General features: G+C 46.2%; 84 protein-coding genes and 1 pseudogene. 15 read left to right on the top strand and 70 right to left on the bottom strand.

The window, feature by feature from the left end:
* Positions 1-311: 311 nt before the first annotated feature.
* The 4 genes from IEY34_RS02840 to IEY34_RS02825 form a co-directional block, all read right to left on the bottom strand.
* Positions 312-1,259, bottom strand: a complete 948-nt coding sequence (locus IEY34_RS02840) for a helix-turn-helix domain-containing protein (protein WP_189007283.1) — start codon at positions 1,257-1,259, stop codon at positions 312-314.
* A 29-nt stretch (positions 1,260-1,288) separates the two neighbouring features.
* Positions 1,289-2,308: a Gfo/Idh/MocA family protein gene (locus IEY34_RS02835; RefSeq protein WP_189007278.1), complete on the bottom strand. Its 1,020-nt coding sequence runs from the start codon at positions 2,306-2,308 to the stop codon at positions 1,289-1,291.
* Between the two features lie 105 nt (positions 2,309-2,413).
* Entirely contained in the window at positions 2,414-3,271 is an 858-nt protein-coding gene (locus tag IEY34_RS02830) for a M15 family metallopeptidase (RefSeq protein ID WP_189007275.1), read from the bottom strand.
* A gap of 182 nt (positions 3,272-3,453) precedes the next feature.
* Complete coding sequence (locus tag IEY34_RS02825; RefSeq protein ID WP_189007272.1) at positions 3,454-4,749, bottom strand: homocysteine synthase; 1,296 nt, start codon at positions 4,747-4,749, stop codon at positions 3,454-3,456.
* Between the two features lie 165 nt (positions 4,750-4,914).
* Between IEY34_RS02825 and namA the strand changes: the two genes are divergently transcribed.
* Positions 4,915-5,919: an NADPH dehydrogenase NamA gene (gene namA / locus IEY34_RS02820; RefSeq protein WP_189007268.1), complete on the top strand. Its 1,005-nt coding sequence runs from the start codon at positions 4,915-4,917 to the stop codon at positions 5,917-5,919.
* A 66-nt stretch (positions 5,920-5,985) separates the two neighbouring features.
* Here namA and IEY34_RS02815 read toward each other — a convergent pair whose 3' ends face one another.
* The 13 genes from IEY34_RS02815 to IEY34_RS02755 all read right to left on the bottom strand — a co-directional run bounded on the left by IEY34_RS02815 (position 5,986) and on the right by IEY34_RS02755 (position 21,125).
* Positions 5,986-6,873, bottom strand: a complete 888-nt coding sequence (locus tag IEY34_RS02815; protein ID WP_189007265.1) for an ABC transporter ATP-binding protein — start codon at positions 6,871-6,873, stop codon at positions 5,986-5,988.
* A 2-nt stretch (positions 6,874-6,875) separates the two neighbouring features.
* On the bottom strand, positions 6,876-9,788 hold the full coding sequence (locus tag IEY34_RS02810; RefSeq protein WP_189007262.1) for an ABC transporter permease: 2,913 nt from the start codon (positions 9,786-9,788) through the stop codon (positions 6,876-6,878).
* Positions 9,789-9,808: 20 nt separating this feature from the next.
* Complete coding sequence (locus IEY34_RS02805; RefSeq protein WP_189007949.1) at positions 9,809-10,843, bottom strand: efflux RND transporter periplasmic adaptor subunit; 1,035 nt, start codon at positions 10,841-10,843, stop codon at positions 9,809-9,811.
* Entirely contained in the window at positions 10,833-11,519 is a 687-nt protein-coding gene (locus tag IEY34_RS02800; RefSeq protein WP_229757455.1) for an ABC transporter ATP-binding protein, read from the bottom strand. The genes IEY34_RS02805 and IEY34_RS02800 overlap by 11 nt, the downstream gene beginning before the upstream one ends.
* 118 nt (positions 11,520-11,637) lie before the next feature.
* The gene (locus IEY34_RS02795) at positions 11,638-13,188 is read right to left on the bottom strand and encodes a response regulator (RefSeq protein WP_189007257.1); all 1,551 of its coding nucleotides are present in this window, start codon (positions 13,186-13,188) and stop codon (positions 11,638-11,640) included.
* Positions 13,189-13,195: 7 nt separating this feature from the next.
* Positions 13,196-14,950 (bottom strand): sensor histidine kinase, encoded by a 1,755-nt coding sequence (locus IEY34_RS02790; RefSeq protein WP_189007255.1) that lies wholly within the window; start codon positions 14,948-14,950, stop codon positions 13,196-13,198.
* Between the two features lie 444 nt (positions 14,951-15,394).
* Positions 15,395-16,117, bottom strand: coding sequence for an amino acid ABC transporter ATP-binding protein (locus IEY34_RS02785; protein WP_189007946.1), 723 nt, complete (start codon positions 16,115-16,117; stop codon positions 15,395-15,397).
* Positions 16,118-16,130: 13 nt separating this feature from the next.
* Complete coding sequence (locus IEY34_RS02780) at positions 16,131-16,778, bottom strand: amino acid ABC transporter permease (RefSeq protein ID WP_189007253.1); 648 nt, start codon at positions 16,776-16,778, stop codon at positions 16,131-16,133.
* Between the two features lie 84 nt (positions 16,779-16,862).
* Positions 16,863-17,654 carry a basic amino acid ABC transporter substrate-binding protein gene (locus IEY34_RS02775; RefSeq protein WP_189007252.1) on the bottom strand — a complete coding sequence of 264 codons (792 nt, stop codon included), beginning with the start codon at positions 17,652-17,654 and terminating at the stop codon, positions 16,863-16,865.
* Positions 17,655-17,909: 255 nt separating this feature from the next.
* A complete protein-coding gene (locus tag IEY34_RS02770) occupies positions 17,910-18,212 on the bottom strand; it encodes a YunC family protein (protein ID WP_189007250.1) in 303 nt (100 codons plus the stop codon).
* Between the two features lie 104 nt (positions 18,213-18,316).
* Positions 18,317-18,970 carry a CPBP family intramembrane glutamic endopeptidase gene (locus IEY34_RS02765; protein ID WP_189007248.1) on the bottom strand — a complete coding sequence of 218 codons (654 nt, stop codon included), beginning with the start codon at positions 18,968-18,970 and terminating at the stop codon, positions 18,317-18,319.
* Positions 18,971-18,985: 15 nt separating this feature from the next.
* Positions 18,986-19,345 (bottom strand): cyclic-phosphate processing receiver domain-containing protein, encoded by a 360-nt coding sequence (locus tag IEY34_RS02760; protein ID WP_189007246.1) that lies wholly within the window; start codon positions 19,343-19,345, stop codon positions 18,986-18,988.
* A 211-nt stretch (positions 19,346-19,556) separates the two neighbouring features.
* Positions 19,557-21,125, bottom strand: coding sequence for a stalk domain-containing protein (locus IEY34_RS02755; protein WP_189007243.1), 1,569 nt, complete (start codon positions 21,123-21,125; stop codon positions 19,557-19,559).
* Positions 21,126-21,347: 222 nt separating this feature from the next.
* Here IEY34_RS02755 and IEY34_RS02750 point away from each other — a divergent pair, with 222 nt between their 5' ends.
* Entirely contained in the window at positions 21,348-21,845 is a 498-nt protein-coding gene (locus tag IEY34_RS02750) for a hypothetical protein (protein WP_229757442.1), read from the top strand.
* 43 nt (positions 21,846-21,888) lie between these two features.
* Here IEY34_RS02750 and IEY34_RS02745 read toward each other — a convergent pair whose 3' ends face one another.
* From IEY34_RS02745 to IEY34_RS02720, 6 genes are all read right to left on the bottom strand, one after another.
* Complete coding sequence (locus IEY34_RS02745; protein ID WP_229757441.1) at positions 21,889-23,739, bottom strand: sensor domain-containing protein; 1,851 nt, start codon at positions 23,737-23,739, stop codon at positions 21,889-21,891.
* A gap of 28 nt (positions 23,740-23,767) precedes the next feature.
* Positions 23,768-25,612, bottom strand: coding sequence for a PAS domain S-box protein (locus IEY34_RS02740; RefSeq protein WP_189007241.1), 1,845 nt, complete (start codon positions 25,610-25,612; stop codon positions 23,768-23,770).
* A gap of 127 nt (positions 25,613-25,739) precedes the next feature.
* On the bottom strand, positions 25,740-26,111 hold the full coding sequence (locus tag IEY34_RS02735; RefSeq protein WP_189007238.1) for a DUF423 domain-containing protein: 372 nt from the start codon (positions 26,109-26,111) through the stop codon (positions 25,740-25,742).
* Positions 26,108-26,410: a hypothetical protein gene (locus IEY34_RS02730; RefSeq protein WP_189007235.1), complete on the bottom strand. Its 303-nt coding sequence runs from the start codon at positions 26,408-26,410 to the stop codon at positions 26,108-26,110. Before IEY34_RS02730 ends, IEY34_RS02735 begins: the two co-directional genes overlap by 4 nt.
* A gap of 95 nt (positions 26,411-26,505) precedes the next feature.
* Positions 26,506-27,426: an AEC family transporter gene (locus IEY34_RS02725; protein ID WP_189007232.1), complete on the bottom strand. Its 921-nt coding sequence runs from the start codon at positions 27,424-27,426 to the stop codon at positions 26,506-26,508.
* A 49-nt stretch (positions 27,427-27,475) separates the two neighbouring features.
* Positions 27,476-27,916, bottom strand: coding sequence for a MarR family winged helix-turn-helix transcriptional regulator (locus IEY34_RS02720; RefSeq protein WP_308422975.1), 441 nt, complete (start codon positions 27,914-27,916; stop codon positions 27,476-27,478).
* Between the two features lie 201 nt (positions 27,917-28,117).
* Here IEY34_RS02720 and IEY34_RS02715 point away from each other — a divergent pair, with 201 nt between their 5' ends.
* Positions 28,118-30,376, top strand: coding sequence for an AraC family transcriptional regulator (locus tag IEY34_RS02715; RefSeq protein ID WP_229757439.1), 2,259 nt, complete (start codon positions 28,118-28,120; stop codon positions 30,374-30,376).
* 66 nt (positions 30,377-30,442) lie between these two features.
* Here the strand turns inward: IEY34_RS02715 and IEY34_RS02710 are convergent, their stop codons facing one another.
* The 3 genes from IEY34_RS02710 to IEY34_RS02700 form a co-directional block, all read right to left on the bottom strand.
* Entirely contained in the window at positions 30,443-32,014 is a 1,572-nt protein-coding gene (locus IEY34_RS02710; protein WP_229757438.1) for an extracellular solute-binding protein, read from the bottom strand.
* 71 nt (positions 32,015-32,085) lie between these two features.
* Positions 32,086-32,973, bottom strand: coding sequence for a carbohydrate ABC transporter permease (locus IEY34_RS02705; protein WP_373291143.1), 888 nt, complete (start codon positions 32,971-32,973; stop codon positions 32,086-32,088).
* A 26-nt stretch (positions 32,974-32,999) separates the two neighbouring features.
* Positions 33,000-33,923, bottom strand: coding sequence for an ABC transporter permease (locus IEY34_RS02700; RefSeq protein WP_189007223.1), 924 nt, complete (start codon positions 33,921-33,923; stop codon positions 33,000-33,002).
* Between the two features lie 244 nt (positions 33,924-34,167).
* Here IEY34_RS02700 and IEY34_RS02695 point away from each other — a divergent pair, with 244 nt between their 5' ends.
* On the top strand, positions 34,168-35,103 hold the full coding sequence (locus IEY34_RS02695) for a hypothetical protein (RefSeq protein WP_189007219.1): 936 nt from the start codon (positions 34,168-34,170) through the stop codon (positions 35,101-35,103).
* 76 nt (positions 35,104-35,179) lie between these two features.
* On the top strand, positions 35,180-35,419 hold the full coding sequence (locus tag IEY34_RS02690; protein ID WP_189007216.1) for an NHLP leader peptide family RiPP precursor: 240 nt from the start codon (positions 35,180-35,182) through the stop codon (positions 35,417-35,419).
* Between the two features lie 42 nt (positions 35,420-35,461).
* On the opposite strand, the gene IEY34_RS02685 is transcribed toward IEY34_RS02690, so the two are convergent.
* From IEY34_RS02685 to IEY34_RS02635, 11 genes are all read right to left on the bottom strand, one after another.
* Entirely contained in the window at positions 35,462-37,357 is a 1,896-nt protein-coding gene (locus IEY34_RS02685; protein ID WP_189007213.1) for a sensor histidine kinase, read from the bottom strand.
* Between the two features lie 2,010 nt (positions 37,358-39,367).
* Positions 39,368-40,525, bottom strand: a complete 1,158-nt coding sequence (locus IEY34_RS02680; protein ID WP_229757437.1) for an amidohydrolase family protein — start codon at positions 40,523-40,525, stop codon at positions 39,368-39,370.
* A gap of 122 nt (positions 40,526-40,647) precedes the next feature.
* Positions 40,648-41,544: an ABC transporter permease gene (locus IEY34_RS02675; protein WP_189007210.1), complete on the bottom strand. Its 897-nt coding sequence runs from the start codon at positions 41,542-41,544 to the stop codon at positions 40,648-40,650.
* Positions 41,545-41,562: 18 nt separating this feature from the next.
* Complete coding sequence (locus tag IEY34_RS02670) at positions 41,563-42,900, bottom strand: FAD-binding oxidoreductase (RefSeq protein WP_229757436.1); 1,338 nt, start codon at positions 42,898-42,900, stop codon at positions 41,563-41,565.
* Between the two features lie 27 nt (positions 42,901-42,927).
* On the bottom strand, positions 42,928-43,725 hold the full coding sequence (locus IEY34_RS02665; protein ID WP_189007921.1) for an ABC transporter ATP-binding protein: 798 nt from the start codon (positions 43,723-43,725) through the stop codon (positions 42,928-42,930).
* Positions 43,726-43,782: 57 nt separating this feature from the next.
* A complete protein-coding gene (locus IEY34_RS02660; protein WP_189007207.1) occupies positions 43,783-44,595 on the bottom strand; it encodes a creatininase family protein in 813 nt (270 codons plus the stop codon).
* 113 nt (positions 44,596-44,708) lie between these two features.
* The gene (locus IEY34_RS02655) at positions 44,709-45,428 is read right to left on the bottom strand and encodes an NAD(P)H-dependent oxidoreductase (protein ID WP_189007204.1); all 720 of its coding nucleotides are present in this window, start codon (positions 45,426-45,428) and stop codon (positions 44,709-44,711) included.
* A 10-nt stretch (positions 45,429-45,438) separates the two neighbouring features.
* Positions 45,439-46,818 (bottom strand): amidohydrolase family protein, encoded by a 1,380-nt coding sequence (locus tag IEY34_RS02650; RefSeq protein ID WP_189007919.1) that lies wholly within the window; start codon positions 46,816-46,818, stop codon positions 45,439-45,441.
* Positions 46,819-46,851: 33 nt separating this feature from the next.
* Positions 46,852-47,949: an ABC transporter substrate-binding protein gene (locus IEY34_RS02645; protein ID WP_189007203.1), complete on the bottom strand. Its 1,098-nt coding sequence runs from the start codon at positions 47,947-47,949 to the stop codon at positions 46,852-46,854.
* Positions 47,950-48,150: 201 nt separating this feature from the next.
* Entirely contained in the window at positions 48,151-49,146 is a 996-nt protein-coding gene (locus IEY34_RS02640; RefSeq protein WP_229757434.1) for an aromatic ring-hydroxylating dioxygenase subunit alpha, read from the bottom strand.
* 28 nt (positions 49,147-49,174) lie between these two features.
* Positions 49,175-50,560 (bottom strand): amidohydrolase family protein, encoded by a 1,386-nt coding sequence (locus tag IEY34_RS02635; RefSeq protein ID WP_189007198.1) that lies wholly within the window; start codon positions 50,558-50,560, stop codon positions 49,175-49,177.
* Positions 50,561-50,838: 278 nt separating this feature from the next.
* Between IEY34_RS02635 and IEY34_RS02630 the strand changes: the two genes are divergently transcribed.
* Together IEY34_RS02630 and IEY34_RS02625 are read left to right on the top strand one after the other, a co-directional pair.
* Positions 50,839-51,300, top strand: a complete 462-nt coding sequence (locus IEY34_RS02630) for an Lrp/AsnC family transcriptional regulator (protein ID WP_189007195.1) — start codon at positions 50,839-50,841, stop codon at positions 51,298-51,300.
* A gap of 366 nt (positions 51,301-51,666) precedes the next feature.
* Positions 51,667-52,881, top strand: coding sequence for an IS4 family transposase (locus tag IEY34_RS02625; protein WP_189007192.1), 1,215 nt, complete (start codon positions 51,667-51,669; stop codon positions 52,879-52,881).
* A gap of 264 nt (positions 52,882-53,145) precedes the next feature.
* Here IEY34_RS02625 and IEY34_RS02620 read toward each other — a convergent pair whose 3' ends face one another.
* The 11 genes from IEY34_RS02620 to IEY34_RS02570 form a co-directional block, all read right to left on the bottom strand.
* Positions 53,146-54,102: a 3'-5' exoribonuclease YhaM family protein gene (locus IEY34_RS02620; RefSeq protein ID WP_189007190.1), complete on the bottom strand. Its 957-nt coding sequence runs from the start codon at positions 54,100-54,102 to the stop codon at positions 53,146-53,148.
* Between the two features lie 60 nt (positions 54,103-54,162).
* Complete coding sequence (locus IEY34_RS02615; RefSeq protein WP_189007187.1) at positions 54,163-55,374, bottom strand: VWA domain-containing protein; 1,212 nt, start codon at positions 55,372-55,374, stop codon at positions 54,163-54,165.
* A 3-nt stretch (positions 55,375-55,377) separates the two neighbouring features.
* Positions 55,378-57,741: a DUF5682 family protein gene (locus IEY34_RS02610; RefSeq protein ID WP_189007184.1), complete on the bottom strand. Its 2,364-nt coding sequence runs from the start codon at positions 57,739-57,741 to the stop codon at positions 55,378-55,380.
* On the bottom strand, positions 57,699-58,790 hold the full coding sequence (locus IEY34_RS02605) for an ATP-binding protein (RefSeq protein ID WP_189007182.1): 1,092 nt from the start codon (positions 58,788-58,790) through the stop codon (positions 57,699-57,701). The genes IEY34_RS02610 and IEY34_RS02605 overlap by 43 nt, the downstream gene beginning before the upstream one ends.
* Positions 58,766-60,577, bottom strand: a complete 1,812-nt coding sequence (locus IEY34_RS02600) for a HEAT repeat domain-containing protein (protein WP_189007180.1) — start codon at positions 60,575-60,577, stop codon at positions 58,766-58,768. Before IEY34_RS02600 ends, IEY34_RS02605 begins: the two co-directional genes overlap by 25 nt.
* Before the next feature lie 25 nt (positions 60,578-60,602).
* The gene (locus tag IEY34_RS02595; protein WP_189007178.1) at positions 60,603-62,039 is read right to left on the bottom strand and encodes an SWIM zinc finger family protein; all 1,437 of its coding nucleotides are present in this window, start codon (positions 62,037-62,039) and stop codon (positions 60,603-60,605) included.
* Between the two features lie 202 nt (positions 62,040-62,241).
* Positions 62,242-63,039 (bottom strand): TatD family hydrolase, encoded by a 798-nt coding sequence (locus tag IEY34_RS02590; protein ID WP_189007176.1) that lies wholly within the window; start codon positions 63,037-63,039, stop codon positions 62,242-62,244.
* The gene (locus IEY34_RS02585; RefSeq protein WP_268240099.1) at positions 63,032-63,628 is read right to left on the bottom strand and encodes an RNA 2'-phosphotransferase; all 597 of its coding nucleotides are present in this window, start codon (positions 63,626-63,628) and stop codon (positions 63,032-63,034) included. The genes IEY34_RS02590 and IEY34_RS02585 overlap by 8 nt, the downstream gene beginning before the upstream one ends.
* A gap of 56 nt (positions 63,629-63,684) precedes the next feature.
* Positions 63,685-65,103 carry an RtcB family protein gene (locus tag IEY34_RS02580; protein ID WP_189007172.1) on the bottom strand — a complete coding sequence of 473 codons (1,419 nt, stop codon included), beginning with the start codon at positions 65,101-65,103 and terminating at the stop codon, positions 63,685-63,687.
* A gap of 14 nt (positions 65,104-65,117) precedes the next feature.
* Positions 65,118-65,900 (bottom strand): nucleotidyltransferase domain-containing protein, encoded by a 783-nt coding sequence (locus IEY34_RS02575; RefSeq protein ID WP_189007170.1) that lies wholly within the window; start codon positions 65,898-65,900, stop codon positions 65,118-65,120.
* Between the two features lie 570 nt (positions 65,901-66,470).
* Positions 66,471-67,883, bottom strand: a complete 1,413-nt coding sequence (locus IEY34_RS02570; RefSeq protein WP_189007168.1) for an RtcB family protein — start codon at positions 67,881-67,883, stop codon at positions 66,471-66,473.
* Between the two features lie 162 nt (positions 67,884-68,045).
* On the opposite strand from IEY34_RS02570, the gene IEY34_RS02565 reads away from it, so the two are divergent.
* Both IEY34_RS02565 and IEY34_RS02560 read left to right on the top strand, forming a co-directional pair.
* Positions 68,046-69,371 carry a helix-turn-helix transcriptional regulator gene (locus IEY34_RS02565; protein WP_189007165.1) on the top strand — a complete coding sequence of 442 codons (1,326 nt, stop codon included), beginning with the start codon at positions 68,046-68,048 and terminating at the stop codon, positions 69,369-69,371.
* Entirely contained in the window at positions 69,346-70,149 is an 804-nt protein-coding gene (locus IEY34_RS02560) for a WYL domain-containing protein (protein ID WP_189007163.1), read from the top strand. Before IEY34_RS02565 ends, IEY34_RS02560 begins: the two co-directional genes overlap by 26 nt.
* Before the next feature lie 99 nt (positions 70,150-70,248).
* Here IEY34_RS02560 and IEY34_RS02555 read toward each other — a convergent pair whose 3' ends face one another.
* From IEY34_RS02555 to IEY34_RS02515, 9 genes and pseudogenes are all read right to left on the bottom strand, one after another.
* Complete coding sequence (locus IEY34_RS02555) at positions 70,249-71,082, bottom strand: (2Fe-2S)-binding protein (RefSeq protein WP_189007160.1); 834 nt, start codon at positions 71,080-71,082, stop codon at positions 70,249-70,251.
* A gap of 42 nt (positions 71,083-71,124) precedes the next feature.
* Positions 71,125-72,102, bottom strand: coding sequence for a FecCD family ABC transporter permease (locus IEY34_RS02550; protein ID WP_373291142.1), 978 nt, complete (start codon positions 72,100-72,102; stop codon positions 71,125-71,127).
* Between the two features lie 53 nt (positions 72,103-72,155).
* A complete protein-coding gene (locus IEY34_RS02545) occupies positions 72,156-73,199 on the bottom strand; it encodes a FecCD family ABC transporter permease (RefSeq protein WP_189007153.1) in 1,044 nt (347 codons plus the stop codon).
* A 132-nt stretch (positions 73,200-73,331) separates the two neighbouring features.
* Positions 73,332-77,762 carry a coiled-coil domain-containing protein gene (locus tag IEY34_RS02540; RefSeq protein ID WP_189007151.1) on the bottom strand — a complete coding sequence of 1,477 codons (4,431 nt, stop codon included), beginning with the start codon at positions 77,760-77,762 and terminating at the stop codon, positions 73,332-73,334.
* Positions 77,746-78,507: a DUF6063 family protein gene (locus IEY34_RS02535; protein ID WP_229757433.1), complete on the bottom strand. Its 762-nt coding sequence runs from the start codon at positions 78,505-78,507 to the stop codon at positions 77,746-77,748. Before IEY34_RS02535 ends, IEY34_RS02540 begins: the two co-directional genes overlap by 17 nt.
* Positions 78,491-80,017 carry a replicative DNA helicase gene (locus tag IEY34_RS02530; protein ID WP_189007148.1) on the bottom strand — a complete coding sequence of 509 codons (1,527 nt, stop codon included), beginning with the start codon at positions 80,015-80,017 and terminating at the stop codon, positions 78,491-78,493. Before IEY34_RS02530 ends, IEY34_RS02535 begins: the two co-directional genes overlap by 17 nt.
* Positions 80,005-81,045 (bottom strand): Wadjet anti-phage system protein JetD domain-containing protein, encoded by a 1,041-nt coding sequence (locus IEY34_RS02525; protein WP_189007145.1) that lies wholly within the window; start codon positions 81,043-81,045, stop codon positions 80,005-80,007. Before IEY34_RS02525 ends, IEY34_RS02530 begins: the two co-directional genes overlap by 13 nt.
* Before the next feature lie 883 nt (positions 81,046-81,928).
* Positions 81,929-82,195, bottom strand: a pseudogene (locus tag IEY34_RS38060) (transposase zinc-binding domain-containing protein); the annotation flags it as partial.
* A gap of 253 nt (positions 82,196-82,448) precedes the next feature.
* A complete protein-coding gene (locus IEY34_RS02515) occupies positions 82,449-83,009 on the bottom strand; it encodes a Uma2 family endonuclease (RefSeq protein WP_189007142.1) in 561 nt (186 codons plus the stop codon).
* Positions 83,010-83,298: 289 nt separating this feature from the next.
* On the opposite strand from IEY34_RS02515, the gene yhbH reads away from it, so the two are divergent.
* Together yhbH and IEY34_RS02505 are read left to right on the top strand one after the other, a co-directional pair.
* Positions 83,299-84,456, top strand: coding sequence for a sporulation protein YhbH (gene yhbH, locus IEY34_RS02510; protein ID WP_189007139.1), 1,158 nt, complete (start codon positions 83,299-83,301; stop codon positions 84,454-84,456).
* A complete protein-coding gene (locus tag IEY34_RS02505; RefSeq protein WP_189007137.1) occupies positions 84,453-85,886 on the top strand; it encodes a SpoVR family protein in 1,434 nt (477 codons plus the stop codon). The genes yhbH and IEY34_RS02505 overlap by 4 nt, the downstream gene beginning before the upstream one ends.
* A gap of 77 nt (positions 85,887-85,963) precedes the next feature.
* Here the strand turns inward: IEY34_RS02505 and IEY34_RS02500 are convergent, their stop codons facing one another.
* From IEY34_RS02500 to IEY34_RS02480, 5 genes are all read right to left on the bottom strand, one after another.
* Positions 85,964-86,527, bottom strand: a complete 564-nt coding sequence (locus IEY34_RS02500; RefSeq protein WP_373291141.1) for a Uma2 family endonuclease — start codon at positions 86,525-86,527, stop codon at positions 85,964-85,966.
* 89 nt (positions 86,528-86,616) lie between these two features.
* Entirely contained in the window at positions 86,617-87,975 is a 1,359-nt protein-coding gene (locus IEY34_RS02495) for a HAMP domain-containing sensor histidine kinase (protein ID WP_189007131.1), read from the bottom strand.
* Positions 87,956-88,645, bottom strand: a complete 690-nt coding sequence (locus IEY34_RS02490) for a response regulator transcription factor (RefSeq protein ID WP_189007128.1) — start codon at positions 88,643-88,645, stop codon at positions 87,956-87,958. Before IEY34_RS02490 ends, IEY34_RS02495 begins: the two co-directional genes overlap by 20 nt.
* A 118-nt stretch (positions 88,646-88,763) precedes the next feature.
* Complete coding sequence (locus IEY34_RS02485; protein WP_189007125.1) at positions 88,764-89,555, bottom strand: 3'-5' exonuclease family protein; 792 nt, start codon at positions 89,553-89,555, stop codon at positions 88,764-88,766.
* A gap of 121 nt (positions 89,556-89,676) precedes the next feature.
* Entirely contained in the window at positions 89,677-89,919 is a 243-nt protein-coding gene (locus tag IEY34_RS02480) for a hypothetical protein (protein ID WP_189007122.1), read from the bottom strand.
* A gap of 440 nt (positions 89,920-90,359) precedes the next feature.
* On the opposite strand from IEY34_RS02480, the gene IEY34_RS02475 reads away from it, so the two are divergent.
* Positions 90,360-90,572: a hypothetical protein gene (locus IEY34_RS02475; RefSeq protein WP_144028689.1), complete on the top strand. Its 213-nt coding sequence runs from the start codon at positions 90,360-90,362 to the stop codon at positions 90,570-90,572.
* A 147-nt stretch (positions 90,573-90,719) separates the two neighbouring features.
* Positions 90,720-91,514, top strand: a complete 795-nt coding sequence (locus tag IEY34_RS02470) for a hypothetical protein (protein WP_189007120.1) — start codon at positions 90,720-90,722, stop codon at positions 91,512-91,514.
* Positions 91,515-91,914: 400 nt separating this feature from the next.
* On the opposite strand, the gene IEY34_RS02465 is transcribed toward IEY34_RS02470, so the two are convergent.
* From IEY34_RS02465 to IEY34_RS02450, 4 genes are all read right to left on the bottom strand, one after another.
* Positions 91,915-92,754, bottom strand: a complete 840-nt coding sequence (locus IEY34_RS02465) for an aldo/keto reductase (RefSeq protein ID WP_189007117.1) — start codon at positions 92,752-92,754, stop codon at positions 91,915-91,917.
* Positions 92,755-92,840: 86 nt separating this feature from the next.
* On the bottom strand, positions 92,841-94,313 hold the full coding sequence (locus tag IEY34_RS02460) for a nicotinate phosphoribosyltransferase (RefSeq protein WP_229757431.1): 1,473 nt from the start codon (positions 94,311-94,313) through the stop codon (positions 92,841-92,843).
* Positions 94,314-94,455: 142 nt separating this feature from the next.
* Positions 94,456-94,782, bottom strand: a complete 327-nt coding sequence (locus IEY34_RS02455; RefSeq protein WP_189007114.1) for an SPW repeat domain-containing protein — start codon at positions 94,780-94,782, stop codon at positions 94,456-94,458.
* A gap of 155 nt (positions 94,783-94,937) precedes the next feature.
* The gene (locus IEY34_RS02450) at positions 94,938-96,644 is read right to left on the bottom strand and encodes a methyl-accepting chemotaxis protein (protein ID WP_189007111.1); all 1,707 of its coding nucleotides are present in this window, start codon (positions 96,642-96,644) and stop codon (positions 94,938-94,940) included.
* Between the two features lie 162 nt (positions 96,645-96,806).
* On the opposite strand from IEY34_RS02450, the gene IEY34_RS02445 reads away from it, so the two are divergent.
* Positions 96,807-100,565 carry a response regulator gene (locus tag IEY34_RS02445; RefSeq protein ID WP_189007107.1) on the top strand — a complete coding sequence of 1,253 codons (3,759 nt, stop codon included), beginning with the start codon at positions 96,807-96,809 and terminating at the stop codon, positions 100,563-100,565.
* Positions 100,566-100,646: 81 nt separating this feature from the next.
* Positions 100,647-101,552, top strand: a complete 906-nt coding sequence (gene trhO, locus IEY34_RS02440) for an oxygen-dependent tRNA uridine(34) hydroxylase TrhO (RefSeq protein ID WP_189007104.1) — start codon at positions 100,647-100,649, stop codon at positions 101,550-101,552.
* A gap of 105 nt (positions 101,553-101,657) precedes the next feature.
* On the opposite strand, the gene IEY34_RS02435 is transcribed toward trhO, so the two are convergent.
* From IEY34_RS02435 to IEY34_RS02420, 4 genes are all read right to left on the bottom strand, one after another.
* The gene (locus tag IEY34_RS02435; RefSeq protein ID WP_189007101.1) at positions 101,658-103,211 is read right to left on the bottom strand and encodes an extracellular solute-binding protein; all 1,554 of its coding nucleotides are present in this window, start codon (positions 103,209-103,211) and stop codon (positions 101,658-101,660) included.
* A gap of 53 nt (positions 103,212-103,264) precedes the next feature.
* The gene (locus IEY34_RS02430; RefSeq protein WP_229757430.1) at positions 103,265-104,152 is read right to left on the bottom strand and encodes a carbohydrate ABC transporter permease; all 888 of its coding nucleotides are present in this window, start codon (positions 104,150-104,152) and stop codon (positions 103,265-103,267) included.
* Between the two features lie 19 nt (positions 104,153-104,171).
* Positions 104,172-105,092, bottom strand: a complete 921-nt coding sequence (locus IEY34_RS02425; RefSeq protein ID WP_189007099.1) for an ABC transporter permease — start codon at positions 105,090-105,092, stop codon at positions 104,172-104,174.
* A 234-nt stretch (positions 105,093-105,326) separates the two neighbouring features.
* A complete protein-coding gene (locus IEY34_RS02420) occupies positions 105,327-107,669 on the bottom strand; it encodes an AraC family transcriptional regulator (RefSeq protein WP_229757454.1) in 2,343 nt (780 codons plus the stop codon).
* Positions 107,670-107,879: the final 210 nt, after the last annotated feature.

The following is a 107,879-nucleotide window of genomic DNA, read 5'->3' as shown; positions in this document are numbered from 1 at the left end:
AACCTTAGCAAGCCTCCTTACGAATTCAACACCCTTTATTTGGCCAAAATCGCTCATTCTGAAAATCTAATGAATCCCAGAAGCTCTATTACAACCAAATGATCACCATTCAGCCAATAAAGTGCCGGATAACGCCAACTCCGTTCATTAAATCTCCAAAGTAGCCATTTTCTCGTCTATAAGCATCATACAGTTCATTAGATGCACTTGGAGACCGAAAACCTCCAAAGCAAAGAAGTCTGCGGTGGACGCCCATAAAATTGTCAAAAAAGGCAGCCCCCTCGTAAAATCCTACGGGGAACTGCCTTCTCTTATCTCTGGTGCAATCCTTGATCCCGATAACGGTTCGGGGTTACGCCATGCGCTTTTTTGAACACGTAGTGCAGATAATTGCTGGAGGCGAAGCCATTGCTCTCGGCTATCTTTTCAAGCGTTAGCGACGTTTGGAGCAGCTCATTGCAGACATGTTTCAAACGTACTTGTTCTAAGTACTCGCTGAACGAGAGGTTTGCCTGCTCCTTGAAGATCCGCTGAAGCTGCCTTGAGCTGATTTGCACCCGGTCGGCAACGCCTTCCAACGTTAACGGTCGGTGATAGTTATCCTCTATAAACTGAACAGCCAGTTGATAACGATAGCTTTTCATATCACGGGCAGGCAGATTCAATCCGTGCGGATCCGCTTTATAAGCACCTACTGTCCTTAGCAGCATTTGTACAATGGATTGCTTAATTATGGTGTATTGTCCTAGCTGATTACTGCGCAAGGCTTCATAGGCAACCAGAAAGCATTTCATCGCTTCCTGACGGTCAAGCGCGGGAATATGGGGCAGCTCGCTGAGCTGCTTGATACAGGCATCGGCTTCAGCAATTTCCCAAGCTTCTCCCCAGACATCTGAACGCGATCCCTGATCATTATCATCCGTCAACTTAACAATATCCACATGCAGGCAGAGTTCGCCCATCTCCTCGCCCTTATCGGCTTCTTGACGATGAATGACGCCAGGGCCTGTCACGTACAGCATGCCCTCCTGCAAGGCATGTGTAACGTCATCCAGAATCACGCTGCCTTTGCCGTAAGGGATATAGTGAATTTCGTATTCGGAATGCTGGTGGAAATCGATAATTGTACCCGCAGAAAAGGATGTCAAGTGGCAGCGCAAAACTCGAAGACCATAGGAGCCCCACCGAAAGCTTAAATCCAAACGATCCAAAGCCATCGGATTTTCGAGCATGGGTTCAAAATAAAAGGGCTGACTCATCCGTGACCATCCTTCCTGTTGGGCAGTTGCTACTGGGTTAAGGAATCAAGGCGAACCTGCTGTTTGGTTGCAACAGATTGGTTCGCAGCCTCCATTAATTTCGTTAAATCAGCAGCAAGCTGAATATTGGTTGTAGCTTTGGTCCCCTTTTGAATATGGTCTACCCATTGGTCAAAAGCCGAGACTTGGGCCTGCGGCCAGTTCTCATATGCCGTCCATTGCTGGCTTGCTTCTTCGAGCTTATTGGTACGCAGCCAAATTTTCCCGTCATGTTCGGAGTACAGCAGGCTGCCGTCGGTTCCGTGAACTTCAATTACAAATGGTGAAAAAGCGTTAACAAATCCTGCTTCTACTATCCCCAAAGCACCGCTTGCATATTGCAGTGTTGCAACCGCGTTATCTTCCACTTCTCGGCCTGTTACATACCCATAAGAAGCGCTTACAGCTTCAGGCAAACCAAGCAGCAATCGTGTCAAATACATCGGATGACAACCAAGATCAATCAGCGCTCCGCCGCCGCATTGCTCGGCATTGTAGAAATGCTCAGGCAGCCAGCCTTGCGGATTCGCATTCGTCGAAATCCCGCCATTGTGCGACAAGCGTGTACGAACTAATGTAAGTGTACCGAGCAATTCTTTCTCCACAACTTCTTGAATAGCAAGTGTAGTTGCAGCGTTCAAACGAGGCAGCGAAACCGTTAAGGTGACACCCGCTTCATCCACAGCAGCCAAAATTTCATTGACCTCCTGGACGGTAGGCGCAATCACTTTCTCTGTGAATATATGTTTACCCGCCTTCGCAGCAGCAACGATAACCTCGCGATGCAGATTTGTAGGCGTATCCACGACAACACCATCGATCTCTGGATTGGCCAGTAATTCAGCTAAATCCGCATAGAAAGCAACGCCGCGTTTCTCAGCTTCTTGCTGTCCTCTAGCCGGCAACTCATCCCAAATAGCGACGATTTCCGTATCGGCATGCTCGGTAACTTGTTTAGCATAATCCCCTGCGTGTACGTGCCAAAAACTTAACATTGCTACTTTTATCATGTTACCCTCCAAATAAGTGACTTGGGAATATTGTAACATGACAAAGCAGCTTGATAAATTTCGAATTAACGACAAATCAGGGTGCAAAATAGCGACATACAGACTCTATTTCGAAACAGGCACTGCATTATAGTATTCTTCCATCGTCACCTTCTTGGCCTCAATGTCCTTAGAAACATCTACGCCCACATAGCGAATGTGCCAGGGCTCATATTGATAGCCTGTAATGGCTGACTTGCCCTTGGGATAACGGATAATAAATCCATACTCCGCCGCGTGCTTCTCCAGCCAGTTCGCTTCCTTGGTTCCGCCAAAGCAATCTTCAGCCGCACATTTGCCATCGCTGCCTGTGACATCAATAGCCAGTCCCGTTTCATGCTCGCTTGTTCCTGGAACCGCGCTGTAAGTTTTGGCTTTCTCTTCGCCATCTTTCAGGACATAACGCTGAAAGACCGACTTCTGCGTTGCATAAGACCGATAAGCAGACACACCAGCCAAATGGATGCCATCTTTCTCGGCACCTGCCACAAGCTTCTCAATCGCTTTAGCTGCGGTACTGCGCATTTTCCGCTTTTCTATTTTCTCTGCGAAAATAAAAGGAATATCCGGGTAGACCAAATCCGTCGGCTCATAGCTGGAGGGCAGCGAGTTCATCTTATTGACCAGCACCGTTACACTCTCCGGCTTGGCAACGACTTGAATGTCCCCGTTCTTGGAGGGCGCAGGCGAAGCAATTGGCGAAGCGACTGCACCAGCTGTCGCTTTGGGTGTTGTTTTGGGTGTTGCAGATGCGGCTGTCGTTGCTGATGGACTTGGACTGCTTGCCGTTGATGTAGCGGTTGCCTGTGTGGTTGGACTGGTTGCCGGACTAAGCGTTGGCGTCGATTCCGACTTGCTGCTGCAGCCTGTTACTATGGATAACGCCACAAATAAAGTCAGCGAATAGGTCATTTTAGTGTTCATTTGAAAAAGAGCCTCCTCAACGTTCAACAAATTTCTCATAAAATAGACTTTAACTCAGGGTCAAAAGTTGCATCCAATGCGAAAATCCCTGATTTAAAAAAAGCAAAAAGACTGCGAATTAGGTTTTGCGCCTAAATCGCAGCCTTCATATATTTTATGCGTAATGATGAGTGGTTACAAGTTTACGCTTGGCTTGCCGCAATCGCTTGCCCCAGATCATAAATAATATCTTCAATCGCTTCTGTTCCAACAGACAAACGAATAAGTCCTGGTGAAACTCCGGCAGACGCTTGTTCCTGTTCATTCAACTGGGAATGCGTTGTGCTGGCAGGATGAATAATCAGAGACTTGGAATCCCCGACATTCGCAAGATGGGAGAATAGTTCCACGGAATGAATCAGCTTCTTGCCTGCTTCAACGCCGCCTTTGATCCCGAAGCTAAGAATAGCTCCTTGACCTTTGGGCAAGTACTCCTGAGCAAGCTTATAGGACGGATGACTTTCTAGTCCTGCATAGCTAACCCACTCCACATTCTCATGAGCTTCGAGATACTGAGCAACTTTGAGCGCATTCGAGCTGTGACGCTCCATACGAAGGTGCAATGTTTCCAAACCTTGCAGCAACAAGAATGCGCTTTGCGGAGACAAAGATGCACCCAAATCACGAAGCAATTGTACGCGCGCTTTGATAATGTAAGCAATAGGACCTACTGCGTCTGTATAAACAACGCCATTATAGCTTGGATCCGGCTTCGTCAAACCAGGGAATTTGCCGCTTGCAGCCCAATCAAATTTACCTGCGTCCACGATGACGCCGCCAATTGTCGTGCCATGACCGCCAATGAATTTCGTTGCAGAATGTACAACAATATCCGCGCCATGCTCAATCGGTTTTAGTAAATAAGGACTTGGGAACGTGTTGTCAATGATTAAAGGAATGGCGTTTTCGTGGGCAATCGCTGCAACCGCTTTGATATCAAGAATATCCCCTTTGGGGTTGCCGATGGACTCTGCATAAATTGCTTTCGTTTTATCAGTAATCGCCGCACGGAAATTTTCCGGATTGCTTGGATCCACGAATTTCACCGTAATGCCCAGCTTAGGCAATGTATTGGAGAATAAGTTATAAGTACCGCCGTACAAAGAAGAAGCCGCAACGATCTCATCGCCAACTTCAGCAATGTTCAAGATGGAAAACGTAATCGCAGCTTGACCGGAAGCAACAGCAAGCGCAGCAGGCGCACCTTCGAGTGCAGCGATACGCTTCTCAAATACGTCTGTCGTAGGATTCATAATACGCGTATAAATATTGCCGAATTCTTTGAGGGCAAATAAATTTGCCGCATGGTCCGTGTCATTGAACACATAGGATGTCGTTTGATAAATCGGGACAGCCCTGGAATTAGTTGTTGGATCAACCACTTGACCTGCATGAATCGCGAGTGTTTCCGGTAAGTACTGGCGTTCTGAACCTGACATTGAACATGCCTCCTAGGATAAATAATAAGATAGTGGGTTTAGTTTCTCCATACTTGATAATTCCTACTGGAATAGTATACAATTATTTTAATGGAAAAATCTAGTCCTAGTCAATATATCACATTGACCTCTATTTCTACATCATTTTAGATAGGAAGTGCTCTCATGCTGTTCGATTCTTATACCATTAAGCAGGTTACGTTCAAAAATCGCATTGTCATGTCGCCCATGTGCATGTATGCGTCTGACGATACGGGCGAAGTGAAAGATTGGCATCATATCCATTATGCGACACGGGCGGTCGGCCAAGTGGGGCTTATTATTGTGGAAGCCACCGCTGTCACCGCACAAGGCCGCATCTCTCCACAGGATCTCGGAATTTGGCACGACGACCATATCGAAGGATTGCAGCGAGTTGTTGATTCGGTTCACGGTCAAGGCTCGCATATCGGTATTCAACTTGCCCACGCAGGCCGAAAAGCCGTACTCGAAACACCGATCATCGCACCTTCTGCGATTCCTTTCTCGGAGACTTTCAAAACACCGGATGAAGCTACGCTTCAACAGATTCAAGAAACGATTACAGCTTTCGCGGATGCAGCCCACCGAGCCAAACAAGCAGGCTTTGATGTCATAGAGATCCATGGCGCGCATGGCTATTTGATCAACGAATTCCTGTCACCGCTCATTAACCTTAGAAACGATGAATACGGCGGAGATCGAGACGGGCGTTTCCGCTTCTTGCAAGAAGTGGTTATCGCAGTCAAACAACGCTGGGACGGACCATTATTCGTACGAATCTCAGCACATGAATACGTGGACGGCGGACTTACGCCGGAAGATCATGTATATTTTGCCGGGAAGCTGAAAGAACTCGGAGTCGACCTCATCGATGCCAGCTCCGGCGGTACATTCCCCGTGGTTCCCAAGACGTACCCTGGTTATCAAGTACCCTTCGCCGAAGAAATCCGAACCAAAGCGAATATTCCCACTGGAGCTGTCGGTTTCATCACCGAGCCCGAGCAAGCGGAAGAAATTTTGCAAAGCGGTAGAGCAGACCTCATCTTCCTCGGTCGTGTGCTGCTGCGAGAGCCTTATTGGGTGCGGACGGCCGCTAGTCGATTGCATACTGAGCTCAAGCCTCCTGTCCCTTACACGCGAGGTTGGTAAAGATATAGAGAGAAGACGGTACATTTGCGCTGTGGGCCTCCCACCATGCTGGAAGGGATCGTTGTGTTATCGCAATTTCTCAGGAGGCAGCAGCACAATTCGCCCATCCTCCACAGCAACACGCACTTTGTTCGTGCCGGAAGCCCCGATGGATTCTAGGAAATTGGCCGGAATTTGCAGCCTGCCCGTTTTATCGACCACCGCATATTCCACATGCGATTCCTCTTCGGCGGCGAAGATGCCCATCTCCATTTCGAGCAATTCTTCTTGGTACGTTTTACGCCGCAGCATTTCGGAAGACGTTTTGCCGTCACGGATCGCCACGACCCGGTCCACCTTCTTCGCCAGGAGCGGATCGTGCGTAACGATGACCACCGTCAAACCGAAGCTGCGGTTCAATTCCCGGAAGAGATCCAAAATTTGATTCGCCATCTTCGTATCCACGGAGCCCGTCGGTTCATCAGCAAGCAGCAGCCTTGGCTGATTAGCAAGCGCAATGGCAATAGCGACGCGCTGCTGTTCGCCGCCCGAAAGCTGATTCAGCCTATTATTCCTTCGGTGGCCAAGCCCAACGGCATCCAGCAAATCCATAGCTCGGTGGCGTTTGCGCCTACCCTGCAGCAAAATTGGCAATTCCACATTTTCCAATGCGGTTAAATACGGGATCAGATTTCGTGCATTATTTTGCCAGACGAAGCCAACGGTTTCTCTTTTGTAGACCACCAGATCGGATTCCTTGAATTTCAATAAATCTTTTCCATCCACATGCAGATTGCCTGCTGAAGGCCGATCAAGGCCCCCCAGCATATTGAGAAGCGTCGATTTGCCGCTGCCGCTGTTGCCGATAATCGCCATCAGTTCCCCCTCCTCGATATGGAGGTCAAGCCCTTGCAGAGCAACAACTTCAATGTCCGCAGCCTTGTATATTTTAACTAAATTCTCGCAGTGAATCATCTTTAATCCTCCCCAAGCTTAACAGCTTGATGAATCTTGATTCGGGACAACATCGTCCCAAGCAGCAGCAGCCCTATGCCGATCATCACCAAGACGATGACATATAAATGCCATTGATCATTCGGATCAAAGCTCACTTGGAAAGGCGGCACTTGACTCGACGAGTCAAAGGTCAACTGGAACAAGGGCACATATAAGCGGCTTGCCGTGGTGCCAGTTATCATCCCAATGAAGACCGCAGCGCCTGAGGTCAGAAGCTGTTCCGTCATCAGCATGCCAATGAGTTGGCCGAACGAAATGCCCATTGCCCGAAGGACCCCAAACTGCAAAATGCGTCCTGCCAAGGAAAGCACCCAATACAACAGAAAGCCGATAAAACTGATCCCTATTGCAATTAAAAAGCCGAGCGTCATCACCCCATTGACAGCCAACTGAAATGGATCTTTTTTGGAACGAACGAGCCCTTGTTTGGTATCCACTAGATTCACTATAGGAATATGCTTGAGCGCCAAATCGTCATATAAAGCTAGGCTTGTCGTCTCCGGTTTCAGCTTGATCCACACATCATAGGGCTCTACAGCCATGTTATTTTGAATGTAGGCGAGGTGGCCGATGACCAGCTTAGGAGCGTTCGCTTTGACTTGCTTGCTCGAACTGGAAGCCGTGCTGTTTCCCGCACTCGACCCTGCCGTCATAATGGGATTGGGATTCCAACTCGGCCAGTAATCAATGATGCCATAGACGATACAAGTTGCGCCCTCCATCCCGTCCCAAGCGATTCGCACCACATCCCCCACCTTTGCGCCCATTTCATCAGCAATCGACTTGGAAATGAGCACCGCCTTCGAATTGGTTGCCAGCAGGTTCAAATATTCATTGATATGGTGATCCAGCAGCTGATCGCGCATCCAAGCCGTACGACCAAAATCGTCCGTATCTATGCCCATAATTACCGTTTTGTCCGACACTTTACCCAGCGATAAGAAAGCGTCTTTCTTCGTAAATACCCGCGCTGCAGCTTCAACACCAGCCAATTGGGTAAATGGCAGAAACGGCGGCTCGGTAAATTGAACCCGCTTCTTGACCAGCGGCTGCGTTGATTTCTCCGATGCTTCGAAGCCGCTTGACGACCCAGATTGCGGTGGCGGAGCATCATTCTCCCAGCGGGATTGGAGCACAATATCGGCCCCATTTTTGTAGCGAATTTTCTCTTCCACATTCTTATTCATGGTGCGGGCTGCACTGGCACTGAATAAACCTGTTGCCAGCGTCATGATGATGAACAGCATTATGAATTGATATTGCGTTGTCGATCTGCCCACCTGCAGCAATGTTGAATAGAGATAAGGCGGCCACCATTTTCGACCAATCAGGTAAATCAACTGAATGACCCACGGATAGACGCGCAGCAGGAACAATCCCATAGCAAAAATGAATAAGGCCGGAACAAGGAACAACAGCGGATCTACTTTCATATCCATGGAATCCAGGCCAAGCGCTACCAAATCACTCATTCGACGATGGAAGCTCTGCAATAAATAGAGGGATACGGCCAAAACAATGACATCTAGAAACGTTTTATGCACAAAAGAGAGCTTGTTCTTCCTTGCCAGTGTTTGTTTATGGCCGACAATTGTCGCACGAGTGGCTAATACAGCGGGCACAAGCGTCATGCAGACCGAGGCAATGACAGCAAAAACTGCGTACTGATAGGCTTCTTTATTCAATTTAACTTCCATGGAGGCACGTTGGACAAATTCCAGAAAACCGTTGGAGGCTCCTAAAATTTGGGTTAATTGAAGTCCGAGAAAGGGGCCAACCAGCAGAGCAATACCCCCTAACAGCATCCCTTCCACCACATAGCCAATTAAAATTTGAATACGGCTAGCGCCTCTGCTGCGCAGGACGGCAATCTCCGTTTTCTGTCGATCCGTAATAAGATTAGCCACCATGAATAAGTAGAAAGCCAATAAGATACTCACAGGCACATTCAGCGACCACAGCATAGTCCTCAGTTTTTTCTCTTTCTCCCCATACAATTTCAACGTCGCAATAGCCGGATTCTTGAGTGTGTAGGAGCTGAAATGACTGTTTAGAACGTTTTCTATTCGTTCATTCGTCTGGATATAGGTGTCTAAACCTTCCAATTTCAATTGATGATAATCCAGTACATAGTTCCAGTAGGCAAATAAATTCTTGAACGTATGGGTCGTTATGAAATCTTTCTCAAACAAGGAATATGGGATGAAAAATTTCGTGGGCAAATCATTCAAATGATTCGTCCAATACAAATCCGCATAATCCGAGCGATCAATCACGGCAACTGGCTTGATGCGGATTGTCTGTTTCAAATCTTTATTGACGATCGTAAATTCATTGCCGAGCACAATTTTCAATTGGTTCAAAAGCTCAGGGAATACCCAAGCCTCATAAACACCATTAACGGGCTCAGATGCAGGCGCGACACCATCCACAATGCGGATATGTTTTTCCAAATCAGACATGGCCGTGAGCTCTGCTGCACGCTTTACCTTGGGATCTATTTTACTCGGATCACTTGGTGTTAACTCGAATGTCAATGTGCTTCTTGTCTGTGAGGAAAGCCTAATGGGCAATCCAAATTGCTTGCTCTGCTCAGCCAGAAAAGCATCCATCTCCGTCAATAATCGGTTATCTCCCTCTTCTTTCTCAGGAGGACTTGTTAAATACCCGTAGGCATACAATTGGCTCGGGAACTGGTTGGAATCGGTCTGGAGAACTTCCAGGTCCTTAATCAACATGCGCTGCAAAATAGCGTGCGTATAAATCGGCATGGAACTCGCGAGCGCGACCGAAAAAATGAGTCCAATCAAGAGACTTAGCTCCAGCCAACGGTTCTTGACCATTTTGCGGAGAATCATCAGAAATAAAGCCATGGCAATCCTCCTAGAGAGTGTTAGTTATTCAAAATAACATTCTGACCTTCTTTGAGGCCTGTGCGAATTTCAATCTCTGTCGGCGTCACAAGACCTTTTTCCACATCGATTTCCTTGCGGCTTTCGCCATCTAGCACTTGCACGTAATCCCGTCCCAAATAACTGCGAAGGCCTGTGCGGGGAATAACGATCACATTCTCGCGCTTCTCAAGCACAATGGTCATGTCGCCGGAGTTGCCAAACTTAACCCCTTCCGTTCCTTCAGGAACACTGACGATAAGCGTCTTGGCATTCCTCTCTGCTGCTGCCTTATTGTCTGTAAGCGGCGCACTTGAAGGCGTTTGCAAGACTTTGCCTTGAATCATTTTCTCATCGGAGCCGATTTTGACGTCCACATTCATTCCGACTTCAATCCCTGTAAGTGATCCGCTGTCCGATGATTCATAAGCTAATTGCAGCTTGCTTGGGTCGGAGAGGATCACGAGCGTGCTGAAAGCATCGACCAAACTCCCCTGCTGCGCATCAGTCATATAAGTCACGATACCGGCTGACGAGGCGATTAATTTCGTCTTCTCCAATTGATCTTGAAGCGCATTCAATTGCAGCTGCGCTGCTTCCACATCGATCTTTTTTAGCCGAATATCATAAGCTCTGTCCGGTTCCGTCTGTTGAATCTGCGCGCTCGCAATCTGCGCTTTCTCCAAATTTAATCGTTGCAAAGCAATCCGCGTCTCCAAATCTCCTTTTTCCAGTTCGACCAGAGCATCGCCAGGTTGAATGGCATCGCCAAGTTTAACCCGCATGGCAGCAATCCGATGACCAGACTCTTTGAAAAAATAGTTCGTTGTTTGTCTGGATTTGAAGGTGCCGACTAAGCTGGCTTTTTTGACAATCGTACTTTTCTTCACCTCATAGAGTTCAAAGTTCTCTTTGACCGGCTTAACCAAAGGCGGCTTCAACGCCTCCTCCTCTACTGGCAGCAAGGAACATCCCGCAAGTATACTTACAATACCTGTCAGTAAGACAAGCCCTGAAATCACTTTATTAACCTTCATCGACAATGGTCCCATCCTCCAATGCATACACTTCATCTACGATTTCCATAATCGCAAGGTCATGGGTAGTCATAATAATCGTCATGCCCTCCTGTACCAAATCCTTGAACAATTTAAGCACCTGTAGACCCATCCGGCTGTCCAGCTCCGCTGTGGGCTCATCTGCCAAAATCAGCTTCGGTTTATGCGCAATAGCCCTGGCAATCGCTACCCGCTGCTGCTCTCCCCCTGAGAGCTCGTAGGGGCGATGTTTCATTCGGGGTTTCAAACCAACGAAATCCAACGCTTCCTCAGCAAGCGCCCGATATTGATTGGGATGAACCCCTGATATGCGCAAGCCAAATTCTACATTTTCGTAGGCAGACATATAGGGAACCAAAGCAAAGGATTGAAAAATCAGCCCGATCTGCTTCCGTCTGACTTCATTCCGCTTGGACTCCGATAAACTGCTGATTTCCATCCCTTCCAAATAAACAGCTCCTTCTGAAGGGTGGTCTAAGGCTCCCAATATGTTGAGAAGCGTTGTTTTCCCCGATCCGGATCTCCCCCGCAAAGCGACAAGTCTGCCCCTGGGGATGCTTAAATGAGCTCCTCGCAAGGCATGCACGGCACCCGTTCCTTTGCCAAAAACACGCGTAACCCCAATGGCTTGCACCATCGGCACTTGCTCTTCCATCGCTTTCAAAGTCAGCACCTCGTTCATCAGCCTATTGGTGTAACCATCTAACTGTAACCCTTTTTTTTACAAAAAAATAGACAGTCCATGTTGGATATGGTGTCTATTTGTTAGATAGCTATATAGGTTTTTCGAATTCTTTGGGCGAACAACCGACGATTCGTTTAAACGTTTTGGCAAATGTTTTGGCATCGGGAAAGCCGACCGCATCCGCGACTTCATAGATTTTCATTTCCCCTGTGCGCAGCCTGCGTTTGGCTTCTTCCATACGGATCCGGGTCAACGTTTCACTGAGTGATTCCCCCGTCTCTTTGCTGTATAAATCACTCAAGTAGCTTCGGCTTAGGCGGACGTGATCGGCCATATCTGAAGTGCTGATCGGGGAAGCATAATTATCCATCATATACGTCAATACTTTGCGGATAAACGTGTTATGCGAGCGTAATCTTGGCTCACTTGCCAAAGGCGATCGATTCTCCATCAGACGGCTCATCGCCTGCAGCAGCAGCTCCCTTACTTGTTCGAATCGGCTGCAGGCTTGGAGTGCTTGACTATATACGAATGTTTCTTCATAACGTTCGATCTCAGCGTGGCCGCGCTCGCGCGCGTAACCGGCTGCAAGCGCAAGCAGCTCCTGGATAAAGGAAACCACTTTATCCTTCTCCGGGCGCTGCTCCTTCAATCTGCGGCAGAGTGCTTCCGCTTGATGCACATACCCTTCGCTGTTATCGTGCGCGATACAGCGCAATAGATCGCTGCGGATGTCATACGGCAGCGCAGGGTTGTGCCGGATCGTGGACTCCGGCACAGGTTGCACGATGCGATTCCAGCTCGCGCTGTAGAATCGCTCTTGGAGCTGCCGCGCGTGCTGCGCCGCGGCGGGCTTCACTTGCGCGAGCCGGCGAAGGACGACGCCGGCTCCGATGAACCAGTCCGGCGCCTGCGGCAGCCGGACGATCGCGGCGCGCTCCAGCGCCGCGGCAGCCGCTTGGACGACGCTGTCGGCGTCGTCAGGCACTTCCGCTGCTGCTGGCACGAGCAGCAGCACACTGCCGGCGGCCAGCGGCAGCGCCGCCAGGCAGCCGGTCCAGCGCCAGTCGGCGTCAGCCGCGCTGGACCCGGTATGCAGCAGCAGACTGACCAGGCTGCTGGTTCCGAACAAGGCGGCCTCGAGCGCAGGCTCGCCGCCTTGTCCGGTCTGCACAAACTGGTGCAGCCGAGAAGAAAGCTGCATCAGCTTGCTTGACTCCAGCGCCTGCTGTCTCTCCTGCCTGTCGCTCAGCTCCCGCCGGTGCTGCTCCAGCTCCAGCCGAACACTCGTGAGAATCTCAAGCAGGGATTCAGGCTCCATCGTCGGCTTCAGAATGTAGTCCTTGGCCCCGAGCTTCATCGCCTCTTTGACATACGTAAAATCGTCCATACAGCTCAGTACGACCGTACTAATCGGTTTGGCTCTGTCTTTGATCTTACGAATGAAAGCCAATCCATCCATTCGCGGCATGATCAAGTCTGTAATGACAATATCGATGTCTAATCGCTCGAGAAGCTCACAAGCTTCCAAACCATCCTCAGCATCACCGGCATAAGTGAATCCATTCGCCTCCCAATCCACCAGCGTTCGCAAACCAAGACGAATGATCGGTTCGTCATCGACAACAAGCACATTCATCTTATTCTCACTCCTCGTCTTGATGGATCGGAAGCGACATGCGTATCGTAGTTCCCTCTCCCGGCTTGCTGCCTATATGCATTTTGAACTGCGGCCCATAGTAGAGCTTAATTTTCTCGCGAATATGTGTAATCCCTACGCCGCTCATGCGTTCCCTCAGCATCTTGCCCGTTGAAGCCTCCTCTTGGGAGCTGATAACTCCCCAACCAGAGCCTCCTTCTTCCACTTGCATCCCAATCCCATTATCTTCGACTTGGCAAAATAGGAGGTCACGATCCAACCAAGTCCGAATCGTAATGATGCCTTCCCGCTTCGCCGGTTCAATACCATGAATAATCGCATTCTCCACGAGCGGCTGCAGCAGCATCCTTGGAACCAAACAATTGCGCGTTAACTCATTCACATCCGTAACAACCTGAATTCGGTCGCCATAACGAAATTTCTGTATTTCCATATAATCCTGCATCAGGCTAATTTCTTCACGAAGTGTAATAAACTCACCTTTTTTACCTAAGCTTGCTTGCAGCAAGCGAACCAGTGCGCTGACGACTTCGGAAATCTGCGGCGTTTTATGAATCTTCGCCACCCATTTAATCGTATTCAGCGTATTATAGAGAAAATGCGGGTTCAACTGATAATGCAGAGCTTCTATCTCCGCTTCTTTTTTCAGAGATTCTTCCCGTTTCACCTGTTTAATCAAATCTTCCAAGCGATTCAGCATCTGATTGTAGCTTTGACCCAATTGCGTCCATTCACTTGAGCTTTTGGCTGTCCAGTAGGCTCTCAAATCACCACGTTCAGCCCGGTTCATCAGCCATTTCAGCATTTGCAAAGGCTTCGTTACATAGGTGCTGAAAAGAAGCGAACTGCTGAAACATATCAATATCAGGAACGCAACTACGCCCGTAATCCATGTGTGATAATAGGGCATGAGCTGCGAAGGGATCGGGGCTTCGTAAACAGATTCCCACTTGCTCCCTTCCAGCAAATCAACCTGTTTCAACGAATGAATGGCTAGCTGCTTGGCACTCCAATTGTCCGTCTCGCGCTGTCTCCCCCGAAGAATTTCTTCCCCGGTGTTCCCCACATTGCGGTATATGACTCGCTGTTGTTGATCCAACAAGACATAGGCCTGAACTGGCGTTTGCACCAACAATTCTTGCCACAGCTTGCTCATATTGAACCAAAGCGTTACTTTCCCAAGCTCCTGCACACCAGGTTTATCGAGGACTTGCTCCGTATAAGTCAGCATATATCCGTTAAACTTACTGCTCCCTGTTCCCAGCGGCTCAAAACGTTGATAGGGACCTTGACGTTGGACAACCGTCGCCAGCGCTTCTTTTCCTTCTGAACTTTGAGCACAAAGTGTTCGATTTGTCGCATAGAGCGTTAAACAGACCTGTTCGGCATAATGGTTTTGCTCCAATTGATGAGATAGCAAGCTATTCGCATAGTCGGTCAGCTCAGTGACTTCCTTAGCATTAAGCGCTGAGTTCGCAAGCTTCGCATAGCGGATAACTCCGAAATCAATGGCGCTGCGGTGCGTGCTTTCTGCCGTAAAGCGAAGCTCCTGCGTCATGTCCTTTAGCATTTGATCATGCTTTTGATCCACAGTCTTCTTGAATGCGTTTTCATTAAAGGTAGAAAATTGATGATTCAAGACATAAATCATAAGTAAAAAAGGCACTAGCATCACCATCAGCAAGTACAGAAACACACGAAGTTGGAAACGATTAAACAAATTTGAAAATAACGAGGGCATGAATCACCTATATCCGTAATATGATCATTACCCTCATTATAAAGCTACTATTTGTCAAAAAGATACAAAAAAAAGGAACATACCAAAAGTAGTTAGATCCACTTGGCTGCTCCTTGTGCTGTTATTACCAACTTGGAAGTGCGGCTCGTTTTTCCCGCCAGATAAGAGTCTCCAAAGACTTCTATTCGTGAAAAAGGAGCAATTTTCGTGCATATAAGAGCTCCTGAAGACCCTTATTGCTTCCTGTGGGGGAGTTTTTGTGTATTTCACTTACGTTAAGAGTCTCCAAAGACTCCTATTCGTGGAAAAGGGGCATCTTTCGTGCATATAGGAGCCCCTGAAGACTGTTATTTGTGAGACAGCAAAGGGCTGTCTTCAAGGTCTTGCAACCTAAGAGACAGCCCTTTTTTGCTAAACGATTAGAAGTCGTTATTCAGAAAATCCCTACAACACTTTAGACAAAAATGATTTCGTTCGTTCCTGCTGGGCACTCTCAAAGATTTGAGCCGGTTTGCCCACCTCGACAATCACGCCTTGTTCCATAAACATAACCCGGTCGCCAACCTCGCGGGCGAAGCCCATTTCATGGGTAACCACGACCATGGTCATCCCTTCTTTGGCAAGCTGCTTCATCACGGCGAGCACTTCGCCGACCATTTCTGGATCAAGCGCGGATGTAGGTTCATCGAACAACATAATCTTAGGCTCCATCGCGAGTGCGCGCGCAATCGCTACACGCTGCGCTTGACCACCTGACAGTGAGTCTGGCAGCGCATTCGCTTTATCCGCCAAACCTACTTTGTCCAGCAGTTCCAAAGCTTTCTTACGCGCTTTATCTTCCGGCCATTTTCTCACTTGCATCGGTGCTAATGTGATATTATCGATGACTTTCATATGCGGGAACAAATGAAACCGCTGGAACACCATGCCGAGCTCCATGCGGATCTCATTAATTTTGTTCAGCGGGTCCATAATATCTTTGCCTTCGATCAAAATATGACCGCTATCCGGCTGCTCCAACAGATTCAAACATCGAAGAAACGTTGATTTCCCTGATCCCGAAGGTCCAATTACAACGAGAACCTCTTGGTTCTGTATTTCAGCACTGATATCCTTTAAAACGACATTATCGCCGAAGGATTTCTTCAGATTCTTAACTTCGATCATCGCTGACATTTCACTACACTCTCCTTTCGATATAACTAAGCAGCTTGCTTAGCGAGTAAGTGAGAATGAAATAAATAAGCGCAGCCGTGAGATAAGGCTCCCACACTTTAAAATATTGGCTGCGCATGGCATTGGACCAATACATCAATTCCGGTGCGGCAATGACCGCGAACAAGGAAGAATCTTTGATCAACACGATGAACTCATTGCCAAAAGGAGGGATCATCCGCTTAATCGCTTGCGGTAGAATAACCGATTTCATCGTCTGGAAATGCGTCATGCCAAGAGAATGCGCCGCCTCCGTCTGCCCTTTGTCAATCGACTGAATGCCCGCCCGGAAAATTTCCGCCATATAGCCTGCTGAATTCAAAGATAAAGCAACAATAGAAGCAATGATTGCATTGGTCGTTCCTAAGAATAACGGGACAACGCCGAAGTGAACGAGCAAGATTTGAACAAGCAAGGGTGTACCGCGGAAAAAGTTAACATACATGCTCGCCGGCCAGCGCAAATAGCCGCGGGGCGACATTTTGCTTAAACCAACCGCAAGCCCCAATACCGAACCCATTAATATGGACAGTATGGAAATTCCTATCGTCCAAAGCGTGCCCTTCATCAACAACGGCAAGTAATCGAGAATGATATCGAACCGAAAATCCATCCTACACTTCCTTTCCTTGGTTATTATGCCAGTAACAGAACAACAGCATGCGTAAGGTTGAAGTCACGCATGCTGTTGACCTTATTATTTTTGTTCAAGTAATTTCTTCGTGTCTGGGTCTTGACCGAACCATTTTTTGTACACTTTCGTATAGGCACCGTTTTCGATCACCTTTTTAATGGCCGGATCAATCTTAGCTTTTAGCTCACTGCCTTTTGGCAGCAGAATACCATAGTATTCGGATTCAAAATTCGTAGGATCTGCAATCGAAACTAATTTCTTGTTCGGATTATTTTTAATATATTCACGAACGATTGCAATGTCCGCAACTACTGCGTCTACACCGTTGTTTTCAAGCTCCAGCAGCGCTAGCGTATTATTGTCCAGACGTTTCAACGATTTATTCGTTTCACCCAGGATTTTCGTCATCAGCGTATCCGCCGTTGTAGAAATTTGCACAGCCACTTTCTTGTCTTTCAAGTCAGTCGCGTTTTTGATCGGGCTGCCTTCTTTGACAAGAATCATGTTCTTCGATTCAAAATAAGGAATGGAATAATCATACGATTGCTTCCGCTCATCTGTAATGGAAACGCTGGAAATTCCGCCTTGATATTCCTTTCCTTGTTTCACACTCGTCAGCATCGTGTCCCAACCTGTGTTCGTCACATCGTAGGAAAGCCCTGCTTCCTTCATCACTTCCGCCAGAAAATCGATATCGAAACCGGTCATCTTGTCTTTATCCATATATTCCATTGGCGCATAGGCTGCATCTGTCGCAAATTTATACTTCGTGCCGCCACTATCCTTGGAGCCACAACCCGCTAATGTTGCCGCTAATCCGACAGCCAAAACAATCATCATTAATTTTTTCATCATATTTCCCCCCATGCTATGTATTGGACGAATCATATTTTAACACTTGGTCAATAAAATAACAACGCCCATCCCCCGTATTTTCGGCAGGAAAATGCAGGAAATTGCTCCGTCTGCGTATTTTTATGTATGTGCACAAAAAGCGAGGAGACTTTTGTCTGAATCACCCATGGTTACGGCACTATTAGCTCACCCAAAAACCAAAAACGCCGAGATCTCTGATCCCGACGTCATCCTATCCTATTCGCAAGCAACCCTCTACATCATTTTCAAAATAGCTTCTCTACCCGTCATACCGGCTACAATACCCAAATCCTCGGCCGTATAGGTTACCGATTCCAGCGGTGCATCCAGCAGCTCCTCAATCGTGCGGACACCTGTCGCTCTTGCTGCCACAATGTTTCTGTCTCGCAAGCGTTCATTGAGCAGCCCGACATCAAGAGCCCCGCACATGATATAGCCTTTATCCGTCGTTATGACCAGCAGTGTTGTTTTGGGCAGCTTTACCTCTATGGCAATGGCTGTATGTCCTTCAAGGAGAATGGGTTCTACGCGCATCATGCTCTGCACAGCTCCTCTTCGCAGTCTTACGGTAGTATATGCGCCCCCTGCTAGTTCGGTGTAAAAAAGGTTTGGGTTGGTCGTCCTTGGTCGGAATGCTCATATCATGTACCTAATTCAAACATAGCCATGAAGTCAAAGAATAAGTGTACTATAATAACAGGGACAATCCTCCTACTCTTCACGAAATATATGGAAAAAACAAAGAACATAATTCCTGCATACAAGGCAGGGATTAATCCCTGATATAGATGGTATGATGTTTGGATCAATGTACTTATTAATACTGAAACTTCTTCATTTTTAAGCAAATACTTTGCTTCAGTTATGGTGTATGCTCTAACAATTAGTTCTTCAAAAAATGGATTAATAATAATAAACAGCAAGTAGAAAATGGATACATTTGTTTTTATAAAATCAATATTTTTAGGTGTCTGACCAAAATTCGGAGAAATCGCAAGAGCAATTATTAATATCATATAGATTCCAAAAAAGAGAATGATTCCATGTAATAGATCAGTTTTCCGAAACTCAAAACCTATAGTTTTAAAATCTCTCTTCTGATTTTTCAAGACGAAGTAAAGTATTCCCAATGAAAATATTTCCCATATAATACTATAAATAAATTGAAAATCAGAACTACGCTCTGTAACGTTATCAGTTATAAAGAGATATATCGAGTTTAAGACAAGTGGAAATATTGAAATTATTAAAACTATTAATAATGAAAGTGTACGGATTTTGACATCAGATCTCACAACCGGACTCCTTTATTAACCACCAGAATACTTATTCTTTGTGATTGGATAATGATATATCTCGATTTCTCCACTTATAAACCCTCTTCGTTGAGCTGCAATAAGCGTCTCGTACATATTGTTTCTTCCTACTGGATTATCAGTGTGTAAGTAAATCTTATTTGCTTTTAATCCATGCTCACAAAAATATTTTACAAGATCATACCCGTTTGGAAGTTCTTTGCCTTCTTGATCTTCACCTAAATCATGATCCAACGTGAGAATATTGATTTCATTCGTCTCAATAATTTGAATTGCAGCCTCGTATGTACGAGCCAAAACAAATCCATCCGGACAATCACGAAGATCGTCTACATAAAGATTGATAGCCTGCATTTATGGCTCCTCCATTTCCATTTTTCATATACTCTCACACAGAACTACAATCCTTATTTGGATTACATCATCAGTCTACTTATCACTTCTTCTTTAATGCTTGCAGTTATCCCATACCTAAACTCAGTTTCTATGAGATGTGGCTCAAGGCCACCCAATAAAATTATACACAAAAAAAGACGCTCAGAGATCATTCTGAGCGCTTTTGTAACTATTGTGTAGAAGAATCCCCCATGCTAATATTCACAGTTCGGCTCTCCGAAATCCAGCTCACATTCGCTCCAAGTCCTTCGCTAATAACGCGAAGAGGTACCATAGAATAACCATTTACTAACAATGGAGCACCCTCGATTACAACGTTCTTACCATCAATACTAGCAGTCTTCTCATTAAGTCTAATTATAACTTCATGGACTTTAGGCTTCATAACCGAAGCTTTTATAGGCAAACTATTAGAGGTCCATTCGACCTTAGCCCCCAATGCTTCAGAAACAAATCGCAAAGGAACATAGGTCAAATTGGTAGCAGCATCTATGTAGGCCGGTGAACCATCTAAAGCAATCGTTTTTCCATTGACAACTACATTCAAAGTCGATGGTTGCTTCGCGTACTCAACGCCTGGAAGCTTTATTTCAATCGGAACTGAGCTTGAATTGAGTGTGCCATCACCTAATTGCCCAAAACGGTTGTCCCCCCAAGACCATAGTGTGCCATCTCTTTTGATAGCAGTGCTATGTTTTGCCCCTGCACCAATAGAAGCAATATCTATTAATCCTTCAACTTGTTTGGGAACATTAAAGATGCAAGCATCATCGGATCTTAATAATTCCTTACACCCCCAAGACCAAACAGACCCGTCTTGTTTCAATGCTAAATCTGTCTCATCTCCAACCGTAAGTTCAGAAACTCCTGATAGCCCAGCGACTTGAAAAGGAACATTCGTTTGTTTATTTTTTTTTTCAGCAATTCGATTCCCCCAGGCCCAGACGGTCCCATCTTTTTTCAAAGCAAGTTGATGCTGTGCGCTTGTTCCAGGTGCTAGTTTCACAATTTCCTTCAAGCCTGTAATTTGTTTGGGTGTGACACGACCTGTTCCTAAATTGGTTAGTCCATATTCAGGATCATTCCAGTTCCAAACCGTACCATCCTCCTTTACGAAGGTTATCCCCAAACTATTAGTGGCTGAAATATCAATTACATGATCTACACCTGCAAGAAGTTGAGGAGCAGCCCCTTTTCCAATTGCTTCTTTAAAGTTTGGTGCTAGGGGATAGACCCACTCTACCCAAACCTTCCCATCACTGGTCAAAGCAGCACTTAAACCATCCGCAACTGAAACTTTGGTAACGTTAGACATTAGCGGAATACGAAGAGGCATTTCCATGAAAGATCCATCAACTCCATCCTCATAATAACTCGTACCCCTTCCCCAAATCCAAACTGTGCCATCTTTTTTTACGGCCCAACCATAATGGGAGCCAAGAGAAATGTCTACAACGCTGTCTAACCCTGCTATTTTTTCCGGGTTGCCCGAGATGAGTGTTGCCTTTTCTTTGAATTGTTTGTATAATCCCCCCCAATACCAAATGTGGCCTTGATCATCTAATAAACCGTTTGATTGATGCCCGGAAGAGACCTTGATTGGTTTAGTTAAAGTTGAAGAAGAGTCCGGTTTATTCTCTGCTGCTTGCACAGGGGAAACTAACCAAGCAATAACCATAAGGATTCCTGCCAATACTGAAAATAGTGTATACTTCCCCTTATCATTTGAAACTTTCATCGATGCTTCATCCCTTCATTCTTTTGGTTATATTTCCATATTAGTTATACTTAAATTAAAGTAAAAAGTTTCCAAAATATACATAAAGAATCATATGACCAAACCCAAAACCACCCATCTCTCCAACAATTTTTCCGAAACCCTGCGAAAAGCAAGCTATATTTGGGTAGAATATCATGATATAGTTAGAATACGAGCATTTTTTTGCCGCAAGGAGGCCATATGAGTCAGGGAAAAATAAATACAAGTCCGAATGGACACTTGTTCACAGTTGAGATTCTGATTGAAGATGCCACGAATGGCCTTGCCATGGAAAAGCTGCTTCGTCTGCTGAACGTCGATACTGTGAAAGATTACAATATTGTTAAAGGCATCGAACTAGGCAAATTGATTGCATTAAACACCAAAAAAGAGAACGAGCCTCCGCCACATACAGGTAAAAAGGCAGTAGAAACACCAAAAACAGCCCCTGCAGCTGCCGCCAAAATAACGGCCAACCACGAAGCTGCTGAAGATATCATCAATCAGTTGGAAGGCTACAAAGCCAATAATACGTTGATTCGTTTGACGGTCATCAAAGCACAAGGGATTAAGCTCAACCTCCCCTGCCGGATCTTGAATTATGATAACAGCAATCAAAATGTAACGGTCTATCACGTGGATGAAAAAAAGGTGTATTTGTTCAAATTAAACGAAATCGACGATTATGTCGCTTTTTAATAAAGAAGAGGGTGTCCTTGAACGTTCAAGGAACACCCTCTTTTTATGCGGTAGTCATGCCATGTTTAAGCATATATTCGAGATCAGTTGCACTAACAGGAGGACTAAACCAGTAGCCTTGCACTTCATTGCAGCGGTTCTGATGCAAGAAGTTCAGCTGCTCTTCGGTCTCTACGCCTTCAGCAATCACTTTTAAGTTCAAGTGATGCGTCATGGCGATGATCGTAGCAACGATGGCCGCATCATTGGGATCTACCATGATGTCCCGCACGAAGGAGCGATCAATTTTGAGTTTATCGATCGGGAATTTCTTGAGGTAATAGAGCGAACTATAACCTGTTCCGAAATCATCAATGCTGACATTGACACCCAGCTCTTTGAGCTCCAGCAAGGATTGAATGGCGTGGTCAACATCCATGGTCATGCTTTCGGTGATTTCAAGCTCCAGATATTGCGGTTCCAGCCCCGTTTGTTCTAAAACATGACGAATTTTCCCTTTGAGATTATGTTGGAAAAACTGCCGCATAGACAAATTCACGGATATCGGCATCATCGGATAGCCCTCTTTTTGCCAAGCTTTGTTTTGCTTGCAGGCAGCTCGCAGCACCCATTCGCCGATCGGTACGATGAGTCCGGATTCTTCAGCAAAAGGAATGAACTGATTCGGTGAAACGAGGCCTCGCTCCGGATGGTTCCAACGAATCAAGGCTTCTACGCCGACGATACGGCCTGTTTCAATATCGACCTGCGGTTGATAGAATAAAATAAACTCATTCCCTGCAAGCGCTTTGCGCAGCTCATTTTCGAGCTTAAGCCGGTTAATGGAGACCGATTTCATATCGGTGTTGAAGATTTGGAAATCGTTGCGGCCTTTCTCCTTCGCTCTGGCTAAGGCGATATCCGCATATTTCATAAGCATATCCGCATCTTCTACATTCTCGGTATCCTCGGAGGAGATGGCGATTCCGATACTTGCTGTAATATGCAGCTCATATTGCTCAAGAAGAAACGGCTTTTCCAGTACCCGGTTGATTTCGGCAATAACGGCAATGGCATCATTCGGATTCGCAACGTTCGTATAGAAGAAGGCAAATTCATCGCCTTCCGTCCGGGCCAAGTAGTCATTCTCGGTAACAACTCGCGTGAAACGTTCAGCTAATTGGAGCAGCAGCATGTTGCCGTAATCATGCCCGAAACTGTCATTCACGAGTTTGAAGCCGTCAATGTCCAAATAGAAAACTGCGACCTTTTGCCCTAGCGGCTTGGTGACGCTTAGCCGTTCATTCAGGCGATCTCTGAACATCCGACGATTCGGCAGTCCCGTCATATCATCATAATAAGCCATATAGCGGACTTGCTCATCGCCGCGCTTACGTTCTGTGATATCCTGGCAAATCAATATATTCCCTTTGGCATTAGGCTTCAAATCAACAGGAACAGCTGTTACATTCAAATCAACACGATAGCCGCTTTTATGCAGCACAGCTGTTTCAAATGTAACAGGCATACCTGTTTTCACACGCTCCAACTGAATCCAGGTGGACTCACACTGCTCTTGTGTGACAAAGCTGATAAAAGGTTGATCCAGCAGTTCCGTCACGGCATATCCGAGAATCGTTTCTGCGGCCAAATTAATGCGGACGAATTTACCCTCTTGATCAAAAATACCGATCGCATTCGGATTGTGTTCAAATAAGGAATCGAGAACATTCAGATAAGCATGATCCTGTGGCATTCCATTTATGAATGTATGAGTACTTCCCCTTTTTCGCAACAGTACAAACAGCAGCAACAGGGAAGCAAGTACACAAATCCACGCAGCATACGGCTTTACGTAAAGGCTAACGAATATGACAAGTAACATATATCCGCCAATATAGAGCCGGTTTTTCACAAAAATTAGCCTCCTCTTACTGCTCACTCTAGGTGATAGGAAGCGTCACACTGACAACTGTTCCTTCTCCCACTTTGCTCTTCACGACGAATTGGCCATGATGATCTTCAATAATTTTGGATGATGTCATGATGCCAAGCCCGGTCCCTTTTTCCTTCGTTGTGTAGAAAGGTTCTCCAAGCCGGGCAAGTACTTCTTCCGTTATCCCTATTCCTCTGTCTTTGAGTATGACCCGTACGGCTTTCTCATCCGCCAAAAACAGGTGAATATCAATTTGTCCCCCATCAGGCATCGCTTCCATGGCATTTTTGATCAAATTAATAAATGATTGCTTCAACTGATTCTCTTCACAATGAATAAGCGGCAGCTGATGTTCCATGACAACGTCGAATTGAATATTGCTCATGATCGCCTGCGTTTCGAGCAGGGTAATGACACTTTGAATAATGCTTTCAAGACTCTTAGGCTGATAGCGCACCAATTGCGGCTTGGCCAAGACCAGCATTTCAGTAATAATTAATTCAATACGATTTAATTCAGCCATCATAATCTCATAATATTCTTTTTTGTTTGCAGCGCCTTGCTGCAGAAATTGCGTGAAGCCCTTGAGCGAGGTCAACGGATTGCGAATTTCATGCGCAACACCTGCGGCAATTTGACCCACAACCGATAGCTTCTCGGATCTGCGAAGCATTTCTTCCGTATGCTGCCGCTCCGCTATGTTTTTGAAGGTCAGAACAACACCGATAATTTGATTGTCATCATAAATAGGTGAAGTCATATATTCAACCGGGAATGAATCGCCATTTTTTTTGTAGAAAATCTCATTCGCATCACAATCATAGACGCCTTCGCGAATCGTGCGATACAAGGCTTCTCCCCCACTTGATTGGGTCAAAATATGATAAGGATTCTTCCCTAACATATCCTCATAGGTGTAGCCAGTCAACCGTTCGGCAGCCTGGTTCCAGAAGATTGTTCCTAAATGCTCGTCAATCCCGAAGATTCCATCGGAGACAGCATCTAGAATGAGTTGGTTTTTGTTATGCAACTCGTCAATTATGGCTTCATTCTGATTGCGTTTGGTTACATCCTTGGCAATGAGATAGATGCCATTGACATGTTCCTGATCCATTCTAGGTACAAATTTAATTTCAATCATCATCTTGTGACCATGTTTATGTAGAATCTGTGCTTCTGAACTGCCGGTGACACCTTGCTTCGCTTGCTCAAACAGCTCCTTGAGCTGTGGCAAATACGCCGGAACAATCAAAAAATGGATCGATTTCCCCTTGATTTCCTCTTCTGAATACCCAGAGATCGCTTCCACAGCAGGATTGGCCTCAACGAGATTTCCCAGCTCATCCAGCATAAAGATCATATCCGGATTATATGTAACGAGGGATTCATAGCAGCATTTACTCATCTCTAGCTTGCGTTCATAACGTTTCCGTTCAGAAATATCTTGAATTTGGATCATTAGACAAATCGGAGTAGCTTCATCATCGTGAACCAAGGAAACCGATAGACTGCCCCATATGACTGAACCGTCCTGATGAATAAAACGTTTTTCCACTTGAAATGATTGGCGCTCTTTAAGAAAGATTTGCTCCCAGTACTGAGCATCGACTTCCACATCATCCGTATAGAATAATGTCTGTACATTTACTCCGATCAACGCTTCCTTCGCATATCCGAATAACTGACATAACGATGAATTTACCATGTGCAGCTTGCCATCCAAATTGACAATGGACATTGCCATATCCGCACAATCAAATGAATGATGAAATAGCTCATGGCTTGAGAGTAGCTTAGATTCCGAAGTTCTTGGCTTACCCGATCCTGAATGGTTCCCCTTGAAATTAGCCATGCGCTACATCCTTTCAATTAAGGAAGAATGAGTATCCGTCGCTCAGTACTTTCTACACGATACGTGCTTTTTCCTGCTTAGAAGGCACAAATCGAAGAAAAAGAGTCGGATTGTCCCGACTCTTCTCTTATTGTTTGAACGCGGCAACGGCCAGTAAGACCCAGCCCACCAGAAAGCTCAGGCCGCCAAGCGGGGTAATAGGACCGAAAATTTTGAGACCTGTTATGCTCAAGGCATACAGGCTGCCCGAGAACAGGATAATACCGATAAAAATAGCCCAACCCGATGCCTGGACCAAAGAGCTGCTGTTCACTAGCTTATCCGACAGTAAAGCAATCAGGATCAGCGCGATCGCATGAATCATGTGATAATGAACACCGGTTTGGAATACGTCCAGCTGGTCCGGCGTCAGCTTTTGTTTCAACGAATGCGCGCCGAATGCACCTAGAGCAACTGAAAGAAAGGCATTCAGGCTGCCCAGCAATAAAAAAAGTTTCATTCGACTTCACCTATATCATGTTGACCAACAATCAATCGAACAGGTTCTATGTAGACTCGAGTTTCCGTTGGCTGTGTGATTAGATTGATCTCAATATCTACGACTTTACTGCGAACGGTTTTACCTTCTCTTTTATCATAGACGACATCGAATTGTTTAAGTCCTAGCTGGTAGATGACCACGGATGAGCCAATAGACAACGCATTGGATTCGAATACCCCATGTTCAAATAATACTTCGGATAAAATCTCTTCATTCATGTCTACGATGGTCACATACTGGCAGAATTGGTAACGCATTTGTAAATACCCCCTTAATTAGTAATAAACGATCATGTAATCTGTTCGCCGAAAATTGTCGAAACTCCTGCTAGTTTCAGGATTCCCCAGAATGTTCACATAAAACCTAACAAATAGATGACGACAGGGATGGTAAACATACTAAACAACGTGGAGGTAAACACAGCCTGGGAAGAAAACTCAGGTTCATTCTCATATTCAATGGCTAGAAGCACACTGCTCAGTGAGGTAGGCACCGCGCAGGAGAGGATCAATGCTTTGGCCGTAAGACCCTCGATCCCTAGTATCCAAACAACGAGAAAACCAAGCAGCGGTCCGGCAGCAAGCCTCAGAATGTTGGAAACAAGCACATTGGAGAAGTGAAATTCCCATTTCATGCCGCCGAGTTGAACCCCTAAAGTTAGAAGCGCCGTCGCCATGAAGGCATTGGAAATGTAATTCAAAGGAATATCAATGGATTGCGGGACAGGCAAATGAAAATAGCGCAGCAGAAGCGCAATGGGTATGGCATAAATCACGGGTAGGGACAGAATCGTACGCAGGGTCGCTTTCCAAGTTGATTTATGTGCGTTTAAGGTGTAGATGCCATAGGTGTTGGGGATCAGCGTCTGCATAATCATAATGACGATCTGAATCGATAACGTATACGCATTCCCGCCGAAAACGGTTTGATTGAGCGGCAAGGCATAGTTGGCGCTGTTGTAGAAAATCACACTGTTGCGCATGGCAATGCGCATGCCGCGGTGCATCTTTTTCAGCCGGATGTAGACCTCGATCAACGCGAAAAGAAGACTGAAGAAAAGCACAAAAAACAACAGTACCTGCATCAGCACATGTAAGTTCATTTCGGACTCATACAGCTTCACAAACACTAACGCAGGCGAGAATACATAAAAGTTAAGCTTGGAGAGCGTCTTAATGTCAATTTGAAAGGCACGGTACATCACCGCGCCAATGGCAATCATAATGCTGATGGGAACGATATTATTCACCAGGATATAGAAGAAATAATTCATTGCAGGTCCTCGCCTCTGATTATAAGTCTAGGCACGGAGGAATCACTCCTTATTTAAATGCGTTTACGCTGTTTAGGATGTTTTTCAACTGTTCATTGAAATTAAAGATTTCCTCCGGTGACAGTCCGCTGGAAGAAAGCAGCGCTTCCGGGATGCATAGCGCCTTCTCATACAGCGCAAGACCCGCTTCCGTAATTTGAATATTCACGACCCGTTCGTCCTGGGCCGATCTTTTTCTTTGCACCAACTGCTGCGCTTCCATCCGTTTAAGCATCGGCGTTAGCGTGCCAGAATCCAGATCCAGCTTCTCGCTCAGTTCTTTCACTGTACTTTCCTTTTGATCCCAAAGAACAAGCATGACCAAGTACTGCGGATACGTAATCCCAAGATCCTCAAGAACCGGACGGTACATTCGAGTGATCGCTCTTGAGCTGGCATATAAACTAAAGCACAGCTGATTTTCCAATTTTAAAAACTCACTGCTGCTCATCACATTCGTTTCCTTTCCCAGTCATATTGTGAACAATCGATTTGCTTCAAATGTATATAAAAAATCGCGCACTGTCAATCTGAATAGTTAGATATGTTCATACATGTTGGATGATTTCATCTTGTGCCTCTTTCTATTAGGGTGATATGGTAGTGATAATTGGAGTCACTGTATCCGTTAGTCCGTAGGGGAGGCACGCCTGTGAATGGTAAGCTTATGGGAGACAATCGCAATCTGTATATCAAGCTTCTGCTAAGTACAATTCTTTGTACGGTTCTTACACTTCTCGTATCCTCCACCATTTATTACGTCAATTATAGGACTATTAATTTGAACGAAGTGTATCAATCCGACTTGGAGAATTTAACTCAAACGAGCCGCGAAGTGATTTCCATGACGGAGAGCGCACAATCGCTTACATTCCAAATGTATCGAAACGGTAATATCAGCAAGCTTATGTTTTATGAAAATCCGGATATTTATGATACAACAGCGGCCATGAGAGAACTGAGCAATTATTTGAATTCTATGCCTTATATTGCTTCCATTTATGTCTACAACCCTAAAGCCCCCTATGTGTATATCGCAGCCAGTTCAGGGCAGAACGGATTAATGACCAAAGAAGAATTGGTGGACCAAGATATTTTGGAGATTCTACAGCATTTCCAAGAGTATAAACCTTTTGTGCCGATTCCACGGACCTATTTGAAGGATGCTTCTGGTTCGAAAAGAAGTAATATCTACACATATCTCTGCTATGATGCCATCGGAAATGACAATGAACTGAATTCTGCCATTATCGTCAATATCACAACCGATTGGATTAATAAAGATATCGGTAAATATCGAGGAACAGAGGCTAGCAACTCCTTTATCCTCGACAATAAAGGAAGAACGCTTAGCGGAGATCCACTCAATCCAAGCGTGACGCTAACCCCTGAATCAGCCATAACGCAACAAATCATGAGTACGAAGAACGCCGGCTACTTTATTGGCACGGTTGGAGGTATGAAATCCTTAATTTCATATACAGCTCCCGACTCACTTGAATGGCGGTACATTCGGTTTACACCTTACGAAATCATAACACGGAAGTTAAATGCGATCCGGACGACAACCATTTATATCGGAGTTTCTATTCTTGTTGTCGGTTTGTTCATCTCCTGGCTGCTATCTCGCAGGCTCTATATCCCCATCCATCGTATTGTCACTAAGATGAAATCATTAGAATCTGACAAACGCAACTCCTTGTTCACTTTAAAACAAGACATGCTGCGAAAGCTGCTCCAAGGCCATGAACCACTAACGGCAAAATGGATGCGGGATAAACGCAGCGAGCTCGGCATTTCCTTTGATTTCGGACATGATTATCGTATTATCTTGCTTCGAATCGATCGGTTTCAGCCCTTTTTACAAAAACATCTGGATGATCTTCATGTCTATAAATATGCAATTATGAACATTAGCTCCGAGATTGCCTCTCAAGCCTTTCAGGTGGAGACAGTCGACATGGGCGATGATCGTACGGTTTTGCTGATTAATGCCCACAATGTGCCCAGCGATGGGGATCAGAGCATGCTGCAAACCTTACTGAAACAAATTCAGAAAGCGGTTAACGAGTTGCTCAAAATCAGCTTGTCCATTACTTACAGTCCACAAAGTTCCCTGCCTCAGGACCTCGTACCGCTGTACCGTAAAATTGTCGAAGCTTCTGAACATCGCTTGTTCCTCGGAGCAGGCTGCTTGATCGCTTCGCAAGACCATCCGTACCCGGAAACCGACGATTATCTGTTTACCGTGGAGAAAGAGAAGAGATTAGTTGATGCATTGATGGCTGGTAAAGTTGCCGAAGCCAAGAAAATCTATGCTGTCATCATCGAAGAAACAAGGCCTTATCCCATCAGTGTGTTCCAGGCTACCTTATCACGCCTGACCATCACTTTGAGTGGTGTTCTGCATACCATTCTCAAGAACAATTCGCTCGACATACCCAGCTCTTTGCTGGTGTCCAGACAGGCCCTAGCGAAGCTGGAAACCATCGAAGAGATCGAAGCGGCTTTCTTTGAATCATTTGATGAAATCAAGAAGCGATTGGATGAAAAGCGGAGCATGAAACAGGACGATCTAATCCGCAAAATCAATGATATGATCGATCTGAATTGCGGTAATCCCAACTTATGCTTAAACTGGATCGCAGATATACTCGATATGTCCCCTATCTATATTAGTCGCGTATACAAGCAAAACACCCTGAATGCCATCGTCGATGTCATTAATACAATGCGAATGGACAGAGCCAAAGATCTGCTCAAACAATCCGGCCTTTCTGTTGCCGAGATTGCGGAGAAGATCGGGTATACGAATAGTTCCTACTTCTATCGAATGTTCAAGAAAAACTTTGGCGTGACACCAACCGACTTCAGGAAAGCAGAACTATTAGAACCTGGCAATCAATCCTAAGCCTAAGTTGAGCTTTAGACAACAAACAGCCGCCCTGCATACAATACTGCAGGGCGGCCTTTCTTCTTATTTGATGCCTTTTTCGTTGACATATTGGAGCCATTGTTTCTTATACTCCGCTTGCACTTTCTCAAGTCCTGCTTGCTTCGCTTTCTCCATGAACGTCTTGAGGCCTGCATCTACGTCGGCTACAAGACCCATTTGCAGCGGCCACAGGTACTGTTTCTCCACTTGCTCCAGAGCCGCTTTCTCCGCTTGGTAGGAGCTGTAATCCTCAGCAAAACCTGTGAAAATATCCGGCTTTTGAATTTTATCGAGCTCTTGGTAGATCGCTTTTACACCATCAAAGCTTTTCTCGAACAACATCAGATCGGGATTCCGCCATGCCCAGCTATTCATTGCCTCACGCGGGAAGCCATTCGAATTATTATCACCTATCATTTTATAATAGCCGTTATCCACTTCGAAGTTTTTCCCTTGAATGCCGTAAGAGGTAAGCCAGTTGTAGGTTTTGTCAGTCACCATTTTTTCATAGAATTCCAATGCACGTTCTGCGTTCTTACTGCTCTTAGGAATAGCAAATCCGTTATGAATCGGATGCACAGGCTGTGCGTATCCTTTGGCAACCGGGAATGGGAAGTAGTCGAGATTCCAGTCCGGATGCGTTGATTTCATTTTATTCAAGGAATCATTGAATCTGGCCGGGTTGTCCCCGAACTCACTCGCCGCTTTCCCGCTAACAAGCTGATCCCATGTCGAATCTTTCACATTCAGCACATTTTTCGGAATAAAGCCTTTGTCCATCCAGCGTTTGGCAATTTTGATATCGCCCAGATGCTCGTCAGACCCCCAATATGAATACACTTCAGCCGGCTTGTTGTAATTAATGCCCACCCCATATAGCGGCGCTCCCACGCTGTTATGAACGACATCCCTGAGGCCATTCACAATCAGATTGCCGTCACCTCCGCTTGCAAAGGGCAGCACATTTGGCTCATTTTTCTTGATCCCATCCATATAAGCCTCGAAGGTTTCAACTGAGTTCGGCTTAGGTAAATTATACTTCACGCGCAAATCCTCGCGCCAAACGAAACCGTTGGTCACATATTCTTTAAACGTCGCCGGAACTGTATAAATTTTGCCGTCCACCTTGACCGCTTCCCACATATCCTTAGGTACATATTTATTCAGGGTTGGAGCTGCTTTGGGCAGTATATCATCCAGCGGCAGGAAAGCCCCCTTCTTCGCGTAGGACTGATACTGCGTCCAATCGGCCGTGAAGATTAAATCCACTTGCTGACCGGATGATAGCAGCAGCTTATATTTCTGGTCCCAGTCAGTCCATGTTGTGTAATTGAATTTAACCGTTGTATTCAAATCTTTGGAAGCCAGTTTATTCACTTCATCCTGAATGATCTGCAAATCCTTGGGAGCGTTGCCGAGCATGTAGAACTGAAGCTCAACTTTGTCTCTCTTAGGCGCTTCAGCCTTCACTGTTGCCGCTGGTGCAGCCGCACTCGCAGCAGGCGCTGCTGTCTCTTTCTTAGGTTCCGGGGTGCTGCTGCAACCTGTTAGCGCGGTGACGAATAAAGCTCCGGAGAGCCAAACAGAGAATCGGGTTGTCCTGATCATTTTCATGTGAATCCTCCCTTTTATGGTTTACATCTATGTCAGCCGCGAAGGTTCTTTTCATTGCCCCTTCTACGGTTCTAACCTTTGACAGCACCGATTGTCAATCCTTTGACGAAATAACGCTGAACGAACGGATACAAGAACAGAATAGGTCCCGTCACTACGATGGCCATAGCCATCTTCGTGGACTCGGTCGGCATCTCTCCTGTCATCACGACTCCCGTTCCAGCGCCCATTTGAGATACAAAGCGCATCGTGTTAATCACGTTATACAAATAATATTGCAGTTCATATTTGTTGGGGTCATTGATGAAGAGGGAAGAGAGCAGCCAACCGTTCCAATAATGAAGCGCCAGGAACAAACCGACCGTCGCAATGCCGGGCATCGATAATTGCAGCACGACACTGTAATAAATCTTGAAATCATTCGCCCCATCAATCTTGGCCGATTCAATCAATTCCTCCGGTATCGCTGATTTAATAAAACTGCGCATCAGAATGATCAGGAAGGGACTCATCAGCCCTGGCAGAATGAGCACCGCGTAAGAATCGGTCAGCTTCAAGTAATTTGCAAGCAGAATGTACCACGGCACCAATCCTCCGCCAAACAGCGTCGTGAAGTAGATATAGAAAGAAAAATGATTCCGATATTTGAAATCTCTGCGCTGCAGGACATAACCAGCCATAGTCATGAAGAACAATCCTGTGACCGTCCCTACGAGCGTTACGAACAGGGTAACCCCATACGCTTTGAGCACCTGTTCCGGAAACCGAAACACCGTTTTGTACCCTTCAATGGAAAATACTTGTGGAATTAAGTGATACCCGCTGCGGATAATCGACTCATTCTGCGTGAGCGACGCCGATATAATCATCAGAAAGGGAAATAAACAGACCACAAAAGAGACGATAATAACGGCATACGCCATCGTTTGAAACAGCAACATATACTTCTCATCCTTCATTCTCACCCTGCCAGCACCTCCCCCACCTAAAATAAGGCGTAATCCTCATTTATTTTGCGAATGACGTAGTTGACCGTAATAATCAAGATAAATCCAAACAATGACTGATATAAACCGGCTGCTGTCGCCATGCCAACATCAAAAGTGACCTTAAGCGAGCGATACACATAGGTATCGATAATATCTGTCGCATTAAAAAGAATACCATTATTTCCAATTAATTGGTAAAATAAATCGAATTGCCCTTTCATAATACTGCCCAGTGAAAAGAGGAGCAGAACGACAAAGGTCGGCTTGAGCATGGGAACCGTGATATGCCATACGCGCTGAAATATATTAGCCCCATCGATCTTGGCAGCTTCATAATATTCTTCACTAATGCCTGTAATGGCCGCCAAATAAATGACCATGCTGTACCCGAGATTTTTCCATAGATAAAATAATATGATCAGAAACACCCACGCCCAGGGCGTATTGTACACATCTACGGGACTTGCGCTTAGCTCCTTCAAGGTCGTGTTCAGGAAACCGCTCTCATAGTTGAATAAGTTATACACAATGACACTCAAAATAACGAACGAAATAAAGTAAGGCAGAAACATGACGGATTGGGCCAGCTTCTTGAACCATGCGCTGCGAATTTCGCTTAGCAAGACCGCGCACAGGATGGCGAAAACATTACCAAATACAATGAAAGCTAAGTTGTAGCCAAGTGTATTCAGCGTCAATTTCATCAAAATGCCGGATTTCCATAAGAAAGAGAAATTGTCTAACCCTACAAATGGGCTTCCGAACAAACCAGCATTGAAATCAAATCTTGTAAACGCGTAATAGATACCTACCATCGGAATGTACGAGTTGATGAAGAAGAAGATCAAGGTCGGCAGCAGCATAAGAAACATGATTTTGTTCGTCATGAGTTCATAAATAAAACCTCGTCGTTTAATCATGGTTGAAGCGATCCCCCTCAAGCGATATGTCTTGAGAAGATCATAATCGGACTCACACTAAGCGCATAGTGAAGCCTCTTGTGGTAAGTGAACGAATTTGTGGAATGACCTATGAACAATCTGAACTTCCATGAACAAGTGTGAACATTCGTCTGGTTCTGGCGAGAAAAAATAGGAATTGTATCCTTGGGGAATTCGTGCTAGTCTAGTTTCAAGAATATACCATTTGAGGGGGAATTGACCTATGGACTGGTTGAACGCGCATAAGCAGGAGCTAGATGACGTATTTGCAGAAGCAAATCAAATCGTAAGCACGTTTCCAGCACCTCTCAACCAACTGGGACTGGCCTATTTGGCTAAATTCGATGCCAGCAAAGAAGGCACAACCAAGAATTATATCTGCTACTTGCTCCCCTATTGGATGAAAGACGCCTGTGACTTGCCTGCGGCTGAGATCCAGAAGCTCTCTCTCGCTAATGTGTTTATCATGCTTTATTATTTCATTCAGGATGATATCATGGATTCTGCCAAGGGAGAGCACAAGGACAAGCTGCCGCTTGCCAATTTATTTCATATCCAGTTCTCAGCAATCTATCGAGACATGTTTCCATCCAGCTCTCCGTTCTGGCGATATTATGAATCCTACGTACTGGAGTGGTCGAAAGCTGTCTCCAATGAGCAGATATCCGATTATTTCCATACCGATCGGAACATGATTGCCAAGAAAGCTAGCCCCGTCAAAAACGCCAGCACAGCGGCATTACTGCTCAGCCAACAAGCTGCCCTCATTCCTGCTGTAACTGAAGCCGTGGAACAAGTATTGGTGACCCTGCAAATGTTGGATGATTGGGCTGATTGGGAGGAAGATATCGAAGAGGGCTCTTACAACTGTTTGCTAGCTTCCATGCGCAAACGTATGCAGCTTCCGGCGGATAGCGTCATTACGGCTGAAATGGTTAAGGATCAACTATTTGTCCGAGATTTCTTGGAGACATATGGACAAATTGCCGCAACCCATCATGAGGACTTCAACAATCTCCAAACCTCCTTACCCCAAATGATGAGTTTTCATAAGTCGCTAGTGACTAACATTCAAATTGTCGAACAAGAGATCAAAGAAAAGCGGAAAAAGTTAGCTTCAGGGGGATTCTACTATTATTTGTCGGAAAGCAGCTTATAATGATAGATTATTCAGAATATTCATGCTATAATCGTTTTGCAGGTAAAAATACCCAAATAATTAGGAGTGATTAGTAATGTCATCCAATGAAGTTCTAAAAGCGCAAATTATTCAAAAAGCTTGGGAAGATGAAGCATTTAAGAACCAGCTTATCGCGAATCCCAAAGCCGCTTTGAAACAAGCGTTTAACATCACACTCCCCGATGATATCCAAGTTAAAGCGGTCGAAGAAACTTCAACGGAATTTGTTCTCGTCATTCCTACGAATCCTGCTAAGGTATTAGTTACTACGAATGGCACCGAAGGCTTTTGGTAAAATAAATAAAGAAGAGGTGCCGCTGATTGCGGCACCTCTTCTTTATTTAGCCGAAATGGATGGAAAACTAATAATCGCCTCAGTACCAGTGTAACGTTGACTTTTGTACTCTAAATGACCTTGCATCGCCTTTATAATTTGAAAAGTAATCATAAGTCCAAGTCCTGTTCCCTTTGTTTTCGTTGAATAATAAGGCTCCCCTAATCTAATAAGTTTTGCAGGCTCAATTCCCTCACCGTTATCCTTAATATGAATGTAAACCTCTCCCTGCTTCTCATAGGCCCATATTTGAATTTGCCCATCGACCTGAAAAGCTTCAATACTGTTCTTAATTATATTAATGAGTACTTGTTTCAATTTCGAAGCGTTTCCACGGATAAATAGATCATTTGGAACGCTGACAATTATTCGCCCCCCGTGCATGGTTGCCAAAGGCACAATAATTCCTTCTATCTGGTTAATTTCTTCGGATACATTGAGATCAACGAGCTCATCTAGCTGCGGCTTGGCAAATGTTAGAAAGTCCGTAATAATAACCGAAGCCCGATCTAATTCTGCAATAGCAATTCCCATATATTCCTTATTCTTATCATCTGTTCTGGCAGCAACAAGTTGCAAAAAACCTCGTGTTACCTGAAGCGGATTTCTAACCTCGTGAGCGACAGAAGCTGCTAATGAACTGATAATCTCCATTTTTTCAGAGAGCTGCAGTTGATGATTGTAGAACTCAAGCTCCTTGGAATAATTGATCATATGTTCCTGATTGATGGCTAAGCGCCTACCTAATACGACAACAATGACAATAATAAATCCTACAACTCCCCATTTCCAGAAGAAAAACATATAGTTTTGTGACCTAGCATAGAAGAATATAAGGTCTAAAATACTCATAAAAGCTAAAAAGGCAAAACCGGCTGAGAAAATAATGGCTTCCTTGTTCCCATTTCGTACTAGTATAGCAGAAAAAACAATCATCAATATGAACTGACTAATCATAATAAAGCCCAAAATGGTAACTGAAATAAGGAAATAAGCATTACTATACTTATAATCATTGAGAAGATTAAAAAGCATAAAAGTAATAGAAAAAATTGAGTACATAACTTGAAATTTTCTAAACCAACGAATCAGATTATATTTACCTTCAGCAAATGTTTTTTCGAAAAAGTAAGTAAGAGCTGGCAAAAAAACAGCAAGCGATAGATCAAACAAAGCAATAAATAGATTGCCATAGTTCGTGAAGTTAGCATACATGAAAGCAGAATGTGTAATAAAAATAAATCCCAACGTTAAATTCAGTACACTAACTAAGACCCAACTTGTAATTTGACCTTTCTTCATGAAAAACAAACCAATCATTAAAATCGCAGCCATCAAGAGAAAGGCCCAACCTAGTATAATGTCAGGCAAATCCTGAAGTACATAAGTTCTTGTCAAAACAAAATAATCATCTAGCTTAATTGCTGAATGTATATCCAAGCGATCAGCATAAGTTTCCAACTTTAAATAAACGTTTCCTCCCCCATCCTCGCTACTGATGGGAAATAAACTTTTTTGACTATCAACTGGAAAACTATACTTGGCCTCTCGAACTAAGCGTTCACCGATATATACCCAAAATTTCTGCGCATGAATGCCCTCAATGTAAATGCCATAGTCAATAGGTAAGTTAGATGGAAGTTTAAATTTGACCCATGCGGAATTCACTTCTTTTGGTTTCAAAGGGGATGATTTTCCGTTTTTAACGTGAATCCATTCATCGGCGGGAGCCTTACTTACACCTTCCAGTCCTCCAGGTGGGTCACCCCACATAATACTCCACTCTGGAATCGTTAGCGCTTCCTGAGGCTGATCCGCATAAGCATGAGGAGCCGCGAATCCGATACTGATTATTGCAATCAGCAACCATTTCCCAAGCATTTGATACAAGTGGTTCATTCAAACACCTTCCCCGATAACATCTTACAGTAATTTACATAAACATTATTTCGACGGGGTTCGATGCTTTCCTGCTTATCTACCTGTAAACATTTAAAATCAAGCCTAAATATCAATAATAAATTTGTGAGATGATTGGAATGAAACCGAACCGCGGCCTAATCAATCTGTCATTCTAATGAACTGGATGATGCTTATTGACAAGAAAATGGCTACTTTGAAAACCTAATGAACTGAATAAGCGTTATCGAGTAACTTACAGGCGGAATGGTGATCATTTGCAAGACATAACGCGTCGGGAATTCGTTAGATTTTCAAAATGGTCAATTTTGATCAAATAAAGGGTATTGAGTTCGTGAAAGCCAACCGAAAACCAAGTCGCCGATCTGCCGAACCGCAGCCTAATCAATCTGTCATTCTAATGAACTGAATGATGCTTATTGACAAGAAAATGGCTACTTTGAAAACCTAATGAACTGAATAGGCGTTATCGAGTAACTTACAGGCGGAATGGTGATCATTTACAAGACATAACGCGTCGGGAATTCGTTAGATTTTCAAAATGGTCAATTTTGATCAAATAAAGGGTATTGAGTTCTTGAAAGCCAACCGAAAACCAAGTCGCCGACCTACCGAACCGCGGCCTAATTAATCTGTCATTCTAATGAACTGAATGATGCTTATTGACAAGAATATGGCTACTTTGAAAACCTAATGAACTGAATAAGCGTTATCGAGTAACTTACAGGCGGAATGGTAATCATTTGCAAGACATAACGCGTCGGGAATTCGTTAGATTTTCAAAATGGTCAATTTTGATCAAATAAAGGGTGTTGAGTTCGTAAAAGCCGACCGAAAACCAAGTCGCCGACCTGCCGAGCCGCGGCCTAATCAATCTATCATTCTAACGAACTGGATGATGCTTATTGACAAGAAAATGGCTACTTTGAAAACCTAATGAACTGAATTGGCGTTATCGAGTAGCTTACAGGTGGAATGGTCATCATTTTCATGATATAACGCGTCGGGAATTCATTAGATTTTCAAAATGGTCAATTTTGATCAAATAAGGGGTGTTGAGTTCGTAAAAGCCGAGTCGCCGATCTGCCGAGTCGCGGCCTAATCAAATCTGTCATCCTAACGAACTGGATGATGCTTATTGACAAGAAAATGGCTACTTTGAAAACCTAATGAACTGAATAGGCGTTATCGAGTAGCTTTCAGGCGGAATGGCGATCATTTTCATGATATAACGCGTCGGGAATTCGTTAGATTTTCAAAATGGTCGATTTTGATCAAATACAGGGTGTTGAGTTCGTAAAAGCCGAGTCGCCGATCTGCCGAGTCGCGGCCTAATCAAATCTGTCATCCTAACGAACTGGATGATGCTTATTGACAAGAAAATGGCTACTTTGAAAACCTAATGAACTGAATTGGCGTTATGCAGTAACTTACAGGCGGAATGGTGAGCATTTACATGATATAACTCGTCGGGAATTCGTTAGATATTCAAAATGGTCAATTTTGATCAAATAAGAGGTGTTGAGTTCGTAAAAGCCGAGCCATCGATCTGCCGAGCCGCGGCCTAATCAAATCTGTCATTCTAACGAACTGGATGATGCTTATTGACAAGAAAATGGCTACTTTGAAAACCTAATGAACTGAATAGGCGGTATCGAGCAACTTACAGGCGGAATGGTGATCATTTATATGATATAACGCGTCGGGAATTCGTTAGATTTTCAAAATGGGCGATTTTGATCAATTAAAGGGTATTGAGTTCGTAAGGTGGCCTGACTCAGGGTTCATTGACTTCTGGGACACCCCGCGACCTGCGGCGGCGTTCATTACAATTTGTTGCTAGGGATGCGGACGGGTTTGGGGTTGGGGTTGGTTAGGCTTATTTCATGGTGGAGTTCCCACAGCACAAACTTGCCGAAGGAGTCACCCTCAAACAAAAAAATCGGGGTAAGCTTCGCTCACCCCAAATCCAAAAGACATTAATCCACATTATATTGGTGTATAAAGTTGACTCCTCGCAGGCCATGTTTCCGCCACGATGTGCCCTTGGCTAACCACGTAGCGGCAGCTCGGCTGGTTGCTGACTAAATCCATGGCATCTCTGCCTGGCAGCACTATGAAATTGGCCCGATGCCCCACTTGCAGGCCATAATCCTCAAGCTGCAGCGTCTTCGCTCCGCGAGTAGTAATCATACGGACCAGCTCAGCGACCTCATCGCGTCCCATCATATGGGCTAGATGAGCCGCCATATGCGCAGCTTGCAGCACACTTCCCGTCCCCATCGGATAAAAGGGAGTCCGGATATCATCATGCGCAATGCTGACATTAACGCCGGCTGACCATAAATCCTTGATCCGAGTAATGCCACGGCCTTTGGGATACCCGTCAAACCTGCCCTGCATGGCACTATTAATAAGTGGACAGCAGACCACATTCACACCTGAACGAGCCAGCAAGCCCAGCACTTTGTGAAAATACGCTTCACCATAATAAGCTGCAGCACTCGCATGCGCCACGGTTACGCGTTCACGAAGTCCAGTACGAATCGCTAGATGGGCCGTACTCTCCAGGAAGGTAGAGTGCGCGTCATCGATCTCGTCACAAAACACGTGAACGAAACATCCATACTTCTGCGCCATGGCAAAGCAAATCTCAAGCGAAGCTAAGCCTTCCTCACGCGTAGGCTCCAGATGCGGAATGGCTCCAATGCCATCGGCGCCAAGCTTGAGCGCTTGTTCGAGGCGCTGTACATTGTCCGGGCAGGCCCTAAGTCCGTCTTGCGGGAACGCGATAACCTGCAAATTCATGTAGGGCTTGACGCGCTCGCGCAAGGCAAGAAGAGCATGCAGCGCGGTCAGATCAGGATCCGAGATGTCCGCTTGCGTCCGTACGTGAAGGATTCCTGCCGCCAGCTGCATCTGCAGCACTCGCTCGGCTCGGCTCATCACATCCTCATATGTGAGGGTCTCTTTGCGCTTCTGCCAAAGTCGAATACCCTCAAACAGCGTGCCGCTCTCATTCCATGCCGGTTCACCTGCTGTTAAGACCGTGTCCAGATGAATATGGGACTCCACAAACGGAGGAAGCACCAGATGCCCGGTGCCATCGATTTCCCGCTCTCCACGCTCGTCAAACTTGCCTATCATGGCAATTGAGCCATCTTTTATTCCAATATCCATCGGCACTTGATGATCGGAGTCATCCAACAGCCGTATTTGACGAAAAACAAGATCCAGCAGTTCCCTAACCTCCTTCCCTTCTCGCCTAATTAGTTGTCCTTCTTCATTTCGGATTCATGCCATGAGCTAAGCATCCATTTGGCAAACCCGTTAACGAGCAAAAAGAAACAAATCCCAAGTGCAGAAGCCGAAAGTCCGCAGGCGAATAAATAGGGAGTTTTCAAACGTGCAGCCGCATACGTGATGGCATAGCCAAGGCCGCCTTGTCCGCCGCCAATACCGGCAATATATTCCCCAACAATAGCTCCGACAACAGATAAGGTGCAGGAAATTTTCAACCCCGCAACGATATACGGCAGAGCAGCTGGAATGCGCAGCTTCCACATGGTTTGAAACGAATTGGCATTGTATAAATAGAACAAGTTGCTCATATTCTGATCCGTGGAGTTAAGACCGATTAAGGTATTCGAAAGCATCGGGAAAAATCCAATCAAAAACGTAATAATCACAATCGCATTGACACCGGCATCAAACCAGATGACGATCAAAGGCGCAATTGCAACAATCGGAATCGTTTGTAGAATGATGGCATACGGGTACACGCTCTTCTCAATCCATTTGGAGCTGGCCAGAAGAATCGCTCCGGCAACGCCTAAGATAATACTCAGGAAGAATCCAAGTACTGCTTCCAGTGTGGTTGTCCTCACGGACACCCATAGCGCATATTTATTTTCAACCGCTGCCGCCAGAATATCGGAAGGTTTAGGCACGAGATAAACGGGCGCCTTCATTATATAGGCAATAAGTTCCCACCCGCCAATGAACACAACGAAGGCAACAAGAGGCGGCAGTAAATGTTTGAAAAGCAGCAGCAATCGGAGGCTAGGCGGCACTCCGTCTTCAAGCCGCTTGGTCCAAGCTATGCGCTCGCGAGCAGGGAATATTTCATCGGGCAGGATTTGCAGGTATTTGGAATCTACGGCCATATTCATGTCCCCCTTTACTTACATTTCAACGATAATTTTGCCTGGATTGAGCAGACCCCTAGGATCATTCACACGCTTCTTAAGCTCCATGCTATTAACTTCTCCGCGTCCGCCATGGTCCAGCACCCACGTATGGGGATCGAATATTCGGACACCAATGGATTCGCAATAGGAAATAATTTCATATAAGCGCTCTTCGCTCTGGAAGCGAACGACTGGAAGTGCTGTAGGCGTAAGCAAGCCAGCACTTCGCACCCATTCGAAATGCAGATACATTTCATCGCCAAATTTGGCTTTCAGTTCTCTGATTTGTTCCATATAACTCTCCAGCTTAAAGCCCGCTTGCAAATAAGTCATTGAGGCATCGGTTTTCATTGCCCATAATGTCGTATGGTTCCATGTGAAATCGGATACGCCAATCGTTTTGCGATATTGATTCGCAGCAATGAAATGGCCAATATGACCGCCAAAGCGGCTCGCCAATTGTTCCACAAGCGGCAAGCTGATCTCCGCAAACTCCAGCATGACAGCTGCTTTCCCCGCTTGAATCACTTTCGCGAAAGGTACAAAATAAGATGGAATTGGCCATTCCATTGGGGCCACAAGCCTTTTCAGCACAGCAGCTTCTTGCGCCAGTTCCTCCCCAAAAAGCATCGCCTGCTCCAAGGTATCGAATTGTACAATCGCCTGCGCCCACTCGGTTCGAGGGGATAAGGGAATCGTGACTTCGGTCAAAATACCTGTTGTTCCATAATTATGAATATAGTTAAACAAGTCAGGTCCAGAGACAACCAGACGCTGCGGTTTTTCTTCCATCGTATAAATGACGGCTTCCAGTACATTGCCATCCCATAGATTCCCATGCGTGATCGATCCGATGCCGCCGGAACCACCGCTTACAAAGCCTCCAACCGTTGCTTTCACATAGGTGCTTGGATAAATGCGAATTTCTTGACCCGCTTCGCGCGCCTTTTTATCAATGACACCTAATCGCACCCCGCACTGCAAACGGGCAAAGCCAGGTCCGATTTCCACAATGTCGTCCATCCGGCTTAAATCAAGGACAATACCGCCTTGCATCGGGACAGCCTGACCATAATTGCCTGTGCCAGCACCGCGTACCGTGACGGGAATGTGATGCCGATAGCCAAAGGCCAGAATCTCAGCCACTTCCGTCTCATTGCGGGGTGTCACAATGGCATCTGCTGCTTTGATATGCTCCAATTGCCGATTAAGCACTGGGGAATACCAGTAATAATCCTTGGAAAGCTTCTCTCTTGTTGCTTGATCCACATGGATGATCTCTTCACTGAACTGCTCTTGAATCTCTTGCTCCCAACTTATCGACATTGCCATGGGCTGTTCCTCCTCTCGTATCACACATCAATGTTCGAGCGCTGCATTAACATCTCGCACCAGATCGCTGAACTGCGTCGTTGTGCGATAGCTTTCATCTCTTGGAAAAGGGACAGGGATATCGATTGTCGCTGATATTTTGCCTGGGCGTGGTGTCATGACGACAACACTGGTGGATAGAAAGACGGATTCGAATACATTATGTGTAACGAACAATACCGTCATGGATTTGTCCTGCTGCCAAATGCTCAGCAGCTCCATTTGGAGCGTTTGTCTTGTAATCTCATCCAATGCGCCGAATGGCTCATCCATGAGCAGCAGTTTAGGCCGTGATATCAGCGCCCTGGCGATGGATACCCGCATTTTCATACCGCCTGAGAGTTCTCTGGGCAGCACCTTCATATAATCCTTCAAGCCGACAAGCTCCAGCACACGCTCCGCTTCCTTCTGCTGCGTCTTCTTGTCAACTCCCCGCAATTCCAGCGGCAATTTCACATTGGCCTCAACCGTAGACCACGGCAGCAAGGTATGATCTTGGAAAACGAAGGCGATGTCGCTCTGCTTGCGCGCTTCTTTGGGGGTTGTGCCAAACACATCCAACGTCCCTTTGCTCGGCTTGGCCAAGCCTGTGATCATTTTGAAAATCGTTGACTTGCCGCAACCGGACGGACCCACGAAACAGAGGAACTCGCCTTCCTTGATCGTTAAATTCACATCTTGCAGAGCTATCGTGCCATTCGGATACGTCTTGGACAAATTGGACATCGTAACGAATTTGGCATCGGAGGCATCCTTACCTGGTATGTGGAGCTGGGAAGAATTCATTGCCATTAGCTTCATCTCCCAATCAAGTTATTTGGTTGAAACAGGTCGTAACTGCTGCTATCGGTCAATCCTTAATGTTTGCATATCAAAAGCCTGGAATTCCAGCAGCGCTTCCGCAATCATTGCCCCATAATTTCTCGTCATGGCTTGCCCCTTGGCGATTGTTGCCTGTGTGGCATCGCCCGAAATGCCCGATGCGGACAGGTCATCCATCACCCATGCAAAAGCACGACTGCGCAGCGCCAAATAGCGCGACTCGGGATAATTCGGATATTCCGTAGGCGCTGCTTCCATATGCACCCAATGCGGCATTGCTGACATCACCAATGAGGTTTCCATGTCCCCGGCATGTATACCGGCCTGCTTCTCAAGCGGTGTCAGCCATTCATCCGCACCACCAAGTCCGCCTGGATCTAATCGGAAGACAGCCAAGCCAGTTTCAATACGGATTTCCCTGGCCATCATATTCAATAAATCCGTGTTGCCTCCGTGCGTGTTTACAAGCACTAATTTATGAAACCCGCTCTTGCTGAGGCTTGTGGCAATGTCCATGACGACAGCCATTAAAGTCGTTGCTGACAGCGTGATCGTGCCTGCATGGCCAAGATGTTCGGTGCTTTTCCCATAAGGTATCGCTGGCAGCAGCCAAATATTCGCTTCATCAGGCAGTTGCTCGAAAGCTTCCGTTAAGAGCACTTCGGAAATCAATGTATCTGTAAAGACAGGCATATGAGGTCCATGTTGTTCCACAGCGCCAACCGGCAGTACGATAAGCGCGTCTTCCTTAGGAACGTCAGCAACCTCCATTGTGCTTAAGCGTGGAAAAAAGTGGCGGTCCCATGCTTTTCCTGTATAACGACTATATGCCATGCTGACTACCTCCCTCTGGTGTGCAGGGTATGCACATCCTTCGTATGAAAAAAGATCCCGCCTCTTAAATGAAGGGTGGATCTTAAACTTTCAAAGTAACATTCCTTGCGATCCTATCTTTGGGTCTGAAACAATTGCAAAGCAGCAGCTACATCGGCAACTCTTTCGCCTAACCTAGCAGCCATTAATAACTCCCTCGGGTCTGGTGATAAGGAACTGTCAGGTCCCGCCAATGTAGAAGCCCCATAAGGGGAACACCCAATGGCATCGGCCGTTAAATACTCTGGATTCTCGAAATACGGCAGTCCTACGAAAATCATGCCGAAATGAAACAGAGGTACCATGGATGTCAAAATTGCTGCTTCGTGGCCTGTATGAATCGAAGCTGTACTATTAAATATCCCTGTCGGTTTTCCCTCCAAAGCACCTTCAATGCACAGATCTCCGGCCATTTCAAGAAATAGCTTTACTTGCGCAGGCATCGTTCCATAATACGTTGGAAAACCCCACAGAATGCCGTCCGCCCAGCGTAGATCGTCATTCGTAGCGATTGGAATATCTTGCTGCAATTCTAGCGTAGCTTCATATTTGCTGTAGCGATCCGTTAATCGAAATTGATGGGATAACACTTTCGTGCTTGCCTGCTTCTCATCCCCAACCTGTGAACGCTGTTTATCTTGCTGAATCACCCGATTTTGCTCCGCAACCATCTCGGGAATTCGAACGATTTTCACTTCATGGGTTCCGAATTGGCTGGCTCCATCCGCAACTGCCTGTGCCATTTGGTAGACATGGCCGAATGCGCTGTAATATATGACCAATAGATTCGCCATATTTCAAACCTCACCCTTTCGCGAATTCCGGCGTGCGGAACGAGACGTTCTCACTTGCCTCTTTCCAGAAATGAGCTAATGTTGGATGGTTCCATTCTGCTTTACTGGCCGCCATGCGAACCCAGCTTCCTTGACTGTATACCCAGCGGCGTTCAGGCTGCATGGTGAAAAGCTCCTCAGGCGTATTGGCGTCGACGACAACAAAATTCGCTTCGTTGCCAGGCTCAATCTTATACGTTCGAAGCCCCAATACCTCGGCGGGAACATCCGTAATCATTCGGAGCAATGTGCGCAGATCAGCCGGTCTCCCCATATGAGCTGCATAGGAGCTAATCAGAGCTATTTGCATCAAATCGCCTCTGCCAAACGGGTGAAAAGGATCATGAATATTGTCTGAAGCCACAGCGATGGGTATCCCAGCTTCCCAAATCTCCTTCAATCTGGTCACTCCCCGACGTACGGGAAAGGTATCGTGCCTGCCTTGCAAGTACAGATTCACTGCTGGCAAGGATACTGCTTTAAGTCCGGCATCCGCCATTCGTTCAATAATGCCATGTGCATCCTCATCCGTCATGGAAGCCAGTGCGCATAGATGATCTACGGTCACTCTTCCTGAGTATCCCTCTGACTTCGTTTTGCCAGAAATATGTTCAATCGTTCGCATCGCCGGATTATCGGTTTCATCACAATGCAGATCGATCGGCACGTCGTATTTCTGAGCTAATTTGAACATATAATCAATATCTTCCTTAGGGGATAAGGACAGATGCGGCGCACCGCCAATGCCATCCACACCCATCCTCAAAGCTTCCTCCAACGCATCAACATCCAGCGCCATGAAATTGTAAGGGCACATCGGGAATAATTGCAAAGTGACATAAGGCGCCAAAGCTTCTTTGGCTTCAAGCGCAGCTTCGATGGTTCGTAAAGCCACTTCGCGAGAGACCCTCAGATTAAAATCCAGATGCGTTCGAATATGGGTTGTGCCAAAAGATAAAGCCTGCAAGGAGGAACGCATAATTCTTGATTTTATTACTTCTTTGCTGAAGGAAGGCGACGCGATGGAATAATTGCGCACGGCTTCTTCCAAGGTGCCGCTTTGATTCTCCACAGTCGTTAAGGAAAACGATTTGTCCAGGTGCATATGGGCATCCACAAAGCCAGGCAGCACTATTTTCCCCTCAAGATCCATGATCACAATGCCTGATTCGTCTGAATGGTCCGTAGTCTCTGTGGCCTTCCATTGTTCCAATGATACTTTAGCAGGCTGATCAGCATCAGCTTCTTGCTTCAGAATCTGTGTAAAGCGGCCATCTCGAATCGAGAGGCGATACAGATGACCTTCATCTTCCATAGGCAATCGAACGTTTACCATATCCCAATTCTTCATAGAAGCCAATGCTGCCACCTCCTGGGTTTTCCTTTATTTCTTCGGCAGGAATTGCGTTGTGAAGACCTTATCAATACTCTCTGCGCTTTTCAACACACCTACATCCACTAGCTGCTTTTGTACTTCCGACCAACGCTCTTTGGTCATAATGCCCGTGCCCTTGGTCGCTGCGTCACCGCCAAATACGAAGTCCATTTCTTTGGTCGCGCTGAATTTCATCATATCCAAGCCCATGTCCGGATTCTTTTCTTTAATGCTGGGATTGATTTCTTCGGAGTGATCTTTGTAGTAATCCCAGCCCTTAACAGTAGCTTCAACGAAAGCTTTGACTTGGTCTGGATGCTCGGCAATCATTTTCTCGGTTGTGAAGTACACACCTGCATAGATGTTATAGCCGGAATCTGCATTGAGCAGCGTGCCGAACTCGACTTTTTGCTGTTCCAACGTGAATGGCTCGCTTGTTACATATCCTTGTGTGAGAGCATTTTTATCACTGACGAAATTGACTAATTGACCTGTATATTTCATTTCTTGAGCGCTGTCTAATTTGTATTTCTTCTTCATGAACTGCCAGAAGCTGGCTGTCGAGGCGACATAGACCTTGTGCCCATTCAGATCGGAGAAGTCTTTGATCCCAGAATCTTTATGGTAAAACAACGCTTGCGGACTTTTCTGCATCGAAGTTGCGATCGCTACAATCGGAATTCCCTCTTGTCTGGCAACCAAGATATCATCACCATTTGCCATACCGAATTGTGCCTTGCCGGATGCAACAATTTGTGTAGATGAAACCGATGGACCACCTGGCATAACCGTCATGTCGAAGCCGGCTTCTTTGTAATACCCTTTGGCCAAAGCTGCAAAGTTCCCGCCGTGCTCTGGTTCTGCGAACCAATTTAAGACAACAGTTGCCGGCACCACAGCTTTGGGCGCTGCTGATGCAGCCGTTGTTGCTGCCGGAGATGCGGAAGTCGTCGCTCCTGATGGTGAAGCCGGAGCTTGCGATGACGTTGAAACCGGTGTACTTGTGCTGCCGCATGCGGCTAGCATACTTGTCATTATAACTAAGCTGAGAGACATTACGACCGGGCGTTTCGCGACAAGCTGACTCGTAAGTTTGAATGGTTTCATTTTAAACTTCCCCTCCATATTTGGTTATCTATACAAAAGTTCTTACCAACCTTAAGACAAATATAGAATTTACAATGCCTACGCGTCAACGCGAATACTTACGTTTTGTATTTTCACACAATAAATAGTACGTCTTTTCATTACATTCACAAGGTCAATAATATTTATTTACATTATATTTACACAAAAGACGAACATTACTTATATAGTCCCTACTTTAACGCCTAATTCTTTCAGCCAACGTCGATACGCAATGGAGAAACGATCCACTTTATGATTGAGCTCAACTTGAAGATCTAGAGGAAGCAGTTCCGGCTTCTGCGTCTCGATAACTTTGGCATCTTGATCGAAAACAAGGTCCTGGAAATGAATGAAATTCGCATCATCTACCTCATAGGCATAATTGCGGGATACCATCATGAACACCACGCACTCCTCAGCAGCCACAGGCAGTACGGTTAGCATAATCCACAACGTTTGACCATTGCTCGGATCTGCTTTGGACAAGCGAGCCGATAAGGGACGATAAACTTCCTTCCTATATACATAAGTCGTACCTTCACTTTTGTCCGAGCCCGAATGCGCAACAGGCTGAAAGATAGGAATATGCTCGATATAGATCCGTTCTTTCTCTTTCACGACTTCAAAATCAGGCAGCTCCGCATAATCCGGGTGTCCAAGCAGATTCTGATGCACGAACATTAAATGAGCGAAATCGGTGAAATTCTCGATCACTCTCGTGCCTGCAGCAGCCACTTTGTAAGGACCGCAGGGCAATGGACGATAGACTGGATTAGCAAACTCTTCGAAATGAGGCAATGGTGCCGCTGGCTCACCTATACATACCCAAACGAAGCCGTACTTCTCCTCGCAGGCAAACACTTGCGCTTTGGCTCTGGCCGGAATTTTCTCGCCCTTGGGCTGTGCAGGAATACAAACACATTGACCCGATGAATCATACTGCCACCCGTGATAAGGACAGACCAGCGTGTCATCCTTGACCCATCCCTTGGAGAGCATAGCCCCACGGTGAACGCAGAGATCCTGCATCGCATGAACACCTTGGCTGGACCGATAGATCGCAACTCGTTCCCCGAGTATAATAACTCCCACAGGTTGGTCTTTCAGTTCTGATGCCAGATATACGGCGTGCCAATCATTTTCAAGAACCGGATCATGCAGACGCTCTAATACCATACGAATCATCCTCCATGTATCAATTATATTATTGGGTATTGGCGAAAATAGGATACAGCCCTGCCAGCTTGCTGCGCAGATGATCTACCCTTGCTTGCGCTCGCTGTAAAATCTCCTGCTCATCGATCCAAGTGCTTTTCCCGTGTTCCACGACAACTTGCCCACCGACGACAACCAAGTCAACATCATTGCCATTGGCATTATAAACAAGAGCCGAAGAGGCACGATGCACAGGGCTAATGTGCGCCTTCATCATATCAACCGTCACGAGATCCGCCTTCTTGCCAGGCTCAAGACTGCCCAAATCATCGCTCCGCCCTACAGCCTTGGCGCCATTCACTGTCGCCATCCGCAGAACATCCATCGGCGGCAGCAGCGTAGCATCCAGTTCGTTGACTTTGTGCAAACAAGCTGTGAACTTGAGCACCTCCAGATTGTCTTGGCAATTGTTGCTGCCAGGTCCATCCGTGCCCAAGGCTACATTAATGCCCATCTCCAGCATTTCTGGCACCCTTGCCACGCCTGAAGCCAAGTACATATTCGAAACCGGACAATGGATAACCGATGCTTGACGGTCACGAATCAAGGCCAGTTCGCCATCATCCAACCAGACTCCATGTACAACCTGCGTTTGGTTGCCAAGCAAGCCAACCTCATTGAGCAGTTCCAGATTACGCAGCCCGTAGCGGGCCATCGTCGTGTCGATCTGTTCGCTCGTTTCGGCAACATGCACATGTGATATCAGATTCCGGTCTCGGCTAAAAACCGCCGCCTTCTCCAGATACCCTCGTGAACAACCATATAAATTCAGCGGTCCGAGGGCAATCCGGATCCGGCCGGAAGCTGCGCCATCCCACTCATCCAACAAGCGATCCGTGCTGGCGAAAATTTGCTCTTCCGTTTCGCGCAAGCGTACTTCGCCGGCAAGATCAGAGCCTCCGCGCGCCAAATGCCCTCGAATGCCCGAATCGACCATCGCCCGCAGGACACTTGCGTCATTCTCTGGATACGTATGAATATAATGATGGTCCATCATATAGGTAGCGCCTGATTTTAAATTCTCAATACATCCGATTAAGGCGGCTAAATAGAAATCTTCCGGTTCCATCGCCAAGCTCATCGGCCAAATAATCTCTTTCAACCACTGTGCCAGCGGAGAGTGATCCGAGACGCCTCTCATGAACGTTTGAAACAAATGCGTGTGACCATTGATGATACCCGGAATAACCACTTTGCCAGCAGCATTGTAGGTGAAAGACGACTTCTCTAGCAAATGGTCCAGACTTCCGTCTACCTGCCATTCCCCGACTTCCATGATGATGTCATGTTCCATATACACGTAACCGGGTTTGAAAATCTGATTGGTGGCATTCATGGTTAATATCGTCCCGTTATAGATGAGTTTGCTTGCCATTCAACCATCCCCTCAATAATTAAATGTCATAAAACATAACATAGTTTAAAATAACGTTTTATTATGTTATGTTTATTTACACGATTATAGGTGTGATCGAATTTTCAGTCAACTCCATCTGTAAATTGAAATCCAATAATAAGTTTCCGTTTTATCAGAAACAAGATGTTTTTGGTTAACAATTCTTTGATTCTTAGCGTTGAATTACTTTTTTTTATCTAAAACAAGGATATTGCTTACAAGTGTATATATTTTTCACTTATAAAGGAGTCATGCCCATGTTAGACCTCCCTCACCTCGATCAAGTTGATCAAGATATCATTAGACTACTGCATGAAAATGGGCGAATGTCTTATGCCAAAATTGGGGAAACCCTTAATTTATCCCGCGTCGCCATCCAAAAGAGAGTCGAAAACCTGATCGAACAGGATGTGATTGAGAACTTTACGATTCGCTTGAACGCGACAAAATTAGGGAAAGTCGTCAGCGCCTTCTTCGAAGTGGAAGTGGAGCCGCGGTTTGCCGAAGAAGTAGGAAATGTACTTTCGGAGGACGCCAATGTCATCAGTATCTATCAAATGACAGGCGCCAGTTCCTTGCACATGCACGCTTTACTGAAAGATGATGCTGCTCTGGAAGATTTTCTCTATCAAAACATCTATAAATTAAAAGGGGTTGTACGCGTCAACACGCAAGTTGTAATCAAACGTTTTAAACAAGGAACCGGGTTGGAACTTTGAAATTTGTTCCGGGGTTGGCATAATACAAAAAACGGCTTCGCCGCCCTGAGAGATGAGCCTCTCCTTAGCGACAAAACCGATTAAGGGAACTAGAGTACGCTATTTAGGCAAATAGCAGGGATGCGAGGGTACTAGCGGAACTACAGGGCCTTATTTCCTCGAAAAACGCTGAAATTCCTATCAAACAGCAAAATAGCGGACTGTAGTTCACTAGCGTTGCGTAAAACCTCACACGAAAAATAAATGATGTATAAATTACTATTTTTGTAATTTTATGATCATTTTTCGTGGATATAAACAAAAAAATCTCCTATTATGAGAGTGTAGGATGCAATCCGTACATTACTCACAAAGGAGACCAGCATCTTGAGTGTACCGGATTTACTAACCATTCGTCAATGTCTGTCTTTACTTCCATTAGAGGATTTTTCAGCGCCCTGTTTAGACTATGGCGTTCGTAAATTGAACAGTGTGGGGCTCATGAAAGTGTTTATTATCGCTCAATTATGCAAATGGGAAGATCTTCGCCGGATTCAATTGGAAGTAGAGGCGGATCCCCTGCTACAGCAGGAAATTGGCTGCTCGATCAGCGCTTCTCAGCTAAGCCGTCGGATCGAACACTTTCCAAGTTGCGTGTTAGAAGCTTTGTGCCATTCTATCATTTTACGCATCCGTCAAACAGCTGCAAGTCAGAAAAAGCTTCCGAAGGAACCCTTATTCATCGTCGATTCCACCAATCTTCGTTTACCGCACCAATTAGCCGACTGGACCTACGTTACCAAACATCGCAGTGGCGTGAAAGTTCATACACGACTGGCTGTTTTGTCAGACGGCTCCTGTTTTCCTGATAAAATCGTGCCGTCAACAGGCAATGTGAGTGACTATGAAGGCTCGGATCTTCTTGTAACGGATGCAAATGCCACGTACCTTTTGGATCGTGGCTATGTGAGCTACCGTCGGATGGATCGGTGGTTACTGCAAGAGTGTCGATTCGTCTTACGCATAAATGGGCACCATGCCATTAAACAAGTCCTTTTGGAAACGGCAACAGATCCTTCGGACTCCCTCTTGCTAAGAGATGCCATTGTTTACCTGGGTGGCTCTTTTCGCTGGATGGAGCACCCTGTACGATTAGTAGAGTTCCACGATGAACAGGGCCGATTGTACCGAATTGCGACTTCGCGTTTTGATCTTTCAGCCAGAGAAATTGCTAATTTGTACCGTCAACGATGGCAGATTGAGTTGTTTTTTAAATGGATGAAGCAACATTTGAAATTCGCAACGCTTTACAGTTACAAGCCACAAGCCGTTTGGAACCACATTTTGCTTGCTATGACAGCCTACTGTTTAATGTTCTTGATACGAATGACGGCGAAGTCTCCAAAGACAACATGGGAACTACTTCGTTTACTACGCGTGTATGCCTTTCGCAATTGGGAGGCATTTCAAAAAGCGATGAACAAACCAGTAAAGCGAAAGACCAAGGGAAGACAACGACGAAAAGAGCCCCCTGAACCGCTAAAAGCGAAAAGCTGTCATGTGGCATTAGTAAAGCCATCGAAGAAGCAAAGACAACTTTAATATCCATTTTTTGGATATTGCAACCTACATTTCTAGGCAGATATTCTTTTTTGGAATATGAGGAAAGAGTTACTGTAAAATATTACATGATAGAGCACTTTAAGGAATGTTTCTGTTTGGTGTGAATGTTTATGCAACGCTAGTGACTGTAGTTCCCTTTTCTTCGCGCGAAGCAGCTGGAATAACTCCGCGTTCACTCCAAAACATATAAACTTAAAAAAACTGCGCAAGCCTACTGGCTCACGCAGTTTTTTCATATTTTAATTATAAGTTCAAGCGATATATCGCCTTATTCTCAAGTCCGCGAATCATCGGCGTCCAAGCTTCCGTTTCCGGTGTCGTTAGCAGCGTATCTTCTACCATTTGCAGCTTCGCGTCCATAGAATCAATGTAGTGCAGAGCAACGGCTTCCGGAAGTTGCGGCAGTACCGGGCTTCCCCACTCCGGCAAATTATGGTGGGACAACACAATATGCTGAAGACCGATCACCACATCAGATTGAAGATCGATGCCTTCGTGTATCGCCGCTTCAGTGATCCAGTTCGAGGCCATCGAGATGTGACCAAGCAGTTTCCCTTGCAAAGAGTAATCACTGACGATCCCGAGCTGTGCAATCATTTCTTCCGGCTTGGCAATATCATGCAGAATAATGCCCGCTTTAATCAGATCCGCATTGAGGAAAGGACGCTGCTTGCAAATAAACTCGCCAATTTCGAGCATGCGAACAATATGATAAGCAAGTCCCGCGAAATAAGCATGATGATGCGTCTTGGCAGCCGGATAATGATTCAATTTATCCGCCACCTTGGTCACGCAGAACGAAACGATCGACTTGATCGTCGGATTCGCAATGCTTTCCAACACTTGATTTATCGTATGAATAAGATCAACGGGGCTAATCGGCGCTGAACGGATGAAATCCGTCATCTGGATGGCATCTTCGGGCAGCGCCTTGCGCAACCGGCCAATTTTCACCTGCAGCTTATCGCGGTAGGTCTGAATAATGCCTTGCACCTTCACCAATGTCATAGGGAAAAAAGTTTCTTTGTCGGCCGCGCTGACATCCCACATTTTCGCAGAAATTTGCCCGCTCGCATCACAGAGTACGATATCCATGAAATCCTTAGCAGGGGTCGTATTCGTTTGCTTTACTTCCAGCTCTTTGATCAGATAAAAGCCGACAAATTCGTCAGGCGCTTGCATTTGTTTAATTAAAGTCATTTGAGTTCCTCCACTTGTCATTAGGAACATTATACTACGAAATCAAGCCTCCCAACTAATCTAATTACCCGTATGCTTCACTTTCTCCGCAAGCCCTGCAAGATCAAGCCCTTTCAAAGCGCCCTCCATCAATTCCGGAAGTCTATCCGGCGAGCAGCCGAAGCATGGAATGCCGTATTGGGCCAGCTTTTTGGCAATCGCATCATCATAAGAAGGTACGCCTTGATCGGATAAGGCCAGTAAACAAAGGGTTTTCACACCCGCTTCATGCATATCCACTAATCGCTGAATCATTTCTGTCCGGTTGCCGCCTTCATATAAATCGGAAACCAGGATGAACAAGGTTTTCTTAGGCTCCGTCACAAAAGTCTCACAGTACGCAATGGACTTGTTAATATCCGTTCCACCGCCAAGCTGTATCCCAAACAGCATATCGACGGGGTCATTGGCGCACTGTTCGCTTAAATCTACTACCTCCGTGTCAAAAGCAACTACGCGCGTTTCCAAAGATGGCATGCTGGCAAAAATGGAGCCAATGATCGAGGCGTAGATGACAGAGCCCGCCATCGAACCGCTTTGGTCGATATCCAAGATCACTGTCCACTCCTTGCTGCGCCGCGCCCGATCAAAGAAATAAACTTTCTCCGGAAGCAACAGGTTCCGCTGCTTGTCATAGTGCTTGAGGTTCTTGCGAATGGTTGTGTTCCAGTCTAATCCGGTAGCCGAAGGCAGTGGCGAGTGCTGTCTGCGGTTCAAGGCGCCCGTTACGGCACGTCGCAAATCTTCGGAAAGCCGCTTTACAATCTCATCCACCACTGCTTTGACCAATTGTCTAGCCGTTTCCTTCGTCTTCTCTGGTATCTTGCCTTTGAGCGCCATCAGCGTGGCTACCATCTGAATATCGGGCTTCACTTGAGCGAGCAGCTCCGGTTCGAAGAGCAGCTGCGTCAAGCCTTTGCGCTCAATAGCGTCGGACTGAATCACAGACACCACATCCGGCGGGAAAAAGGTGCGAATATCGCCCAGCCACTTCGCCAGTTTGGGGGCAGAAGGACCCAAACCCGCTTTGCGGGAATTGCCAGAGCCAGGCGCTCCGTCATCGATATGACTGCCAGCGGTACCATCATAGATTGCGGCGAGGGCCTCATCCATGAGCGTTGATTCCGGGTCCAGCATGCTGCCTCCAACCCCATAAGACTGCAGCTTCTCTTCAGAAGCTGCCCCAAGGATTAAGCGCCAACGTTTCAATTGCTCCTGATCTATTGTTGTCATAGGCTACAAATCCCCAAAATCAAAGTCGTTGAGTTCATCCAACTTCTCCTTCTCTTCTTCACTTAGCGGCTGCTGCAGCGCAGCGCCGATCGTATCCGCCCCCACGCCCCAAATATCCCCCATCATTTCCGCTACAGCGGCCTTTTCCCGGGGTTCGAACAGCCCAAAAGCGCGGCGCAGAAACACGAGCGAGCGATGAAAGGCCTCCGGCTCCAACGATCCAATGTAGGTATCTAGATGCTGCCACAACGATACGCGCGAGAGAAGTCCATATCGATTGCGCATCGAGATGCCCTCGAACCAGCCCGCTCCCAAATCGGCGGGTATCCCTGGGGAAAGACGGCGTGAGACCTCCTGGGCAATCTGGTCATTGGCGATTTCATTGCGCTCTAGCATAATAGCAAAGGCAAATCCAGACAGCTTCGCATTCCGATCATCCCGTGATGCCAGTTCCTGCAATTTCTTCATCCACAGTTCATCATCAACAACCTCGTAATGATCCTGCGCAATGGTATGCAGCGATTGAATAGCTTTCACCATCCCCTGTGCGGCATCATCGTTGCAGCCTGCTGCTTGAATAAGCAGCAGCGTTCCTCGCAGAAACAATTGCTGAAGAAGCGGGATTAACGTATCTGTCTCCATTCTGCGAATCGACCCATATCGAATCAACACGCCCAGCTCATAAGCGGACGCAGCGACTTGTTCGAAGTTGCCCGTTTCCACCGCAAGCCCTTGCAGCACGGCTTTGGCCTGCTCCATCAGATCCAGCAGGGCGCAGTCGCAAGCATTTCGAATGATGCGCGAAGCCCCGGCAATATCCGCACAAGTGTCAAGCTGCTCCTTCAAAACGAAAGCGGCAGCCAGTTCAATGGTTTCTCCCTTCAAGGTCGTTTCCACAACCTGTATCTCCGCTTCCGGTGTCCATCTTAACACCCAATGCTCCGCCCAAGATGCGGAATCCTGGCTGACTCTTTGCTTCTTCGCAAATAGGATACCCAGCAGCTCCAGGCGATGCAGGAGGACGGATCTTTTTAAATCAACAAAGGCCGCTTCCTCCGATTTGACCCTCCGGTTTTCACGCAAATCCAATTCAAGGGTTGCAGCAACCGTTGACTTATATTTCTCCAGCTTGAGCCGTTTAAGCTCCCTGTTCAAATCATCCTGAATCGGCGTCTGACTGACGCCTTCCGGCAAACGGCCGATTGCCGTGCCGATATCCGTTCTTGCCAGTGCTTCCGCTATGGTCGATAACTCCCCATGGCCAAGGCAAACCGCAGCCGCGTCCCGCAGATCTCTCCACGTTGGCTGATTGCCGTCGTGCATAGCTGCTAGCGCCTGGGCCAACCTTACGCCTTCAATGAGCGACGCCGTAGAGCGAAAAGTACCATGTTCCCGCAAATGTACGGCTAGTTGAGAAAAGTACAAGGAAGGCAGTCTGTCCAGATCACCTTGCCGCAGGCATTGCCAGAACATCTCATAATAAGCAGGCGCCTGATTCCCAGCGCCGTAGCCGGAATGCGAGGATAGCTTATAGTACGAATAGGGCATCAATGTGAGCTTGGTTGTTGTTTTGGGCAGTCCTTTAAGCTCTTGATCGGTCAGCATCGGCAAGCGCATATCCAGCGCAGAGGCATGATGCGCGCCAGTGACGACAACAATCTGCTCAGGCGAATGTCCTGCCAGTATCGTTTCTTGAATTTTCCGCCGCATGTAAGCTTCTCGAATCTCATTATAAGCAGCTTCCTGCGGCGCATATTCCCATTCTTGCCGTGCGGAAAGTTCCCTCATTTGAAGCGAGAATTGATAGATACTAGAGCGATAAGCCCCTTTTTGCAAATTATGTTCAAAATGTCTTTCCCAATAGGCCTCGTAGTCGGGTTCATCTGCACGCTCAGCAAGCTGTTGATAGATCGTGTTCTGTCCACGGATATAAGCTTGATAATCATCATCCGTATTGCCGTCTTCTTCCGATGACGGAATTCGCTTGCGCTTCTCATATAAAGCCAGCGCATGGTCGGTAGGCAAATCGATGAATAAAGCCTGGGCGCCATGGCGACTAGCCCACTGAAATGCCTGATATTCCGGCGAATATTCCGCATAGGGATACAGCAGCGTTCGAACTGGCAGTTGGTCTGTGTAGGCCAGAATGGCAACAGGCGGCACAACGCCTGACGAGGTTAAGTCCGCGATAAACGCCGTCGCATCGCTCGGACCTTCTACCAGAACTGCTGTAGGCTTCACTTCATCCAAGAAAGCAAGCAGTTGGTAGGCGCCTGTTGGAGACAAATGTCGTATTCCAAAAACATGAACGCCTGGGGAAGCTCCTACTTGTTCATCTCCGAGCACGCGAAATACAGATTTCTCCATGTCGATCCCCGCTTTTTCATCACATTTTCCAAATATTCTTTCCACACAAGGCGATCTTTCTCTTCATCTTTCACAATCGCTCCCTGCAAACCCGCAGCAATATCTTCGTCACTGATCTGGCCGCTGCCAAAGCTGCCGGCAAGTGCCATGCTGCCCGTCAGCAAAGAGATCGCTTCAGCCGTCGAGATGACGCCGCTCGTTCCCTTCACTTTCTCCTTGCCGTCAAGCGTCATCCCGCTTCGCAATTCGCGGAAGATCGTGACCACTTTGAGCACCGCATCCTCTTCGGGAAGCGAGGCCCGCAGCTGATAACTCGCCGAAATCTCGCTGACACGCTTGCGAACAATCTCCACTTCCGTCTCGATATCCGAAGGCGATGGCAATACAATGATATTGAAGCGCCGCTTCAAGGCAGCCGACATATCATTCACACCGCGATCTCGCGTGTTGGCCGTGGCAATAATCGAGAATCCACGGACTGCGGATACTTCTCTGGCCAACTCTGGAATCGAGATCGTTTTCTCCGAGAGAATCGAAATTAACGCATCTTGAACCTCAGATGCACAACGAGAGATTTCTTCGAACCGAGCAATGCCGCCGGTTTCCATAGCTCGGAAAATCGGGCTTTTGATAATAGCTTGATCAGATGGCCCTTGCGCGAGCAGCATCGCATAGTTCCATGAGTAGCGAATCTGCTCCTCACTCGTGCCTGCGGTTCCTTGAATAACTTTGCCTGAATCCCCATGGATAGCTGCCGTTAAATTCTCGGAGAGCCACGATTTCGCCGTCCCCGGTTCCCCGATAAGCATCAGGGCTCTGTCCGTCAACAAAGTGGCTATTGCCATTTCGACCAAGCGCTTATTGCCTATATATTTAGGTGTAATGGTTACTCCTTTGATTTGTCCACCCGTTAAGAATGTCAATACTGCCTTAGGAGACAACTGCCATCCTGCCGGCTTGGCATCCTGATCTAATTTCTTCAGAGCCTCAAGTTCCTCCGCATACAACCGCTCCGCAGGCAATCTTACAACATCTTGCTTTTGATCCATCCCCATAATCCCTGTCCTTTCTCTTCCTGATCTGATATATCTTGCTGCTCCGGCTTCGCCTCAATCGATTCCGCGATTTCCAGCAGCTGCGTCTTCATCCCTTGATACGATAATCCCTCTGCAAATTGCCGCAATCTATCGGCATAAGGCCTAGGCAGCATATGGAGCAGCGCAAGCTGAACACGGTCCAGATAATAGAATTGCTTAGTTCCGCCCTTTTCCAAAATAGTCATCAGCAGCTCCGGCGCATCCGGATAACGATGGTTAAAGAGGACCAATAGGATATGCGTCGTTTTATCAAAGTTGAAATTTTGACGATCTTGGCATTTTTTGACCAAATAATCGATTATTTTAGGATCAGGCTCTTGCGCAAATCGGCAGACAAGCTCCTCTTCATCCAACTTTACGAGCAGATGCCCCCATCTTGGATCCCATTGAATAGAATCAACGATATTGGCTGATGAATCATAAATGAAATATTCAATTGAAGGTGTTAATTCATCCAACACACGCAGAATCTCCTTAGCCGCTAACTGCTTTTTATCCTTGAGGTCATAGCAAAAGCGTTCATAGACATCTTCCGGAGATAAAATTTTGACAGCCGCCCGAAAGCTGTAAGCAATAAATTTGCGATTGTACGCCTCATGAAGAGTAACCGCGAAGTGATCGGCTTCCGGCAAATCCAGATCAAGCAGTAACTGCAGAGCCTCTTCCTGCACACTTTCTGTATCAGCACTAATAAACTCAGGAGTACTTAACAATTTCTCCAGGAACTCAACAACCTCAGGCACCCGTTTCCCCTGCATGCTCCTGATATCAGCCATCAGTTGCTGGGTATTTGCCTCGACTTGTTGGTGCCTCTTGATTTGCTCCAGCAAATCTTCTGCATGTGATATAATGCTGATCGTCAGCGCATTCGCTTTGCATAATTGAATTGGCTCAATGGCTATATCTTGATCTTTGGAGCAAAGCGCTTGGTACAAACGGGCAATAGCCTGCTCTGTACCCAAACGCGATAAGGCCATCAAAGCGGCTCTGCGTATATCTTTCTTCTTGTCTTCTGCCTGTTCCAATAGAAATTCTTCTTGTTCAGGATAATCTCCCAATAGCTGAATCGCTGCAGAGCGGACTTCTGTAGAGCCTTTTACGGCAGCTTGAAGCAAGAGGTCTAAGCTAGAAGCAGGCTGCAGACCATGGATAAGCTCCAACCTTCGAGCGTCCCCTTTCCCTCCACCCAACTTAAGCTGTTGTTGAAGCGCTGGCAGAGCCTCTACGCCTATCTGAGGAAGCAGCTTCATTTGAAGGAAATCGGGAATCTCTGCATAGCTATCATCCAAAGCCGAAACCACGGCAGGTATCACGCGGAAATCACGAAATAATTCCTCCTCGAATCCTTGACGGAGCTGTTCCATTCTCCCTTGACCTTTCTGCGTCAAAGCTTCAATGAATGGCTGCAGCTTGCGATACGGAATCAACGTCTTGAGCTTTGCATCCGATCCCTCAACAGGCTGAAGAGTCTCTTTCGTCTCTGTTTTCCCCTGTGTGTAGAGCACTGAACTCAGCAGAGTTCCAAGCTCAAGGAGCTTTGCCGCTGATCCGCTTGTCTCTGCCTCCAGCACTTGACTGACAGCCTGCGCCATTCGATTGAATACAGGCGCTGACTCTCCCAGCTTTTGCAATTGCGGGAGCACTTTTTGCAAGCGCAAATCCCCCGAAGCCATTCCGCTGCCAGCAATAAACAGTCGTCGCACGTCTTGCTGCACTTCAAACAATAGATCTATACTCATAAGGTTCGTCTCCTAATTCCATCATTCAATAGAGTAAGCGTATAACTTCATCTGCTGTAATCACACTTAAAGGCTGCGCCACCAGCTTGTTTTGCTGCCAATCTTGCTCGAACATAACCAGCATAACCTGATTATTCAGGAACGTTTTGTTTAACAATGAAAGCAAATGTGTCGTAGGCTCACTAAGATAGGGAATGTCAGCCAGAGGAAGCTGTTTGCCTTGTCCATCCACCAACACATAGGATGTATCTGTTTTTTGGATGCCGGTAAAATGCAAATGTACGACAGGGTGTTTGTCTGACAAAGGGTTTTTAATTTGATTCTTAACTTGCTTAATCACCTCTGGGAATGAGGACTGAGCCGCTTCACGGATACGCTGCAAATCTGAGCTCGTCACTTCTCTGAATGCCGATTCCTCCCATCGCACTCGTGTATTCAGTTCACCCGGATATTCAGCAAGCTCCCCTGCCTGAACAATCCGGAAGACAGAGTCATCTTCACGAATGTATTTGGCAGCACGGAATGGGCGATAGTTGCGGGTTAGGTGCAGTTTCCCGTTTCCAAGGTCCGCCCAATAGCCTTCATCTACGAACTCCCCTCTCGCCTTGTCCGTGTAGGATCTGAATGACAACTGCAGCAATTCAGCTTCACTGCGTACGCGGCCGTATTCTCTCAACTCGGCAATTTGCCAGGCATGACCAATCCATTCCTCCAATGTCGAATTCGTATCCATCGGCTGATCCGGATTGTCCAATCGGCCAGTCAGATATTCGCTGCTTTTCTTAAACAACGATTGCAGAATAGTAAGCTGATCTATGACTTTTCCGTACATGGCTTCCCGATCTTCCTCTTCACGGAACTGCAGAAGCAGCAAGCGAATCGCTGTCTGAATGCCCGGGATATAATAATTCCCGAGTTGTTTGGCTTGTTCTTGCGCGGTCTGCAAAGCCTTATTGTCCAGACTTCCAATTCCGGACTGAACCATTTGCAGGATGAGCTTTTCGGCGATACTGATACCTTCAAGCTGCGCGGTTATTTTCTTCAATAGTGCGGATTTATTCGTTTTGCGCTTAACCGCTGGAGCAGCAGGGTCGGGAGACTCCTTTTTCTTCTCTTCGCGTTTCTCCGCCTTTTCTCTTTTATCAGCAATATCTTGCGGAACAGGCGTGGTCACAAATGTCTTGCCTGCTGTAAAAGCGTACATCAAGCCTAAATTATGCTTGCACGGAAACTGCCTGCTCGGGCACGTGCAGCGGAAAACCGGATTTGCTTCTTTGGATACATCCACAGAACATTGATAGGGCTCTTTCCCACTACCTTTGCACGCTCCGAAAATAAGGGACTTGTCCTCCGACTGACAAAGCAGCGGGAAGCTGTTTTTCTTCACCAAATCCTTGCCATTCTTAATCGCACTGCTATTAAGCGCCAAACTATCGACATACGATTCCGTTAAGTGATCCATCTTGTACTCCTCATCATTTGGTTATACATTTAGTTATTCATTTGGCTAAACATTCGGTTATACATTTAGTTTCCACGCGGTCCATGAATTTCCTTTTCAAGGATATGGCAATTCTGCTTCAATTAGAAGCGCAAAATAAAATCCCTATTGACTTCAAATACCCTACTCATTATGTAGGAGATTGAAATCCATAGGGATATGATTAATTAGAAATTCCAAAGAAATCTTTCGTTGTCCGATTCGTTCCTTCCGTCACTTCCTGGACCGACTTGCCCAAGCATGCAGCCACCGCTGCTGCAATGTGAGGCAGGAAGCGCGGCTCATTGCGTCCATCTCGCGGCTTCACCTTGAGGTCACGCGGTGTCAGAAAAGGCGCATCTGTCTCCAACATGAGCCGATCCAGCGGAACTCGCTTAACTAACTCCCGCAGATGTTTGCCTCTGCGCTCATCGCAGATCCAGCCGGTAATTCCGATATAAAATCCCAGCTGCAAATACGTCTGAAGCTCTTGCATCGTACCTGTGAAACAATGGACAACCGCCTTGTTCATAGACCCTATATACGGCTTCAAAAGACGTACAAAATCCACATGCGCCTCTCGTTCATGCAGAAACAGCGGCATCTGCAGCTCGCAAGCAAGTTTAATCTGCTCTTCAAACCATTTGCGCTGCACATCACGCGGCGAGAAATCCCGGTTATAGTCCAAACCGCATTCCCCAATCGCGACAACATGCGGCAGCTTCGCCAACCCCCGCAGCTTGTGTATGCCTGCGTCCGTGCAGTGGCGAGTGTCATGGGGATGGATGCCGGCCGTTGCAAATAATTTCCCCGGAAATTTTTCGGCAAAGCGCGAGGCGCTCTCACTGTTTCTTACACTCGTACCTGTGAGGATCAGTGGTGATACTCCCGCTGCAATCGCGCTTGCGACTACAGTATCCCGATCCTGATCAAATGAGCGGTGCATCAGATTAACGCCAATATCAATAAGCGAATCATTCATGGTCTTTCACCTCTTTTGCAGATTCATCCAGCTGACAAAACTTCGCAGGAATGTGATCTGCAAGCCAAACTTCGTTGCCCGCGTAATAGAATTCAACCCCCGAGCGGGAAGCCGCCTCTGTATCAATGGCCAGGATGACTAATTCCCCCCGTCGTTCTCCCGCAAGTGTTGCAAAATGAAGCCCTTCCGACAAATGCACATATTGCCGCTGCATGGGGCGCAGTCCTTGATTTAGAATGAGAGGCGCCGCCTTCACATTCGTGCCATGGTAAAGAACCTTAGGAGGCACAGCAGCGGGATAGCTGACTTTGTCGTGGCTATGCCCGTATCGGGCTCGTATACGCTCACCACGGATCTCAAAGCGCTGCTTTTCACATCGCGCTACAACCTCTTCCACATCATTTCGCGTAATCTCCGACCATTTCGTTTGTATCCGAAGCACGTTTAATAAATCGTCCGTCGCACAAGAACCATCAACAGGATCCAGACGAAGTCCGAATTCCTCCGGTGAATGCCGTAACATTTTACTCATAAATTTACTTAATTTTGTATTTTTTTCTCTTCCAACATGGTTAACACTTCCTAAAATATTATTTCAGGGCAATCTTGCTGCCCCCCTGTTTTCAAAACTAGACGTCATCGGACTCATTTCGCACCTTTTACCGTCGCCATCGGCTTGCACTTCGCCACCACTTCGGTCAGGCCAGCCCCAACAACACTCTCTATAATTTGATCTACATCCTTATAAGCTTGTGGAGATTCATCGAGAATGGCTTCCAATGACTTCTGATTCACGACAATCTCCTCATCGGTCCCAACTCGCATGGACGAGGCAAATTCATTCAACGTGACCAACCTCTTCGTCGCGCTGCGCGAACGAATGCGTCCGGCTCCGTGGCAAATGGAGTGGAAGTTCGCCTGCCCGCCTTGCGCCCCTACCATCAGGTAGGAAGCCGTTCCCATGGAACCGGGAATCAGCGCAGGATGGCCTGTCGCCATATAGGGCTGCGGATTGTCCGGGTGCCCCGCCGGGAGCGCTCTCGTCGCCCCTTTGCGATGGACAAAATACGACTGACCGCCATGCTCCTCTTCCCATGCATAGTTATGCATCAGGTCGTACAGTGTCGTCATTTCAAACTTGGAGCCAAACAAATCTTTGCCCGCCTCCCGAATTGCATAAGCAATCAGATGCCGATTGACTACCGCATAATTCAGCGCTGAATACATGAGATTCACATAGTTTTGAGCAGCAGGATGCTCTAACGGCGCAAACAGCAATCTAGGGTCCGCCGTCCCGAGCTCGTACTGGCGCATCACTCTTTGCATATCGCTGCTGCAGGTTTGATTCACCGAACCGCCCCAGGCGCGAGAACCTGAGTGAATCATGACGACCACTTGGCCGTCAAACAAACCCCACGCTTCCGCCACATCCCGGTTCTCCTCGGCAATCTCAATCGCTTGAATCTCGGCGAAATGGTTGCCGCCGCCCAATGTCCCAAGCTGCCGGTGCGAACGATGCCAGACAGCGTCTGGAAAACGATTCAATACGTTCTCATCTATGTGAAACTTGCTGCTCTCTACATGTGTCAGAGATGTCGATTTGCGTGGCGTGTAGCTATCAGGGATGTATTTCTTAGGCAATCCATGCAACCCCTTCGTCACAATATGTTCCACACGAATATCCGAGAAATGTCCGCGTGCCTGATCGTCCACAGGCAAATATTTCTCAATCGTTTTGACCAGTTTGCGGCGCAGCTTCACATCTTTCAATTCATCCTTGTGCAGATTCGTCAGATGAACCCGCATCCCGCAGCCAATATCGCTGCCCACAATCGATGGCGACACATACCCATCCTTTGTTCGCCACACGGCTGTCGTGCCAATACAAGTACCGACACCCACATGCACATCTGGCGTATAACTCATATAGACTTGATTCGGAATCTGCAAATTATTGTTGGCCATTTGAAATACTTGATAATCCAATGCTCCAAACAGCTCTGGCCCTGCATAAACATGCACAACACCTGATGGGAGCTGGACTTGCTGTATATATTCTTTCATATGTTTAACCCTCTCTATGAACCCCAAACCTCCTTCAACGCGTCTCGGAATAAGATATCTATAGCAGCATCCTGTTGTTCTCCAGCGACTGCGATCTGTTTGGCAGTTTCTTCGTAATAAGCAATTTGTCGTTCTAAAAATTCGTTGATCACCGTGATTTTCGGCTCCAGATCAAGTTCGATCCCAGCCTTTTTGCGCGTCAGCAGTGTCATTATTTCTTGTTTTAAAAGCGAGTCTGGCACCATGTCCTGAACTAATTGTTCAAATGCCATCGGCGGCATGCTGCCGCGCTCTTCAATCCACTGGCAGGCAAGCACAGGCCGAAGCACATAAAAGTACTTTTTGATTTTCACATACTCACCTTGTAAATATTCGTGAAAGTTCCCTTTGGCCATATGCAAGTAATGATACATACTAGATCTTGGGGAGAACGTTAGGGGCAGCAGTTGGCGAATTTGCTCTGTCACACCGTACTGCTCGAGATAGGGGATTGGCGACTGCAGCCATTCCATTAGCGGCGGGTTCGATTTGCGAAACAAATTGAGCGCTTTTTTCAAATCCCACCCGTTAATATCGAGCATATCGCTGATCGGGTACTCAATCACATCTCGTTTTTCAAATATAGATAAATACCAGTCGGTCGGCCTGATATAAATAAACCTGACATCGTAATCGCTATCCTTGGAGGGAAATCCCCAGGCTCTGCTGCCTGATTCACACGCGTAAAGGACTCGCACACCTTCCTCCAGCTCAATCCGTTTAAGCTCACTATCGATTTGTTTCCTAGTCAAAGTCATGGGACTCACCCTTTCCTTCTGTATGGCTAGACGCAAGAAAACCTGCTTTGCCCCTGAGAAGTCAGCCTCTGATTAGCGACCAAACTCAGAGGGAGGGAACTCTGGTGCGCTATTTCGGCAAAAATCAGCGATGCGAGGGCCATAGCGGAACTACAGGGTCTTATTTTCACGAAAAGTGCTGAATTTCCCGCCAGAAAGTGAAATAGTGTACTGTAGTTCCCTCAACCTCGCGATAATGCCACTTTTGGCTAGAATAGCGCACTGTAGTTCCCTAATAATCAAAAAAGCCATAGACCAAAATCGTCTACGGCTTTAAGATTACAAATTTAAACGAGGTATCCGCTGCGCGCACCTACGTATTCGTCAATCGTCCGGTTGAGACCGATGGTAAGATTTGCTTTTCAATTGTCAGGGTATAGATAGAAATTTGATTGGGAATCATATCGTCGGCCTCCTTTCCATTCATTTAAAATCATCATACGAGCCAAACCTTGCAGCTGTCAATCCGCTTGCGGCGGAAAGATTAATTATAGTGATCATTCTTATAAAGAAATGTTATCGGGTTGTTGTCTAAACTCCCTTAATCGCAACCATCGGCTTGCAAGTCGCCACTACATCCGCCAAAGCAGCACCCACCACACTATCAATAATTTGATCGACATCCTTATAAGCTTGCGGACATTCATCCAAAATGGTCTGTAAAGAACGATGATTCACTAGAATCTCATCTTCGGTTCCTACTTTCATCGACTGAGCGAATTGATCGACAGTGACTAGCTCCTTCGTTGCTTTCCTTGATCTAGCCCGGCCTGCACCGTGACAAATGGAATAGAAGTTCTTCACTCCCTCGTCTCTCCCAACCATAATATAGGAGGAAGTTCCCATCGAACCTGGGATTAGCGCAGGATGGCCCGTTTCTTTGTAGGCGGCCGTATTCAGGAAATGACCAGGCGGAAGCGCTCTTGTCGCACCCTTCCGATGAACAAGCATCGGCTCGTTCCGGTGAAACTCTTTTAGCGCATAGTTATGCATAAGATCATAGAGGACCGGCATCTCCAGATCCCCGCCAAAGACGTCTCGGAACGCTTCACGAACACCATAAGCAATCATGTGTCGGTTGCTTACCGCAAAATTCAAGGCTGAATACATCAAATTCAGATATGTCTGCCCTTCCTGACTCCCGATAGGGGCATACAACAGATTTCTGTCCGGATTTTCAACTCCCCAGCTCTGCATAACTTCCCGGAATACCTTGGTGAATTCTTGCCCCAGATTAGCGCCCCATGCTCGGGATCCAGAATGGATCATCACCACGATTTGACCGTCGAACAATCCCCATTTTGCAGCCAACTCTTGCTGCTTTTCCGCGATTTCCAAATATTGAATTTCAATAAAATGATTCCCGCCACCCAGCGTGCCAAGCTGACCATGGGCATACTTTCTAATTTTGGGAGGCAGATTTTCCAAATACGCATGATCAAATTTAAAGGTAGATTCCTCAACATGCGTCAACCATTGCTCGTTAGGGACATATTTATCGGGGAGCCCTTTCAACCCGAGTTGAACGACTTGCATGATATCAATATCTGCATAGTTCGTGTTTGTCCGTTCATTCGTTGGCACATATTGTTCAATAGCTCTAATCAGGGCCCTGCGGACTCCTTTGTCTTGGATGTCTGTTTTATGCAAAGGTGTCGTATGCACACGCATGCCGCAGCCAATATCCACACCAACTATGGAGGGGGAGACGAAACCATCTTTCATACTCCAGACAGCCGTTGTTCCAATACATGTCCCAATTCCAACGTGGGCGTCAGGCGTGTAGCTCATATGTTTATTACGCGGAATTCGCAGATTGTTATCCGCCATATCGAATACTTTCTGTTCAAAAGATTGAAACACTTCCGTATTCGCAAATACATGCAGGTTGCCATGTGCCAGATTCATTTCGTAGTGATTGTTGCCATGCGTCATTGTTTTCATGTCTATTCGGTTACCTCCACTGTTCTTATGACCCTATCTTCGCTCATTTTGCACGTTACGAACATGGTGAATGTATGACGACCCGCACAAAGTTTCCATTTTCTCCCGAACATCCCGCTGTTACAATAGAAGTAAGGTTCTTAGAAAGAGCGAGGGATTACATTGGCTAAGGAAAGCTTTGATAAAGAAATTCAGTTTCTGCGCATGCTGGTACTCACGAGCGGCGCTTACAATCGTCAACAATTCGCTGAGCGGCTGGGCATTTCCGTCCATACCTTTGATAAAACGTTGCGTCGCCTGAAAGAAGTCGTAGCCGCCATGCACCAGCATATCCCCGATGCAGAGCGCAAAGAGTTCACTGAGATGCTGCGCTACAGTTATTTTGATTCCACGGACCCGATGCTGCTGTTCTTGTTTCGAGCAAAGTCATTGAAAGAGTCGGAAAGTCAGCGTATATCGACCCTGCTCGCTGCTCTGACGAATGACCCGCTCACGGCCATGGAGCTTTTGGATGCCTGCTGCCAAGATACGCACGCCGATTCTTCGCTCCCTGATGAGAAAACCATTCGCAACGATTTGAAGTATTTGGAGGACGTTGGTGTTATTAAAAAAGTACCCGGACCGCGGCCTGCTCGTTATCGGATCGATAATGATGTCATTCAGGGATTAACCTTCGATGAGCTTGTCGATCTCTACGATTATGTGGATGTCATGTCCAATACCCAAGTGCCCTCCGTTCAAGGCTATTTGCTGCGCGACGGCTTAAAGAAGCAAATGAATCGAACTTCAGCCGAGTTAACGTCAATCGAGCCCTTTCTCTATAAATATCATTATCATTCACGTATTTTGGATGAAGCGCATCTTGCGATGCTGCTGTCGGCCATTCATCAGCGGCGTAAAGTGTCATTCTTCTATTTTTCACCCAAAAATGGGCAATCTTATTCCTCCAAAAATACGAACCCCTTATTTGAACGCGAAATGGAAGGCAAGTCTCAGATGACCCTGCCGATTAAGATTGTCTACGATCATCAGTACGGCAGATGGTACCTGCTCACCCATGACTCTCGTCAGGGCATCAAGAAGTTCAGGATGGAAGGCATGACACAACTCGAGCTGGGCGAGGCGGTAGATGCCGATTTTTTTGAGCAAAAGCGCAGCGAATTGGAAGCTCTCCTTGCCCATAGTTGGGTCATCGATACCGGACGTGCGGTACGCGTAAAAGTGAAATTTTTCAAACCAAACCACGGTCCGGCAGATTTCATTAAAGGTCGTGTTCTTCTTCAAGGGCAATGGGGAGAGATTACGGAAGAGACCGAGGATTGGTTTATTTTCGAAATTGTGGTCAATGGAATAACGGAGATCAAGCCTTGGATACGAAGTTTTGGATCTAGCTGCGAAGTGCTGGAACCTTCCCATTTCCGCAAAGAAATGATGGACGAATGGAAGGAGCTTAGCGCGTATTATGAATCTGTTCGAGAAAATATTTAACTATCAAATGATGACGCGGCTGGAGAATTCCGGCACTTTCATGATAACCTCTCAAGAAAGAATCTGGCTGAAAACGATGCTGAACCATCCTTCGGCGTCCCTTGCGTTCACTCCGGCAACCCTAGATAAACTGCAATCTGCTTTGGGCGGGGAGCAGACCTTGGACTTGTCGGAAGCATTCCTGGAGAAAGCTCGCAGTCGGGAGAAACACGTGTATCATCCGCAGCTGAGGGCTTTGCGTCGATTCATCGCCAAGCAAAGCGCCATTCAACTTAGCTACAAAGTCAAAGATGAGCGCATTTTCCAGAATGAAATGGCTTTTCCCTATAAGCTTGAATACTCGCTTGTGAAAAGAGAATGGTACTTGCTCTGGTTCCATATGAGGCATCGCGCCATGATGAGCACGAAGCTTGATAAGATTGATGCCGTTCATGCTTTGGTCATCTCGCCTGAACGCGTTCAACAAATTGGAGAGAACATCGAACGGCTGCTGCAAAAACGTCAGACCCACGCCAAGATCGAAGTTGTCCAGACTTATAATCGCGAGCTTTCGCGGATTCTCTATGCTTTTTCTTGCTTCGAGAAGCAAGTTGATTATGATGAACAGCAAGAAACGTATACAATTCGGCTCACTTTTATGAACAATGAAGCCGAATATGTGCTGAGCAAGCTGCGTTTCTTAGGTCTACGGGTTCGCGTTGTAGAAGGCGATCATCTACAGCGTCGTATGCTGGATTCGGCGCAAAGGGCTCTGGCCAGATACGAATCCACGGAATAGCTCGCTCTATAAAATGAAACCAAAAAAATCTGCCTACCGCTCTGAAGGTTTCAGAGACGTTAGGCAGATTTTTTGAGTTATGCATCACGTAAGTAGCAGCTAATTCGCAGCTGCTTTCACTGCTGCTTCTTTCGCGAATTTCTCCCGCAGCAGTTCCTTGCGTTCATCGCGCTCCCCCGGCTTCATTCGCGGGCATGTATAGCAATAATTACCGCCTTCCGTGCGGTAATACATACAACAGGCAGACTTCATTCGTATCTGCTTATCGGGTTCCCCAGGTGTTCCCGGATAATCAATCATAATGAACTTCACGTCGAAGGGATTACGGTTTCTCCGGAAGGCTTGACCGCTCAGTTCCTTGGAAACGAACGTCCAGTCCTCCTCATAGCGCTGTATTAGCGCCTCAGAAGCGGTCTCTTCCTTCCAATGATCAATCTGATAACGCAGTCGCGTCGGAAATAATTTCCATAGGTGCGTAATATCGATTACCGCAGCAACCGAGGTCGCTTCAATAATGGGCCTGATATGCGTATCGTACCATTGGGTCAACCTTTCCTCGCGCCATGCGCTGCGCTGTCCCTCCGATGGTCCTGCAAGCAGTCGAATTTCGCTTAGCACAAATCTAAATTCAATATATCCCTTGTCATGTTGGAAGATTTGCAGCGTCCATAGCTCCGGCGACAAATCGAGCAGCGTATCATGAGACACCATGTACTGCATAGCGCCGTTCAAAGCGCCAAGTCTGCCGATAAAATAAGTTCCGGCTGCCGCTGGCTCAAGCGCCTTCATCAGCGGGGTATACGCACGCAGCACTTCCTGCATGCCAATCTCCGTTGAAAGGAGACTGCCCGCTATGGTAAACAGCGGCTCAGGATGAAGTTCTGTCGTAACGCCAAATTGTTCAGCTATGTATGCCTGTATATCTGTACTCATTTGCAAACCTCCTATCTAGGCTAAGTTCGAAGCTGCTTCCTATTATGCTTTGGATTTCGCAAGTAAGTATAAGAAATAAGGAGCACCAATAACAGCAACAACGATACCCGTCGGAATCTCCGTCGGCTGCAGAATCCAACGCGCAAGGGTATCTGCTACGATGAGCAGCAGTCCGCCTGCCAGCATCGAGGCCGGCAGCAAGAATTGATTCTTGGGGCCAACCAACTGTTTGGCAAGGTGAGGACCGATCAAGCCGACGAAGCCAATGCCTCCCCCTACCGCGACACAAGCTCCCGCTAGAGCAACCGCTGCGACAAGCAAGCTCAATCTCTCTTTTTCGATCGGAGTGCCGAGTCCGCTCGCAACTTGATCGCCCAACTGGAGCACGTTTAGCGTTTTGGCTTTATACATGACGAATGGGATAAAGAGGATCAGCCAAGGCAGCAAGGCCATCACAAACTTCCAGTTCGTCCCCCAAATGCTTCCAGCAAGCCATACGGCTACGAACTGGTAGTTTTGCGGATTCATCCGAATCGTAAGAACAATCATCGCCGCGCTAATGCCTGCGGCAACGGCGATACCGACGAGAATTAGCCGGGTTGGCGATATGCCAACGCCCTTTTTATAGGAGAGACTATAAATAATTGCAGCAGCAATTCCTGCTCCTAACATAGCCAGCAATGGCATCATAAAAACGGGCGCAGCCATATTCGTAGGATAGAACGAAATAAACAAAACAACAGCAAGTCCTGCTCCAGCATTGATTCCCAGAATCCCGGGGTCAGCCAACGCGTTGCGTGAAAGCCCCTGAAGAATGGCTCCGGATAAAGCCAGACCGGCACCTACCAGTACGGAAATAATAATGCGCGGCAAGCGGAATTCAAAGAGAATCAGCTCCTGTTTATTCGTGCCCTGACCAAATAAGGTATGTATAACATCGCTTGGCGATAACCGAATATACCCTGTATTCATACTAAGAATAAAAGCAACGATAATTGCTGCTAACAAAAGACTGATCATCGTATACGCCCTCACCGCGCGTTTGCGGGTGGAGACACTGACAAGAGAGGACATTATAGCTCCCTCCTTTCCTTACGCGCCAAATAAAGGAAAAATGGCACGCCAATCAACGCAATCAAAGCGCCGATCGGAGTTTCAAATGGTGGATTGATCATTCGGGCACCAATATCGGCTAGCACCATGAGCAGGGCTCCGAGAACAGCCGAGCAGGGGATAATCCAGCGATAATCGACACCTACCAGCGAACGCGCTATATGCGGAATTACCAAGCCAACGAAACCGACAGCGCCTACTGCGGAAACAGATGCGCCAGCAAGCACAAGCGATAGCAGCATGCCCGCTAATTTCACCCACTTCGTACGCTGCCCTAAGCTAGCAGCGATTTCATCACCAAGGCTTAACACGGTTATCGAACGCGCAATCACAATAGCCCCGATCACACCGCCGAGAATCCATGGCCAGATAATATTGATTTGCATCCACTTCGTTCCTGCTACGCCTCCGGCATACCAGAACGCCAAATCCTGCGAGATATGAAAATAGATCGCTATACCTTCACTAAGTGCGAGGAGCAGCGCGCTAACTGCGGCGCCGGCTAATGCCAAGCGCACTGGCGTCAGGCCGCTTTTGGAAATAGAGCTGATTCCATATACAAGTCCTGTACCGACGGCAGCGCCAATAAAGGAGAATAAAATTAAGTAGTGAAAGGGCAATCCTGGGTAAAAGGCAAAGCAGAAGGCGAGAACAAAGCCAGATCCCGCATTGATCCCCAACAAGCCAGGGTCTGCGAGCGGATTGCGCGTCATCCCTTGCATAATCGCCCCGGAAATGGCAAAACCAATGCCAACAAGCGCTCCAGCCAAGGCACGCGGCATCCGCAATTCCTGAATAATCTGATGTTGCGTTAATTCAGGATTAAAGTGAAACACCGCATTCCACACTGTAGACAGTTTGATATCTGCAGCTCCTACCGAAACAGATACGGCAAGTCCAAGCAGCAAAGCCGCTAAGCCGCCAAACAAAATAATCGTAGCTACAAGCGGCCGACTTCGCAGCTTGGGACGTGGAGTATCGGTTACTCCCGTTGGTAAACTCATGAACAAAATCTCCTTCCGCTATGCGTTGATTCCTTTGACATTATAGCATAGGTGATAATGATTATCATTACTATTTTATAATATAAAAAATTGCTGGCAACAAAGCCTGTTTCGCTTTGTTGCCAGCAACTATTAAATGAACAATTCCATCTGCTTCAAGTTCCCTAGCCGTTCCAAAGCAATCGGCGCGTGATCGCGGAAATACGCCTGATTGATTTCCTTTTCTTTGGTCATGACCAGCTTGCTGCCATTGGCAGCTTGTCTAAGCCTGCAGCTAAAGACGACTGGGAAATAATCTTTCAAGAACTTTCCTTCCGCATGTGCGGTTAGCGCGATGATTTGAAAGCCAAGCTGCTCAGCAATAAAAAAGACAGGACTGAGGACATGATCACTGGAAGCTTTCCCGAACGGATTATCCAAGATAACGGTGCGATGTCGCTTCATATTCGCTTGAATATGCTGACGTTTTTCTGCGACATAGTTGAGCAGACCCAAGAATAAGGTCATATTCTTGCTCCATTTCTCTCCGCCTGACCAGTTATTAGACTGTTCCCAAGAGAACGAAGCTTTCGTTACGTTATTCTCATTAGTTACTTTGCGGCACGATACTTTCATGGGGCGATCTTGCAAAACAATATGCAAAAGCTGCTTCGTATCCAGCCATTTTTCGATCTCTTTCCGAACCGTCGATTTCACTTCCTGCCCGCTGTCATCGCGATAGTGACCTTTCTCCAGTTCGGCCAAAATCCATTCCAGATGCTTGCGCAGATGGTCCTTCGCCTCCAGCTCATCCCATTCAGGAATCTGGAACGAGTAGATGTGCTTCCACTGGTCCTCAACCTTGACTCTCGTTTTATTAGGGATATCTCGAAGTTCCGAAGCAATCAGTTTGATATGGCTGTGCACATGAATGATATACTGTTCGAGCTGCTGGTTATGGGTGCGCATCGTCTCTTCAGCGACATGATTGACGCGTTCGATTCGGCTGTGCATTTTCTGCTGAAATTGCGTCAGCTCTTGGTAATTATCTTTTTTCTCAACACCTTGCTCGGCCATATCTCTCATCTTGACATCCTTGATTTGTTTCCGACAAAAATCAATAAAGTGCAGTCTCGCCTTTTTCACCAATGACTCTTCTGCCTCCAGTTCTTTCCTAACAGCGGAGAGTAAAGTCACCGACTTTCCAACCATTTTCATTCTGTCGTACGGGAACTCCGCCTTCTGCTCCTGAGTGATAAAGGCTGCCTGAATGAGCGGATTTTCAAACCCATGCATGATTTTGTACTGATTCAAATATTGGATAACCTCTTCGATTTTACCTAGTTGAGCCTGGATTTGCGCATGCTGCTGCTGCAAGCCAATTTTCTGCTGTTGCAGACGTGTATTCTCACTGTGGACTTGCTCATCCACTACGCTCAGCGACTCCGTGAAGGTTAGCGGCAGCCCGCCTGAATGCGCAGCGCTATACTGCTCAATCAGAAGTTTAATCCTCGTCGCCAGCGCATCGAATTGTTTCTCTACACGCACGAATTCTTCCTTATCACGAATCAACCGCGATTCGCGTTCTTTGAGCTCCGATAACAGCTGCGACATCTGTTCTTCGCCTGTCACGGAGAAGGCAAGTTCCTCATTCAAATTCAAATCTGCTTGCTCCAACCGGAGCTTGTTCATCTCCTTCTCCAGCGTTGTTTTGCTGGACTTCGCATGACTCCAAGCGGCTTCAAGCTGCTGGCGCCCTTGGGAGATATGATTTAGCTTGAGATGCAAATCTTTTCTTTCTGTTTTCAACCAATCCAAGCTTTGATTCGCTTCAATCGGCTGCACATCCGCCAGTTCGATATAGAGTTCTTGACTTTGCTGACTCGCTTTCTCGGTTCTCAAGTAGTTCGTTCTATTTTTCACGTCATCGCTTTGCAGCTTCACTTGCTCCAAAGAGCGCTGTCTGCTCTCCCACTTGCTTTGGTGTAAGTCGGACTGCTCAACAAGCTGGTCGATAGCCCCGTTCAAAGTTTCGATTTCTTTCCCCAGTTCGGCATACTTCCGCCCTTTTTCAATCCACTGCTGGAGCTGAACCATCTCACCTTTTTGCTCGTCCATGACGGAGTTATGCTGCTGAATCGTTTGTTCTACCTGGCGAATGGATTTCTGGATATCATCCCCTTGGTTTTCTAACTCCCGCACACGCTCGCGTTTAAGTCCCACTCGCCTTTCCATCTCTTGAACGACTTCAAGCGGGTATAGCATCACGAATCGGTCAAAAGAAGATTGAAGATCGGAGGTGCGCTGCAAATCGCGTTCCTTTTCTTTTCGTGCTGTTCGAACTTCTTCCCCTTTGTGCGATATCGTTTGCTTCCAGCTCCCGAATTCCGCCTCATCCGCATTATCATGCCAATGCTGCGGTTCAACCCAAGCGCTATCATCCACTGCTGCCGGTGTATCACTATTGACCAAACGCGCTGCTTCCTGTGAAGAGATCACCTGAATGGGAAACTGCATATCTTCTGCATACTGCCGCAGCTTACTCGTGACTAACCCAACCTCAACTTCGGTCGTAATTAGCGTCACAGACCATAGCGGATGTGTCATTGCCCGATCGGACAGCTCCAAGCCTTGCAAATATTGAATGCCCGTCTCCAATAACTTAAACTGATTTCTCCACTTGTCCACCAAACCTGCCACATAGACATCGGCAAAAAATGTATCCTGATGGCTGTAATCATCGATATAACGGAAAGCTAGGCGCTCCTTCAATAAGTAAGCTTCCTTCTCCAACTGCTGCTTTTCCGTATCCTCTCTAAGCCGCTCTTCAATCGAACTCTGCTTCTCATACACAGAGGAGAGTCTTCCCCATGAGGACTTGTACGCAGCAATTTCGGCCAACATGGATTGTTGCTCTTTTTTAAACGCTTCGAGATTTTGCTCTGAACTGGCACGTTCCACATAGGCGATCTTGAGACTTTCACTTACGGTTTCCAGTTCTCGATCACTTTGTTCTTTACCGAGTATCAAATCCTTGTTCTTCTGTACAAGCAGCACATTGCAGTCATCCAACTTCTGATATCGCTGAATCCAGTCTGTCATACTGCCTTCCATGCTTTCAACGGCCGGATTGGCCAAAACATTGGCTCTTAGCGCCTCTTTATCTTTCTCGCGAGCGAGCACGATAGATCTATGTTCAATTAACTGCTTATTTATTTCTTCCAGTTCGCTTGACAGCTCTCTCAGCATTGTTTCTTCTAAATAGGTCCTATTCTGGCAAGCCGCTAATTCCTGACTCAGTTTCTCCTCTTCAGCCTGCCACTCTTGCTCCAACTTGCTGTAAATATGGCGAATTTGCCCGCCATTATTGAGCCATGCTTCTCTGAGATCAGCCTCTTCCTCCGTCTTGCCGAATCGATCCAATTCACGCTGTGAATAGTTCATTCGTTCCTCGGCAGAAGTCCACTGCTGCCTATAATCTGCCAAGCGCAAAGAATAGTAGTGCTGTTTAGCACTTCGCACCGAATCTTCTTTGCGCTCAACGTCTTCCTCAACCAATCTGAGCTTGGTTTCCAAAGCCGATAGCTCCTGCTTTTGCTTCGCAATATGAAGCGATTCCTTCTTCCCAGCCAACACCTGCAGTTGCTGGTCGCATTCTGACATCTGAGTATGCCATTGCGATAGCTTGGCGCTTTCCTCCTTCTTCTGCTCATTCACAAGCAGCCAATAGGCCTTCGTTTCAGCTTGAGCGGCTGCATAGGCTAACTGCTTGGTATCCATTTTGGCATAATGAAGCACATACCCATCCAGCTCGACGAGGATTTTTTTATTTTCTTCGATTTTTTCTTTTAATTCTTTATATTTCTTGAAACTGTCTCTATGCATTTCAAAATTATTAGCGAACTCACCCTGCTCGTATCCAGCCATCGCATCTTCGACCGTTGGGATCAACAGCCGATCGAACAATTGGCTCGTCGTTTTACACTCATCAAAAAAGCTCTCAACGCCGCCCTCAGAGCTATTGATCTTGGCAATGCGCTCCCATTCAGAGGCGATAATGTGGTAATCGTTCTCTAATATTTTCTTGTATTCCTTCAGCGTGGACGGCATGTTCGCGTTCATTCTTTTCGACGCCATCTGGTGGTAATAATCATGAATTTCACCTTTATCGGCTGATCGAAGACTGCCCGCACTCTCCTTCACAAAAGGAATCCGATCAATGGCATCCGGATCGAGTTCTGGATAATCATAGACATAACGGTAGGAGTCTATCCCCGTTGCTGTCAGAAACAAGCTGACGCAAGTTGCCACATAGCGCCTTGGCCGTTCGCTCAAAATCCACTCGATTGCGATATGCGCAGGACCGTTCTCCAGACTTAACGTATCCTTCATTTTGCGTCCCGCAAGCTCTGCGTGCGGAAGAATGGCTTGAATGGCAGACTGGATGAAAACCGTCTTGCCTCCGCCATTTTCGAGTAGAATCGCGCCATTATGCCCATCGAAATGAAACAATTCATCGTTGTAGCGCTTATTTCCATCCTCATAGACCACATTCGTAAAACGTATTTTAGAGATCGCTGGCATGATCGCTTCCCTCCCCCTCAGGCGTATCGTTTTGATATAAAAACTCCAAAATACCGCGATTGTACTCCAACTCCATGAAATAACGCTGCACAACCACTTTGGCTTTCTCCGTCAAAGCAATTTCCTGGTTGCCTATATCAATGACCAGCTCTTGCGCGACCAGAAACTTGCGGACAGAGTCCATAAAGCTTACCCGGCTAATTGTATTCCCGCTTTGTCTCGCGGCTGTCTCCTTGATATCGTCCATGGCGCTCCATTTTTCAATTAAAGCCGTCCAATTATAGGAAAATTCCTGTTCCATCTCTCTCAATTCGGCTTCAGGATGCGTCTTCAATAAGGCAATTCGCTCATTCACAAGCGCTGTCCACTCTTCAATCCCAATGAAACTTCTCGTAGGCTCCATCGTTTGATAGCTGTCATAAAAGGCGCCAATCAACACAATAATGCTGACATACATCAGATAAAGATCTGCATTCACGGCATTCGCCCGCAGATAGGTGCGCTTAATCACTTCGTTGTTCAGATGAAAAGGCGATAGCCGCGTCTCCGGTATCATATACAGCTGTTCGCCGGCAATGATCGTTACGCAATCCACTTCTCGCGCGAATTGATCCACAAGTCCACGTACTACGTCGTCCGCCATGTATTCCTGGAGCCATTCTTTGCCGACCGCGTTATCGCGAGCGAGCAGGGCATAGATGCGAAAAGCTCTCATTACTGTTCCATTCTCAAGTCCGGTTGTCATCCTGTTCTCCCCACGAAATCAACATATTCTGTATGCTAAATCTGTCGTTTATTTTCATCATTTCTTTTCGTTCCGTAACTACCAAACAGCGGCTGCCCAGAAGCATATACATGTCTTCCAGCATAGTCCCCTGCTCTTCATTTTGCTGCTTATCCCTATCGTCCGCCTGAAGGGGACTCCTTTGATGCAAATAAATCCAAAAGTCATAGAAAGCTCTCTCGCCCAGCAGATTTGCATGCTCACTTGACTGCAAAAGCTGAATAAACGAGTGCAGCTCGACTTGATTCTGCTCTTCCATCCTTTGCAGCAGCAGCCCCATCAGCAGCATGTACAGTTTTTTCTGCATCGTCTGATAGCGATATTCCTCACTGTCTCCGCCAAGCTCCAGGAACTTGTCATCCCGCTCCTGTCCGCTGCCGTCTTCGAGCATATTCTGCTCCGCCCACACGGTCAAAAGGGACCACATCTTCGTCTCTTGAATCGGCAGGAACGGGGCCAGCACACCTTTCATCGTTTCCAATGGCAGCGGCGTACTAAAAATAAGGGAAGCAATATCCTGATCAAAATTAAAGGAATCCAGCCCCGTATAATACAACGATTCTTGCGCTGCGCCCAGAGCATGGGATTTCAGCACCATACTCTGATGAAAAAGCACCGAATGTTCGCCATGCACCTTCTCCAGTTCATTGGAAATGCGAAGAATCAACTCATAAGGCCGCTGATCAGCTTGCCTAACCGTCTGCGCCTGAACGCGATCCTTCGTCTCCTTCACAAATTGCCGCAGTTCTTCGAACTCTTCATTCTCCATCTGCAAGCGTAAATAAATATCTTCCAGCAAACCTTTATACCGTCCGAATGTTTCTTCCGATACGATATTCCTTTTCAGCTCATGCTCCAGCTTGACCATCCTGTCCTGCAACGCTTCCACATCGATCCGCATCTCATTAATTTGCCGCAAAGCGCCTTCAAATTCGCCTTTTTCCAACTGCTTGCGCAGCACCAGCTGATGAATCGACAATTGAAATTCTGTATAAAATTCCTTGGTCGCAAAAATAAGCTCCAACCCATCCTCGTCGAGCGTGTAGTACTGCGTATTCGATTTTAAATCGAAGGCATTCGCTTTCAGAATCGATATATAAATATGTTCTGTCTGGCCAGATTCCCAATTCATAAAGGTAAAATCCCGCTTCTTCCCTGTCGTCGGACGAAACACCTGCGTAATCTGCCTAGCCAGATCTTCGAATCCGACATCGTCCAAATCGATGAAAATTCCCGTCACCTTCCGAAGAAACTCGGCTAAGTCTTTGACACCCGCCTTGTTATTGCGCATCAACTTCTGCTCGAAGAAGTAAAGCAGCGTTAACAATCCGAGTTCCATGAAATCGATCGGTTTGTTTTGTCGATCCGTTTGGCGCTTTCGCTGCAGCTCATAAAGCGGATCAAAAAGTGCCAGCTTGGTCATACGTTCCCGAAACCCGGAAATAACCTGACCAATTTCTATGTCATCCATGCGGTGTGCCTCCAAATCGTACAAAGCTCGTGTGTAGATAATATTTCTTGGGGGAAATAACCCCCCGCTGCCAAACTACGGTTGATTATCATTCGTTCCTCCTCTGTAAAATGAGACAAAAATGCTTGCAAAGCCTGCTCGCTTTCCCGTTGGTTTTCTTTACCGGAAGATGACTTCCTGCTCAGACATGCCCTGTAAAAGGGAAGAGTTAGATTAGCTGGCTGGCCAAAAAGAGCAAGAATACGCTCATTGAGTAGATGCCAAATGTGGATTCCTTCTTTATCGATATCGCCAAAATAGTAGAACGTATGGGCAGCGTCCCTAAGCGGAAGCTGCATCGGCAGCAGCTCAATGCTTTTCGTTACCCGATAGCCGCCCCCGAAAATTAGCGTCGCGAACGGAACATCCGGCAAGACTTGCAGCAGCGCTTGATAGGTCGTTTTATTTTCAACAATAAGATGCTTATGAACGGCACCTGCTAGGCCATATGGATTCACAGCAAACATCAAGGGATCATCCACAGGAAGAATTAGCAACTTGTCCCACAAACCGATTCGGGTTAGCAGCTCTTTCCCTTGCTTCTCCGTTATCCATTTCTCATCAGCAACAAGCTCAAAGCTTCGCTCAGGTTCCGGCGCGGGAGTGCTGGGGAGCATATTCTTCTTCAAGTAAGCATCAATTCGTTCAATAAAAGGCCTGTCTTTCTCCCAAATACTGGCTTTCAATGAATAGTAGGCATCGAGGTTTATGACGGGATGCAGCTGCAAATTGGCTCGATGGATGTCCTTATGCGTATCTTGCATGACATGATTCTTCTGCACGCTATATTGATAGGCAAGAAATGGCGGCTTAATCGTCCTCCCAGAACGCTGAACCATCTGGAGAATCCCCGCAGTTTCAAGCTCGAGTACCGTCCTAGAAAATTCTTCATAGGTACATGGCTGAGCTATTGCTTCTAATTCTTCAAGAGATACTTTCTTGTTCTTTATAGCTTGTAAATGCGATCGTATTTTCGAAATGAGTTCCATATCCAACTGCTCCTGTTTGAGAATATATGCCTATTATAGCAAAATATCAATGGCAGATGGGTTTGGAGCATTATGGGAAGTCGTTCCAAGCCCAAAACAGAGCAACTGCTGCGAACATAGTCAAGTGATTCATTCGATTTCCTCACATAAACACGAGGCGGATCGTAGATCCTCTATTTCAACCAAAACCACCTCTTTCGCCGTGCGCGCGGAACGTCGTTCCTCTATTTCACTGTTTTTTGCTTCCAAACTCCGTTTTCCAACACATAAGGGCTCCTCGATCCGCGCTTTGCCCTTATAGGAGCATTTTACCAATATTAGCAGATCCTAGTTCCCTTTGGGCTTTGCAATAACAGAGAGCGTCGTGTGAAAAGGAACTATGATCCGCTAAATGGCAGGAACTGGGGTAAACGTATCATGAAAGGGAACTGAGATCCGCTATTTAAGCGGAACTGCTGATTCCAACCGGTAAATGGTGCATTAGCGGATCGTAGTTCCCTCTGGCGTGGAATATGGCGGTTTTCAGAATTATAACGTACTGTAGTTCCTCTAACTCGCTATCATGACACATTTTGCTAGTATCGCGGCTTGACGTTCCCTTATCTCCAAGCGATAGCAAAGCTAGAGGATCTCATTCTGCCAAATAGCTTGTTTATACCTCCAAATCAGCAGCAATTCGAACAAATAAGTACGTTCACAGCTACCTTGTTTTCATTTCATCTCATCGCATCTCGTCTCATCATCATTTCATCTCATCTCATCGCATCATCATCACATCGCATCAAACCACTCCATCGTGATGGGGTGACCTACAACCCAAGCCTGGAGACTGGGGTCAATCTCCAACATTTAAACTCTGGGCAAGCTTCACTTCCCCCCAACCCAAAAACATGTTTCTTAGACCTTCGTCGATGGTCAAGATAACCTGTCGATGGTTGACTCGACATACGTCCTCAGACAAGATCCGGCTCTACTCTTCCGTTTCTCCGCATGAACACGTCGTGCAGAAACATCCCTTGCACCGATAGGGCATCACCTTAAGATCGTGGCACCCTTCACATGCGAGCAACTTAAACCCTTTTTTGGGGTCTCCACAGTCTCGAAATTTTTGGATTTCTTTCAGCACTACGGGACGCATCTTTTTGCCATGCTAAACTAAAAAGGGAGAATCCCTTAAATCCACGCAAAACTTACAATTTCTATTATTCAAAAAAAGTCTGCCCGATCCTCCAATGCGTAATGGCAGGAGGTTAGAGGCAGACTTTTTTGAAATTTAATTAATCATATTATCACCACCAATTTTTCGCTTCATCCAAAGCCGGGACTTGTGTTTGTTCAATTATCTCTAGTAAAAGTCCCACCATCGGATAGCAGGGCCTCTCCTCATCGTTAACACCATTCCACTATTGGAATATACATCCCAAATTAACAACACACGCTGAAAAAGCAAATGAACGCAATTTGTCTTCTTTTCCAAAAACATCACGCTTTTGAAATAAACCTTGTTCCAATCCATAAACCTCAACTGTTTGATGAGCAGGGTCAACAATCCAGTATTCCAGAACACCAAATTTCTCATATGTTTTAAATTTTTGGTTTCTATCTTTAATCGCAGTAGATGGAGATAATATTTCAACAATGAGCTTGGGAGCGCCTTTGCCTCCTTTGTCATCTATCTGAGTTGGATTACAGATAACGGATAGATCTGGCTGACAGACCGTATCGGGATTATCGTATTCTTCTGTTTCACTTAATCTCACGTCAAACGGAGCGATAAAAACCTCACATGATGAACCTTGCAGGAATGTGTGAAGCTCAAGAAACATACTTCTTAAGATCCGTTGATGTGTCGTAGAGGGTGCCGGCGGCATACTAAATGGTACTCCATTAATTAACTCCCATCTGCCTTCCCACTCCAGCAGATCTTGAAAATTATAGCGATGATCCTGTTCAGGCACTTTCATGAAAAGTTCCTCGCTCTCTACAATTTGTTCCTTATTTTAACACAATGAGATGAAAAGTCGAAGTTGAATACACCATGGGTTTGCTCGAATAGGGTTCCTTTTGATTGTTTTCCAATGAGACTGACGCAACCGCCTCCCCCCCTTTTATTCTGACGAGAAATTCCCTTCCTATATCACATATCCCCCGCATACTTGAATATATTTAGTAACAAGCTTTATTCCCGACGAAGTCTGTTTCAGCGTCCAGCTTGCGATATCATTTCTAGGATCAACCCCAAGGAGGGACCCCATGACAGAACCCTTATTTGTCGTATCCAAAGAGGATTGGTCACTGCACCGTAAAGGATACCAAGATCAAACAAGGCACCAAGAGAAAGTCAAAGAAGCCATTAAACAAAACCTTCCCGATCTCGTCACGGATGAGAGTATCGTTATGTCCAATGGCAAACAAGTCGTGAAAGTGCCAATCAAGAGTCTCGATGAATATCGCTTCCGCTACAATTTCAACAAAGGCAAGCATGTCGGACAGGGAGATGGCGATTCGCAGGTGGGCGATGTACTCGGCACAGATCCGCAGCCGGCGCAAGGCCCTGGGAAAGGTGAAGGCGCAGGAGATCAAGCCGGCGAAGACTATTACGAAGCGGAAGTTAGCATGGAAGAGCTGCAGGCGATGCTGTTCTCCGAGCTGGAATTGCCCAATTTGCAGAAAAAAGAGAAGCGCAACATGACGACGACCGAAGTGATTTTCAACGATATTCGTAAAAAGGGCATTATGTCCAACATCGATAAGAAACGGACGATCATCGAAAATCTGCGCAGAAACTCGCGTTCCAATTCGCCTGGCATTCATCATATTAGTCCGGATGATTTGCGTTTTAAGACTTGGGATGAAGTGGAGAAGCCACACTCAAATGCGTTAATTATTGCCATGATGGATACCTCTGGGTCCATGGGCTCTTTTGAGAAATACATAGCCCGCAGCTTCTTCTTCTGGATGACGCGCTTCCTGCGTACGAAGTACGAGAATGTGGAAATCGTGTTCATTGCTCATCATACAGAGGCGAAAGAAGTCACAGAGGAAGAATTTTTCACCAAAGGTGAAAGCGGCGGTACGATCTGCTCTTCAGCCTATCAAACGGCAATCGATATTATCGATAAGCGTTATCCGCCCTCGCAGTTTAATATCTATCCGTTCCATTTCTCGGATGGCGATAATTTGACATCGGATAACGAGCGCTGCGTCAAGCTGATTACGCAATTAATGGAGCGCTGCAACATGTTCGGCTATGGCGAGGTCAATCAATATAACCGCAGCAGTACCCTGATGTCTGCTTTTAGGCATATACACGACCCCAAATTTCTTCATTACGTGATCCGCGAGAAAGGCGAAGTGTACAAAGCCTTGAAAACCTTTTTTACCAAGCAGGAGGGGGTGGCTGTTCAGTGAGTAAATCCGAAATTCAGCAGCTTGAATATGCCATTGATGAGATTACAGAGATTGCCAAAGGCTTTGGGCTGGACTATTTTCCCATGCGTTATGAGATCTGTCCTGCGGAAATCATTTATACATTTGGGGCCTACGGGATGCCCACACGCTACAGCCATTGGAGCTTCGGGAAAAATTTTCACCGGATGAAGACGCAATATGACCTGGGGCTGAGCAAAATCTATGAGCTCGTCATTAACTCGGACCCCTGTTATGCCTTTCTATTAGACGGTAATTCGCTTATTCAAAATAAGCTGATTGTGGCGCATGTACTGGCCCACTGCGATTTCTTCAAAAATAATGTCCGCTTCTCCAAAACGAACCGCAACATGGTCGAGAGCATGTCCGCCACGGCTGAACGGATTCGCCTATATGAAATTGAACATGGCATCGACGAAGTCGAACAGTTCATTGACGCCGTTCTCGCCATCCAGGAGCATATCGATCCTGTCCTCACTTTAACGTACGGGCAAACGCGCAAACGCCAAGAGATTCATAAAGCTTCTATGCCTAATATCCCTACTGAAGCGACCTACGGCTACGAAGATCTTTGGGGGCTCGACACCAAGAATAAGCCCGCTCCGCCGCAGGATAAAGAAGAGAACCGGCGCTTCCCGCCTCAACCGGAGAAAGATATTTTGCTCTTCATCGAGGAGAATGCGCCCTACATGGAAAATTGGCAGCGCGATATTCTGACCATGCTGCGAGATGAAATGCTCTATTTCTGGCCGCAGCTCGAAACCAAAATCATGAACGAAGGCTGGGCTTCGTACTGGCATCAACGCATCCTGCGGGAACTGGATTTAACCGAGGAAGAGACGATCGAGTACTCCAAGCTCAACTCTTCCGTAGTTGTGCCTTCGCGGCATAGCCTGAACCCGTATTATCTCGGACTGAAAATTTTCGAAGATATCGAAAAGCATTGGGATCATCCGACGCCGGATGAAATCCGCATTCAGGGCCGCAAGCCCGGTGAAGGCCGGGCCAAAATGTTCGAAGTCCGCGAATACGAATCCGATACCTCTTTTATCCGCAATTATTTGAACAAACCATTGGTGGAAGAATTGGATCTGTATGTGTTTGAGAAGAAAGGGCCAGAATGGAAGATCACGGATAAAACATGGGAAAATACGCGGGATCAGCTAATCTATTCCCGAGTGAATGGCGGTTTCCCCTACATCGTCGTGGAGGACGGGGATTATCAGCGCAGCGGCGAACTGTATTTGAAGCACGCTTTCGAAGGTGTGGAATTGGATCTTAAATACGTGGAGAGAACCTTGCCGTATATTTACAAACTCTGGGGTAAAACCATTCATATGCATACCGTCGTGGAAGATAAGCCGGTTTTATTCAGCTTTGACGGGAAAAAGCATCATCGTCGGTTTTTGTAATTGGCTAGAGCCTCCGATTTCACGAGCATCGTGATTTTGGAGGTTTTTCGGCATCTATTTCGGCTTATATGCGTTAATTATAATGTAAATAAATGGGTCATCGGCACATGTAATTCTTTGAAGACGTTGGAATGAATGGTTTCTTGCTCTGTATACAGTTGACGAATCTGAAAACTTCCATCCTGCAGAGAATATACGTGAACCGTTCGGTTTCCTGGGTCAACAATCCAATATTCCTGTACCCCATACTTCTGATATAAATTGAACTTTTCATTAAAGTCCTTCAGCGCAGTGGATGGGGAAAGTACTTCAATAATTAACGTCGGAGCACCTAGACAACCATTTTTGTTGATCTGATCCTTGGAGCAAACAACCGAGAGATCAGGCTGTGTAACATGATCTGGCGACTCGTAATCTTCGTTTTCGCTAAAAAATATATCAAATGGAGCCACGAACACGTAGCAGCTCTGATTCTGAAAAAATGTCCGCAAAGCAAAATGAAGTTCCCCAACAATAAATTGATGTAGTGAGGTTGGAGCCGGCGACATATTATAGGGTTTGCCATTGATTAACTCCCATGCTCCATCCCATGTTTGCCAGTCTTGATAAGTATGGATTTTCTTCTCGTCCGGATTTGACACGATGTTCAGCCTCCTTCTGATCATTCATATATGACTTTAACAAGTGTAACATGTTTAAGATCAGTATTACCAAAATAATAACAGTTGTTTCACATCACTCCCGTCCCCCGAGGCAGCAAAAGCTGAAAAGTCGTCCCCTGCGGGGAACTTTCCTTCAGCACCAACGTACCTCCAAGCGCAGCAGCCAGCATTCGGCTCAACGTCAAGCCTAATCCCAGCCCCCGTACGGCTAACTTTTTGTTCGTCCCCCGGAAATACCGCTCATAAATATTGATCTGCTCCTCCGCCGGAATACCTGTTCCGTTATCACAGACAAGAACTTCGTACATCGTGCTCGAGTATTCGATTAAACGGACCGTTATCAAACAATGCCCATCCGCTGCTTGCTGACTGTTGTTAAGGAGATTGACAATAATTTGCTGAATACGAACAGGGTCACCAACGACCATCTGTCGTCCATCCGCAATATCCGTTCGAACCTCCACATCATCTTCTGTGTGGATTAAACTCCATTGATAGACGATTTCTCCCAGCAGTTTACCCAAATCAAGTGCTTCTGATTGCATACGCACATGTCCCGATGCAAAAGCATTGAAATCAAGCAAATCAGCCACCATCCGCTCAAGCCGCTTTGTTTCCTCCAGCGAAATATCGAGAAATTCATCAGCCTCATTGCCGCTGACAACCTGGTCTTTGATCGCGCGCAGCAAACCACGGATTGAAGTCACAGGCGTTTTGAGCTCATGGGTCACACCAGCCAACAGTTCTGTGCGCAGCTGCTCCAGTTGTTCCAATCTTGCTGCCGTCGCATTGAAGTAATAAAGCAGATCATAAATCTCCTGCTCCTTGGCATTTTCCTGCAGCATGAGGGTATAATTCCCCGTCTGGATTTGTTTGAGGGCATGCACCACTTCATAGATTGGCTTGGTTAATCTGCGCAGCATCAAATAAATGATCAGCCAGCCCATGAGACCAGCTAAGATTAGAAGTGAAGTAATTAAACCAAATTCTTGACTGATATCAGTCAATTCTTTCTTACTATATGAAATGACGATCGATCCAATCTGTGAGTGAGAACCGTGAATTGGAGCGGCAATCTTATATTCGCTTGATGATCCTTGCGGCGCAGCTTGTTCATACAAAACTTGACCTGCTTGCGTATAGACAGTGAGACCGAACTGCCCAGGAAGCCGATATTTGCGCTGATTTTGATCAATCCATTTATAAAATTCCGCTGGTATGACAATCCGATTCGCATCCTTGGTAATATAAGCGGCCGCTTCCACCGAAAAGCTCTCGATTTGCTGCAATCGGTCTGTCAATGCTCGCTGCTGCAGCCAGATAATGGAGGCTAAGCCTATGAGAAACAAACCTATGCATAGTGTGAGCACATAGCGTAAAGTCCAATAGCGGAGCAAGGAGCTGCGCTTAGGTGCTTGGGTTGGCATAAAATTGGTACCCCGTTCCGCGCAAAGTTCGAATCTCGCCTTCTTCTGGCGGCAGGTGAAGCAGTGCCTGCCGCAACCGTTTGATCGCATGATCCACGGCGCGGTCGCTGCCATCGTAGTCGATGCCCCATACCCGTTCGATTAGCTGCTCGCGTGAGAATAGTTGATTCGGATGCTCCGCGAGAAATAGCAATAACGCTAAATCCTTAGGGGTAAATGACAAAGTTGCACCATTCAGGTAAACAGACCGCGACTTGAAATCAATCCGCAGACTCCCGTAATGCTTCTGATCATCTGTCGCGAAAGCTTGTGAAGGTCTGCGCAGAACGGCGTGAATTCTAGCTACGACTTCTTCCGGTTCAAACGGCTTCGCTATATAATCATCAGCCCCATTGTTCAATCCCATGAGGCGATCACCGATATCGCCTTTGGCCGTGAGCATAATGACCGGGCAGGTGTTTCTCCGCCGCACCTCGCGCAGAACTTCCCATCCATCCGCTCCAGGCAGCATCACGTCAAGTAAAATAAGAGAAGGCTGGATCACGCCAAACTGCTTGATAGCCTCATCCCCCCGAGAGATGACCACACAGTCATATCCGGCTTTTTTGATATAGGCAGCAAGAACACGAGAAATCGCCGGCTCGTCTTCTACAATCATAATGGTTTTCATTGTCATGCCTCCTAACAAGGGTACATCGCAGCTTCTCGCTATGAGTCATTTTAACATACCAGAAAGGAATAAAGTTCAAGTCATCCACCTTGATGTCATGAACTTTACTCCCTATCTATTAATTCAACTTGATCGAAGAGATACTGCCATTTGTTTTAAAATCCTTCGTATACACGACTTCAGCCGTTGCCGTCACTTTCCCATTCGGACCCATCACCGAAATGACCGGATTAGAGGAATACCCTGAACCTGGGTTGGTGATCGTAATGCCCGTCACTACGCCATCCGTTACCGTTAGCGCTGCAGTCGCTTGGGTATGCGACCATAGACCACCGCCTCTGCCATTATAGCGATAATAGTTGGATACTTCATCCAAACGTTCATTCGTAATGCCGTATGGGGCAAGCACTTTGAGCAGAGCAGCTTTGTTTTTCTGAGCTTCCTCAGATGTTGGCCCTCTATCCAAGCCAGCAGGTGTTACACCGCTAAATGCCTCTCTGAATACTTCCGTCGGAACTCCTAAAGCTGCTGCAATAAGTACTACCGGCCGGCCTTTATCCTGAGGATCTGTTTGGAAGCCGCCTGAGATTACCACCGTGTTAGCTGCTTGTTCGGAATTGCTGTCACTAGGTGGAGCACTTGGCGTCACTGCTCCCGCACCTCCCCGAGGAGCGGGTTTCTCCCCTTTTGGCCGCTCACCCGCTTTAAGCCGTGGTTGGTTAGCAGGATGGCCGTCTTGATTTTTATCACAATTCAATCCGTCATTCGCTGCATTTGGCTTGGGAGAAACGGAAGTTATCTCATCTGCTGCATTTCCTTGGAGAGGATCTTGTGCCAGCACAACAGCCCCACCTAGAATGGTTAAAGACAAAGTGCTGATGATACTTAGCGTAATCAAAGATTTTTTCATTTGGTTTGCTCCTCTTCGTTATTGGTAGTGGTCTTGCTTACAACTTCACTATACAAGGCGAATGTGGCAAGCAGATGGTAAGATCGCTACAATTAAAAAAAGGAGCTGCGAACGTATCGCATCACTCCTTTTCATGCTCCTTCCATTCATTCACGACATCCATCGCATGCTTAAAGCGTTCTCTCCCTTGATTAACCAAGCCATTCTTTGCTTTATCATATTGAGCTTCCAGCATCCATCTGGCATTCTGATCTCTGACCACGCTAAACGCTTGCCAGCTTTTACTTAGCGCATGATAATAATCACGATCTCTTTGAGTGACGGATTTCCCTTTCCAGCTTCTCGAAACATGCCGAAATCTCAAGTTCTTTCAATACCTTCTGCTGATTCCAATATCGGATTTTGGCGATATCCCGAGAGTCAATCATGCTCTTTACGTGTAAATATGGGGAGGATTGATGAACGACCCGAATCATCCCTTTCAAGCTGCTTATCGCTTTTTTGAAGGCAACGATCAAACCATGATGATGAGCTAAAAAGCTTCATTCGAGCCACCTCAAGTATAGGCCCAAAAATTTATAAATTCGACACCAATTTACATTATTCTAGCATATGTCAGAATACATAAAAATACATTAACATAATGGTAAGCTGACTACCTGCCAACACGGCTATTACCTCTCGCGCCCACGACAAAAGTAGTGTGATTCCGACAACGCCAATCGACGGACATCAGATAAAGGAGATGCTATTCTTAATATCTAATTCATTTGAATTAATTTTCTTGAAGGAGATGAGTTGTAAGTGAGAATGAATATTTTATTCAACAAAAAGCCGATTTCTGTTAATTTCATTGGAACGGACCACAAATTAATTCCCTCTCTGATCAACGCTCTTCGTTATAACAAATTCACAACGATGAACTTGGTTCATTCCGTAGAACGTGTTGATTTGTTTAGCTCGGAAGCGATTTTATATGCGAAAGATGGCAACAAAGCCAGAATCCCGATTTTTTAAGACACGATTCCTACATACGCATAAAACCCTCCCGCTAAGTGATATTTCACTTGCTGGAAGGGTTTTTTTGGTTATTATAGAATATTCTATATTAAGATTCATAGACTAATAGAAATAAGCTGATTCAAGAGATTAGGAGTTGCCCTCATGCCATTAACTCATCTTGCCAAAAGACCCGCAGCTTACTTACTGATTTACCTCCTTATTATGATTGCTAGTTTCATATGGACCCTTATAATAGGCATCCATCTCTGGGTGAAAACAACCCCGAATCCGCCATACTCTGCGTATAGCATCAGCCAAGCCAGCAATGGTGTGAAGATCCATAGCATTCGCACGCCGCCCGAGAACATCGGACTTAAAGCGATTACTTCGAATGTCGTCGATACCAAGATTAACGGGATCAATGGCGGCTTTTTCTGGGAAGGCTATCTCCTGAGTATCGCTGTCATTAATGATCTTCCTGTCAAAGGACAACCCGAGGACTACGGCTCTGGTTGGTTTAATATCGACCGCAAACGCGGGACGCTCGTCTGGGATGAGAAGGCGCAAACCTTTACCATTCAAGTCGTTGAAAATGCGAAGGATCTGAAGGTCATGGACCGTAATCATTATTGGGCCCAGGGCGGGGTCAGCATGGGACTTCGAAATCCGGAAGGCTGGGCCGCTCAAGCCGTATCCGAAGAGATGCCGGTCATCGATGAGAAGCGAATGCGTTCAGGCATCGTCTATGATTACAACAATAACGTCTATCTGATCGTTTCACCGACACCTTGTACTGGTGAGCAATTCCGCACAGCGGTGCTGGAGCAGGTAGGGAACGGACAGTTAGTCGACGGGCTTTTCCTCGATGGGGATGGCTCTTCGCAGCTCAGAGTCGCCGATTATACGCTTCCGGGCGATTATCGCGAAGTGTTCCAGATGATTGCTTTGTTGAAATGATAAAAGCGGCTTGCAATGACAGAGAGCGTCGTGTGAAAAGGAACTATGATCCGCTAAATGGCGGGAACTGGGGTAAACGTAGCATGAAAGGGAACTGAGATCCGCTATTTCAGCGGAACCTGCTGATTCCAACCGGGAAATGATGACATAGCGGATCGTAGTTCCTTTTGGCGTGGAATATGGCGGTTTTCAGCATTATAGCGGACTGTAGTTCCCTCAAACTTGCGATCATGACACATTTTGCTAGTATCACGAAAGGGGGAACCCCTTAAATCCACCCAAAACTTATACTTTTTATTATTCCAAAAGTATTCCAAAAGTATTCCAAAAGTATTCTAAAAGTATTCCAAAAGAACCTAGCCTGCGGCTAGGTTCTGTACGTTCGAGAATATGGGTTCACTTAGAAGGTTACGTGATCGGGATCAGGGCCAATTCGTTTGTTCTCATTAAGCGAATCAATAAGAGCTACGTCCTCAGCACTTAGCTCGAAGTCAAAAATAGCGGCGTTCTCGCGAATGCGGTGCTCCGTAACTGATTTCGGAATGGTGACGACACCATGTTGGATATCCCACCGCAGCACTATTTGTGCAGGCGATTTGCCGTATTTGTCCGCCAGCTGATGCAGCACTGGCACATCAAGTTTGCCCTGCATCAGCGGACTCCAAGCTTCCAGCCGAATGCCATGCTCACGCGTATAAGCAAGCAGTTCTTTTTGCGCTAGCTGTGGATGATATTCCACTTGATTCACAGCAGGGATGACCCCTGTATCTTCAATAATTTGCTGCAGATGATGAATTTGGAAGTTGCTTACGCCAATTGCGCGCACGAAACCTTCCTTTTGCAAATGAACGAGGGCTTTCCAAGTCTCCCGATAAGTGGCGGTAACCGCCCAGTGCACCAAGTACAGATCAATCGTTTCCAAACCAAGCCGCAGCCGGCTGGCATCGAACGCTTGCAGCGTTGATTCATAACCTTGGTCTGCATTCCACACCTTCGTCGTTACGAAAATATCGTCACGCGGCACGACGCTTTCTCGCAACCCTTGTCCAACACCTTCTTCATTGCGATAAATGGCCGCTGTATCAATGCTGCGATACCCCAGTTCAAGGGCAGTTTTCACAGATTGAATGACTTCCTGACCTTCCTGGGTTTTGTAAACCCCAAGGCCGAGCCAAGGCATATGTACGCCATTATTGAGGATGACGCCTTCCGTCAATGCTTGATTTGCATGAGATGTCATAAACAAATTACCTCCAATATGAGTATAAGAATAGGACGGCTCTAGGAAGAGTGCGCTTCCTACTAGTTTACCATTTTTGGCTCTGTTTACATAATCGTATGTGCGTGGATCAAATCCATTTTGAGCTTCCACAATGCTGCGCTCAAGTTCACGCGATAGCCTTCCGGATTCAGCTTGCGGAGATATTGCGGCCAGAATATTCGTATTTGCTCAGCGTGATAGGCACGAATCTCATCCAAGGAAGGTCGTTCATAAACTAGCTCGCCTGCCGTGAAAATAGTAGCAAGCAGAGGGACCGCTTCATAGTTTTCGATAAATTTGAAAATATACGGATGGACGGGGTCAAACAGCTTGATTCGTTCACCGCGCTGAATATCCTCCTCTTGCTGAAGAGCCAAATAATCCGCTTCCGCTTTGCCAGTTTTCTTACTGATAATGCGATAAGCTGCCTTGAAGCCCGGATTCGACACCTTCTCGGGATTGCCCGAAATCTTGATGACCGGGATGAACTCACCGTTGTTCTCCCGCGCCACAAGCTTATAGACCCCGCCTAGCGCCGGTTGGTCGGCGGCGGTAATGAGCTGGGTCCCGACGCCCCAGACGTCGATCTTGGCCCCTTGGGCTTTCAACCCCTCGATGATGTTCTCATCCAAATCATTGGATGCGACAATCTTCACCTCGGGAAAGCCCGCTTCATCCAGCATGCGCCTGGCCTGCTGCGATAAATACGCCAAATCGCCGCTGTCGAGGCGAATGGCGTTCATGCGCTTGCCGCGGCTTGCGAGCAGCCGCGCCGTCTTGATGGCATTCGGCACGCCGCTGCGCAGCGTGTCGTAGGTGTCCACAAGAAGCGTCACCTGCTCCGGCAGCGCTTCTGCGTACGCACGGAAGGCTTCCTCTTCCGTGTCATGCGCCTGCACCCACGCATGGGCGTGGGTGCCTCTTGTCGGGATGCCGAACAGCATCCCGGCACGCAGATTCGATGTCGCGTGGAAACCCGCGACATAAGCAGCCCTTGCGCCCCAGATCGCGGCATCCGCCTCCTGGGCGCGCCGTGTGCCGAACTCGAGCAGTACCTCGTGCGGCGCAACCTGCTTGATCCGCGAGGCTTTCGTCGCGATCAAAGTCTGGTAGTTCACGAAGTTGAGAATCGCCGTCTCCACAAGCTGCGCTTCGAAGATCGTGCCCACAACGCGAACGAGCGGCACGTTCGGAAACACTAGCGTACCCTCGGGTATCGCTTGCAGATCCCCGCGAAAGCGAAACTCGCGGAGAGTTGTTAAGAAATCTTCTCGATAATTCTCCTCCTGTGTCCGCAAATAAGCGATTTCCTCTTCACCGAAATGAAGATTCTGTATGTATTGTATGACGCGATCCAAGCCAGCGCAGACCGCGTAACCCCCATCAAAGGGAAGCTTGCGAAAATACACCTCGAAAACCGCTTTCTCCTTATCTGTGCCTTGCACAAAGTGAGCATACATCATATTGATTTGATATTTATCCGTGTGCAGCGTTAAGTTGTCCGTCATGCCATTCATCCTTTCCACATCCATTCCCATGAAGTTCCCCAGGCTTGTCCATTCATCCCCAAAAGATGACTTGCAAACGATACAATTCAGGATTCGCAAGCCGTCTATTCTCTCTATTTACATCCCCAGTATAAACCAACCTAATGTCAATCACACATCGGCCTGTACCATCTTATTGGTATTCCGGAAACAGATTGGAGTAATTGGCCAAAATCGTCATAAAACCAAGCACGACAAAGGAAGTAAAGGCCAGCAGATCCAAATGAAACACATTAGGAACAACAATAAATAAAGCACCGATAACCAGACAAAGCCAATTTTGCCAAACCTTTTTCCCGGATTTCCCCAAAGCGAGCAGGGCAGCGACGAATTGCAAACTCCCTAGCAGTGCACAGGTAAAGATTGCGTTCGGCTGGGTTTGAAAACCGAATACCCAAGGACTAACTAGAAACCAAATGCCAATGCAGGCGCATAATAAGTTTTTCATATACGTATTCATCTTACACCTCCTGTAAGTACGGTTACGAGATGATATAGTATATGCAAACGCTTTCAAAATAGTGAAAGAGAAAAGCCCCTTATCCGCCTTTTTTTATAGGCAGTTAGAGGCATTTCATTAGATATTCGTTTACAACTTTTGGGATTGAGATATTTTTATGAAATGCGGAACGAACTGACAACTTGATGCAGATCCGTCGCAATGGAAGCCAAACTTTTGGCGGATGACGCAATTTCCTCTGTTGAGGCCAATTGCTCTTCCGTTGCAGCGGCGACAGACTGCGCTGTACCTGAGGTTTGCTGTGCCACCGAACCTACGCTAGCTACTGTAGCGGCAACTTGCTCAGAGCTCGCTGCCATCTGCTGTGCGGCAGCGGCGGTTTCTTGAATCTTGCTGGCCACTTCTTGCGAAGCGCTAACGATCTGACCAAAGGCCTGTTCCGCGATTCCTACTTCTTTCAAGCCTTCTTGCACTTCGGAAAGCCCAGTGTTCATCACTTGGGCAGCACGCACGGAATCTCTTTGAATGCTGGTGATCAGAGTGGTGATATCCCGTACCGAATCATCGGTTTGGGAAGCCAACTTCCGAACTTCTCCGGCTACAACAGCGAAGCCTTTGCCGCTCTCGCCAGCACGTGCTGCTTCGATCGCTGCGTTCAAGGCAAGAAGATTCGTTTGCGAAGCAATGTTCCCAATTAAGGTAGAGATTTGTCCAATGCTCTGCGAATGCTTTTCAAGCTCCTGAATCACTTTATTCGCTGCATCCACAGATCCGCTAACTGACTGCATTTTACTTACAACACGCTCCATGGAATGCGTTCCTTGCTCCGCAAGCTGCGTAGCTGAGAGCGATAAATCTGATACATCAGAGGTCGTCTCTGCAATCCGCTGAATGCCTACGGACATTTCCTCCATGGCTCTGCCGCACTCCATCGAACTCTGCGCCTGTGCATCAGCACCTGTTGCGAAATCCTGAACAGACTGCGCCACATGATTGGAAGCCGACGCATTCTGCTCTGAACTGGCAAACAACTGCTGGGAGGAGGCAGCGACACTATTCGAAGCATGCAGCATTTGTGTAACAGAGTGGCGCAAATGTTCCACCATCTGATTAACAGAATGGACCAGATCACCAATCTCGTCTTTATTTTTGATCATAATAGGCTCAATTGTCAGGTCACCGCTCGCAATCCGGTTCAATGCTTGCGAAGCTTTGCGCACCGGCGTAGAGATATTGCGAACCAGCACATAGCAAGCAACCAACATGAAGAGCACGATGATACATAACACCGTAAGCGAAATTTTGACACTCTGGTTGTACAAATCATTACCATGTTCTTCTGCCAACAGCCCGCCTTCTTGATTATACTTCACAAGATCAGCCATTGTTTTTTGCGCTTTCCCGAACGCCGTTGACATGACTTGCAGACTTTCCGTTGCTTCTTTGGCTTTAGTCGGGTCCGTGGAAAGCTGTTTGTTTTTCAAAAATGACGATTTAAAATCTTCCCATTCCTGATTGAGTTGTTTGAATTCACTATTTTCCTCGTCACCAGAAATGGTTTCTTTATACTTTACTAACAAATTGTCGATTTCTCCCATTGTCGCAACAAGGCCCGCATCGATAGGCTCGTGCTTCTTCGTATCCGGCTCTAATTTTTTTTGATAGTACAGGGTCAATAAATGCTCAGAGTTGTAATGAATAAGCTCAATAATTTGAATACCCTTCATCCAATCATTAGCAATCATCTTATTGCTGTCTTTCAATGCACCCATCCTACTCATATCTGTGTAACTTAACCCTCCGATCAGAAGAAAGATGATCGTGAACACCGTAATCATTTTAGTTCGTACAGTAAGCCTCATACGTAAATCCCCCCAAATGATGAATGAATGATCGAACTATGTTGTATACTCAAACCATCCTGTTTTTTACTAGTATACGGGGCATTCTTTAGATCACTTCCCTTATATTCATGTAGAAATTATGAGTTTTCCTAACATTTGGACAATTGCCGGAGGTAAATCATGTCATCTTCCTTGCGCTTCAAGCTTGTCGCTCTTCTTGTGCTGATCACTTCCATCTCGATAGCTGTCGTAGGGATTACGAATTATGTACTTTCCAGAAATAAACTAATCGATCAATTGAAGGAACAATCCATTTCCTCCGTCACCAATTCCGCGCAAAATTTGTACGATTTTCTTTCTATTCGAGTTGCTGAAGTTGAGCTTGTTAGTCGTGTAAGTGTCATGAAGCACGGAACCAAGGCCGAACAACTCAGCTACTTAAGGGAAGAGCTAGCAACAGGCGGGAAGCGTTTCAATTCGATGGGGATCGTAGATCTTAACGGCCAATTAACGCTCACAACAGGCGCATCGCTCAATATCCAGAATGAACAAAGATTCCAAGATGTCCTGCAAGGGAAAACCTGTCTCTCCGATCCTCATTTCGGCAAATTATTTGGGAAATACCTCATTTCAATCATAACCCCCGTATTTAGTGACAATAATCAAGTCACAGGTTATGTTGATTTCACGCTGGATGCAAAACAAACGTTTCTCGAACATCTCCATCCCCCGCTGGAGAAAGGTGAGATTCTGATCGTTAATCGCGAAGGACTCATTTTATTTCACACGGACATTTCACAAATTTTGGACTTCAATATTTTCAACCAATATCCTAAATTGACTCCTGCTTTTGACAAAGCGCTTCAACAAAATGCCGGCTTCTTGGATGAAGCTTACGATGGCGGTCAAAAGGCTCGCTGGTTTTATGCCAACGTCCCTAAACTAGACTGGTACTTGGCTTATTCCATGCCCGTATCTGCTTTTGAAGCGCCTACCAGCCCGCTGTTATGGTCAACAATTTGCTTAATTTTGTTGGCTGTCGCGATTATTTTTCTGTTTATTTATTTGACAGCCAATACACTCATTATTAAAAGAATCAAGGAAATTCTACATGTGACAGAGTCTGTCGCGGCAGGCAACTTTTATATCAAACCTTTGGAAATTAAAAGCAAGGATGATCTAGGCGCGCTTGCTCATTCCGTGAATGGCATGATTGAGAATTTAAGAGAACTCTTCGAGCCGTTCGAAGCTTTCATTCATCACAACAATTATGCCATGATTGTCACCGATCCCTCTTTTACGATCAATCATATCAATAGCAGAGCCGTAGAACTTCTAGGCTATTCTTTCGCCGAAGTGCATAAACAGGCGACCCCATACTTATGGCTGGACCAAGAGCAACTAACAGAGCGGGCTGCGAAATATTCTGCGGAACTTGGAGAATATGTGCCAGCGGACTGCACGGCGCTCGTTATTCGAACCTTGCGTCAATTGAAAGAAGATACCGAATGGATCTGGCATCACAAAGATGGCAGCCGCATCTACGTTCAATTAAGCGTAAGCGGCATTACGCATCCAAGCGGCGATTTGAAAGGGTATGTCTTCATCGCTCGGGATATCAGCGATATTAAAGAAAGCAACGAAACAAAGCAGCGACTCCTGACCATTGTAGAAAGCGCGCGGGACGCGATTATTTCATTTGACATGGATGGCTTTATCTTCTATATGAATCAGGCTGGCAGAAGCTCTATAGGAGTAGCCGAAGGCGACACCTCCGAAAAGCATTTCAACGACCTCGTTGAAATTATGAACGATGATATCAACTTTGAGGAAGGTCTGGAAACAGCCATTCAAGAGGGCTTCTGGGAATTTGAGGCCGAAGTGTTAACGAGAGACCATAGGCAGATGTTTATTTCTATCATTATCGTGCCGCACTGCCCCACGGACAAAGAAGCGCATTATTTCTCTGCCATCACGCGTGATATCACAGATCGCATTCAAGCAAAAGATGAGCTTATTCGAGCGAAACAAGAAGCGGATGAAGCCAATTTGGCGAAGGGGATTTTCCTTGCCCGAATGAGCCATGAAATTCGAACACCCTTGAATGGCATCGTCGGATTATCCCACTTGATGGAGCGCACAGCGATGTCCTCTCTTCAGAAGGACTATATGAGTAAAATAACCAGATCCTCTCTGGCTCTTTCCCAAATCATCAATGATATTCTGGATTTCTCCAAACTCGAGGTAGACAAGCTAGCCATTGAGCATCATGAGTTTCGTCTAGATGAAACGATTGATCGCGTATGTGAAACGCTAAGCGTCTTGCTCGGTCACAAACCCGTTGATTTCATTTGTGATATCCACGACCAAGTTCCGCTTGGACTTATTGGCGATTCCCTGCGGCTGTATCAAGTGCTGCTCAATATCACTTCGAATGCGATAAAATTCACAGATCAAGGCACAGTTAGCCTACAGGTTCGCGTGGAGCAGCTAGGGGAAGAGGAAGTTCATATTCGCTTCACCATCATGGATACAGGTATTGGGATGAATGACGAGCAGATCGCCATGCTTTTCCAACCTTTTGTTCAAGCGGATGAAGTAGCAAGCCGCAAATTCGGCGGCACCGGTCTTGGACTGGTCATTTCCAAAAATATTATCGAAAATATGGGCGGCTCCATCGAGGTCGCTAGTCATCCATTATCAGGCAGTGAATTCCGTGTCAGTTTGCCCTTTGCTTTCTGTCCTGAATATATGAAAACCCTGCAGCACTTCCCGCTTCGCACCTTTATTGTGGAGGATCACCCTGAACTTAATCGCGTACTTGTTCATATGCTCCAAACGATGTGTATAGAAGCCGCAGGCATCCATACTTGGAAAGAAGCAAGAAGAGCCATCGAGGTCATTCCTATCGATCTGCTCATCCTGGATATGGAAGCTGCCGATATGTACGGGGAAGAAGTGTGGCTGGACATGCTCGAGGCAAGCAAACACCAAAGAATCAAAACGATCATCTACACAACGCTGCCCGGACGGGATGCACTGGAAATGCTCCCGGCGCAATCTATGCCAACTGCCATTTTGGTTAAACCCATCTCAAGAAGTGTTCTTTATCAAACTTTACAAGCGTTGACCAACTCACCGCCATCCGAAGAGTTAAGCTCACCGCCTCTTATACAGGAGCAATCAACAGAAGACTTGCACGCCAAATCCCGTATTCTGTTGGTTGAAGACAACGAAATTAATCAAGTGGTTGCCCGCACATTGCTCGAAAACATGCATTGTGACGTCCAGGTAGCACCAGGCGGTTTAGAAGCTTTGCAGGATTTGGAGATTACCCGCTATGACCTCATTTTAATGGACATTCACATGCCAGGCCTTGATGGTATCGAAACGACGAAGCTCATTCGTCTTCAACCTCAGTGGAGTCAGATTCCGATTATTGCCGTAACTGCTGATTCCACAACGGAACAACGCTTGGCATGTCTACGCGCCGGTATGAATGAGGTGATCTCTAAACCAATTATTCCAGACCGATTATTCACCGTTGTAGAAACATTCCTGCAACAAAGCAAACAAATGGCGGGGCTTGATCTTGATATGGCGGAAGGACTAAGTAGAGTCGGCGGAAAAACAGACATCTATCAAGGCATGCTGCGAAAGTTCTTAACACAGTCCACCTCTGTCAGTGAACATCTCACCCAGCAGATACAAAATGGAGATTATGAAGAGGCGATCGGCCTCTTGCATGCCTTGCGAGGTTCTTCAAGCAATCTGTCTGCCAATCGCGTGTTTGCCGCGGCAACTTTACTGGAAGATAGGCTCAAACAAGTCAAAGAACCGGATGATATTCAAACGATCCTGATAGAGAATCAACTTCAATCACTCGCTTTCGTCTTAGACGTTGTGACGCTTAAGATCCAAAATCTGCTTGTTGATTGAAAAATGTGCTGATTTATGTCACTATATGCATAGGTTCTTCTGTTCCTTAGCAGGTAATTTATACGTATAGGTGGTTTAATCATGACAGTACAAAGCGCTCCTTACCGCATTTTGTTGTATTATAAATTCGTCACCATTATGGACCATGAGGCGTTGGCCCGTGAACATTTGGCTTATTGCAAAAAGCTTGGCATCAAAGGCCGCATCCTGATTGCTCCGGAAGGTATTAATGGTACGCTTTCGGGGACTGTGGAGCAAACCGATGCTTACATGGCTATGATGCAGCAAGTCCCTCAGTTTCGAGATATGGTTTATAAAATAGATGAGAGTGAAGGCCATGCTTTCAAAAAGCTGTTCGTTCGCCCGAAAAAGGAGCTCGTCACCTTCCGCTTGGAGGAAGATGTCAATCCGAATGAATTAACCGGCACTCATCTGAAGCCTAAGGAATTCTACGAAAAACTGTTGCAAGAGGATGTTATTGTCCTTGATGGCCGCAATCATTATGAATTCGACATCGGCCATTTCCGCGGCGCTATTCGCCCGGAAGTTGAAACGACAAGAGAATTCCCGGAGTGGATTCGCACTAACCTGCAGGACTTCAAGGATAAACCGATTCTGACTTACTGCACAGGCGGCATCCGCTGCGAGAAGCTATCCGGATTCCTTATTCAGGAAGGCTTCAAAGACGTCTACCAACTCGATGGCGGTATTGTCAGCTACGGGAAAGATGAAGAAGTGCAAGGCCGGCTTTTCGACGGCAAATGCTACGTCTTCGACGAACGGATCTCAGTCCCGATCAACCGGACCGAAGAAGATATTGTGGTCGGCAAATGCTACCACTGCGGAACGGCCGAAGATCGCTACATTAACTGTGCGAACGATCTCTGCCATTTGAAGCACATCTGCTGCGAAGCCTGTGAAGAGGAGCACAACAGCTTCTGCTCCAAGGAGTGCGAAGAGAAGACGCTTAGCTCGCTTGAGGCTTAAAGGCGTTCTTAGCGAGAGCCCTTCCTAAATAAATGACCATCTGCATGCATCAAAAATGCCGCTATCTGGATTCCAACCAGATAGCGGCATTTTTTACGCATCAGTTTACTTTTTGTTTGCTACCTTCCAAGCATCAATTTGTGTTTGCATTTCAGCCAGCAGCTTGTCCATGCCTGCTTTTTTCAGCTTTTCATTTAGTTTAGGCAGCGTCGTGTCAGGATCAAGCGCTCCTGTTATTAAGCCCGCGTTAAACTCGGTTATAACAGCAGCACATTGCGCAAGCTCGCTTTTCACCTTGGAAGCATCGAAGCTAAAGCCGAGCAATTTGGACGAAATTGCGGTATTGTTCATATCAGGGCCTACTGGGAACCATTTAGGTTGTAACGGACTCGTGCGATAGGAGTTAAACATGTTGCCATACTCCCAACCCGAAGCGACATTATATCCACTGTTAGGAATGGTTTCGATGAGATCATCACCCACTTTTTTGTAGTGCTTGTTCTCAATACCATAGTTCATAAGGTTAAATAGCTTAGCATCCGAATACATTAGATCATAGAACATCATAGCCCGTTCTGGATTCTTGGATGTACGTGGAATGGCTGTCAACGTTCCAAGAATAGAACCTGTACTCATATAAGCTGGCGAAAACTGAGCAGTTAATACATTTTCCGGCTTACCATTTCCATACCGTTCTGCTTGGTTAGCCGCTACGTCAGGGTTCATTACTCCTATTCTTGTAATATATTTCCCAGCCTTCTCATCCGCAGCTAAATCTGTAATCGTTGGTGCATCCCTACGGATAATGCCTTTTTGATACCATTCATGCATCAGTTTCAGGAACGCTGTATATTCTTTAGTTTCAAACAGATTCACGATCTTCGTATCGTTATCATTGATAAGCATTACACCTGGATTCGTATCTGCGAAATACTCAATACCAAGCGCAGTTCCGATATAACTCAGTGGATCGTCATTACCTTTTACATTGAATGCGTATTTATCTTTTTCACCTACAGCTACTTTCTCCAAGAATGGCGTCAAATCTTCAAGCTTTTTGACTTTCGATGCATCGAGCCCATATTTATCAGCATATGTTTTATTAATTAGCATGCCCGGTGCTTTACCAAGGACTTGTGTATTAATAATACCATAGAGCTTGCCGTTAATCTTTGGAGCGTTCCATGCTTTTTCAGGAACTTGCTTTAAAATATTCGTGCCATATTTCTTGAGCAAATCTGTAATATCCATAAAAGCACCTTTATTCACCGCAGAAACATAATCATTCGACCAGTTCGAGGTAAACATTAAATCTACATTTTCACCAGAAGCAAGTACTGCTTGCATTTTTTGATCGTAATTTCCCCAATCTACCAATTCAATATCGAGGTCGGCATTAATTTTTTCTTTCGTGATTTTGCTCATTTCAGCGAATACCGCTTTCGCATCCGGGAAAGTACCTTGAGGCAGGTACCATTTGAGCGTTACTGGATCCAATTTCTTTGCTTCGAGGCTCGGAGCCTTTGTCTCTGTTCCTGCTGTACTCGGTGAAGCTGTTGAAGTGGTTTCCCCCGTTTTGCCGCAGCCTGCAAGCGTCATAGAGCCTACTAGAATCGTGGATAATACAAATGGCATCAATTTCATTTTTCTAGTTATCATGTCTAGTGCCTCCCAATTTCTCTATTATTGAACACCCAAACGAGTGTAACAACCTAACCTTTAACTGCACCTAATGTGAGCCCTCTAACGATGTATTTCTGAAAGAATGGAAATACGAACATCATGGGACCTATCGCTAGCACCGCAATAGCCATGCGAGCGGATTCACCTGGAATTTGATCCAAATTAATATTGAGTCCCGCTTGCACATGGCTGGTTAGATGCTCTAGATTCGCCATAATGCTTTGCAGCAAATATTGCAGAGGGACGAGATTATCATTGGAAATATACAGCATAGCTAGCCACCAATCGTTCCAATAGGCCAGCGCGTAGAATAACCCAACCGTTGCAAGCGCAGGTTTGGACAGCGGCACAATGATCGTTGTGAAGATACGAAGCTCACTTGCCCCATCGATCTTGGCTGATTCTATAACTTCGAATGGCATACTCATCAGAAATCCGCGCATGAGCATGGCGAACCACGCACTTACGCCATAGGGCAAGAATAAGGCAAATAATGTATCCTGAAGATGTAGAATCTTGGTTACAACCATATACGTGGGGACGAGCCCCCCATTAAAAATCATCGTAAAGAATATATAAAAAGTTGTGATTCGGTGATATCTATAATCTCTTCGTGTCATGACATATGCGACTGTCGTCGTCAAAATGAGGCTTAAAGCAGTGCCAAGAACAGTCACGATAATCGTAATCGCATACGCATTGATTATTTGCTTTGGTGTTTTCATTAAATAGGTATATGCCGTACTCGTGATATGCTTAGGAACAAGGCTGTATCCATACTGTACAATGTCTGAGTCAGAGGTTAACGACACCGAAAGCACGTAGATTAGTGGAATGACCATCACAATGGAAATGATTAAGAAGAACAACATATTTATACCTTGGAACCACATCTGTGAACGACTTCGTACTGGCATGGGTGAAACTCCTTTCAAGCTAGAATAACGCGCTATCGCTGTCGAATTTTTTCACAATCCGATTGGTGATTAGGACAAGCACAAGACCAACGAACGATTGATAAAGTCCTGCAGCCGATGCCATACCGATGTCCCCTACAACCCTTAATGAACGATATACGTAAGTATCGATAACATCCGTTGTCGGGTATAAGGCTCCTACATTGCGGGGAATAAAATAAAACAAACCGAAATCTGAGAAAAAGATTTTGCCCACATTCAGTATGAAAAGCAACAGCACAAGCGGAACGATTAAAGGATACGAAATACGCAAGATTTGCTGAAATCTCGATGCTCCATCAATAGAAGCTGCTTCATAATAGCTGGGATCGACTGACATTAGCCCGGTATAGAATATAATTGCCGTATAGCCTACATTTTTCCAAAGATAAGTAATGACCAGGATAGCAGGCCAGTACGTAGGGTCGGAGTACCAATCAACTGATGCGATCCCCAGCCATTTCAACAATTGATTGACAGCACCGTACGTAGGATTTAACAGAATGTACGATATATAACCTACGACAACCCACGATAGAAAGTAAGGAAAAAAGAGAATACTTTGGAATAGCCTTACCGCCTTCCTTCCCATCTCCGCCAGCAATATGCCGAATACAACCGAGGCTGCCAATCCAATTACGATAAACAAAGCATTCAATACTAGCGTATTGCGTGTCACTCTCCACGCATCTTGAGAAGTAAAGAAAAACTTAAAGTTATCCAGCCCCGACCAATCACTTCCCCATATGCCTTTGGCATAATTGTAATCCTTGAATGCCAACACAGTACCGAACATCGGTAAATAGGAGAAGGCAAAAACAAACAACACTGCCGGTAGTGACAAGAGAAACAAACTTTTGTTTTTTCTCAAATAGGTTATCTCTTTCTTTAATGCAATCACAGTCCCACTCCTTCGGTAAATTAATGTCTACGCTTGATGACACCCCAAATGTAAGGCATATGTTAACGAACCGTATACTGCTCATTTTTTTTCAACTGTTTCGGCGACCGCACTTTTTCGACCTTTCCCTTTCCGTGACTGCATTTTTTGGCCGATATACAAAAAAAACCGTTACATAGCAAGGTCTGAGCGGCCTATACTAACGTAAACGGTCTTGCTCCTTACATGTAATCCTTACATTCGTTCCTTCGCTCGTTTAGCTATAAACTCACGGGGAGTTGTCCCAAATTTGGCTTTAAACACTTTATAAAAATAGCTTTCATTTTCAAAACCGACTTTAAGAATAATCTCTTGAATCGTTAGTTGGGAATTCTCCATCCATTCAACAGCCTTCTCCAATCGAACACGGTTGATATAATCAGGAATAGACATATGCTTATAAGCCTTGAAAAGCTTTCCAATCTTGGAGGCGGATACGCCTACGATCAGAGCGAGCTCTGCAGCCCCCAGATTCATGTCTGCATACCGTTCGCTGATCAATTGCTCGATACGGATCGCTTTGGTCGTTTCATCAGAGACTTGTTGACTTTGTGCCTCCGTATCACTCGTAACTTCATAAATGACTTCCATTAATTTAATTTGAAATTCGTTAATCGTTTCTATTTCCAGCAATTCTTTGCTCATTAGAATCGCATTGACTTTGACGGGTTTTGGACGAGCCTTATTCAAATCATAGACGAGATACTTAAATTGGTTCACGGTATGCAGCAAGGACAGCATCATATCGCTGTATTCCAACCTTTTCACTTCATCCAACAGATCCGCTAGTTTATCGGTTGCCCCTCGATAGTTGGCAGTCCGCACTTGCTCGAGCAGTTGATTTTCAAGCTCCAACACCCGGTCCATCGAGGGGATCTGACCCAATTGTGTAATGTAGTCTTGTGTCAACAACGACATTTTACCAGAGATGAATCGATACATTGATACATAGAGTGCCTGTTGATAGGCCGTTGTTAAGTAGGTATGGTCTGTGACACTGACACTTAACGATGCTGTAATTGACAAATGATAACGCTGCAGCAAATAGATTTGACACTCCTGAATCAGCAGTAAAATGGACTCCTTCAGCATATCTTCCGGCATATCCGCCTGTAGAATCAAGGCAACATGATCGTTGCGCAAGTCAACTGCTTCTGCCATACATACTTTGCTTAAAGATTCCAAAGCGATGTTCATTACCGCGAATACGAGGAGTTCTTTCTCTTCCAGCTTTTGCTCAGTCAAACTCTTGTAATCATCGAATTTAAGTACGCAGATCATAAAGTTTTGCTCCTGTCGGAATGGCAGCTTGTACTCTTTGCTAAGTAATTCAAACTCGACTTGGGAAACCGATAAGCTGTTTAATACCCACTTGCTTAAAAAGCGGTACTTCCTATGTTGTTGATTGGAAGTTCTCTCTAATTGGAACTGTCCCAGTTGATTTGCGGAATTCCTATAAACGTCCTGAAAAAAACTAAACTCATCCTTCGAAGATCCAATTTGCTCGCCGAATGAATGGCTCGATCGGAGCTGGGAAACCAATTGTTCGACAGGTTTGTAGATCCCTCTGGATACTTGCAAGAGAACTAATAATGTAACAAGCAGAACTATGACAGTTATGACAATAATACTGGTTCTTAGTTTATTCAAATAAACGTAGGCTTCATCGTAGGGAACCGTTTTAAACAAAACCCACCCGGTATTATCTACAGTGATGTACGCAGCCAAATACTTAGTGCCGTTCAATTTTACTGTGAAGTAGTTTCCTGTCTCTCCCGAAGATTCATATTTTTCCTTTAATAAAGCTTCCAGCTTAGTTCCTTTCTCAGACGATTCCTGACTCACTTCAATGAAATCGCGCTTGTCACTGAGAATGAACATTTGACTAAGCTGCTCCGCTTCAAAATTGTTTATCGTTTTGATATTATCGAACAACCACTCTAATTTGATATTAATAATGACGGCTCCATCCATTCTGCCCTGCTCGTCGGTCAGTTCATACATCACGTAGGTAAGAACTTTCTCCTTCTGAACATGCTGTGAGTCGAGACTCACATTCATATCATGGATAATCGGCTTGAGCGGCGGCAAAGACCCCCCATGCAATTGCAAAAGTCTCTCCCACTCTGTGTCATTATGAATAAATTCGCCGAATGTGGAATACGTTATATGCTTGTTATTGTTATAAATGTATACCGAGTGGACGAACGAATTGCTCCAAACAACAGAGCTTCTCAGCTTGTTCATCATATTCATATAATCAAAAGTCTCGTTATCATTCAAATACATTAATGACTTAACATCGTTATTGTTGTAAGTCGACAAAATTAAATTACGAACCATATTATTTAGATTTTCCATATTGTATTTGGTCTGAGCAAGAAGCTTTTGGCTATTCTTGTATTCGCTCTCAAGAACCTTTTCCTGGACGTTATAGTACACGACACTCGATAAAATAGCAGTCACTAATAAGATTAACGAGGCGAACCATAAGTAGATCCGGGTTAAATATTTTTTGGAACTCAGCTTTATCAGCATCTTCACTCTGTATAACCCCCACAATGCCCAAAATGAGATCAGTTAGATTTTAACATCCGCAAACTTAATTTCAAACATTATTTAATTGAATGAATTTCATAATTCAAAAGCCTTACCCCATCTGAGTATTTAAGGCGCAAAAAAGGGAGTACCTCCCCAAATCTCGAAGTGTTTAGTACCACTACCACACACTTGAGAGAGGGTTGAACT

This window comes from Paenibacillus marchantiophytorum (assembly GCF_014640555.1).
GTDB lineage: Bacteria > Bacillota > Bacilli > Paenibacillales > NBRC-103111 > Paenibacillus_E > Paenibacillus_E marchantiophytorum.
The sequence above is the reverse complement of the archived record's forward strand: the minus strand, read 5'-3'. Positions and strand labels throughout refer to the sequence as shown.

Excerpts from the sequence above, each read along its gene's own strand:
- IEY34_RS02840 (WP_189007283.1), bottom strand. The coding sequence starts at position 1,259 with ATGAGTCAGCCCTTTTATTTTGAACCCATGCTCGAAAATCCGATGGCT.
- IEY34_RS02835 (WP_189007278.1), bottom strand. The coding sequence starts at position 2,308 with ATGATAAAAGTAGCAATGTTAAGTTTTTGGCACGTACACGCAGGGGAT.
- IEY34_RS02830 (WP_189007275.1), bottom strand. The coding sequence starts at position 3,271 with ATGAACACTAAAATGACCTATTCGCTGACTTTATTTGTGGCGTTATCC.
- IEY34_RS02825 (WP_189007272.1), bottom strand. The coding sequence starts at position 4,749 with ATGTCAGGTTCAGAACGCCAGTACTTACCGGAAACACTCGCGATTCAT.
- namA (WP_189007268.1), top strand. The coding sequence starts at position 4,915 with ATGCTGTTCGATTCTTATACCATTAAGCAGGTTACGTTCAAAAATCGC.
- IEY34_RS02815 (WP_189007265.1), bottom strand. The coding sequence starts at position 6,873 with ATGATTCACTGCGAGAATTTAGTTAAAATATACAAGGCTGCGGACATT.
- IEY34_RS02810 (WP_189007262.1), bottom strand. The coding sequence starts at position 9,788 with ATGGCTTTATTTCTGATGATTCTCCGCAAAATGGTCAAGAACCGTTGG.
- IEY34_RS02805 (WP_189007949.1), bottom strand. The coding sequence starts at position 10,843 with ATGAAGGTTAATAAAGTGATTTCAGGGCTTGTCTTACTGACAGGTATT.
- IEY34_RS02800 (WP_229757455.1), bottom strand. The coding sequence starts at position 11,519 with ATGGAAGAGCAAGTGCCGATGGTGCAAGCCATTGGGGTTACGCGTGTT.
- IEY34_RS02795 (WP_189007257.1), bottom strand. The coding sequence starts at position 13,188 with ATGAATGTGCTTGTTGTCGATGACGAACCGATCATTCGTCTTGGTTTG.
- IEY34_RS02790 (WP_189007255.1), bottom strand. The coding sequence starts at position 14,950 with ATGCCCTCGTTATTTTCAAATTTGTTTAATCGTTTCCAACTTCGTGTG.
- IEY34_RS02785 (WP_189007946.1), bottom strand. The coding sequence starts at position 16,117 with ATGATCGAAGTTAAGAATCTGAAGAAATCCTTCGGCGATAATGTCGTT.
- IEY34_RS02780 (WP_189007253.1), bottom strand. The coding sequence starts at position 16,778 with ATGGATTTTCGGTTCGATATCATTCTCGATTACTTGCCGTTGTTGATG.
- IEY34_RS02775 (WP_189007252.1), bottom strand. The coding sequence starts at position 17,654 with ATGATGAAAAAATTAATGATGATTGTTTTGGCTGTCGGATTAGCGGCA.
- IEY34_RS02770 (WP_189007250.1), bottom strand. The coding sequence starts at position 18,212 with ATGATGCGCGTAGAACCCATTCTCCTTGAAGGACATACAGCCATTGCC.
- IEY34_RS02760 (WP_189007246.1), bottom strand. The coding sequence starts at position 19,345 with ATGCAGGCTATCAATCTTTATGTAGACGATCTTCGTGATTGTCCGGAT.
- IEY34_RS02755 (WP_189007243.1), bottom strand. The coding sequence starts at position 21,125 with ATGAAAGTTTCAAATGATAAGGGGAAGTATACACTATTTTCAGTATTG.
- IEY34_RS02750 (WP_229757442.1), top strand. The coding sequence starts at position 21,348 with ATGAGTCAGGGAAAAATAAATACAAGTCCGAATGGACACTTGTTCACA.
- IEY34_RS02740 (WP_189007241.1), bottom strand. The coding sequence starts at position 25,612 with ATGGCTAATTTCAAGGGGAACCATTCAGGATCGGGTAAGCCAAGAACT.
- IEY34_RS02735 (WP_189007238.1), bottom strand. The coding sequence starts at position 26,111 with ATGAAACTTTTTTTATTGCTGGGCAGCCTGAATGCCTTTCTTTCAGTT.
- IEY34_RS02730 (WP_189007235.1), bottom strand. The coding sequence starts at position 26,410 with ATGCGTTACCAATTCTGCCAGTATGTGACCATCGTAGACATGAATGAA.
- IEY34_RS02725 (WP_189007232.1), bottom strand. The coding sequence starts at position 27,426 with ATGAATTATTTCTTCTATATCCTGGTGAATAATATCGTTCCCATCAGC.
- IEY34_RS02720 (WP_308422975.1), bottom strand. The coding sequence starts at position 27,916 with ATGAGCAGCAGTGAGTTTTTAAAATTGGAAAATCAGCTGTGCTTTAGT.
- IEY34_RS02710 (WP_229757438.1), bottom strand. The coding sequence starts at position 32,014 with ATGAAAATGATCAGGACAACCCGATTCTCTGTTTGGCTCTCCGGAGCT.
- IEY34_RS02705 (WP_373291143.1), bottom strand. The coding sequence starts at position 32,973 with ATGAAGGATGAGAAGTATATGTTGCTGTTTCAAACGATGGCGTATGCC.
- IEY34_RS02700 (WP_189007223.1), bottom strand. The coding sequence starts at position 33,923 with ATGATTAAACGACGAGGTTTTATTTATGAACTCATGACGAACAAAATC.
- IEY34_RS02695 (WP_189007219.1), top strand. The coding sequence starts at position 34,168 with ATGGACTGGTTGAACGCGCATAAGCAGGAGCTAGATGACGTATTTGCA.
- IEY34_RS02690 (WP_189007216.1), top strand. The coding sequence starts at position 35,180 with ATGTCATCCAATGAAGTTCTAAAAGCGCAAATTATTCAAAAAGCTTGG.
- IEY34_RS02685 (WP_189007213.1), bottom strand. The coding sequence starts at position 37,357 with ATGAACCACTTGTATCAAATGCTTGGGAAATGGTTGCTGATTGCAATA.
- IEY34_RS02680 (WP_229757437.1), bottom strand. The coding sequence starts at position 40,525 with ATGATAGGCAAGTTTGACGAGCGTGGAGAGCGGGAAATCGATGGCACC.
- IEY34_RS02675 (WP_189007210.1), bottom strand. The coding sequence starts at position 41,544 with ATGGCCGTAGATTCCAAATACCTGCAAATCCTGCCCGATGAAATATTC.
- IEY34_RS02670 (WP_229757436.1), bottom strand. The coding sequence starts at position 42,900 with ATGGCAATGTCGATAAGTTGGGAGCAAGAGATTCAAGAGCAGTTCAGT.
- IEY34_RS02665 (WP_189007921.1), bottom strand. The coding sequence starts at position 43,725 with ATGAATTCTTCCCAGCTCCACATACCAGGTAAGGATGCCTCCGATGCC.
- IEY34_RS02660 (WP_189007207.1), bottom strand. The coding sequence starts at position 44,595 with ATGGCATATAGTCGTTATACAGGAAAAGCATGGGACCGCCACTTTTTT.
- IEY34_RS02655 (WP_189007204.1), bottom strand. The coding sequence starts at position 45,428 with ATGGCGAATCTATTGGTCATATATTACAGCGCATTCGGCCATGTCTAC.
- IEY34_RS02650 (WP_189007919.1), bottom strand. The coding sequence starts at position 46,818 with ATGAAGAATTGGGATATGGTAAACGTTCGATTGCCTATGGAAGATGAA.
- IEY34_RS02645 (WP_189007203.1), bottom strand. The coding sequence starts at position 47,949 with ATGAAACCATTCAAACTTACGAGTCAGCTTGTCGCGAAACGCCCGGTC.
- IEY34_RS02640 (WP_229757434.1), bottom strand. The coding sequence starts at position 49,146 with ATGGTATTAGAGCGTCTGCATGATCCGGTTCTTGAAAATGATTGGCAC.
- IEY34_RS02635 (WP_189007198.1), bottom strand. The coding sequence starts at position 50,560 with ATGGCAAGCAAACTCATCTATAACGGGACGATATTAACCATGAATGCC.
- IEY34_RS02630 (WP_189007195.1), top strand. The coding sequence starts at position 50,839 with ATGTTAGACCTCCCTCACCTCGATCAAGTTGATCAAGATATCATTAGA.
- IEY34_RS02620 (WP_189007190.1), bottom strand. The coding sequence starts at position 54,102 with ATGACTTTAATTAAACAAATGCAAGCGCCTGACGAATTTGTCGGCTTT.
- IEY34_RS02615 (WP_189007187.1), bottom strand. The coding sequence starts at position 55,374 with ATGACAACAATAGATCAGGAGCAATTGAAACGTTGGCGCTTAATCCTT.
- IEY34_RS02610 (WP_189007184.1), bottom strand. The coding sequence starts at position 57,741 with ATGGAGAAATCTGTATTTCGCGTGCTCGGAGATGAACAAGTAGGAGCT.
- IEY34_RS02605 (WP_189007182.1), bottom strand. The coding sequence starts at position 58,790 with ATGGATCAAAAGCAAGATGTTGTAAGATTGCCTGCGGAGCGGTTGTAT.
- IEY34_RS02600 (WP_189007180.1), bottom strand. The coding sequence starts at position 60,577 with ATGAGTATAGATCTATTGTTTGAAGTGCAGCAAGACGTGCGACGACTG.
- IEY34_RS02595 (WP_189007178.1), bottom strand. The coding sequence starts at position 62,039 with ATGGATCACTTAACGGAATCGTATGTCGATAGTTTGGCGCTTAATAGC.
- IEY34_RS02590 (WP_189007176.1), bottom strand. The coding sequence starts at position 63,039 with ATGAATGATTCGCTTATTGATATTGGCGTTAATCTGATGCACCGCTCA.
- IEY34_RS02580 (WP_189007172.1), bottom strand. The coding sequence starts at position 65,103 with ATGAAAGAATATATACAGCAAGTCCAGCTCCCATCAGGTGTTGTGCAT.
- IEY34_RS02575 (WP_189007170.1), bottom strand. The coding sequence starts at position 65,900 with ATGACTTTGACTAGGAAACAAATCGATAGTGAGCTTAAACGGATTGAG.
- IEY34_RS02570 (WP_189007168.1), bottom strand. The coding sequence starts at position 67,883 with ATGAAAACAATGACGCATGGCAACAATCACTACGAAATGAATCTGGCA.
- IEY34_RS02560 (WP_189007163.1), top strand. The coding sequence starts at position 69,346 with ATGAATCTGTTCGAGAAAATATTTAACTATCAAATGATGACGCGGCTG.
- IEY34_RS02555 (WP_189007160.1), bottom strand. The coding sequence starts at position 71,082 with ATGAGTACAGATATACAGGCATACATAGCTGAACAATTTGGCGTTACG.
- IEY34_RS02550 (WP_373291142.1), bottom strand. The coding sequence starts at position 72,102 with ATGATCAGTCTTTTGTTAGCAGCAATTATCGTTGCTTTTATTCTTAGT.
- IEY34_RS02545 (WP_189007153.1), bottom strand. The coding sequence starts at position 73,199 with ATGAGTTTACCAACGGGAGTAACCGATACTCCACGTCCCAAGCTGCGA.
- IEY34_RS02540 (WP_189007151.1), bottom strand. The coding sequence starts at position 77,762 with ATGCCAGCGATCTCTAAAATACGTTTTACGAATGTGGTCTATGAGGAT.
- IEY34_RS02535 (WP_229757433.1), bottom strand. The coding sequence starts at position 78,507 with ATGACAACCGGACTTGAGAATGGAACAGTAATGAGAGCTTTTCGCATC.
- IEY34_RS02530 (WP_189007148.1), bottom strand. The coding sequence starts at position 80,017 with ATGGATGACATAGAAATTGGTCAGGTTATTTCCGGGTTTCGGGAACGT.
- IEY34_RS02525 (WP_189007145.1), bottom strand. The coding sequence starts at position 81,045 with ATGGAACTCATTTCGAAAATACGATCGCATTTACAAGCTATAAAGAAC.
- IEY34_RS02515 (WP_189007142.1), bottom strand. The coding sequence starts at position 83,009 with ATGAAAGTGCCTGAACAGGATCATCGCTATAATTTTCAAGATCTGCTG.
- yhbH (WP_189007139.1), top strand. The coding sequence starts at position 83,299 with ATGACAGAACCCTTATTTGTCGTATCCAAAGAGGATTGGTCACTGCAC.
- IEY34_RS02495 (WP_189007131.1), bottom strand. The coding sequence starts at position 87,975 with ATGCCAACCCAAGCACCTAAGCGCAGCTCCTTGCTCCGCTATTGGACT.
- IEY34_RS02490 (WP_189007128.1), bottom strand. The coding sequence starts at position 88,645 with ATGAAAACCATTATGATTGTAGAAGACGAGCCGGCGATTTCTCGTGTT.
- IEY34_RS02485 (WP_189007125.1), bottom strand. The coding sequence starts at position 89,555 with ATGAAAAAATCTTTGATTACGCTAAGTATCATCAGCACTTTGTCTTTA.
- IEY34_RS02470 (WP_189007120.1), top strand. The coding sequence starts at position 90,720 with ATGCCATTAACTCATCTTGCCAAAAGACCCGCAGCTTACTTACTGATT.
- IEY34_RS02465 (WP_189007117.1), bottom strand. The coding sequence starts at position 92,754 with ATGACATCTCATGCAAATCAAGCATTGACGGAAGGCGTCATCCTCAAT.
- IEY34_RS02460 (WP_229757431.1), bottom strand. The coding sequence starts at position 94,313 with ATGGGAATGGATGTGGAAAGGATGAATGGCATGACGGACAACTTAACG.
- IEY34_RS02455 (WP_189007114.1), bottom strand. The coding sequence starts at position 94,782 with ATGAATACGTATATGAAAAACTTATTATGCGCCTGCATTGGCATTTGG.
- IEY34_RS02450 (WP_189007111.1), bottom strand. The coding sequence starts at position 96,644 with ATGAGGCTTACTGTACGAACTAAAATGATTACGGTGTTCACGATCATC.
- IEY34_RS02445 (WP_189007107.1), top strand. The coding sequence starts at position 96,807 with ATGTCATCTTCCTTGCGCTTCAAGCTTGTCGCTCTTCTTGTGCTGATC.
- trhO (WP_189007104.1), top strand. The coding sequence starts at position 100,647 with ATGACAGTACAAAGCGCTCCTTACCGCATTTTGTTGTATTATAAATTC.
- IEY34_RS02435 (WP_189007101.1), bottom strand. The coding sequence starts at position 103,211 with ATGATAACTAGAAAAATGAAATTGATGCCATTTGTATTATCCACGATT.
- IEY34_RS02430 (WP_229757430.1), bottom strand. The coding sequence starts at position 104,152 with ATGCCAGTACGAAGTCGTTCACAGATGTGGTTCCAAGGTATAAATATG.
- IEY34_RS02420 (WP_229757454.1), bottom strand. The coding sequence starts at position 107,669 with ATGCTGATAAAGCTGAGTTCCAAAAAATATTTAACCCGGATCTACTTA.